Origin of the sequence: Alteromonas naphthalenivorans (assembly GCF_000213655.1) — a bacterium.
In the GTDB taxonomy this organism is placed as follows: Bacteria; Pseudomonadota; Gammaproteobacteria; order Enterobacterales; family Alteromonadaceae; genus Alteromonas; species Alteromonas naphthalenivorans.
This window is the reverse complement of the sequence record NC_015554.1, coordinates 4,844,409-4,959,751: the sequence shown is the minus strand read 5'-3', so window position 1 is coordinate 4,959,751 and position 115,343 is coordinate 4,844,409. Positions and strand designations below refer to the sequence as shown.

Genomic DNA, 115,343 nt, shown 5'->3' with positions numbered 1-115,343 from the left:
GTATTCATCCTAATTCTTTTCTATTCAATTAAAATGAAGGGTATCAGCGGTTTTGCAAAAGAACTTACTATGCAACCATTCGGTCACCCTGTATTCATCCCAGTAAACTTTATTCTGGAATCAGTTACCTTACTTGCACGCCCGCTTTCATTAGCACTGCGTTTATTCGGTAACTTATACGCCAGTGAGCTAATCTTTATCTTGATAGCCACCATTGGTTACTTCCAGTTACCTTTACATTTTATGTGGGCTGTATTCCATATTTTGGTTCTCCCTCTACAAGCGTTTATTTTCATGATGCTAACCATCGTGTATTTAAGCTTGGCGTGTGAAGACCACTAGTAAGCATTGATCCGCGCTGGTAATACCTGGATTGACCGGCGCGGTTAATAACCGAGTTCTACTTTTAACATTAACTTTAAATTTAACTTAAATCGGAGACGTACATGTTATACATCGCAGTTGCACTACTGATCGGTCTTGGTGCCCTTGGTACCGCTATTGGTTTCGGTCTGCTGGGTGGTAAATTCCTAGAATCTGCTGCTCGCCAACCTGAACTAGCACCTCAACTTCAAGTTAAGATGTTCATCGTAGCAGGTCTTATTGACGCTATCGCGATGATCGGTGTTGGTATCGCTCTATACCTATTGTTCGCTGTTGGTGCCTAATTTTACTACACACTTTTTTAGCGAACTTTTAGAGGAGGGGCGATTGTGAATTTTAACGCCACTTTTATTGGTCAATTAATCGCCTTCGCTGTGTTCGTGGTGTTCTGCATGAAATATGTGTGGCCACCGCTGATGGCAGCGATTGAAGAACGTCAGAAGAAAATAGCCGATGGGCTTGAAGCTTCTGAACGGGCAGAGAAAGACTTAGAACTTGCTCAAGCGAAAGCCACTGAGCAAATGAAAGATGCGAAAGCGCAAGCAGCCGAAATTATCGAGCAAGCCAAAAAGCGCGCCAACCAATTGGTTGACGAAGAAACGCAGAAGGGCCATGCAGAACGCGAGAAGATTATTGCTTCTGGCTACACCGAAATTGAAGCTGAACGCAATCGTGCCAAAGAAGATTTGCGCAAGCAAGTGTCTGCATTAGCAGTAGCTGGCGCACAGCAAATCTTACAACGTGAAATTGATGCTAACGCACAAAACGACATTGTTGAAAAACTTGTCGCTGAGCTTTAAGAGGGAGATGAGCCATGTCTGAATTGACAACCGTTGCTCGTCCTTACGCTAAAGCAGCTTTCGATTTCGCCGTCGAGAAGAATGCCATTGCGAAGTGGCAAGAAATGCTGACCTTTGCAGGTGCAGTAGCACAAAACGATGATATACATCAGTTGTTATCTGGAGCAGTAGCTGCAGATACGCTAGCTGACGTTTTCATCAATGTTTGTGGTGAGCAACTCGATGATCATGGCCAGAACCTTGTAAAGGTACTGGCTGAAAATAAACGTTTAGCCGCGTTGCCTGAAATTTCAAATGTGTTTGATGCCTTTAAAGCAGATTACGACAAAGAAATTGAAGTAGACGTAACTTCAGCCTCTGCGCTGAACGATGCACAGAAAACCGATTTGGTTGCATCGTTGGAAAAACGTTTGGCACGTAAAGTGAAGCTTAATTGTAACGTGAATCCTGACCTGATCGCTGGAATGGTTATTAAAGCCGGCGATACAGTAATAGATGGTTCCGTAAAATCGAAATTGAACCGTCTAGCAGACGCGTTGCAAGCATAACGGGGATAAGAGCATGCAACTTAATTCCACTGAAATTGCTGAACTGATCAAGAAAAGAATTGAACAGTTCAATGTAAGCAGTGAAGCACGCAATGAAGGTACTATCGTCGCAGTAACTGACGGTATTATCCGCATTCATGGCCTTGCCGATGTAATGCAAGGTGAAATGATTGAGCTTCCTGGAAGCCGCTACGCTATTGCACTAAACCTTGAGCGAGACTCTGTAGGTGCGGTTGTAATGGGTCCATATGCGGACTTACAGGAAGGCGTAAAAGTACAATCTACAGGCCGTATTCTTGAAGTACCTGTTGGTAATGCCCTACTAGGTCGTGTTGTAAACACACTTGGTGAGCCTATCGACGGTAAAGGCGCCATTGATGCAGCTGGCTTTGAGCCAGTAGAAAAGATTGCACCTGGTGTAATCGAGCGTCAATCAGTAGATCAGCCAATCCAAACTGGTTATAAGTCAGTTGATGCCATGATCCCAGTGGGTCGTGGTCAGCGTGAACTTATCATCGGCGACCGTCAGTGTGGTAAAACCGCAATGGCAATCGACGCTATCATCAACCAAAAAGGTACAGGCATTAAGTGTGTGTACGTAGCGGTTGGTCAGAAAGCTTCTACTATCGCTAACGTGGTACGTAAGCTTGAAGAGCACGACGCATTGGGTCACACCATTATCGTTGCTGCTTCTGCGTCTGAGTCTGCTGCATTGCAATACCTTGCACCATACTCTGGTTGTACTATGGGTGAATACTTCCGTGACCGCGGTGAAGATGCGCTAATCGTATATGATGATTTGTCTAAGCAAGCTGTTGCTTACCGTCAAATTTCATTGCTACTTAAGCGTCCTCCTGGTCGTGAAGCATACCCTGGTGACGTTTTCTATCTTCACTCTCGTTTGCTAGAACGTGCTGCTCGTGTAAACGAACAATACGTTGAGCGTTATACAAACGGTGAAGTGAAAGGCAAAACCGGTTCATTAACTGCGCTTCCAATTATCGAAACGCAAGCTGGTGACGTATCTGCTTTCGTACCTACCAACGTAATCTCGATTACAGATGGTCAGATCTTCCTAGAAACTGACTTGTTTAACGCAGGTATCCGTCCAGCGGTTAACGCTGGTGTATCGGTATCTCGTGTTGGTGGTGCTGCGCAAACTAAAATTATCAAGAAGTTGGGCGGTGGTATTCGTCTTGCACTTGCTCAGTATCGTGAATTGGCGGCATTCTCGCAGTTCGCATCTGACCTTGATGATGCAACCCGTGAGCAACTTGAGCACGGTGAGCGCGTAACAGAGCTAATGAAACAGAAACAATATGCACCACTATCTATCGCAGATATGGGCGTATCATTGTTCGCGGTTGAAAAAGGTTTCCTTAAGGACGTTGAGCTTAACAAAATCCTAGATTTTGAAGCTGCTCTTCATTCTTACATGAACAGCGAAAACGCTGACCTTATGAAGACTATCAACGAAACTGGTAACTTCAACGACGAAATCGCCGCTAAGTTAGCTGACGCTTTAACACAATTTAAAGCGACACAAACTTGGTAATCAATGCAGCCGATGATGTGTAAACACCATCGGCTTCACGTTGAGTAATCGGAGAAATAGTCATGGCCAGCGGTAAAGAAATAAAAGGTAAGATTGGGAGTATCAAAAATACTCAAAAGATTACCAGTGCAATGGAAATGGTTGCTGCGTCCAAAATGAAACGGGCGCAAGAACGTATGGCCTCTGGCCGTCCATATGCGCAAAACATGCTAAAAGTGATTGGTCACATTGCTAACGGTAACCTTGAGTTCCGCCATCCTTATTTGGAAGAGCGTGAAGTTAAGCGCGTCGGCTACATTGTGATTTCCACTGACCGAGGCTTGTGTGGTGGCTTAAACAGTAATGAATTTAAGCTTGTCACTCAGGACGTCAAAAAATGGCGTGACCAAGGTGTAGAAGTGGACTTCGCTGCATTAGGTTCAAAAGCGTGCTCTTTCTTCAACCGTTTTGGTGGCACTTTGCTTGCCGCTGAATCTGGATTGGGTGATAAGCCGTCTGCGAGCGATGTAGTAGGTGTTGTACGTGTAATGCTTAAAGCTTACGACGAAGGCAAATTAGACCGAGTTTTCTTGGTATTTAATGACTTCGTAAACACCATGACACAGAGCCCTGTGATCAATCAGTTATTGCCTTTGCCAAAGTCTGAAGACGAAGAATATAAGCATCGTTGGGACTACATTTACGAACCAGATCCAAAAGAAATTTTGGAAGCATTGATGGTACGTTACATTGAGTCTCAGGTGTATCAGGGTGTTGTAGAAAACGCGGCGTCAGAACAAGCTGCGCGAATGGTTGCCATGAAGGCAGCAACCGACAACGCTGGCGACTTAATTGATGAGTTGCAACTGATATATAACAAAGCGCGTCAAGCTGCAATCACACAAGAAATTAGTGAGATTGTGAGCGGTGCCGCAGCGGTGTAGGCAAAGGTTTCTAAAAGATAACGAGGACAAATTATGAGTCAAGGTAAGGTCGTCCAAATCATTGGCGCCGTTGTGGACATTGAGTTTCCACAAACTGCGGTACCAAGAGTTTATGACGCACTACGAGTTACCGAAGGTGGCTTGTCTGGGTTAACCCTAGAAGTGCAACAACAATTAGGTGGCGGTGTAGTTCGCTCTATCGCCCTAGGTTCTACTGATGGCTTACAGCGCGGTTTGGCTGTAGAGAACACTGAAAACCCTATTATGGTTCCAGTGGGTACAGCTACTCTTGGCCGTATCATGGACGTATTGGGTAACCCAATCGACGAAGCAGGCCCAATTGGCGAAGAAGACCGTATGTCTATTCACCGTGCAGCGCCTAGCTACGAAGATCAGTCTAGCTCAGTAGAATTACTAGAAACTGGTATCAAAGTAATCGACTTGGTTTGCCCATTCGCTAAGGGTGGTAAAGTTGGTCTATTCGGTGGTGCTGGTGTAGGTAAAACAGTAAACATGATGGAGCTTATCCGTAACATCGCAATCGAACACAGTGGTTTCTCTGTATTCGCCGGTGTTGGTGAGCGTACTCGTGAAGGTAACGATTTCTATCATGAAATGAACGACTCTAACGTACTTGATAAAGTATCGTTGGTTTACGGCCAAATGAATGAGCCTCCTGGTAACCGTTTACGTGTTGCTTTGACAGGTCTTACTATGGCTGAGAAGTTCCGTGACGAAGGTCGTGACGTACTATTCTTCGTAGATAACATCTATCGTTATACCCTAGCAGGTACTGAAGTATCAGCACTTCTAGGTCGTATGCCGTCTGCAGTAGGTTATCAGCCTACGCTTGCAGAAGAGATGGGTGTACTTCAAGAACGTATTACGTCAACGAAGACAGGTTCAATCACTTCAATCCAAGCGGTATACGTACCTGCGGATGACTTGACGGATCCATCTCCGGCAACAACCTTTGCTCACTTAGACGCAACAGTTGTACTTTCTCGTGATATCGCGTCTCTTGGTATCTACCCTGCGGTAGACCCACTAGATTCAACTTCACGTCAGCTTGACCCATTAGTTATTGGTCAAGAGCACTATGACGTAGCACGTGGCGTACAAACTGTACTTCAGCGTTATAAAGAGTTGAAAGACATCATTGCCATCCTAGGTATGGACGAGTTGTCTGAAGAAGACAAGCAAGTGGTATCACGTGCTCGTAAAATTCAGCGCTTCCTTTCTCAGCCTTTCTTCGTAGCAGAAGTATTCACTGGCTCTCCAGGTAAATATGTATCGCTTAAAGACACTATCAGTGGCTTTAAAGGTATCCTGGAAGGTGAGTATGACTCTCTACCAGAACAAGCCTTCTACATGGTTGGTTCTATCGAAGAAGCGCAAGAGAAAGCCAATAAAGCATAATTATGTGGCTGACCCTGTCAGCCTATTAATGTGCTAACGTACCTAATCAGGAGGTTCTATGGCAGCAATGACAGTACATTTGGACGTAGTAAGCGCAGAAAAAGAAATTTTTTCTGGTCTTGTTGAAACGATTCAAGTGACAGGTAGCGAAGGTGAACTAGGTATACACCCAGGTCACGCGCCACTTATCTCTGCTATTAAACCTGGTATGGTGCGTTTGGTTAAGCAGTTCGGTGAAGAAGAAGTTATTTACGTTGCAGGTGGTGTACTAGAAGTACAGCCTGGTAACGTCACCGTACTGGCTGATACTGCGGTTCGTGTAGAAGATCTAGATGAGCAAGCAGCAGAAGAAGCCAAACGACGTGCACAAGAGCACATCGCCAACCCAGGCGCAGACTTTGATTACGCAGAAGCAGCTCAAGAGTTGTCTGAAGCTATCGCACAACTTCGCCTTATTCAGAAGTTACGCAAGTAATCTAATAGCTGTTTATAAAAACCCGCCTTTTGGCGGGTTTTTTTATTTGAATAGATAGATAAACAGTGTAAATAAATACGTCAATCGATTAACATAAGGATTGCTGAATATAATGATTGTCTACGCAGATTGTGGCTAATTCGTAGTATTACAATAGCAGTCTGTCTGTATTCTCTCGTTAGTAGATACGATGGTTTTATGAAGATAGCTCCTCCAACCAATAAACCACAACAGTTTATTGGCTTATTTCCTCTCTTAATTTTATTAGCGATACCGCTATTGAATATGTATTCGGGCGCTTTTTACTGGCCGAATTCTGGCGATATTTCTGCTCAGCGCAGTTTTAATTCTGCAGTAAGTATTTCATTATTTATTGGATATTTCTGGTTTGGATTTCGTTATATTCACCAAAACGTAGCAAGCAGTTTAATTTCGTTGTTGGTTAAAAAAAATCAGTTAGGTCAGTTTTCAGTACATAGACAAAGGCTAACCAAGGTCTTTCATCATCAAGTTGTAAACTCAGTAATAATTTCATGTATGTTTATGGTTGTACTAGCATTTTTAGGGGATATTAGTGACGAAGGCTATAATATTAAAAGCATTTCATACATCGCATCATTCGTTACTTTTAGCCTTCTTACTTCCTTATTTCTATTTCAAGTCAGATCCAATGTGACCTACCTGCTAAAGGAGGTGCTTCCAGGAACCAATAAACCTTCAGACTACTGGGCGTCTTTTAGTGTAATAACCAAGCTTTCTCTGACCAATGCCACTATTGCCTTAGGCCTATTAACCGTTCTGCCTATATTTTGGTTCAATGTAGTCGTATCATCTTTAGAGGTGGTAGCGGTGGTGAGTCTGTCACTGCTAATAGTGGCATATACGTTTACGCCCTTGTTAAAATTCAAAGCTATCTTAAAACAGCAGAAGACTCGAGCCTTAAACGAAGGCCACAGTGAACAGAGCAATCATATTGATAAAAATAGGCCGTCAAGAATGGCCCGAGCCCCAAGTGAAGCTTTTAAAAATAGTGATAAACTAAAAACTATAGTGGCAGTTGTTTTGATTCCTGTTTCGTGGGGTTTAGTTTCAATGGTCGAAACGCTAATTTAAATTTTCAGATTTACGCCTAAAATTAAAAGGCGATATTTAAGTACTTTTTAAATTTGGTTTGTACTTCTGATATCCGTATAATTCCTAGTTCGGCGTTTAGTAAACGCGTATGTGTCACTTTCCTATTATTATAACTAGCGATTAAAAAATACGATGAAGTTCAGTGCTTACGAGAGTAACCGCAATGTAGTAAGTGTATGGGCGTACCCACTCTTTTTAGTTTTGATCCTCCTACTTATACATAATTGGACTGGGTCATTAACGTGGCCTGTTCTAGACGCAAATCATCAGCGAGATTTTAATACTGCGCTAGGCACCACGCTGCTTTCTGGGTTTTTTTGGCTTACGATAAGAAATGTTCATAAGAATGCGGCAAGTACATTAATTGCAGCATTAGTAAGCTTAGAAAAACTTAGTCAGTTTAATCATCATCGCAGTCTGTTAGGAAGGCAGTTCGCTAGACATTTAATGTGGTCAACCTCTATTGGGGTGATCATGCCTATTGCGTATTTATTATCCGAAGGCTTAGTGACACGAATAGATGAGCCAGAAGTGCTTGTTATTGCACTCACATCAATCCCTTTTTGGTTATTGTTAACGCTCTTTATTTTACAAGTCTTCAGTAACACTCATTATTTACAGAAGCTCGCATCAACGGAACATTCTGACGCTGTAAAAGAACTGTACTTGCTGCGAGAGATTTTTAATATGGCGCTGTCGAATACCTTAATAGCGGTCTCAGGGTTTGCGCTAACGCCGATTTTTTGGATCAACAAGCCAGTTCCATTCTTCGATATTGTTGTTCTTACTGTCTATGCCATTTTTATTTCAGCGTATTTGTTTCTACCCATGATTATAGTGGCGAAACGAATGCGCACAGTGGCAAATATAGTGATGAAAGATTATGAAAGCGAAATTACACAGTTAATTCGTCAGCAAGCAAATAGCGCCGTAAAGTCATCGCTCAGCAAAGAAATAGAGTCGATAGAAACCAATAAAGAAACCTTACGTAGAGTTTTAAGCAAACCCCAAAAGCTTAGATTACTTATGTGCATGATGCCTTTACCCGCCTCTTGGCTTGCCTTTCTATTTGTAGAATCCTTCTACTAAGGGTAGCTTATAGAATAAGCAAATTTCATTAGGAGAGTGACATGCTGATTTACGGCGATAAACGCTCAGGTAATTGCTATAAATTACAGCTTTTACTGGCATTACTTGGGAAGGCATGTGAGTGGATTGATGTCGATATTCTTAAAGGAGAGTGTCGAACAGATACGTTTCTAGCAAAGTCCCCTAACGGTAAAATTCCTATTCTAGAGCTGGATGATGGACGTGTGTTGTCTGAGTCCAATGCCATCATGCATTATTTAGCTTCGGGCTCTGCGTTTATTCCCACCTCTCCTTTTACTTTTGCCACTTTATTACAATGGCAATTTTTCGAGCAATACAGTCACGAACCCTATATTGCGGTTGCGCGCTATATCAATCTTTATCTTGGCTTACCTGAGGACAGAAAAGCAGAATATGAGGCGAAGCAAGCTGGAGGCTACAGAGCGCTTGAAGTGATGGATAAACAACTTAGTCAAACCCCATTTTTGCTAGGTAACCAAATTTCGCTGGCAGACATCTCATTATTTGCTTATACCCATGTTGCACACGAGGGAGGCTTCGATCTAGCGGCTTACCCCGCGATAAGAAATTGGATAACACTAATTAAAGATCAAAAAGGGTTTATTCCAATGGAGGCCTAGTGATTAGGTCTCTCGCTGGTGGGCTTTGGGCCCTCCCCAATTCTCTTGCATAGCCTCTTGTAACTTAATGAAAGGCTGAGTATCAATATTATATAGTGTGTTTAAGGTATAGGCCGTTGCTTCAAGGGTTGATAACCCTGCACGAATTCGAGTATGCCGTATTCTATATTGTGTAGAGGGGGCGTGCTCGAAATGGAAGCTCGGTATAGACGACAACCAAGGGAATTGTTGCAATACAGCGTAAGCTTGCTTCCAGCTACCATCTATCACCAATAGTGTTTGTAGTGATGAAGCAATGTGTTCCCGCTGTGACTCAAGGGCGATACTGTTATCACTAGGGTATAAAAGTGCTGTTGATTGGACGTTACATCGTGAAGCTAATGTAGCCATTTCGCTAATACTATCAGTGGGAATTATCTCTACATCGTTAGCGCAAAGCTTAATTAATCTTGCTGTATTCTTAGCATTGGCAGATTCCTTAACGTGTTGAATTATAATAACCTTAATTGGTACTATAACCGATGAAATTGCTTCACAAATACAGGTGCTTGTAGGGTAATTGCACTTTTCACATTTAGATCTCATAGTCGTGTTTTGTATAAACCCCAGTCCTTAAACAGTTAAAAATAGTTAGAATGGATAATATACGTTATGGTTGATGTAGCGATACAATCCAAAATACTAAAAACGCTTTCAATTGTACCAAGTGGTTACGTAATCAGCTATGGGCAGTTAGCAGACCTTGCAGGTTTGCCGGGTAAAGCTAGACTTGTAGGAAAGTGCTTAAAAGGCTCTGATGTTACTACTCGATGGCATCGAGTTATAAGAGCTGATGGAAAAATAGCATTTCCGGCAGGATCTGAGCTAGCAGAAGAGCAGCGTTCTTTGCTGGTATCAGAAGGGGTCGTAGTTAGAAACCATAGAGTGAATATGAAAATTTATGGTTGGAAACCTAGTTTGTATACTTTATTGGCCGAACTAGACCAGTAGGAATATGTACTCGTGTTTGGCATAATTTATCACCAGTTGGTGTGGCGTTTTTAAAGTGGTATCTCACTCATAATGCTTAAGAAAATTACAATAAAAGACTTGAAACCAGGCATGTTTGTTCATCAAATCCTGGAGCAGAAAGGTCAACTTTCAGTTAAAAGCCAAGGACGAGTTACCTCGCAGGCGATTGCTGATGCCCTTAAAAAAAAGGGCGTGTTAACCCTTGTTGTTGATACTGATAAAGCGTTTAGCGTATCTTCAGGTGAACCTGAACCTAACAAGGAAGCGCCGGTAAGCAAAAAGGTTGCAGAGAAAGCACCTAAGGCAAGCCTTGAAAGCGAATTGACCCGCGCAACCAAGTTGCACGTTCAAGGCAAGCGAATTCAAAAGCAGTTACTTAGCAGTGTTAAAAAAGCACAGCCTTTTGATAGCAGTATTCCTAAAGAATTTTCAGCGAAGTTGGTGTCTTCAGTAGACCGTAACCCCGATGCATTATTGTGTCTGACGAAAATTCGTGAAAAAGATGACTACCTCTTAGAACATTCTTTAAATGTTGCCATATTACTGGCTAACTTTGGTCGTCATTTAGGAATGTCTGAAAGCGAAGTTCAAGATCTCTCATATTCAGGTTTTCTACATGACTTGGGTAAAATTCAAATACCGGATGAAATTCTGCATAAGCCTGACCGTTTAACTGACGATGAAATGGACATCATGAAAGGGCATGTTAAACACGGGATAGATTATTTAAATGAAACCGACTTAGACAAAACCTTAATTAGAACTATCAGTGAGCATCACGAGCGCTTAGATGGTTTAGGGTACCCTATGGGCACTAAAGGTGAAAACATCAGCCGTGAAGGCCGCATGTTAGCTATTGCGGATATGTACGATGCCTTAACTGCAGATAGAGTGTATAAATCTGGTATGTCGAGCCAAAAAGCGTTTTCTATATTGCTAAGCGATGCGCCGTCACGATTAGATTTACCATTGGTACAACAATTTATAAAATGTATGGGTATCTATCCGGTAGGAAGCCTAGTCCTATTGTCGAATGAACGACTTGCCATGGTTATTGAACAAACTGACTCGCCATTAGCGCCTAAAGTTAAGGTATTTTATTCTGTTCGAAATGCACACTTTCTTGAGCCAAAAGATATCGATTTAGCATCAGAAAAAAACGTTAAGGTGTCAAAAGCGGCTATTGCTTCTGATTATAAAATTGACGTGAACGCCTTTTTCGAACGCTTGGTCTCTATCGGGTAAGCACTAAAACATATTCCAATGGATATGTTCTGTACGAGTTGAGCAGAACGCTAAACACACACTGTCGTAAAAACGCGACTAAGTAAGAACGTTGCGTTTGTCTGTACCCTTTACAAACACCTTCACATTATACATCCCAACATTATTCAAACGCGGCGTGCGTAATAAGGTTGTTATCACCCGCCTATCGTAATATTACGTATCGTAGGAAGGCACCTCAAGGCTTGCACTATAAGCTGCCATTTAGCTTACGTTCAGTTAACTTCCTCTATAATGCCCTTAACGATTTTCGTTTATTGGTTACACTCATGCCAGTTAATGAATGTGGAATGCATATTGCTGTACTACTTAATAGTTAGTTAATAATTAGTGCTCGACAAATTTCGTTCAAGACGTATTGGACAATAGATTGAGACGATAAATTAGTAACAGTAAAGATAGCATTGACGCGAGCATGTAACTGTAAAGTTTAAAAGTAGGCGTAAGCTCGCCATCACTTAAAAAGTTGATAACGACGTACCGAGGATGTTATGAAAAAGAAAATAGGAATTACTTTAATGGCGGCATCTTTAGCCGTTGCTGGCTGTGCTAACGATCCATCGAACTCGCAGAAAGGTGCAGCTATTGGTGCTGTCATGGGCGCGTTGATAGGTAAGGCGACGGGAGATAATGACAAAAGTCGCTACGCGTGGGGTGCGGCAGTTGGTGCCATTGCGGGTGGCGCGATTGGTGGATACATGGACAAGCAAGAAGAAGCGCTTCGAAGTGAATTATCTGATACCGGCGTTCAAGTAGTTCGAGAAGGCGACAATTTACGTTTGATCATGCCTGGCGATATAACATTTGCTACCGATAGTTCTTCTATCAGCCCTAACTTTAACCCAGTACTTCAAGATGTTGCCAAAGTAGTGAATAACTATGAAAAGACAGTACTGATGATAAAAGGTCATACTGATGACACAGGGTCAGAGCAATATAACCAAGGTTTATCTGAGCGCCGTGCGGGTGCGGTTAGAAATGTATTATTGAATTACAGCGTTAATTCTACTCGCATTACCACAGTAGGTATGGGTGAATATCAGCCTAAAGTGCCAAATGACACTGCGGCAAATAGATCGATGAACCGTCGTGTGGAGTTAGAGATTCAGCCGCTAACTCAGTCATAACGTTCGCTGCTAACTAATAAGAAAGGGCCTTTATTGGCCCTTTTTTCTATGCGATTTAATTTGCTCTGCAACGCTATCGGCAAGCGCATTTGGAACGGGAATGGTTAAGTGATATTGGCTTACTTTCCACTTATGGTTCTCTAATATCAATACACCGGTTCCACGTGTCACTCCTAAGCTATCGTTATCTAGAAGTTCATCGAACCACGCCACATCGCGGTTATTTGAAAAATATATATGTCTTGAATGGGGGGTATATGTCCATCCACGTCCTTTCGAAAAGTGAGGTTGTGCATAAGCTTTAAAGGCACTCATTGTCCATACCTCGCTAGCATCTGTACCAATGAAAATAGCATTGTCGCTATACAGTGAAAAGTAGCTGTCGAAGTTTGCATCGGAGGCAAATTGGTGTAGTGAATCGAGCACCTTGTTTACTTTTATCTCGTCTTCTAGCAATGGCTGAACTTTGGTATCACTATGCGGCTGTGTTGTTGAGGTCAACACCTCAGCAGCAACAGTATTCACGCAACTGAGTAATAAGATGGCGGTAATAGTTAAACGCATATATGTGTCGCTCCGAAGGACGAAAAGGTTTCACATGAAACAGTACAAATCAGTTTATCTTAAATTGAAACTGCGCCATAGAGCTGTTTACGCATTGCTTAAGTGTACTTATGCGCCCTTTAAAGGGAGTACTTATAAGGAGTTATAGCAATAACTTAGGCCTCATACGCCATAGTCGATTCTCGTATTATCAATGAAGGTTGAAACAAGGTTTGCACTTCATCTTTGTAGCCATAAACTACATTTAAAATATGACGTGCTGACATAGCAGCCATGTCTGAGATAGGGTTGCTAACCGTGGTTAGGCGTGGGAATACATGGTGCGCAAAAACGGCATCATCAAAACCCACGATAGACAAATCTTGTGGCAGGTTCATTCCTAAATCTCTGGCACAGCTCATCGCCCCTGAGGCCATCCAATCATTAGCACATACCAGTGCTGAAAAAGGCGAGTCGCCTGAAAGTAACTCTAACAAACCTGCTTTACCGTCTTCTTCGGTGTAGCTTCCTTCAAAGACTAAATTCGGTGTAAAGGCTATCCCTGCTTCTTTAAGTGCGCGCTTATGACCTGCCAGTCGTTGATTTGCATCGCATTTATCAGAAGGCCCTGATATATAGCCAATATTTTTATGGCCTAGGCTAATAAGGTGCTGCGTGGCTAAATAGCCGCCTTTTTCATTGTCTAACACAATACATCCCTCTCCTACACCATCAACTTGGCGGTTTACCAAAGAAATTGGGAGGCGAGATGAATTCAGCGTTTTTAAATACTCATCACTCATGGCTTCAGCATGCATGATAATAGCATCGCAATTACGACCAATTAGAAATTCGACGGCGTCTTGTTCGGTTTCTAAGTTATTGTGCCCTACTGTAATAATGACGTGCTTGTCAGCGGCTCTCAGCGTCAACTCTACTGCTTGCATCAAGTCACCAAAAAATGGTGAGTTTAACTCTGAAACGAGAATACCTACACTATCTGAGCGGCTGGTGGCCAGTGAACGAGCAATGGAGTTGGGGCGATAGTTTAGCGCTAACATGGCTTCTTCTACCTTGGCTTTTAAGGCGGGATTTACAGTAGTTTTACCGTTCAATACCCGAGATACCGTCGACAACGAGACCCCTGCCTTATCAGCTACTTCATAGATTGTTGCCACGTATTACTTCCCCCAACTTAGTTTTCCAATGCCCATCAATACGGTGTTCGCATTATATACTGCGCATTATGCCGTTATTCAGGCAGTTGCGCTACGTCGCTTAAGTAAAGTCTCTGTTACTTCTTGTTGGCGCGCATCGGTAAGCGGATAAAGCATAATTAGGAGTGCGCCTGCTATACCAAAGCAGGCAGGTATCCAGCTCATCAATGCCTGCATGCCCGGTAAGGTTTGCGAAATGGAATCGACTTGCATGCCGTCATAACCATAACTTCCTAGTACCAACAGAACGAGAGCACCTGCAAAGCCTCCACCGGTTTTCTGTACAAAAGAGCCTGCTGAATAAACTAAGCCTGTCGCTCTTCGGCCTGTACGCCATTCGTTATAATCTGCAGAGTCGCCAAGCATGGAAAAGAATAAGGTTGGCATGATCGCAGCGAAAAACTCCGCACTACATCCCAATACAAATATGCCCGTAACAGAACCTAGTGGCACAAAGTAAATTGCACATGTAAGTGCGCTGCTAGCCAATAACGAGAGAATAAATAGATTTTTCCTGCCCATAAAACGCGATAATGCTGACGTGGCCAATGCGCCTAATATCGATACCACCAATAAGGCAATAAAATAATATCCGGTGAGCAATTCATCACCAATGTAGTACTTAAAGTAATAGGCAATGACACCGTACTTTATGCCGTTAAACATCATAGTAAGGAAGCCCATGCCTAGCAAAATGACCCAGGGTTTATTGGTAAGTAAATCAATGATGTCTTGTTGTGAACGACTATTGCTCGCTTCAGGTCGATTTACAAGGCGCTTAATAAAGATGGATGTTATCGATATGACTACAACGAAAGCGATGCCACTTGGCCAATTTCTATAATAGAAAAAGGCAGTAATGGCCGACAGCGGGAACAGAATTAACGGTAGCTGACGAGACAAGTCTTTTAGTTCTTGAAGTAAGCTTGCTCCGTCGTTTTGCACTACTGGAACCCTCTCCTTGGTGGTGGCCACAGTCGTGAACATCAATGCGACTAAGAGAGTAGCAAAAAGGTACATGGCATATTGATAACCCTTTGCAGTATTACCTTCACCGAAGAACGCAACTAGCATAGGTAAGCACCCCATGACGAGCAGTCCTCCCATAAAAGCTCCAGCAAATCGAAAGCCGGATAAACTGGTTCGCTCTCGGTCGTCGCTTGTCATCACGCCCATTAGCGCTGAATAGGGTACGTTATTAACCGTGTAAGCTAAGGTTAGCCCTATGTAGGTTAGGTAGGCATAGATGAGCTTATTCGTATAAGAAAAATCAGGTGTGGTGAAACACAGCACCATGAATAAGCCTAAAAAAGGGGTAGAGCCTAATATCCAGGGTCGAAATTTACCGAGTTTAGTTTGCGTTCTATCGGCAATCATTCCCATGATGATGTCAGTAACGCCATCCGTAAGACGTACCACCAAAAAAAGCATGGCAGCGGCCGCAGCAGTTAACCCAAAGGTATCTGTGTAAAACACCGCCAAGTATGCAAGGGCGCCTCGCCAGACTAGATTAGCCGCTGCATCGCCCAACCCATAACCAATCTTTTCCCGCACACTCAACGAATGATTCACAGCGTATTCCTTTTATATTTGTTATTTACGACTAGCTAATAAACGTTGGTAAGCCTTCGCACTATTTTTAAAAGTACGTTCTTGGGTTTCGAAATCGACATAGACAAGACCGAACCGCTTTTCATAGCCCTCGGCCCATTCAAAGTTATCCATGAGGCTCCACGCGAAGTAACCACCCACTTTCACGCCTGATTCCATCGCTTCATTAACCGCGTTTAGGTGGCCAGTGTAATAGTCTATTCTATCTTCGTCGTCTACCATACCATCTTGGACTACATCTGCCATGGCAGCCCCGTTCTCGGTAATGTATACAGGTGGAAGTTTATAACGCTCATCCAAAGAAACGAGCAGTTCACGTAAAGCTTCAGGGTAAATTTCCCAACCAATATCCGTCATGGGGGCTTGGTGGGCGTGCTCGTGAAAGAGATCTTCTGCTTTATGTGGAGCAGAGTAATGAAGACGGGTATAGAAGTTAATGCCAAGAAAATCTAAAGGCTGACAAATAATTTCCATGTCACCTGATTCGATGGGAGGCTTGTCACTATCTGCTAATGCCTCGATAACATAGGGATAACTCCCTTCCATCACAGGTTGCATATACCATTGATTTATATATTGATCTGCCATTTCTGTGGCGAGCTTATCGGCTTCAGAATCTGATGCGCTATAGCACGGGGTAAAATTCAACACGATACCGTTCAAAGCATGAGGCGCATTTTTTCTTAGTACCTGCATACCTAGTCCGTGGGCAAGTAAAATGTGATGGGCGGCAGCTCGACCGAACTTTCTTCCTTTTCGGCCAGGCGCATGAACACCAATTTCATAGCCTAAATATGCAGAACAAAAGGGTTCGTTGAAAGTGGCATAAGAATAAACTCGATCGCCAAGGGCTGTGGTAATTTTATCAGCATAGTTTGCGAAATCGTAAGCGGTTTGACGATACAGCCATCCGCCTTTTGTCTCTAAATACTGTGGTAAATCCCAATGGTAAAGGGTGACGAACGGTTTTATATTCGCTTCAATTAGCACATCAAGTAATTGAATATAAAAAGAAACGCCTTTTTCATTTAATTCGCCATCCTGAGTCATCACTCGAGGCCAAGATATAGAAAAACGATACGCATCTACGCCAAGTTGTTTGAGCATTTCAACATCATCGCGCCACCTAAGAATATGTTCACAAGCTACCACGCCATCAGAATTATCAGCTACTGCCCCAGGCGTGCGACAAAAAACATCCCAAATACTTTCCATTCGATTTTCAGCATCTCCCTCTATTTGAAAAGAAGAAGTCGCTGTTCCAAAGGTAAATTCTTTATCTAACATGGGGCTTGTTTTGGGTAGCTCGATGTCTTTCATCATTTCTTAGGGTCCTATTACAATTCTCGGTAATGTAGCGAGGTGAAAGTTTGAATGCGTGAAAAATAAACGCTACGGATGACTTCACCTATTTTGTTTATAGCATGAACACAACATTTTGAGAAAGCGCTTTCTTTGTAAAGTTGTTATGTTTTATCTTTACGTTACAGATTCCCTGTTTACATTTGGCTGGTTGATGTTCACAGATTTCACTTGAGGGTATAATTCAAGTTTTTGATTTATAATAATAAATATAAATAAGAACAGTTATCTAATATTAAGCTTATTTTTCGTTGTGAAGTTTGTGTGAAAAAAATGTTGATCTTTAGTCTAGGATGACTTAGTTTTGAGAAAGCGCTTTCTCTTGCGGGTGTTTCGTTGGTAAACCTGAGAAAGCCCTTTCTTGGGAAGCGCTCATTACTCAGCACAACATAAGAGAGAAAGACAGTGACACATAACAAGCTATACAAATCTAAAATCGCTACTAGTCTGTCTTTAATATTGGGAACAGGCCTGATGTTCCCAGTACAAGCACAGGAAGCTAGCGAAAATGACAATATAGAAGTCATTCAAGTATCTGGGATTCGAAGCAGTGTTCAAGAATCGATGGGCATTAAGCGCGATTCAGCGGGTGTTGTTGATGCTATTTCCGCTGAAGACATTGGTAAGTTTCCTGATACAAACTTAGCAGAATCCCTTCAACGTATTACCGGTATATCGATAAGCCGAAATAACGGTGAAGGTAGCCAAATTACGGCGCGTGGTTTCGGCCCCGATTTCAACATGGTGACGTTAAATGGCAGAACGATGCCAGGCGCTGCGTTACCTAATGGCGGTAGTGTTGGTAATTCTCGTGCATTTAACTTTTCTGATTTAGCATCTGAAAGTGTCCGTGCTGTAGAGGTTTATAAAACCGGTCGCGCAAGTATAGCTACTGGTGGTATTGGTGCCTCAGTTAATATTCGTACTGCAAGACCATTCGATGCGTCTGAAACTGGCATCATGGCGAGTGTCGGTGCGAAAGCACTGCATGACACGACAAATCGCGTGGGTGACGATGTCACAGCCAGAGCTGTCTGGGTTTATTAACTACTTAAACGACGACAGAGTATTTGGGGTGACCTTTACTGGGTCCTACCAGCAACGTGATAGTGCCGCACAAGGCGCATTCGTTAATGAATGGCGAGTAAATCCGTTTAATGGCACGGTACCACAATCTCCAGATCCGGCTAATCCAGATAGTGGTGATCCTATCGTTCTAAATAATGCACCAGCAATGGGGCAATTATTTGGTATCCCTTCAGATTTACGTTACTACATGGCGGACAGAGAGCGTGAGCGTACCAACGCCCAGCTTACTTTTCAGTATGCGCCAAGTGATGATCTCGTGGCTACCCTAGACTACACGTATTCAAAACAAGACTTATACGAAGCTCGTGCAGAGCAGTCGATTTGGATGGACGACCGTTACTTTACCAACCTAACCTTCGATGACAATACGGTTAAAACTCCCGTGCTGATTACGCAAGAGCGTAGAGATTTATTGCCTCGTGACTTGGGCTTAGCGATACAAGAGCTTAATCAGGTTAACGAAAATAAATCAGTAGGTTTTAACGTTAAATACTTTGCTACCGATGATTTAACGCTGCATTTCGACTTGCATAATTCTACTGCAGAAGGTCGACCAGATTCACCTTACGGTACATGGACAAACCTTGGACTTGGTGCGAACGTTGCTCGCGGTCAAGGTGTCGATTTCTCCGGCGACTTCCCTATCATGATGCTAGATTTCGACGATGTTTCTCGTACGAATCTAAATGGAAACGGCGTACTTGACCAAGACGATGTGGGTACATCAATTCTTGATATGAACTTTGCTTCACAAGAAACAGAAATTACCCAAGCTCGTATTGACGGTAGCTATGCTATGGATACCGGAAGTATTAACTTCGGTATTGAATCTCGTGCTATGGAAAGTACGTCGCTACAATCACTTACTCGTCATACCATGGGTAACTGGGGTATTGAAAATCCAGGTGAATTGCCAGCAGGTTCATTAACCCCTCTCGATTTAGCCAGTGAATTCAGCGACTTCAATACCACAGGTATGTTTTCACAAGGTTTCACCGGAAGCGTGGCTGAAATTGGTGCTTTCGCCGCTGACGAGTATGGTTTCGATTTACTTGCCAATAACCCATTTGCAACTAACCGTACCATTGAAGAAGATATTACGTCGGTTTATTTCGAGCTCGATTTATCCGGTGAGCTCAATGGTATGGAATACAACCTATTGACCGGTATTCGTTACGAAAATACAGATGTTACTTCTATTGCGAATATCAGTTTGCCTAGCGGGATTGCATGGGAAGGTAACAACGACTTTAACGTTCGTTTCGGTAGCGACATGGAAGATGTGGAAGTTGATTCAAGTTATGATCACTTCCTTCCTGCGTTAGATTTCGATATTGAAGTAATGGAAAATGTGATTGCACGTTTCTCATATAGCAAAACCATCGCCAGACCGACTTATAACAACTTAAGTGCAGCTTCTACCGTTGGTACGCCAAGTAGCCCCACCCTTCTTAGCGATGGCCCAACGGCAACGGCAAGTTCTGGTAACCCGGCCCTTATACCTCTTGAATCTGACAACGTAGATTTATCGCTAGAATACTACTTTGATGAAACCAGTTACGTATCGGTAGGTTTTTACGATAAACGCGTTAAAATCTTTATTGGTAACGAGCAGGTTGAAGAGAATATTTTTGGCCTAACTGATGCTACCGCAGGCCCTCGTGCACAAGCTGCTATGGACGAGCTTGAAGCGCGCGGTATTCCTATCAGCGATACCTCGTTATTTAACATGGTTGCTGCAATGGAAAATGGCGTCGATTACGACTCTATGACCGATGAACAGTTCGAAGCAGAATACGACATTATTCCAAATGGTGACGATCCATTGATGACTTTCATCAATTCGAAGCCTGTGAATAACAAAAATGCCAATATTTACGGATTTGAGCTGGCTGCACAACACTTCTTCGGCGATACCGGTTTTGGTATTCAAGCGAACTATACAACGGTTACCGGTGACATCGGGTTTGATAATAATGCAAACCCAAGTATTACCCAGTTTGCGTTAGTCGGCTTGAGTGATACCGCCAACTTGATATTCATGTATGAAATGGATGCACTTCAAGCACGTATTGCCTATAACTGGCGTGATAAGTTCTTAGATACCACGTCTCAATATGTGAATGAGCCAGGCTATACAGAAGCATACTCGCAAATTGATTTTAGTATGTCGTATGAAGTGTCTGAAGCATTGACGGTATCGTTTGAAGGAATAAACATTACCGATGAAAATATTCGTCGACACGGAAGAACCAGCGCTATGCTGTGGCAACTAGATGAATTAGGAGCGCGTTATGCATTGGGTGCGCGTTACACCTTTTAAATAAAGCGTACGCTTAGATGATATATGGCCTATTGGGGTGGAATGCGTTGCACCTCAATGGGCTTTTTTGTCATAGTGGAGACTGAATAAAACAGTAAAGTAAACACAACGCTTAGCAATAAAGAAACAAGCCCTCTACACTTAATGAAAAAGGGATAAACAGTGTCGAACCAACCTATTAAGCATGTAGTCATTGTGGGCGGTGGAACCGCTGGTTGGCTGTGCGCTGGAGTATTAGCCGCTAGGCTGGGTAATCGCATCGGCAACAGTGACGAAAGCGCAATTAATATAACGCTGGTGGAGTCGCCTAATGTGCCAAGTATTGGCGTGGGGGAAGGTTCTTGGCCTTCATTACGCGATACACTTCAAGAAATAGGTATCAAGGAAGCAGAATTTCTTACTTGCTGTAATGCATCCTTCAAACAAGGTTCTACCTTTGCTAGCTGGCGAAACGGTCAACAAAATGATAATTATCAACACCCTTTCACTACACCCACAGGCTATACTGAACTTGATATTCACCGTTGCTGGCAACAGTTTTTCAGTAACGAATCGTTTGAGCAAAGCTTTTGCTTACAACCCGATATTTGTCATGCTGGACTAGCACCAAAGCAAAACTCCACGCCTGAATATGCTTACGTACTGAATTACGGCTATCATTTTGACGCCTCCGCATTAGCGACCCTGCTTACAAACCATTGTAAAACCAGCTTAGGTGTAAAGCACACGCAAGCGCATATTGCGAACGTGGTTACACAAGATAATGGCGATATCGAGTCGCTGGTGACTGAAAACGGCGATACGATAAAAGGTGACTTGTTTATTGATTGTAGCGGTCAACAAGGGCTATTAATCGACAAACATTACCATGTGCCATGGCATTCAGTGTCGTCGGTGCTGCTAAATAACCGCGCCGTGGCCGTACAGGTGCCTTATGGCAGCATCGACTTGTCGGCATCTGCCGATACCATTGCTTCAACGACAATCGCCACAGCCCAAACCTGCGGTTGGACGTGGGATATTGGCTTGCAACACCGTCGTGGTGTGGGGCTAGTGTATGCCAGTGACTATGCAAGCGAGGAAAATGCAGAATCTATACTGCGCGAGCACTTAGCAAAGCGGTTACCCCAAAGTGAGTTAGAAAACCTCACATATAGACATTTACAGTTTGACCCAGGCTATCGAAAGCAGTTTTGGGTAAATAATTGTATTGGTATGGGGATGTCAGCAGGCTTTATCGAGCCGTTAGAGGCCTCGGCAATTGCGATGGTTGAGCTAGGTATTCGCATGCTGTGCGACCAATTTCCGCAGAACCGACAACACATGAGTCACGTGGCCTCGCGTTACAATCAGCGTTTTACCTATCGCTGGGAAAGAGTTATCGACTTTCTAAAATTACACTATGTGTTAAGCGAAAGAGAAGAGCCCTACTGGTTAGCACAGCGAAGTGAATCCAGTATTCCAGACTCGCTAAACGCCTTACTCGATTTATGGCAGTACCAAGCCCCCTCTCGTTACGACCTTATTGAAAATGAGGAAATCTTTCCTTCGGCAAGCTATCAATACATTTTGTACGGTATGGGGTTTCACACCACCGGCAGACAGCTTGATAAAAACAGCAACATGGTTAAAAAAGCCTTCGCGTTAAAACAAAGCCTACAAAAAGGCAAACGCCAATTGCTTGCTGGGTTGCCAACCAACCGCGATTTACTCACCGCCATTTCTCATTGTGTAGAGAAAGAAACCACAACAAATGATAACGACAAGAAAGAAGGACCTCGCCATGATGTCATCGGATTCCGATAATTCAAACACTTCGGGAGCGAAAACTAGCCCAGTAAAGCGTGTCGTGATTGCAGGTGGTGGCACCGCTGGCTGGATGGCGGCGACAGCGCTTTCAAAATTACTCGGCAAATCCCTTTCCATTACGCTGGTAGAATCAAAAGATATCGGCATTGTTGGTGTTGGCGAGGCGACCATCCCCCCTATTCGTACGTTCCACAAGCTCCTCGGTATAGACGAAAAAGCCTTCATGCGTGCCACCAATGCCACCTTCAAATTGGGCATAGAATTCGAAAACTGGCGAGAGCAAAATCACAGTTACATCCATTCATTTGGGGTAACAGGTCGAGAGTGCTGGGCAGGCGAATTTCATCACTTTTGGTTACGAGCAAAAGACCTGGGTTTTGGTGGTGACTTCGGTGATTACTGCACCGAATTAAAAGCCGCGAAAGAAGGTAAGTTTGCCTATGGCGAACGCATGCCAATGAACTTTGCCTATCACTTTGATGCCGTGGCTTACGGACGCTTTTTAAAAGAGCTAGCGGTAGAAGCGGGAGTGACGCATATTGAAGGTGATATTCAGCATGTAAGTAAATGCTCACATACCGGTTGTATATCTAGTATAAAGCTTTCGGATGGTCAGGAAATAGCGGGTGATTTATTTATCGACTGCACTGGGTTCAAAGGGCTGTTGATAGAAAAAACACTTCATACCGGGTATGAAAACTGGAGCCATTGGCTTCCCTGCGACAGTGCTTTGGCAGTACAAACCGCGTCGACGGGCGCGCCCATTCCTTATACAAAAAGTGTGGCACATACTGCGGGCTGGCGCTGGAAAATTCCGCTTCAAAATCGAGTGGGTAATGGTTTAGTTTACTGCAGCAATTATATGAGCGACGACGAAGCTAAAGACACCTTATTAAGTGCCATAGAAGGCGAGACGTTAAATGAACCAAGAATTATAAGATTTACACCAGGTAAACGTCGGTTAGGGTGGAATAAAAACTGTGTTGCATTAGGGTTAGCCAGCGGTTTTATCGAACCTTTGGAGTCTACTAGTATTCACCTGATCATGACCGGTATTGTACGCTTAATGCGCTTGTTTCCATTTGATGGAATAACCCAATCGACCGTAGATGAATACAATAATAAGTACAACAGTGAAATGGCAGCCATTCTCGATTTTATTGTGATGCACTATAAAGTGACCAACCGAAAAGACAGCCCATTCTGGGAACATTGCAATAGCATGGATATTCCCCCTTCCCTCACTCACAAAATAAACCTATTTAAACAAACTGGAAGAGTGTTTTTAGATGATGGGGATATCTTCCGCGTCGATTCGTGGACACAAGTTATGATGGGGCAAGGCGTGGTGCCAGAGCAATATCATCGGGTAGCCGATGAAATGTCTGAAACCGAACTTGAGCGGTTTCTAGCCGGCTTAAAACAACAGGTAGATAAACAGGTATCGGCGTTACCGTATCATCAAGACTTCCTTAAGAAATACCTGTAATTAATAGAGCGAAGTTGATTATCCTGTTTCACCATAAACTCATTCAATGATTAGGCTAATTATCAATTTATGGTGAACTGCTATGCTTTAGCCAACATTAAGCACTAGCGCCTAAATGAGTAGAAGATACTGCTAATCATTTTTTTACCAGTAGCCTTTACTAACAGCGCATGCACAGTTCGCCCCTTAGCGTGGTGCACAAATATTTCTTAAATAGGAAAATAGCCAGATGAAAGCTTACTCAGTATTGGATGTAATCGTTAAAGATGAGAGTTGGGTTCCAGCGTATATGGAAAGCGTGGGCGACATAGTGTCGAAACACGGTGGAGTATATTTAGCTAATAGCACTAACTACGAATTTGTAGAAGGTAGCGGTAATAAAGAAGCGGCGCGGGTTATTATCGAATGGCCATCTGTAGATGCTGGTAAAGCGTTTATGTCAGACCCAGCTTATCTTCCCCATTTAAAGGCACGTCAAGCTGGCACCATCAGTAATCACTTTTTGATTGAAGGCAAAGCCTGATATTGCGTTAGCGCAGTGTCCGCCGCATTAGTGTCGCGTTGGCTCTTCAACAATACGCCATAAGCACTATGCCGGAAGTGGGGAGATGAATTATCTATCCAAGCTCGGTCTAGTGCGAATGGAAGTGTTATCAATTAGCGTGGCATATTCCCAATCTGCTTAAGAATACTGCCGAAGGCTTTGCCGCCATTTTTTTGAATTTGCTTATCGAAATATAAACTACCTAAAACAAAAACGGTGATATGACCTACCGAGCGCCATGTCGCATGGGTTTTGCCGTCGATTTTCTTCAACGTAATTTCACCTAATTGGTGATCATAAGGAAGCGGTTTTGACTTCACCACTTTATAGCCTAATTTATAGGGAGGATCGTAAGCGACTATTTCTTCATGCAAGTTGGCCCCACCCGCAATAATCTCTCGCACAGCACCAAGACCATTTTGTTCCAACTTACCTTCAACAATAAGGTTGGATGCTTCCACGCCTTTAAATTGTGCATAGTTTGCATGGTCACTTAACGTGGCAAAAACAAAGTCTATTGGCTGGTCGATAATCCGCTCTACATGAATTGAAAACATCCACTGCCCCTGATGCATTTATTGTTATTGAGTACGACTGATTTATTCACTGCTTACTCAAATATAAAGCAACAGATATATAGCTCAAATAACCACTTTTGATTTGTAACTAGAGGTTGAGGGAGGGCGCTGATAAGCACTTATGGTAAAAGCTTAAAAAAACCTCGCGATATCGCGAGGTTTCTAAGTTTATTGTTCGATTTACTAAGGGTTACTGAGCTTTATTCAATATTCTGGATCTGCTCATTGAGTAGCGGCCTAGACCCTAACAAACTCAATGAGTTATCGAAAAGAAACCGTTCAAAAATGCCTGTTTGCCCACCAAACTGCCCACCACTTGCCTATGGCTTTTACTAAATCTTAGTGGTTAGCAATGGAAAAACAGTGTCGTTTTTATGCTGCTGTTAGAGCAAAACATAGCAGTTTTGAAGGGCTTTATCGAGTAATTTTTTCAACACTTTATTTAATAATGGATACAATAATATCCACTTTATGTTTTATTTCGATATAATGGATATGACTGTATCCATTTGGCCTTTGCGGATGAAATTTACCTTACTTGATGATACCGATGTAAGCCACGCCTATGCGGCTTATTTACGTGAGTTACGAAAGCAGGCAAAGCTGTCACGAGCGGCGCTTGCTGAGCGAAGCTGCGTACCTGCGGCCACCATTAAGAAATTTGAGCTGACCGGGCAAATTTCATTTCGCCAATTGCTGTTGCTATGGCAGACCCTTGATTCGCTAGAGAGGCTCTATCAACTCACACAACCTAGCAAAGAACGGGTCACTATGCCCTCTAGTATTGATGAGGTGCTAAAAGATGAGTTTTAAACCCATTCAAAAACTCGCCGTGACTCGCACCTTAAGTTCAGGTGAGCAGGTTGCAGTAGGGGTCTTGGCGCAGAATCGGCAAGGCGTTTTTTTCCAGTATGCAGACAGCTACTTGCAGCAGTTTGGCAACTTATCACCTTTTACCTTGCATGCGAACGCGCAAGTTCAAGTCGCTCCTAAAGCGCCGCACCAAGGTGTACATGGCGTATTTGGAGATTGTTTACCCGATGGCTGGGGCATGCTGTTACAAGATCGTATTTTCCGGCAAAAGGGCATCCTACCTAATCAATTAACGGCGATGGATAGACTGGCCTTTGTCGGTGATAAAGGCATGGGAGCATTGTCTTTTTCTCCGGTGTCTGAGTTTTCAGCCACCACGCACGCGGATATTGATTTAGCGACGTTAGGCTTAGAAGCACAAACGCTGTTCGATTCTTCGATGTCAGATTATATGGATGATAATCACGATGAGTTAGATGGGCATACTCAACAGGTGTTGGCCGCATTAGTCGCCGGAGGTAGTTCGGGTGGGGCAAGGCCTAAGGCACAAATTTATATGCCTGCTGGGGAAACTCAGTATTGTCGAACCTTCGCTCAGCTTGGAGATGAGGCTTGGCTGATTAAATTTACTTCTAAAAATCTCGCGCTCGGGCATGAAGAAGGTTTGTGCGAGGCAGTTTATTTACAAATGGCAGAACTTGCTAAGTGTCAACCGCCGCAATGGCAACTCATTGAAGCACCACCTACCAGCGGTGCGCCTGCCTGGTTAGCGCTTAAGCGTTTTGATTATGTCACTGAACAGGCCGATTTAGGCAGTAATCGCAGTTCAGGTCGCCTGCATATGCACAGCGCTTGCGGGCTAATGGATGCAGACTTTCGAACGCCAAGTTTAGATTACATTGATTTAATTAAAGCCAGCCGTCAGTTGTGTAAATCGCCAGCGGCTGGACAACTGCAATTTCGCCGCGCCATTTTTAATCTGCTGTCGTCTAATCAAGACGACCACAGTAAAAACTGGGCGTTTTTGCAAGCGGATGACGGTCAATGGGATCCTGCCCCTTTTTACGATGTGACTTACAGCCCACATCCATTCAACGAACACGCCACTGTGTTCGGAGGTTATGGTAAAGCGCCACCGCTTAAGGTGATGCAAAAACTAGCGACCAGTGCGGGCTATGGGAGTTGGCATGATGCAAGGCAAGTCATTGAAGAAGTTGCAGAAGCCATCAGCCAATTTGCTTATCTTGCGACGCAGCTAGAGATCAGTAAAACAACAGTGTCTGCGATTGCTAAGACATTGGAGCAGCGCAAACAAGAAAATGCAGCGCTTTTTCAATGAAAGTAAAACAAACTTTTCAATTCACAATAAATAGATAGCAAGGTCATCGTGAGCGAATATCAATACTATAAATTTGAGCGTCTGGATGGGTATTTAGATGCTAAAGCACGTCAAGCACTCAGGGCCATTTCAAGCCGTGCCGAGATCAGCGCTACGTCCTTTCAGGTGTATTACACCTACAGTGATCTAAAGGCCGAGCCTTTTGAGCTGATGTTAAAATACTTTGATATCGGTTTTTACTATGCCGATTGGGGCTCAATCGATGTATACATCAAGCTACCAGCAGGAACGCTTCCAGATGCGTTACTTGGCTTTTCAAGTGATGGACTTCATATTCACGAAAACGATGAGTGGCAGTTGCTGATTTTTTCCCTTGAGGAGTATGATGAGTATTTTGACGATGAGCATGCTGACGACTTTTTCCAGCATTTAGCTGGGTTACGCAGCGGGTTAATGCAAGGGGATTGGCGCCTTGTGTACTTTATGTGGCTCAAAATGTTTGATTTTAATGATGACGTTGAGCGAGTGCCGTTAATTCAATTCGATTTTGAGCACTTCAGTGAAGAGGAGCAGGCGTTTGCAGCGCTGTATGATATTCCCTTAGCATTAGTTAAGGCTCTGGCCATGGTGCTGAAGGAGCAACCCAGTCACCTAGCCAAACAAACCCAATTTCAGTTTGATTCGTGGCTCCATAATCTCTCGCAAGCAGAGAAAGACACGCTTTTACGCACGCTGTTTGAGCAAGGCCAGCTAACCCGACACCAAGCCTTAGCGCTGACGCGAAAAGAACCTGTCAACACAGACGAGATCTATCAATACTGGTTAACCTCCGCCGTCATTTCTCCTTTCATTGAGCAAGCGCAAAGTCAATTACAGCAAGAGCAAGCCGCAGCACTCGCAAAAAAATTAGCTATCGAAAAAGCGGAAAAAGAAAAAGCGTTGACGGATATCTACAATCAACATGAGCACTACTGGCAGCAAGCACAAGAGCAAGCGGATCGCACTTGCGCCAGTGGTTACGATGCGGCATCAAGCTATCTGCATCAGCTGTTTGAGGCCTATCAGTTCAAAGCGGATGAAGCGGCGTTTGAACAACGTTTTAAGCGCTTTGTTGTGGCGAATAATAGCCGTAAAGCACTGTTAAATCGCTTGAGTGATTTGCTTTAAACGATGAGGCGATAGGCTGGCCAAATGACGTTAGCAAAAAACCGATTGAGGGTTGGTTGAAAGGTTGTAAGCCCACCAAAGGTCTACAAATTGTTACCTATGAAGTCACTTTGTGTAGACCTCGGGGTCTAAGCAACGCGCTTTTACCATCTCTGTGGTAAATACTGCGTGAAATACAAAGGCATCACGATATTGGTTTGCTCTAATGCGGATGAGCCTTGTGTACCCGTTAACTTAAAGGTTTTACTTGGAGTACATTTTTCAACGTAGGATGCCAACGATTTTGCTCTTGTACGTTTACCACTTTTGACCTCCACAGGGACGATATCGCCTTCATCGGTCGCCAAAATAAATTCGATTTCGGCGCGGGCGTCATTCCATGAATAGCTTGGGTCAACGCCAATGGCAGTGAGCTCTTGTTGCACAAAGTTTTCAGCCACATAGCCTCTGTAGTTATAAACAGAGAGATCATAGTTTTGTTGCTTAATTTCTTTATAACTGCTGCCGAGCATATGATTAAGCAGGCCCACATCAAACAGAAACAGTTTCACCATATTTTCTTTTTTATAGGCCGCTAACGGAGATTTCGGCAATCCTTCAATAGGGTAGTTTGGCAAAGCTAAGCGGCAGCAGTTAAGCCAATGGATCGCGGTTTCAAAATCGCTATAACGAGATTTACGTTCATGCACATGCTTAAATTTAAAGCGTTTAACCGACTCATCGCTGACAAGTGATAGCTGGGCTGGAATGCTATTAAATACCGATTCAATCAGTGTGGCGTCGACCTTGCCCGCGTACTTACCAAAATCGCGGCGATAACCTTCCACTAAATAGGCATGAATTTTTGTGACTTTTTCAACACGCTCTAGAATGCTTGAATCCTTATACTGATACCAAGCAGAAACGGCTTCCGGCATACCACCAGTAAAAAAGTAGTCAGTGAGTTTGTCCATCAATTTGGTGTGTACTGCCGGTGTGCTTGCTTGACTATCAAACGCTTTGATCAGCGCTTGCTCGTTGGATGCGTAAATAAATTCTTGGAAGGTCAGTGGTCGTAAATTGTATTGTTCTACCTTGCCCACAGGGAAGGTGTTGAGCAAACCAATATTCGAGCCGCTGGCAGCGACAAAATAGGACGGTGCTTTTTCAGCAAAGTACTTTAGTGAGGTAACGGCACGTTCACATTCGCCAATTTCATCTAATATCAGCAGATCGGTTTCTGGGTTGAACGCTTGGTTGGTTAACAACTCAATGTTCATTACTAGCTCGTCAGGTGACAGAGAGCCATCGAACGCTTCTTTGTAAGCAGGGTTTTCAAGGAAGTCGATACGAAGGATGTTGGCAAAGGTGTTCCCAAATATCTCTTGTAGCAGATAGGTTTTACCTGTTTGTCTTGCACCATCGATCAATAATGGCTTGCGCACCGGTTGATTTTTCCATGCTATTAGGGCGTTGAGTAAGTTGCGCTGCATTGTCATTTCCCGCCAATTAAGACTGTTAACTGCCTGTAGTATAACTCAGTCTACACTTTAACGCGCAGAAAAGTGTGGAATTATACATTTTTATGCGCATAAAAGTGTAATCCGCAACCTTTGGCATTCAGGGATCCATTTCATCGCCTTGACCAACGCGCAAGCTAAACCTAAAGGTGGGATATAAATCCAATTATATTGAGTAAAGTAGGAATATAGTCCTACATATAAATTGTTGGAGTTGCTTGGGATTCAAAGTTGGACTATATTCCCATTAACGGTTAAATAGTGGGAATATAGTCCCTTTGGTTGGTGATATGGCTAAGCGTGACTTACACAATGTACTGTTTCCAAAGCAGCGCAAAATCCTGAGGCATTTTGGTGAAGACTTGCTGTTGGCGATGAAACGACGTGGTTTTACAAAAAAGCTACTGTGTGAACGTACTGGTTTTGATCATAAAACCGTGAATAAAGTCTTCGCCGGTGATCCGGGCGTTGCCATAGGCACTTACTTAAAAGTGATGGCTGTTCTTGGCATGGAAAGCAACTTTGCAGAAATGGCCGCTCATGATGAAGTGGGTATCAAGCTGCAAAACATAAAATTGCTGGAAGGTTCAAAATGAGCCGTGAAATCGTCGAAGTCTATGCCGACTGGCAGCCAATTGAAGCGCCTTTGCTAATTGGGCTGCTTGCTCACAGTGATTCAAGCCGAGGTGGCGTATTTAGTTTTGCCTACGATAAAGCATTTTTAACCTCAGCCTATCGCTTGCAAATTGATCCAATCCTAACGCTTCACTCCGGTGAACTCTATAACGATGAAGCCGATAAAAACTTTCGCGCATTTCTTGATTCATCGCCTGATAGATGGGGGCGTATTTTAATGCAGCGGCGTGCGGCGATTGAGGCGCGCAAAGGCATTCGAGCAACAAGTCGATTAAACGAATTGGATTACCTGCTGGGCGTACATGACTCTTATCGGATGGGGGGGATTCGATTTAAGCGAGTAGGCTCGGATGCTTTTTTGGACGGCAACTCTGAGTTTGCTGCGCCACCAATGGCTTCTTTGCGAGAGCTAGAGCACGCAGCAATGCAGATTGAAAAAGACGATAACATCGACAGTGACGAGTATTACCGCTGGTTGAAAATGCTGATTTCTCCAGGCTCATCATTAGGTGGTGCAAGGCCCAAGGCTTGTGTCACAGATGAACAAGGCCACTTGTGGATTGCCAAGTTTCCCAATCTAAATGATACCCATGACGTGGGCGCATGGGAGATGGTCTGTTATGAATTGGCTCTTGCGGCAGGTGTTCACATGTTTCCAAGTGAGATCAAGCAATTTTCGTCACAGCACCATACCTTTTTAACCAAACGGTTTGACCGCGACGGTGAAAAGCGGCTGCATTTTTCATCGGCCATGACACAGCTTCAATACTATGATGGTGAACAATCTCAAGGTGCTAGCTACTTAGAGATTGCTGAATTTATTTCCAATTCTGGTGCACAAACCGCAGCCGATTTAGCTCAGTTATGGCGTCGAATCGTGTTTAATATTGCGGTGTCCAACACGGATTATCACCTGCGTAACCATGGGTTTTTATTAACAAAGAATGGCTGGAAGTTATCACCCGCTTATGATTTAAACCCGATAGTGGGTAAGCATGGCCTGCATCTGAATATTACCGATGCAGACAACGCTTTAGACTACCAGCTAGCCTTTGATGTGAAAGACTTCTTCAGACTTTCGCAAACCCAAGCCACGCAAATTTACGATGAAGTATTAATGGCGGTTAAGCAATGGCAAACCGTTGCTAAGCGGCTAGGGATCAGCCGAGCGGAGCAAGCCATGAAACAATCAGCGTTTAACGTTTAATGAGTCAGTGAAACTATATTTTCATTTTTCAGCAGATAAAGAAGTTTTAGTTTCACTTTATGCTTTGCCTCATACTCCATGTGTTTTAACACTTCGCTCATCCCTTGGGCTTTTGGGGCAGTTTGGGCAAAGCCTTAGTTCACGCCACTTAGCCACGCACCAACCCTGCCCACAGAACAATTATTATTTGGGGCACTATCTACAAACTGGGGCAAGTAGCTACTTGTACCCTCAGAAAGCTGCACGATCTGAGTACTTATCTGCCTACTGCGTCCGTTTAACTCTTTAATAATAGCGGGGCAAACTCCTAACTGAACTTAACAGATCAGTGAGGAAGCAAACGATGAACCCAACTACACAATCATCCACCACATCAACACACCCAGCGCGTCAGCAACGGATTTTGCGCTTGCCCGAGGTAAAGGCCAAAACGGGCTTTGGCCGCAGCACCATTTATGCCTTGATGGCCAATGGTGAATTTCCCCGATCCATTCGCATTGGTGCGCGTGCCGTGGGCTGGTTAGAAAGCGATATCGACCAGTGGATTGAAACCCGCCGTATCGGTGCTGCTTATGGCCGTGGATAAACCATCAGCATCAAACCCGTTACCTGCCAATGAGGTGAATAACAACATGCCAACATTACCGGCTGGTTTTGCCTATAACGCGCAAAACTGGCTGGTGATGCAACCGGCAGGGCAAGATAGCCCAGTCAAAATCTGCTCTTGGCTGCAAGTTGCTGCTCGCACCCGCGATCCGCAAGGGGACAACTACGGCTATTTATTGCACTGGTTAGACGATGACAATCGGCATCGCTACTGGGCTATGCCCGCTGAACTATTGGCCGGAGACGGCAGCGAGTACCGCCGAATCCTACTCAGCCGAGGCATGCGGCTAAGCAACAGTGTCAAAGCGCGGCAGTTGCTCTCGCTGTTTATTCAACAAATGGGCGAACTGGCCACGCAAAAGGCCATTAGCGTGAACTGCATTGGCTGGCATCACCACGCTTATGTGCATCCGCGCCTCACCTTTTACCCAAGCGAACACAGCAACAACCCGCGCATGGTGCTGCAAACCATGCACCCGATAGAAGGCTTTATTCAACAAGGCAGTAGCGACAGTTGGCGGCAGCACGTTGGCCGTTATTGTCTGGATAACCCGCTATTAATTGTTGGCGTTTGTGCTGCACTGGCCGCGCCTTTGTTGCATATGTGTGGGGTGGATGGTTTTGGTTTACACCTCTACGGTGCCAGTAGTACCGGTAAAACTGCAGCGCTGTATCCGGCGTTATCGGTGTGGGGCGAGCCTAATCAGCTGCGCCACAGTTGGCGTGCCACGGCCAACGGTTTAGAAGGCACTGCGTTAGCCCATAACGATGCCTTACTGGCGCTCGATGAAATGGGCGAAGTTGACCCCAAGGAGGCGGGCGATGTCGCTTATATGCTTGCCAATGGCCAAGGTAAAACCCGTGCAGGCAAATACGGTGAAATGCGCTTACCCGCCCGTTGGCGTTTGGTGTTTTTATCCACTGGCGAAGTGACGCTTGAAAGCCACCTTGCCAGTATTGGTAAGCGAGTAAAAGCGGGGCAGCAAGTGCGCGTGATTGATCTCAGTGCCGATGCTGGAGCGCAAATAGGCGTGTTTAACCAGAGTCATGGTATGAACGCCGCCGATTTAGCCGATCACCTAAAACAGCAAAGCCGCCAACATTACGGCAGTTTGGCCTTGGACTGGTTACGGTATTTAACGCAGCACAGCGCGCAGGTGCGACCCGTTTTCCAAAACGTACGCCAACGTTTTTTAGCCAGCTTACCATCCGAGGCTGACGGCCAAGTGCGTCGAGTAGCCGAAAAATTTGCCTTACTGGCCAGCGCAGGCCTGTTAGCCATTCAAGCCGAAGTACTCGATTGGCCAACCCAAAGTGTCGAAGCCGCCTGTTTAAGCCAGCTTAACCAATGGATACTTGCTCGCGGTGGTGTAGCCGCCAATGAAGATCAACAAGCCATTCGCCAAGTGCGCAGTTTTATTGAGCAACATGGCGAAAGCCGCTTTACGCCCAAACAAACCGGTTACAGCAGCCAAGTACGCCAACGCGCGGGCTGGCTTGATACTACTGGCCCACAAACCCTTTACCTGTTTTACCCAACTGGCTGGCGTGAAGCCACCGAAGGCCTAAGCCCAGATCGCGCTGCCAAAGCACTGATGGCGGCAGGCTACCTAGTCCCCGATGGTAATCGGCCACAGCGCAAAGTCAGCCTGCCCGACAACACCCGCCCACGCATGTACTGCGTGAAAGGCAGTATTTTGGATGACTAAAAAGGCGATGAATCTTGTGTGGGCTTGTCGCCTTGCAGTGTACCGCCAGTCAACCTAAGGGCTGGGCGAGGATTAAAGGCTAAGGCAGACAATACCGCTAGCGCACTGGTTGTGCACCGACAAGGTAAAAGTGGATTTCTTTTTAATCCTTTTAAATCCTCTCTATTCGGCTCAAATCAAGTTTACTTTGCTGAGCGAATATGTGACTATTTTACAAAAGCCTCAAGCTCATAACGTTAGGTACCTTTTGTGAATTCAGACCGCTGGTTATCTGTTGAAGAAATAGCCGAATATCTTGGCGTAAGCAAAGATACTGTGTACTCATGGATCAGTAAAAAGAGTATGCCAGCTCATAGAATTGGTCGGCCTTGGAAGTTTAAAGCAGATGAGGTGGATCAGTGGGTTAGATCTGGTGGCGCATCAGATGACAGCAAGGAAGAAAAATAGTATGGCCTTAAACGAAGCAGATACTTGCCGGGTCTATGTGACGCCAAAGCTTAAAGAGTCTGGTTGGGAAAACAATCCTAGCGCAATAACTGAACAGTACACATTTACCGATGGCCGCGTTCAGTTTAAGGGCAGCAAAGTTCAACGTGGGGAGCAAAAGCGAGCGGATTATTTACTTAAGTACACTCGCGACTTTCCTATTGCTGTTGTTGAGGCTAAACCTGAAAACAGCCCTGTCGGCCAAGGGATGCAACAGGCAAAAGATTACGCAGAAATCTTAGGGCTAAAGTTTGCTTACTCAACCAATGGTCATGAGATCTTAGAATTTGACTACACCACTGGTGAAGAGCAATTGTTGTCGCGCTTTCCCACCCCTGATGAGTTATTCAAGCGGCTTTGTGGCGATGAAGGTTTAAAGGATGAAGATCTTGATACCTTGCTGTCCCCTTACCACCATGTTTCGGGATATTCCCCGCGCTACTATCAACAAATAGCCATAAACCGCGCAGTACAGTCGGTTCTTCAAGGTAAGAAGCGCTCATTAATTACGATGGCAACGGGTACGGGTAAGACTGTCGTCGCTTTTCAAATTAGTTGGAAGCTGTGGAGTGCTCGCTGGAATCGTACGGGAGACTACAGAAAGCCTCGCATTCTATTTTTGGCAGATAGAAATGTGTTGGTAGATGACCCAAAGGATAAAACATTTACCCCGTTTGGTGATGCCAGGCACAAAATTGAAGGCGGCAAAGTTGTTAAAAGTCGTGAAATTTATTTTGCCATTTATCAGTCCATTGCCAGTGATGAGCGTCGTCCTGGCTTGTATAAAGAATTTCCGCAAGACTTCTTTGATCTAATTATCATTGATGAATGTCACCGAGGCAGTGCCCGCGACAACAGCAACTGGCGTGAAATTCTGGAGTATTTTGAGCCAGCCTTTCAAATCGGTATGACGGCGACGCCGCTTCGTGAAGATAACCGCGATACTTATCGTTACTTTGGCAACCCAATATACACCTACAGTTTGCGCCAAGGTATTGATGACGGATTTCTTGCGCCATACCGCGTACACCGAGTTATTTCGGAAGTCGATGCGGCAGGTTGGCGACCCAGCAAAGGCGATGTAGACCGCTTTGGACGAGAAATCCCAGATGGTGAATACCAAACCAAGGACTTTGAACGGGTTATTGCGTTAAAGGCTCGAACAGATGCGTTTGCTAAGCATCTCACCGACTTTATGAAGCGAACCGATCGTTTTGCAAAAACGATCGTGTTTTGTGTCGACCAAGAACACGCCGATGAAATGCGTCGGGCGCTTAATAACTTGAATTCTGACCTTTCACGCAAGCATCCAGATTACGTTGCACGCGTGACATCAGAAGAAGGGAAAATTGGCAAAGGGCACCTCAGTCGTTTTCAAGAGTTGGAAACCAGTACCCCAGTGATACTGACCACATCACAATTATTAACAACAGGGGTCGATGCGCCAACTTGTAAAAATGTTGTGCTTGCGCGTGTTGTGAACTCAATGAGTGAGTTCAAGCAAATTGTTGGCCGCGGTACTCGCCTGCGCGAAGATTACGGCAAGCTGTGGTTCAACATCATTGATTATACCGGCTCCGCCACACAAAATTTTGCTGATCCTGACTTTGACGGTTACCCAGAAATTGAAGATGAAGTGGTGATTGATCAAGACGGTGAAGAAGTGGTTGATGACTCTTTAACACCAGAGATTGAAGAGTTAGAGGTTGCTGAAGAGACGAGTGAATACGAAGTGAATACTGAAGGTGAAGGCGCTGATGATGAAGAGGAGCACGAACCGAGAAAGTACTACGTAGACGGTGGCAGCGTTAAAATTACGTCTCATTTGGTCTATGAGCTAGACGAAGAAGGTAAACAGCTTCGCGTCATCCAATATACCGACTACACCGCAGAAAAGGTAAAGACTCTCTTTTCCTCACTGGATGAACTAAAAGATAGCTGGGCTAATCCGTTAAAGAGAGAAGAAATCATTCTCGAATTACAAGAACGGGGGATCCAGTTTGATGATTTGGTCGCAGAGTCGGGTAAAACAGATGCAGATCCATTGGATTTACTTTGTCACATAGCATTTAACGTACCGCTGCGAACCAGAAAAGAGCGCGCTGACTATTTGAAGAAAAACAAACCGGACTTTTTTGATCAGTACGGCCCAGAGGCACGCGCGATCTTAACGTCTTTACTGGACAAATATACCGACCACGGCCCTAAGCAATTTAGTATTCCGGATTCGCTACAGGTACCGCCCATTTCTGAATATGGCAATGTGATGGAAATAGCCAATCTCTTTGGCGGCGCATTGCAAATGAAAACCGCCGTGGACCAATTACAAACGCTGCTCTATAGCCAGCAATAACAGAAGTGACGACACGATTTATGGCACGAACAAAGAAAGCAGATCAGCCGATGACCACCGCCCAGCAATTAGGTGCGATTGTTAAATCGTCTCGGCAAATCATGCGTAAAGACAAAGGCTTAAATGGCGACCTCGATCGCCTGCCAATGCTCACTTGGATCATGTTTTTGAAGTTTCTCGACGACTTAGAACAAATGCGAGAAACCGAAGCCGTGCTAGAAGGAAAAAGCTTTCAGCCAGCCATCGAAGCGCCATACCGCTGGCGAGATTGGGCAGCAATTGAAGGTGGTATCACCGGCGACGAGTTAATTGCCTTTATTAACAACGACGAAGCAATGCGACCTGATGGTACCCGTGGCATAGGTTTGTTTGCCTACTTGCGTAGCCTGCAAGGTGACAACGGTGGTGATCGCCGAGATGTGATTGCGACCGTGTTTAAAGGTATGCAAAACCGCATGATCAACGGGTATTTGTTACGTGATGTTGTCGACAAAATAAACGGCATTCATTTCAACTCATCTGAAGAGATGCACACTTTAAGCCGCTTATACGAAACCATGCTGCGTGAAATGCGTGATGCCGCTGGTGACTCCGGCGAGTTTTATACTCCGCGTCCAGTGGTTCGCTTTATGGTTGAGGTGATGGACCCGCAGTTGGGTGAGTCCGTATTGGACCCAGCCTGCGGCACGGGTGGTTTTTTGGTTGAAGCGTTCGAACACCTAGAGCGCCAGTGTAAAACAGTCGAAGACCGCGAAGTATTGCAAGAAAGCAGTATCTTTGGCGGTGAAGCCAAATCGTTGCCTTACCTGTTGGTACAAATGAACCTGTTACTGCATGGTTTGGAGTACCCAAGAATTGACCCTGAAAATAGCCTGCGCTTTCCACTACGAGAGATGGGGGACAAAGATCGTGTAGATGTGATCTTAACCAACCCACCGTTTGGTGGTGAGGAAGAAAAAGGCATTCTTGGTAACTTCCCGGAAGATATGCAAACCGCCGAAACCGCAATGCTGTTCCTTCAATTGATCATGCGTAAACTCAAACGCCCTGGTCATGGTTCAGACAATGGTGGCCGCGCCGCGGTTGTAGTCCCAAATGGTACGCTTTTCAGTGATGGTATCAGCGCACGCATTAAAGAAGAGCTGTTAAAGAACTTTAATCTGCATACTATTGTTCGTTTGCCGGAAGGGGTATTCGCGCCTTATACCGATATTCCAGCAAACGTTCTTTTCTTTGATCGTTCTGCCCCAACAGAAGATATTTGGTTCTATCAAATAGAGACACCGGAAGGCCGAAAAAAATACACCAAGACTAAACCGATGGAGTATGGTGAGTTTAGTGACTGCCTAGCATGGTGGGGTAATCGCAAAGTTACAAATCAAGCTTGGACTATAAAGGCCAACGATGTTCTCAAGTACCATGACGATGGCAAACTTCTCGACGTTAATCTAGATCGTAAAAATCCATATAGTTTAGAGGCGCTTGAACATTTACCGCCAATTCAATTAATTGAAAAAATACAAGGAAAAGAACTAGAAATATTGGATTTGCTGAAAGAAATGAAAGCGCATTTACAGGCGGAAATCTAATATGATCGGTGATTTTGCGCTACCAATCCGTAGATATGAGCCAGTTGAGTCAGGTCAGGTTTATAGAATGCTTGGCATGCGCTCTAAAATTGGCGGTCCATTTATTAGAGAAACCAAGTCAGGTTCAGAAATATCAGCCGCAAAGCTAAATAAAGTTAAAGCTGGTGATTTTATTTACAGCCGACTGTTTGCTTGGCAAGGGTCGTTTGGACTTGTACCTGAGGTGATGGATGGTTGTTATGTGTCTAATGAATTTCCTTTGTATGAATTAGATACATCAAAAGTAATACCTGAATATTTGGTTTATTGGTTTGGTCTTCCTCATGTCCAAAAAATGGTTGAAGCTGATTGCTCTGGTTCCACGCCTGGAACACGAAACAGATTCAAAGAAATATTTTTTGAAAGATTAGATATTGAGCTTCCTTCGATAGAACAACAAAAGAGCATTGTAAAAAGCATCCAGCTATTGGAGCAAAAAAGAAGCGCTTTTATTGATTTGAGATCTACAGTGTTGGCTGATGCGCAAGCAATGCTGAGTAGTGCCTTCCATAAAATTATTGAAGGCGCAGTTTATAAGCCGATATCGGAAGTGGCTCCGATTGTTAGAAGACAAATTGAAATTACAGTTGATGGTGAGTATCCAGAACTGGGTGCTCGGTCTTTTGGCAAAGGTATTTTCCATAAGCCGACATTAATTGGTGCGGAACTTGATTGGCAAAAGCTGTATACCGTCCATTCTGGTGATCTGGTTTTAAGTAATATTAAGGCTTGGGAAGGCGCTATTGCTGCTGCTGGAGACAATGATCACGGTCGAGTGGGATCGCACAGGTATATCACATGTGTACCTGCTGAAGGGGTAACAACTGCAAACTTTCTGGCGTTTTATCTTCTGACTCAAGAGGGTATTGAGCAAGTACAGGCAGCTTCGCCTGGTAGTGCAGACCGAAACCGAACCTTGGCGATGAAAAGATTAGAGAAAATTAAGGTACCTGTACCAGATTACGATAAACAGCTTTGGTTTAATCAATTACAAAACTATGTTGAAAAAATTAAACAAGCTCAATCAGAAAATGCAACTGAGCTAGAGGCCCTGATGCCTTCAATTTTAGATAAAGCCTTTAAGGGAGAATTGGTTTAATGTCTATGCCTGCACCGACGCTTGCTTATGATGCTGGCACCCAGCCTGTTATTGCTCATGGCTTGTCTTATCAGGACGAGCAAGTGAGCGAGATTTTAGCTGGCCCCGTAAAGCATATTTTGCAAGATACCGCAGGCAATGATGAGCTCCAGGAGTTACTTGGCAGTGTCGTGAGCACGGAGTTTGAGCAAGAGGGTTTACGCCAAGCGCTGATCGATGAAACCGTGCCTGATAATTGGCGAGTGGGCGAAGCGATTGCCGAAGCCTTTGTGGCAGATAAAGGCAATTGCGTGTTTCCGTGGCCCACAGGGCGTGATCTTAAAAACCCGAACGATAGCCCAGCAGGGTGCGATTTGACTGGATTTCAACCTGTAAACGATGCTGAGCTTCCCTACCGTTTTGCGTTTGGTGAAGTAAAAACGTCTGAAGAGAATAAAGCGCCGCCAAGCGTGATGACCAGCTTGGGTACCCAATTGTTTGGGCTACGAGATAATCGCCAAGTAAAAGATGCTCTCTTACGTTATTTAGGGCTCCATGCGGTGCGAGCACCATGGGAACCGATGTTTAAAAGCGCTGCCAAACGCTATTTGAGCTCGAACACAACGGACGTTGCTGTTTATGGTGTTTTGGTGCGCGATATTGCCCCAAGCGCTTCTGATATTGCTGGCCGAGCAAAAGCACTGGCGGCCGATTGTCCAGTGCAAACTGATATTGAAATGTACGCTTTATACCTTCCCCTAAACATGATTGGTACGCTGTCTGCTCGTGCTCAAGCGGCTATGCAGGAGGCGTCATGACGCTTTCACAAGAGCACTTACTACAGGTAGATCAGCATTGGGCTGTTCAGTCCATTAGCGCTGAGCGGCGTGATACAGCTATGCAAATGGCGGAACGGCGCTTGGTTGATGTGGCGCTGGGTAATCTACTCGAACATGCGGCAACGGAGTTTGACAGCGACTTGTTAGAGCAAGTAGCAACAGCGTATGAGTTGGCCGCGATCGAAGGCATTGGCGCTTTGTTGCACCCTGTAGCCAATCAGGACAATAAAAATATTCGTGAGCTTGCACAAGCTGGCGCGTTTCGAGCGTTCGGGCTTTATCGTGTATTACCCGTACCGAGTGACAATGAGGCGCGCTTGTTTCATGTTTTGCATGTATCGGGTTTGGCCTACTGCGCTGATCGCTGGACCGATTTACGTCGATGGTTTGAAGAGCAGAACAGTACATTAGCAGTACCCAGTGTGGCAGGTGTTACTTGGGATAAGCGTCTGCTTTACCGAATTTTTGATTGTTGGTTACGACTACTACGTAAAAACCGCTGGGATGACTTAGATCAGATTTCAGAGATTGTGCTTGGTTTACGAAACGATCAAGCAAACTACGAAAAAGCGTTACTAGAACAAACCCAAGGTGCAGAGGCGCAAAGCATCGCCATGCGTTTAGTGGCGCTTTATCACTGGGCCAAAGCAACAGAGCGTTTGGCTGTGTACATGCTGCAAGGCGAACCGGTAGCGATCGATGCACAATTAGATCAGCATTTTGAAGCGGCGCAAAAAGCGGCACAAGCCTCTAAAGACCCGCAGCTCGAAATGATTTTACGCTGGTTACATGTCGCAAGCCGAAAAATGGTCGCTGGCTCTTTATGGTGGGTGGCGCATACGGTTAACTCCCGTGTGACACGCTTTGTTTCCCATGTGACTAAGCACAAGAGCTTATTTGAACTGTTACCGCCGCAACGCGCTGCACTGCAAGAGCAAGGTTTACTCGACCAAGCCAGTAGAGCGGTAATTGTTGATTTGCCTACATCCGGCGGTAAAACCGCGCTGGCACAGTTCCGCATGTTGCAAGCGCTGAATCAGTTTGATCAGGATGATGGTTGGGTGGCCTATGTTGCGCCAACTCGCGCTTTGGTTTCGCAAATTACCCGACGATTACGTGAAGATTTTGGCCCATTAGGTATTCAAGTTGAGCCGTTAACTGGCGCGATTGAAGTCGATGCTTTTGAAGAAGCGCTTTTGGGTGAAGCACGTGCTTTTCAGGTTTTGGTTGCAACACCTGAGAAACTTCAATTGGTGATGAGAAACAAAAAAGTCGCGCGCCCATTGGCTCTGGTTGTAATGGATGAAGCTCATAATATTGAAGATGAGTCTCGTGGCTTGCGCATTGAACTTCTGCTTGCAACGATTAAGCAAGAATCACCTCGGGCAAACTTCTTACTATTGATGCCATTTGTGCCGAATGCTAACGATTTAGCTCAATGGCTAGCCGCTGATCGTGGCCGAAGCATCAGCTTGGGCACCTCTGCTTGGCAACCGAATGAGAGAATTGTTGGCTTATTTGATATTCATAAAGGTGAAAAACGTGGTGATTGGAATTTAAGTTTTGAAACGTTGACGACTACTCAACGGACGATTCACCTTAAAGGAATCCACAATGTAGATGGTAACCGCCCTCTGCAAAAACTGACGTACTCTAGCGCTAAAGGGCTCGCAACACAGGCTGTTGCTATGGCTAAGGTTTTCTCTAAGCGTGGTACCAGTATTGCTGTAGCGCAGACGATTCCAGATGCTTGGAGTATTGCTCGTAAAGTTGCCGCAGAGCTTGAACCTTTAGTTTCGGTGCATGAAGACATTAAACTGGTTCAGCGTTTTCTAGCGGCTGAGATTAGTGAGGACTTTGAGCTAATTGATATGCTGTCAAAAGGTGTTGTTGTGCATCATGCAGGCTTACCCGCTGAGGCGCTTTCATTAATTGAGTGGCTTACAGAAGCTGGCCATATTCGAGTGATGTGCGCAACGACAACCATAGCACAAGGGCTTAACTTCCCTGTTTCATCTGTTTTTCTTGCGACGAGAAAATTGCCTTACGGCAATGAAATGTCGCATCGGGCATTTTGGAACCTAGCGGGTCGGGCTGGGCGTATCGGCCATGATAGCGTCGGCGTTATCGGTATTGCAGCAGGTGCACAGCCGAATGAGATCCGGAAATATGTTAGTGATGCAACTGCATCGTTAGTTTCCCGCCTGGAAGGAATGCTGGATGATCTTCAAGCCGCGGGGGAATTAGCAAACTTATCTTGGGTTATGCAGCAAGAACAATGGGCAGACTTCAGAAGCTATATCGCTCATTTATGGAATGAAAAACGTAACTTGGACGCTGTAATTGGTGAAGCTGAACAATTACTGCGAAATACCTACGGGTTTGGTTCTCTTCGCGCTAAAGCTGATAAAGCCTCGCAAGAGAAAGCTGATGCGCTTCTTGAGGCTACCAAAGGGTATGTTAGAAAGTTAGCTGAGCATCCAGAAAATGCTTCTCTTGCTGATGTTACAGGCTTCTCTCCAGAGGGCGTTCGTTCAACTTTATTGGATTTGAATAACCTTGAAAACAAGTTAACGCTTGCAGATTGGGAGCCTTCGAGTCTATTTGGCGATAAATCGAAGTCTGTGCTGCCAAGCTTGATGGGGATTATGCTGCGGGTTCCGCAGTTACAAGAAAGTTTACGAGAGATCAGTAAAGGACAGGGGAATAGTCATCGTAAACTTGCTGATATTACCCAGGCTTGGGTAACAGGTAGCTCCATTGAATCTATAGCGAAGACTTACTTTGAAGGTGATAGCCTTACAGATCAAATATCTAAAGCTTGCAGAGCGGTTTATAGAGATTTGGCCAATAATGGCGCTTGGGGGTTGTCGGCATTAAGCAAAATGCCAACTTCAGGGCTTGATTTTGAAGCCATGACAGACGAAGAAAAGCGCAGATTAAATAACCTCCCAGCGATGCTTTACCATGGTGTGAAAACCGAAGAAGGCGTGTTGATGCGGATGAACAGCGTTCCGCGTAGTATTGCTGAACGTGCCGGTGAAGACTTTAAGGCTCGAACTGAAGTCGGTGCAGAAAATACTCTGTCACCTCGAAAAGCCAGCGAATATCTGAAGTCTTTGAAACCGGATGATTGGGCGCGTTTGAAACCTGATAATTCCTCGCTGTCCGGCGAAGACTATTTGAAAGTATGGAAACGGCTTTCAGGTGAAGCTTAAAAAGTCGTTCTTATTATAGAGGATGGTACCGACATTTATGTCGGTACCAGGTAATTTCAGGAAAAAATAGTTAATTACTAATGGCCATATAATCAAGCAGCTAAAGATTACTAACCATTTCGTGGATCATCACGAGATGGTACGAATGGATGGCCATTTTGCATTGTTAATATTAAAATCGCACCAACAATACCCCTCCCGCTACCCGTTAGATCAGCGCCCTGTGAGGGGTTACTCGTTTCTGGGGTTAAGAGATAAGCCCCAGTCTTAACGGCGACTGAGGCGCAGCCACGAGCCAAAACACTAGGTAAAGGCTCAACCAGCTTTAAAGTGCTTGTGTCAAATTGTGGTTTTCTTCATAACAAATATCAAGTTATTTAGCCTTGTTGTTGAGTTTCGTTCTCGTTACCAAAGCATTTGCTCGTAATCCACACATCATTCTCCGGCCCACAAAGGTGGTGCAGCAGTGCTAGGTTTATCTGATGGCTGATCACGTTGCTGTTTCGTTTTTGGCTTTCTTTTCTCAAACCTCTCAGTAATAACCCCGTGCATGATTTGCCCATTTGCTCCGGCGAACTGGGCAGGCAAAAGGCGCAGTTTTGCTGTTTGGGGTGTAAGGTAGCGCGCTTTCCTGTTTTAGATAAAGGCGTAATGCACCAAAAGATACGGGCGTTGGCGGGAGTATTAAGTTGTAATGTGTTGGATGTCGGTAACAAATGCGCTGGTAACACAACTAACCCGCCTTGCGCGTGGCCATCAACCTCAGGTAAAGGTAGCCAATACAGGTTTGGCCATTGCTCGGGGCTCTGCCATTTTTCTACGATCACTTGTGCGCCAATGCTATTTAGCCATTGGTGAATGGGGCAGCCTGGGGTCACTTGTTTAACGCGTGGTAACTGATAGGTCAGCCAGCGGGTTAAGCGTTCGGCTGCATTCTCGCACTGGCTTAGTGCCGGGTAGAGAGTAAACGCGCCATGCCCAACCAGTAAAGCGACCACCCGCTGTATCCATTCTCTATCCCAATCGTTACCACTTGCCCATAACACGTCACTTTTCACCTTGTTGGTTCGTCATGCCGTCTATTTTCAGTGGTCGGGTGCAGACGCGTTGGTGAATTAGATGAAAGAAATAGCCATCAAACTAACCAGTCAAATCGGCTTTTTATGATGACCTGTGCGCGGCTAACTGTTTGATATACATAGTCCAATACGGTGCTGTTTGGCTGTGTTCGCCAAGTGCAAAAAAATCGAGACGCCAAACGATCGTTTGCATTCTGGGTTTAAAAAATCAAACGGTTTGTACTTTGATGCCGAGGTTGGTTTAGGGTACAAAAAGTACCAAACCTTGCTTTGATCCAGTAATGGCAAGGCCTACCAGCGTTGGATTTCAATCGAGAAGCCAAACAGTAAATGGGCTAATTTCCCTGTTTGGCGTTTCGATCCAAAAGCCAAACGGATAGTGGTTTTGGCGTATGGGGGGAAAGGCATGGGGAAGTGTTGAACGAAGAGCGGCTTGCTAATTTAACTTGGGATTTGATGGAGAGGTGTCTTCCAACTTGAGTGAAGGTTGCTTGTCACTGTTACCCTCAAAGTACTCGAGGGCGTACCCCATAGCCTTGTAACTTTTCTCGCGTTTTTTAAACATGCGTTGCAGCATAGGGAGAGCGAAGTCCACATAGTCGTGAATGGTGACTTGTGTTTTGCCTTCCGATTCACGATGAATACGACCGGCATATTGAGCCAATGTACCTTTCCATGCGATTGGCATAGCCAAAAACAACGTATCCAGTCTTGGTAGGTCAAATCCTTCGCCTACATATTTTCCTGTTGCGACGACGACTTGAGCCGATTGCAGATGATTGACAGCATTCTTGCGTTCGGCAGCTTTCATGGCGCCTTTGAGTACGACAGTGCTTATACCCATCTCGGTAAGTCGTGAGTGTATGTACTCTGCGCTCTGTAAGGACTAACGGGTGAACGCTCGTTTTGAGCGCTACGCAAAGCCTCTCTTAATGCGAGAAGCTGCTGCTTTTCGTTTTCAAGCTCAGCTAGCCTGTTATCAATAGCAGAAATGTTTGGGTAGCGAGCGTCATTCATAACAAACTAATTTTGATTCGCAGCGCTATGAAGCGCGAACTTGCGGTGGCTTGATCAGTGACTCTGCTGGAATACCTAACCCTTCATGAAGTTTCCAAATCATTTTTAGCGTGAGTGATCGCTTATGGTTTAGGATTTCATAAACACGATTGCTTTTACCTATCATGGGTTCAAGATCTTTAACCGTTAAGCCTTTGCGCTCCATCTCAAACTTTATTGCCTCAACAGGGTCTGGCAAATCCATTGGAAAATGCTTTGCTTCGTAGGCCTCGACTAACGTAACCAAAATGTCCAGCTTTTCGCCTTCAATGGTATCTGGCTCCGCCATCATTAGGTTTTCGATGTCGTTTAATGCCGCGCGGTAGTCGGCATCTGTTTTAATAGGTCTAATGTCCATTATATTTACCTCTTGTTACTACCTCTTGGCTTTAAATCGTTTGCACATCAATTTTATCGTATTGTGCATGACTGCCGATAAACCGTATGTAAACCACCTTGTAGGCATAATTGATCCAAACGACTAATCGGTATTTATTACCGGCAATGTTAAACACGACACGCCCATCTTTGAGGATGCTGGCATTTCTAAAGTCCTGTTTCACATCCGACGGTGATCCCCAATCAGCGTTTAATGCATGCCTATACCACGCTAACGTTGGCTCTTTCGCGTCAATGTATTCTGGGCTGTCTTCCCAAAATGTTTTTAAGGTTGATAGTGCGATAATTCTCATAAATAGATGTTAGTCCCATATTGGGACTTTTGCAAGTTTGGTATTCTTGATGCGGTTAGGAGTTGTTACCGCATCCCCGATTGCCCCATTCCTTGGGGCGGTTCAAATCCCTCTTATTCACCTTCTAAAGCTTGCGGTATCAAGTGTTGCCCCACTGTCCCAAATGCCCACAGTAAGTAAGCAAATTAGGGCTTGTTAGTTTCGCCTGATGGGCCTTTTCGGCATGCGGCTGCGTTTGCCATCGAAGAAGGCCAATACTCTGAACCAATAGAGTGATTCTTCATAACCCAAGCTGTACGTTGGGCGTGCAGGCGGGATGAGTCCTAGTTTACGTCCTAGGCTGACAATCACGTAGAACGTGAGTTTTAACGTCAGCCAAGGAGCGAGTACCACGAATACCATCAGGCAATGCCGGGTAAGTGCGTAGCCTACGCCATGAGATTGTTCGAGTAAGGCAATGCCAATACACCAACCAAGGCCTGCCAGCATGGCTATTGGAAAGGTAATGGGGGCGAGTCGCATCATAAATTGCATGTTAACGCCCTCCTATTTTGTGTTGTGAAGCGGGCTCAAAGTTCACCAGTGGTTCGATCACATCAGCCACGGTTTGATGGGCAATACGGCGCTCTTCAAAGTAATCGTGGCGGTCGTAGATACCCTCAACGCCTTTTAGCTTATGGTTAAGACAGCGTTCGGCCACATTGCCTGCAATGCCCAAAGAGGCGGCAAGGCTGCGAAAGGTGCGGCGCAGATCGTGTACGGTGAAGTGTTCAAGCTTGCCCGTTTTATTCGGTGGCTGTTTTTTGCGCCCAGGCTCGCGACCAAAGAGTTTAGAAATGGCGCGGTTTAGCGTATCTGGCCCCATATGTGGACGATGGCTTGCTCGTCTGGCTGGGAAAACATAAGGTGAGCCACAAGCGCGGATTTGCAACTCGTTAAACCAGGCAATGGCTTGGCGTGGTAAGGGAATGCTGATTGGCACGCCAGTTTTACTTCGTTCCTTGGGTAGGTCCCATACGCCCGTGGTTAAATCCATTTCACGCCACATGGCTTCGCACAGTTCGCTTTTGCGCACGCCCAATACCAAAAACAGGCAGCAAGCGAGGTAGTTGTCGCGGCCAAAGCTATTGATATGGGTATGAAACACGCTAAAGGCGTAGTGAATTTCCTCTTTGCTGAGCATCCTGTCTTTACTGGACTCCACACCACCGGCATCGTCCACGGTAAATGCTGCGGCGGGGTTGTTCAGCGTTAAGTCGAGCTTTATCGCATGTCGAAACAGCTGCTTCATGTACATCAAGGTATCGTTGGCGATGGTAGGGCGGTTACTTTCTCGAATGCGCTCTAATACTTCGCGCACATGTGTTGGCCGCACTGCTTGGATAGGGAGTTGACCAATCACGGGTGCAATTTCTTTGGTAAAAACACGTTTGGGTATATTCGGGTGCTTTAATCGGCGACTTAAGTCTTTGGCATACCAGTCTTGAAACAGCTGGCTGATATTTTGGATCTCTGGGATGGTTTCAATAGCGCGAATTGCTAATGGATCTTCACCTTGCTGAAGTTGTAGCTGCATTTTAGACGATTCAAGTCGAGCCTCTGCTAAGGTCATGCTTGGATATTGACCGAGCGTGGCTTCTCGTCGTCCGTTTAGGCTGGTATACCTTAGCATCCAATACGGCATGCCAGATTTTCTTACGCAAAAATATAGGCCATTACCATCACTGTATTTTTTGTTTGCTGCTGCGGTGCGAGCATAAGATTGCACCTGAGTTGCGGTTAGTTTTGCCATCGTTTGTTACTCTATATTCCTAAGAAATCGTTAAAATTTGCTCACCATTGCCCACCACTGTTTGTTTATCGATTGGTTCGATAGTTGAGTGATTGAACAATCTGCAAGCAGCACGATAAGTGGGGATGGCATAAGGCGGTGGTGAGATAGATGTAAAAATCTGCTCACCAGATACCTTGACTTTTTGCTTATTGAGTCAAAAAAACAGGTCTTGCCCACCATTTTGCCCACCACTTAAACAGCAGCTGGTAACGGACATCTGCAAACCGATTTGGACGGGGAAAATAAAAAAGCCCTGTATTTACAAGCAAATAACAGGGCTTCTAAGACATTCTTGGACGGGTAAAAAAACTATTCGATGTTTTGAATCTGCTCACGCATCTGCTCAATCAGCACCTTAAGTTCAACCGCCGATTGGGTGATATCAGTATTAATTGATTTTGAACCAAGCGTGTTCGACTCGCGGTTAAATTCCTGCATCATAAAATCTAAACGGCGGCCAACTGCCCCGCCCTTTTTAAGAATGTTGCGGGTTTCTATTACATGAGCGTTTAATCGGTCTAACTCTTCGGCAACATCCACTTTTTGCGCAAGCATAATCATTTCTTGTTCGAAGCGGCCTGCGTCTAGCTCAATTTTTGCTTCTTCGAAGCGAGCTTGTACTTTTTCGCGCTGCCACACCATAATTTCAGGCATACGGGCGGTGACTTTCTCGGCTTCTATTTCAATGGCGTCTAAGCGCTGAGTAATCATGCCTTTCAACGCTTCGCCTTCGGTGGCACGTGCGCTTATAAAATCGTTAAGTGCTTGGTCGAACGCAGCCATAACATCGCCATGAATGGTATCCATGTCGGCTTCTTCGGCAGCAATCACACCAGGCCAGCGCAATACGTCTAGCGGGTTTACACCGGTAGATTGTCCATGAGCTTGTACCCAGTCGGCGGCTTGAAGTACTTGTTTAGCCAACGCTTCGTTAAGGCTAAGTGTGGTTACAGCAGCATCGTTGGCGGTGAAACGTAACGCGCACTCTACTTTCCCGCGGGCCAGTTTTTTTCTAAAACGTTCGCGAAGTACTGGCTCTAAAGAGCGGAATTGCTCGGGTAAGCGGAAATAAGTTTCTAGAAAACGCTGGTTAACAGAACGTATTTCCCATACGGCGGAGCCCCACTCTTTTTTCGTTTCAACCCGCGCGAATGCGGTCATGCTGTAAATCATAAATAGTCCTTTTATTGCACTTTTTGCAAATGAAAGCCTGCAAAAACAACCCGCTGTCGCGCATTGTGTCATCATTATCATCAGGCAGGTTTTCTTGTATTCACTATAGTAGCCTACATTGATAAGAGTTCGATATGCTAAAAGGGCGAAAGTTCGTTTTTAACAGCTGCTATTAGTGCGTTATACTTACGCCCCAAACTTAGGCTTGTCTGAACACTTACCCATTATTAAGTGCGTTACTTGCCAGAATTATTTCTTTTATAAGCATTCATCTCGTGGAGAACTCTATGCGTCCAAGCGGCAGAACCGCCAATCAAATTCGTCCAGTTACTATTACTCGTCAGTACACATGTCACGCTGAAGGCTCAGTGCTGGTGGAGTTCGGCAACACTAAAGTGTTGTGTAACGCCACGGTTGAAGAAGGCGTGCCTCGTTTCATGAAAGGCCAGGGCAAAGGTTGGATCACGGCGGAATACAGCATGCTTCCTCGTGCTACTCATACTCGTAGTGGTCGTGAAGCTGCTCGTGGTAAACAAGGTGGCCGTACGCTAGAAATTCAACGCCTTATCGCGCGCTCGCTTCGCGCTGCAGTAGATTTGAAACTACTAGGCGAAAACACGATCACGCTTGATTGTGATGTTATTCAAGCTGACGGCGGTACACGTACTGCGTCTATCACGGGTGCCTGTGTGGCTTTAGTTGATGCGTTAACATATATGCGTAGCAAAGGCATTTTGAAAGCCAACCCTCTTAAGCACATGATTGCGGCGTTGTCGGTAGGTATTTATAAAGGTACGCCTATTGCTGACCTTGAGTACACCGAAGATTCAGTAGCCGAAACAGACATGAATATCGTCATGACAGAAACCGGTAAGCTTATTGAAGTACAAGGTACCGCAGAAGGCGAACCGTTTGCGTTTGAAGAGCTTGATGAAATGCTAACTATTGCTAAGCATGGTTTGCGTGAATTGTTCGATATTCAAAAAGCAGCACTGGCGTAAGGAGTTACCATGAAAGCGTTTCAGCGCAGTTTTATTGAATTTGCCATTGAACGTGGTGTACTTAAATTTGGTGAGTTTACCTTAAAGTCTGGCCGTGTAAGCCCGTACTTTTTTAACGCAGGGTTATTTAACTCTGGCGGTGACTTAGCCAAGTTGGGGCGCTTTTATGCCGATGCACTTGTAGATGCTGGAGTGGAATTCGACGTATTGTTCGGCCCTGCCTATAAAGGTATTCCTATTGCCACAACGACAGCGGTAGCCTTAGCCGATAGTCATCATCGTGATGTACCTTATTGCTTTAATCGCAAAGAGGCGAAAACTCACGGTGAAGGGGGCAACTTAGTAGGTAGCCCGCTGGAAGGTCGCATCATGTTAGTGGATGATGTAATTACCGCAGGTACGGCTATTCGTGAGTCTATGTCCTTGATAGAGCAGCACAACGCGAGTTTATCCGGTGTGCTTATTGCGCTAGACAGGCAAGAACGCGGTAAGGGTAAATTATCTGCTATTCAAGAAGTCGAGCGCGATTTTGGTACTACAGTAATTGCTATTGTCACGTTAGCTGATGTGGTGACTTACTTAACTGAGCAAGACAACATGACTAATGAAATCAACGCGATAAATACATACCGTGAAACCTATGGTATTTAAGTATGGCGACTGAATTTCAACAAGCCTTTGATGAAGCCACAACGCATTTAGATGCGTTGGGGCTTCGTTGCCCTGAGCCGGTGATGATGGTGCGTTTGCAAATACGTAAGCTGGAAGACGGTCAGACTTTGTCGATAACGGCAGACGATCCTTCAACGGCACGAGATGTGCCTAGCTTTTGTCGATTTATGGAGCATACCCTAGTGGCATCACAAACCGATGTAATGCCGTATCAGTATGTGATCAAAAAAGGGGTGTAGGGCGCTCTTAGCGCTGTTAGTCAACTCAGGTTCGTCGATATCTGGCTTCAAAGCCGCAATAAACACCAAACATGATAAACCCGACTCCCATGGCAGCTAACATGTAGAGCCCGAACGCTTGCTGGGTAAGGGTTTGTAGTGCTTGTTGCAGCCCTCCCGCCTCAGAAGGGTCGTTTTTTACCGCAGATATAACAAAGAAACTGCCCACCAGCAAATACACCACACCTCGGGCGAAATAGCCTAGTCTGCCAACCACTTTGGTCGTTTTCTGTTTATGACCTGTTAGCTTTGCTTGTTCAAACTTTTTGAGGAAATCTGCTTTGTAAGCATGTTTAAACTGCATAAAAGCAAATATAAGCACTCCTGCACCAATAGCAGCAACTAAATAGGTTCCCCATTGATACTGTAAAAGTTGATGGCTTACCTGTTCCCCTTTGGAACCACCGCCACTATTTGAACTACTGCCAGAGTTGCTATCAATTAGCACTTTTGCGCCTAAAAACGCAGCGCCGAAATAGAATATTCCTGATACAAACAAAAACACGCGCATAATAATGTCTTTGGCTTTTGTCATATCTAGCGATTCGGTGTTTAAAATACTTTGAAGCCATCGCCACAGGGCATAGCTAACTAATCCCGCTATTAAAATAGCTAGTAGCACTTGGCCAAATGGCTGTGATTTGAGGGTGGAAAACACGTTTTCTTGTGTCGCTTTTTCACGGTCTGCGGCAGTAATTACCGAGGAAAGAATAAAGACACCAAGCATGGAGTACATGATGGTTTTTGCGCTGTAACCTGCGCTGGCAATGGCTGAAAGCCAGTTTGATGTATCGCGCACGGTGCGCTCCTCGTTCGTATAATTGAATTTCGTCTATTACGATTATCAAGAATCGAACCACTAATAATAAAGGCGTAAATAATAAACCTGCGCAGCGTTTTGGCGCGTCTTACTTGCTATTACCTCTATATGTATCTACCGGATTACCTACTCGTTGTCACCACTGACGGCTTGCAACAGAAGTTGCTGCAATTGTTGTTTACTACGAGAGCAGTTGCAATGAATGTCTGACACATGCAAGTTTTGCCCACTCAACATTTTTTGAAGCACCGATGCTTTTACGTTTAACGATATGAAATCGTTGTTATCCTGAAATGATTCTACAGTCATGCTGATGTCCCTCGCCTTCATGGGGTATGTTTTACGGTTGTTAGGTTGTATCACTAGTGCAACGTTAGCGCCTGCTGATGTTCCGCAGTCATCGCACCACCGCCCTTTTCAAGCGCTACCTGTATAGCGCAAATAAGCTTACACACCGAGGGCTTACTGGCATGTAGAGGCAGTATGGCGATAAGTTGCTGGTGGCACTCTTGCAGAATGTGGTGAGCTTCGTGTTTTTTATTTTCTTTGTGCAGTAACGAGGATAAATACATGGCCATTGTGCCAAAGGCCAATATATCTTCGTGAATAGATTTATCCACCGTATCGTTAACCGGCTGTAAGGCGGTAAGAACAACTTTAGCGGCTTCGAAGGTTTGATAGCCAAGGCGCCTCGCCTCGTTATATTTGCCCGCTTGGTGAGCTTGCTGCGTTTGTACCTGCATCGCGATTCTGTGCTCGCGGGCGTGTGAAGGGTTTAGCTGCAACCACTTTCTGTAGACTGGGCATAACCGTTGTAAATTCATAATTTGCACCTCCTAAAAACTACATTAGTGCAAATGAGAATTATTATCAAATGTAAAATTGAAAAATTTTATCGAAGTAATTTACAAAGCAGATTAGCGCGTTAAGTACACATTTAATAGTGCTGGAAAAACCACTAACCTTTCAACATATTAACCGTAAACCATACGCCTATAACTAACGCAGTGAGCACGGCAATGGCGGCAATTTTATATTTCTTAATAAGCTGCTCGGCCTTGTTCCCCGCGAAATACACTACGGCGGCTAAGCCAAAATAGCGGATGGCCCGCGCGATCACCGTGGCTAACAGAAAAAGGCCGAGAGAGAATTTGGTGGCACCTGCTGCTAACATGGCCACTTGAAAGGGGATGGGGGCAATACCCAATGTCATCACAAACCAAAACCCTTGGTTTTGCATTTGTTGTTTAACACTGTCGAATTGTTGTTGGCTGAAAAACGTATCAATTACCCACTGGCCGAGTAGGTCGAATAAATAATACCCTAGCGCGTAGCCAAATATCGCACCCACTACACAACCTAAGGTTGCCATTAGCGCTATCAGCCAAAGCTTATCACGGCGGGCTTGCATCAAGGGCACCATAATCGCTTCAAGAGGCACCGGCACAATGGTCGACTCTAAAAAAGACGCAAACGTGATGCCGGTAAGCATGTGTTTGGAGTCTACGAGTTGCTTCGTCTTTTTCTTTACCTTTTTACCCAGTGCCATCTTTTATTTTTACTGCCTTGAAGTTAATGCGGCCCTGATACCCAAAGCCTTTCCATTATTGTTTGTAAATTTTGCCGTCTTTCATCACAAAATACACACTTTCTAATAGCGTTATATCTTCTAGCGGATTACCAACTACGGCTACTAAGTCGGCGAATTTTCCAGCCTCTAATGTACCTAAGGTATCACTAACACCCAGCAATGCTGCGCTATTAACGGTAGCGCTTAAAATCGCGTCTGCTTCAGACATACCCGCTTCTACCATTAAAGAGAATTCTTGAGCATTGTCGCCATGTGCAGAAACTCCGCTGTCAGTTCCAAAAGCAATTTTTACGCCAGCTTTATGCGCCTTTTCAAAGGTATTTTGAATAAGCGGGCCAATCGCCGCGGCTTTTGGGCGCACTAGTTCAGGAAAATAACCGTCAATCTTTGCTTTGTCGGCAACAAATTTACCTGCCAAAATCGTTGGCACATAGTAAGTCCCTTTTTGTTTCATTAGGTCGCGCACTTCGTCGTCCATGTAGGTGCCGTGCTCAATGGAGTCAACGCCAGCGACAATAGCGCGTTTCATGCCTTCTTTACCGTGAGCGTGAACCGCTACCGTCATGCCGTAATCTTTTGCGGTCTGTACAATAGCTTCTAGTTCATCGGTCATAAATTGTGGGTTTTGACCGCTTTTCGCTACGCTCAATACGCCGCCAGTGGCAGTGATTTTAATTAAATCTGCACCGTCTTGATAACGTGAACGAACGGCTTCACGGGCTTCTACTTCGCCGTTAACCACGCCTTGTTTAGGGCCAACGTCGGGGCGCAGTAAGTGAGATAATCCGTTGCTTGGGTCGGCATGTCCGCCTGTGGTGGCTATTGATTTTCCTACCGTGAATATACGCGGGCCTGTGGCATAACCTTTACTGATCGCATTTCTAAGAGAGACAGTTTCATGATAGCCGTCACCTAAATTACGTACTGTGGTAAACCCCGCATCTAGCGTAATTTCAGCATAGTTAGCGGCCTTAAGTGCATAGTCGGCTTCATTTAATGAAAAGCGCTCTAAATAGGTTTGAGGGCCTCCATGCTGTGAAGACAAATGAACATGCATATCCATCAAGCCAGGCATGACAGTGGCATCTTTTAAATCGATAACCGTGTCTGATTTTGAGGGTGTTTTATAACCAGACTCTACCGACGCAATTTTGTTGCCCTCGATAACAATGGTTACTTCGCTTTTAAGCTTGTCCGACGTGCCGGTGAAGGCTTTACCTGCATGCACAAGGGTGGCGGAAACGGCAGGCGCTGAAAGGGCAATTGTGCCCAACGTTGCCAGTCCTAAGGAAATAGCTAATGAAGTCAGTGTCTTTTTCATGATGGTTCTTCTTATGATGTGTGAATAGACGAAGAACCAATGTAGAACACCAGCAAAGCTAACGCAAAACTTTGCGCTACGTTATCGGTGTTATTTTACTTGCTGTGCTATTTAAAACTGCTTGCCATCGCCAGCATAAGCTTCTGCCCGGGCTTTTAACTCGTGACTTTTAATCAAAGGCTTACATCGAAGCTTAATGTTAACGCTTGTCACTACTATTTCGTGGGCACGGCGCCAATAATGAAGGGGATAGAATTCGAGGTAACCACAAATTGCGTTTCATCACCTTCTTGCTGCTCGCTAGCCTGCTCAAGCAGTTGGTAATAAACGTTTTGATGCAAACGCGCCCACAAATTGCGTCTAACTAAAACATAGGGGATGGGCGTTGCGTCAGTATCTTGTAAGTCGACGGGGGGCTTGCGTAAGCTGAGTTGTTCTGCCGCGCTCAGTGTAACGATATCGCCAGTTTGTGTGGTGAGCTCTAAGCAATCGTTATCAAAACGCCACTCGGTAACCAAAAAAGGCACGTCTTCTACGGTAATCCCCACCTTCTCAACTGGGGTAACCAAAAAGTAACTGTCTTCTTCTTTTTTAAGCACAGAGGCAAATAGCTTCACTAAGCTTGCTCGACCTATGGGGCTACCTTCGTAAAACCAACGGCCATCTAGCGCGATGGTTAAATTGATATCACCGCAAAAAGGCGGGTTCCACTTTTCCACCGGCGGAAGGGGGCGCGCCTTGTCAGACGTGCCCTTTAATTGCTGTTGAAATCTAGTTAGATCCATTTTCTTCAAGCAACACTTTAATTTCACGCAGCTTCGCTTTAATACGGCGCATATTGTCTGGGCCTGTACGAAGCAACTGCTTCTGCGGTTCGTTTAGATTCTCTAAACGAGGATCGGTGTACTTATAGGTAACTGAATCGGTATACACTTCAACAGGTACCGGCACTTCAGGTGTATCGAGCAACTGATCGATAGCATCTAATACCACTTCGTTGAAGTTTTTATTCGAATCGCCAATTTCTGCGTATTTGTCTTGAATGTCGCCTTTATAAATATCGTACATGCCCAACAAGGCTTCACTTTCAAACGACTCAAGCATGTTTACATAAGGTGTATAGCGCTTATAGCTTGCGGCATCAATCCATTGCTTACCAGCCTGAGAATAAACACGGAATGTTTGTTCAGGAGGCGTAAGCAACTGGTGATTAGGCGCCATTTCATCATTCGCTAAGTTGGTAACAGAGACCACAAATCGTTGTAATAAACCTTCATTCACAATCATGCGGTTTACGCTGTCGTCAGTGGCGGTAGAAATATCCAGCAGTGATGATTTTATGGCTGGGTCGCTCACATCTAACGGCTCAGGATCTGGCTCTACAGGTTCCGGCATTGGAGGGACTTCGTCTGGCTCTTCAAGCTCTAAAGGTGGCGGAGCAGGCTTAGTTTCAAAAACGTCGGGCACTTCTTCAACAGGCGCTTCCGCATCTGGCTGAATAACTTCAGGCTCGGGGGCGACGGGCTCTTCTTCTTTCGAAGGCCAAAACACGAGAGCCAAGATGACTACAATTATTACCCCGATAATAAGAAAATGGGGACCTAACGTACGCTTTTCTGACGATTCGCTCATAATATCTCCGCTGCAATAACTGATCTAATATTAATACTATCAGAGATAACACCCAATATTTGGATATCACGCAAGAGAATTGTTCTCTGATGAAGGTAATTTCCTTATTTAGAACACTTTTTAACGTAATTGGTTCGCAATTCGATCGCAATTTGTAGCAATTTCTTAGCGATAGCAGCAAGTACTAAGAAGTTCTAGAAAGGGGAACTTTGGTGTCATCATTCAATAAATCCCTTAATTTTGCCGTGAAATGTAAAATAACTTGATTATTTGATACATATTATTAACAATTCAGGTGGGTTTAAAATTCGTAGATATTATGACTGTCATTCTTTTTGCTATTCCTTTATTTGTTCTTCTTATCGCCATTGAAATATTTGTCGATAAGCGGAAAAAAACAGGTCACTATCGTGCAAACGATGCGATTACCAGTATAAGCATGGGCGTGTTATCGAGAATCATGGCCCTTGGGCATCAACTTATACCGCTCACTTTCTATGTATTGGTGTTTAATACTTTTGCGTTTATCGAACTGAGTTATTCACCTTGGGTATGGATAGCTGCATTCATATTGTACGACTTCTTTTATTATTGGAATCACCGTATGGGCCATGAAATGAGTATTTTATGGGCTGCCCATGTGGTGCATCATTCCAGTGAAGACTACAACCTAACTACCGCACTTAGACAAACAAGTGGTGCTATTTTCAGCTGGGTTTTCTACCTACCTTTAGCGCTAATAGGTTTTCCTCCAGAAATGATAATTACCGTTGGCGCACTTAACTTGATATATCAATTCTGGGTTCATACTCAGCATATTGATAAACTAGGCTGGATGGAGAAATGGTTTGTTACCCCCTCGAACCATCGTGTACATCACGCCCAAAACCGAGTTTATATCGATAAGAATTATGGTGGTGTGTTCATCATATGGGATCGTTTATTCAATACCTTTATTCCAGAATTAGAAAGCGACAAACCAATATTCGGTATTCGTGGTGCATTGAAAAGTTTTAATCCTTTGTGGGCGAATGCACAGCTTTATAGTCAATTAGTCAAAGACAGTTTTTATACCTCACGTTGGCAAGATAAACTGCGTGTGTGGTTTGGTCGCACGGGGTGGCGCCCCGATGATGTGGCCGAACGCTTTCCCCATGAAAAAGCGCCGCTGTCCTCGTTCAAAAAATTTAACCCTGCATTGGCTGCCCCTGTTACTTATTACAGTGTTGTGCAGCACGTTATCGTGTTGTCTATCACCGTATACTTATTGCTTTTTATTGAAGCCTTAAGTGGTGCTCACCAATTAATATTGGTGGTGACAATAGTGGCGATGAGTATCCAAAATGGGTTTGTTTTGGCCGGTTCAAAACTGGCATTGGCGCTAGAAGGGCCTCGATTACTGATATTTCCACTGATGTGGTTAGGAAGTGGGATTGTTTTTCCTGCAGCCATATTTAGTGGCGCGTGTTTGATCAGTATGATCATGCTCGTTAGAGCGGTGCGCTCTAGCGTAACACTCAGTAATATGTCTAATAGCGTGTCTTCAGAGGATACCGATACCCCAGTATCAATATCATCGTAATGAACCTGTTTGTCACCAGCAACGTAAAAATCAGCGTAAAAATTATCAAAAAAGTCATCGGTTGATTTACGTGCGCTGAGGGGCGGTTATGCACAAGTTTCTATTTACCCAAATTGAAGGTAAGTCTTTAAGCATCGATTATCTTGAAGTTCAGTCGTATGAGATGAACGTTTATTTGGTGTACCTCACCGTGGGGAACAAAAGTGGCATGGTGTACGATAAGCAAGACCGACCCATGCGTTTTTTCAGTACAGGCCAAATACGAGAAGTATTTTCTCACTGCACCGTACAGCAGGCCGTTATGAAATACGACTCCCCTTATGACGAAATGATTGGTAACCCGCCCAAAAGTGCACAACAAATGGCATTGCCATTTAGCATGCAGTTGCCTTATTAGTCATTGACGGTACTAACGTAATATCAGGGCTCGCAATATCAGAGCTCGCAATATCAGGGCTTTAACCAAGGCTCTGCTGCGGCGCGCATATTAACTTGTGTGTCTAGCCGCTTAGCCAGCATGTACAGCCCTCCTAACTTGCGATGAATAAACAGGGCATCAACTGGCGGTGTATGCCAGAAATCATGCTGCATGGTTAACGCCACGCCTTTGTCGTGCAGTCTTGGCAACAGGTCGCTATTGCCGAAATCGTAGGGGCCGTCTTCTCTAATTGCTTCACACGCTTCCATGCCCAATGCCACTACAAGTTCTTGCTGTGCATCACTGTGTTCTTGGTTTATTAAACCAATCTGCAGGGCTGCGTGTTGCATGTCTTGTTTATTACCGCTGGCAGCACTTTGAAGCAGAGCTTGGTAGCCCAATGCAATATCATCTGGGACTTCTCGCGTAGCCCCGAAGTCTAGTAATACCCATTGCTGAGTATCTTCTTTGTATCGATAGTTGGCTAAGTTCGGGTCGCTTTGAAGTAGCTTAAAGCCAAATATCTCGTTAAAAAATAATTGGAATAGTGACGTCATTAACGTGTTGCGAGTTTCTTGGGGAGCGTTCATTGCAGCATCAAGGGGGCTAGCTTCAATAAAGTCCATTGTCAGCACAGAGTCTGTTGTTAATTGTGGATGAACACTGGGTATTACAAATTGGGAAGCGAATTCAGCATCGTTATGCTGCGTAACTGCGTCTTTATAGCGCGATAGCATGCTGGCTTCGCGGTGATAGTCGGCTTCTTGATGAAGTTGAATTTTTGCTTCTTCTAACAGCGGGCCAATATCTAACGAACTCGGCACCAAACCTGTGAGTTTAATTAGTGTTGCGACGTTATCAACATCGCTACTGATACTTTTACGTACACCAGGATACTGTACCTTTGCGGCCAGCATTTTCCCGTCCATAGTAATCACTTTGTGTACCTGACCGATGGAAGCGGCGGCAACGGGCGCATAGGAAAAATACAGCAAGTCATCATGCCAACTTTCTCCCCATTGAGCCTTTAGCGTGGTATCTAATTGGGCTTTTGGCATAGGGTCGGCATCTTCCCTTAGCCTAGCTAATATAGTAGCGAGTTCTGGCGGTAAAAAGTCGCCCGTATCCATAGAAATAAGCTGACCTAGCTTCATGGCGGCACCACGCATGGTGGCGAGCTGATCGGCAATGTTGGTAATATTTTTTGGTGTCAGTAACAATGCGCTAAGTGCAGGGCGTTCGCCCTTAATCCATTGGCTGGCACCATTAGTAACAACATTACCCGCAATTTTGCCTGCCAAAGCACCTAAGCGCCCTACTCTCCCAATTCGAGAAGAAGGTACTGCTCGCGCTTTTCGTTCATCGGTATTTTTTGCCATGAAGTAACCTTGGAAGCCTTTAATCTTTTATGAAACGCGTGCAGCCCCATTTAATGAAGATCACCCTGTGAGGCTCAATCTGTGAGGTCCAACCTACGGCACTCAGCCTACGAGTACCAAATTATCTTAGTACTTATACGCTAAAGTGTCGTTGGTCGATTACTTCTTAATTTTTTGTATATTGCTTAGTTAAATAGTGCTGCAATAAGGTTTTACGAAACTCTAGCTACGCTAATGGGGATAAAACTACAGATGATCACACAATCAGCTCTCAAATTCCCGGTGCTCAATATGGGCGTTTAGACTATCTGAGCTACCATTTGTAGTATAAGGCCAACTACGCTGCCTATTGCGAACCCTACCCAACCATTCCTTGTCATATAGCGAAATAATGCCGCGCCAAATATGCCACACCATAGCATGGCTGAATATACCGCTATCATGCCCTCACCAGTACCACTGTTAGGTAAAAACATCATCACAATGAAGGTAAGTGCCATGGCGCCGCTAAGTAGCACCCACATAATATTCTTGTTATTGGAAAACGCATTGGTGGTTGTATTATCGCTCATGGAAAGTCCCCATGGTGTGAGTTAAAAGCATGCCCTTACTTGTCCCTTTTTTATAAAAATCGACATTCATTTATTAATATAAACCGATTGTTCTAAAAACTGGGTATTAGGTTAACTTAGGCGAGATTAACGCAAATGGGAATAAGACTTCAGGGGGATATAAAAAAGCACTGCGAAGTGGCAGTGCTTTAAATCAGTAATAGGAAGTTGAATAAAGATTAAGTAACACGTACATAATGCACTTAGTGCATTAATGATGGTCGCTAGCAAATTCCACTTCAAGCAAGGTGACGTTGTCGGTGAAGGTCAGGGTTTTTAAAGGCCCATTCCCTTCTACATTTAACGTATTCACTTGCGTTGGCCACAAGTCACGTAAGGCATCGTGACGAATCATCAAACCATCTAACTCTGGCGGTTGAGCGGTTTCTTGGTACACCCAAAAGTGATTACCATCCAACTCAAAACCGACCAAACCTAAGTCTAATGACTTTTCCTCACCGTTTAACAACGCAAAATGGTTGCTCACGTAATCAGCGAAGGCTTGTTGGGTTTTCTCTTCTTCCATAATATCGGCGTGCTTATCGAACAGCACTTTTACAGCATGCTCGGCATCGTGCAGGTTAAAGCGGTGCATGACTTCAATGTTTTGCGTTCTAGGGTTGAACAACACTGTTGTGATAGCGGCTTTAACTTGGTGCGCGTTAGCCCAAGTACTGAATAAACCGGTACATAAAAAAACAGCCACAAGCAGCGCCGTTAGGCTCTGCTTGTGGTTTTTAGCAGATAACTTAAAAGGCATAACCTTAGTTGTCATCTTCGTCTTCGTCTTCGTCATCGTCGGTCTTTAGCTCGGTTTTTACATCGTTCATTAGATCGCGATACTCGTAAGTGTTACGAGGCTTAGACTTGTACGCTTCAATACGTGAAGGAATAATTTGACGCGGATAGTGGTTGTTTTCAACATCTACGTCAGCCGTTTCCCAATGTGGGTCAACCGTTACGCTTACTAGCTCTTTGCCCTTTTCAGTGACAATAAGCTTGCTTACCGCTTTCGGTGTACGGCGCCAAATTTCAGCAGGAATACGCATTTCTTCAGTTGTGCCGTCTTCAAATGCTAGCTCAAGAATAATCGGCATAACTAAGCCGCCCTTGTTGCTAAAGTCGAGTACATAGTAGTTTTTGTCTTCACGAACTGCACGTTCAAACGCTTTACGTTCCCAAGGCTCAAGTTTCTTCAAGAAACTACGGTACTTGTTGCGCTCTTTGTTAGTTACCGTGTAACGGTCGTTTTCGTCATAGAAATCTTTGATATCTTCGAAACGGTCTACCCAAAGTTCTTTCCCTTCTTCTTTGTTGCGAATATCGGTAAGTGATTTAGGTTTATCAAGTTCGGCTTCACGCTCACGGGCGAAATCAATATCAGGATCTTCAGTGTTCAAACGAAGCTTGTAAACGCTATCTAGGCTGATATCAACGTGATCGGTAGTGTAAAACCAACCGCGCCAGAACCAATCTAAATCAACACCAGAAGCTTCTTCCATAGTACGGAAAAAATCAGAAGGTGTAGGGCGCTTGAACATCCAACGTTGTGCATACTCTTTAAAGGCGAAATCGAACAAATCACGGCCAAGAATAGTTTCACGTAATATGTTTAGAGCAACGGCTGGCTTGGTGTAAGCGTTGGGGCCTAACCTAAGTACTGAATCAGACTGGGTCATAATTGGCACTTGGGTTTCAGACTTCATGTAGCTAACAATATCACGCGGCTCAACGCCCCACGGAATAGTTGGATCCCATTCGCGTCCTGCAACACCGTCTAGAAAACTGTTTAAGCCTTCATCCATCCATGTCCACTGGCGCTCATCAGAGTTAACCGTCATTGGGAAGTAGATGTGACCCACTTCATGAATAACTACGCCAATCAAAAAGCGTTTTTCAGCCAAAGAATAAGTACGAGAGCCATCGTCGCGAAGCTCGGTACGTGGACCGTTGAAGGTAATCATTGGGTATTCCATGCCGCCAACAGGTCCATTTACTGACTGGGCAACAGGGTACGGATAATCAAAGCTAAAGCGGCTATAAACATCCATAGTATGGATGATAGATTCAGTAGAGTACTTTTCCCAAAGCTCGCCACCTTCTTTCGGGTAGAAAGACATCGCCATGACTAATGGCTGAGTGTCGCCACCTTGGTGGTAGCCACGCGCATCCCACATAAATTTACGTGACGAAGCCCATGCGAAATCACGCACGTTGTCGGCTTTAAAACGCCATGTTTTTTGTTTGTTGGTGCCAGCTTTTTCGTTCTCTAGCGCTTCTTCAGCAGTAACCACGAATACAATACGGTCAGCATCTTCCGCTTCTTTCAAACGTTTACGCTGCGTGCTAGTTAGCACGTCGTCTGCGTTTTGCAATTCACCGGTAGAAGAAACGATATGATCGGCTGGAACCGTAATATCAACTTCGTAGTTACCGAATTCTAACGTGAACTCACCACGGCCAATAAACTCTTTGTTTGTCCATGCTTCGTAATCGGTATAAGCCGCTAGACGAGGGAACCATTGGGCGAGTAAGAAAATATCGTTACCGCCTTCACGTTCGTCATCTGGGAAGTGTTCGTAACCCGCACGAGCAGAAACGGCATCTTCTTCAACAATATTGAACGCAAAATCGATATCGAAAGTAACGTTGTTTTTAGGTTGAAGAGGTTGCGCTAAATCTACACGCATTAGCGTACCAACAATAACGTGGTGTAAATCGTTACCTGCGCTGTCTTGCACCCGTGAAATGGTGTAACCCAATTCGTTATCGTCAACAAACTGTTGGCGGCGAAGTGCGGCCATGCTCAGTTGTGCAGGTTTACTGCCACTGGCTGTTTTTGTAGCAGGTCCACGATTGCCAATGCCACCAAAAGTGGTGGTAAGGGCAGACATAGAATCGTCGCGGAATTTATTCTGATCCAATTGGATCCATAAATACTTCAACGTATCTGGTGCATTGTTGTGATAGGTAATGGTTTCACTGGCTTCAATACGGCGCGTATCTTCAATCAGCTTAACGTCAATTTTGTAGTCTACTTGTTGTTGCCAGTATTGATGACCTGGCTCACCCGCTGCATTTCGATATACATTGGGGGTAGGAAGAGATTCGTCTAGCTGACGGAACTTATCTTCAAAATCGCCTATAGTTTGATTTATTGCTGCGTTGGCGAATGGAAGGTAAATCAGCATAGACAGCACTGGCGCAAGCCAGAAAAGATGTCGTTGGTGCTTATTCATGGAGTTTCCCAGTTATTTTTATAATAAAATAAGCGAACTAGTATATAAGCCCTTTTGCTTTTATCCCAGTTTTTGGGCGTAAACTCACCCTATTTTAACGCAAAAAACTGTAACATAACGTTTGTTTAAAAAGCGAAGTGTCGTATTCTTAACCCCCTGTTTTCTTGCATCATCTTCTTATGAACCGTCTCAATTGGCAGCGTGCCGTAATTAAAGTAGGTAGCGCCCTTATTGCGCCAAATGGCGATGAGTGTAGCGCCCGATTTTTGTTAGCACTGGCGCGCTTTATCACGATAAGCCGTGAATCTGGCAAAGAAATTATTTTGGTTTCCTCGGGCAGCGTGGCAGCAGGGCGAAGCAAAGTGAAGATTCGTCACAATGCGTCTATTGCTGAAAAGCAAGCCATGGCTGCCATTGGTCAAACCCAAATGATGGCAAATTGGCAACGCTTTTTCGATTTTCCTTGTGCGCAGGTTTTACTTACTGCCGACGATCTTCGCGACCGCACTCGCTATGTAAATATCAAAAACACCCTTAGAGAGCTGCTAAACCATAATGCGCTTCCCATTGTTAATGAGAACGATACCGTCGCTGTAAACGAGCTGAAAGTAGGTGATAACGATAACCTTGGTGCATATACCGCGCTAGTCGCTCAAGCCGATACGCTGATTATTTGCTCAGATATTGACGGCTTGTACACGGCCGACCCTCGTAAAGATCCAGACGCCACGTTAATCAGTGAAGTACACAATATTGACGAGTCGATTTATAAGTTGGCGGGCGGTGCTGGCACCTCAGTAGGTACTGGCGGTATGCGAACGAAAATTGAAGCGGCTGATAAGTGCACCAGTAGCGGTATTCAAACCATTATTGTGAACGGTAGAAAAGGGGCGTCTTTCGATGCCATGCTAAACGGCTCTATTCCTGGTACCTTATTTCACGCCAGTAATTCCCCTAAAAAAGCACGACGTCTGTGGTTAACGCATACGCTTAAAACGTGTGGCCGTATTCATGTCGATGAAGGTGCGAAAGCTGCTTTGGTTGACCGCGGGGCGTCACTGTTACCTTCAGGGATAACGAGCATAGAAGGTAATTTTAACCAAGGGGAAGCGGTAGAGATTTGCTTTGAAAAACAAGTTATTGCAAAGGGCTTAGCCCTTTATAACGCCCGAGACTTAATGCTTATAAAAGGGAAAAATTCGCAGCATATTGCGGATGTGTTAGGTTATGAAACGACCGACGTAGTTGTACATCGCGACGACTTGGTATTGCTTTAGTTTCCACATTTTTAACTTTTGGGATAACGCCACGCATGACAGACATTACACCATCGCTCAACGATTACCCTTATCACCTTGAAATTGCCACTCGCTGGCAAGACAACGACGTTTATGGCCACATTAACAATGTGATGTATTACAGCTTTTTTGATACCGCCGTAAATCGCTTTTTAATTGACGAGGGCGGCCTTAATATTCAAGAAAGCAGCGCGGTGGCTTATGTAGTCAGTAGCCAGTGCCAATATATTACGCCAGCCGCTTATCCAGAAACGATTTATGTTGGGTTAAGGGTGATAAAGTTAGGTAGAAGTTCAGTGACATACGGTTTGTCGGTTTATGCTGGTGAGGCTAAACGCCGCGTGGCGCACGGTCAGTTTGTACATGTATTTGTTGATAGACTGTCTGACAAAGCGGTGCCTATACCTGTTAATATAAAAACTGCCCTTGAGTCTATTTGCGAGTCTATCGGCGAGGCAGACAATCAAGGAAATGCCGGTGACCAATAGTCAAGCGGCCCAAGCAGGCACTAAAAGCACGAAAAACCTTACTCAGAACAAGCTAACAGGGGTTTTTCTCGATGCTGAAACGTTTAGTGCAGATTTACTGAACTCTGACTCAATAGATACGTCATTGCTTAATAACGTAAATGTTGAGCTAACTTGCTATGACAACACCCTTCCAGAAGAGGTCGTTGCCAGAATAGCGAAAGCCGATATCGTACTTACCAACAAGGTAGTATTAGATAGCGAGGCGCTACAACACGCCAAGTCGCTAAAGTATGTGGGTGTAATGGCCACAGGTACTAACAATGTAGATACTAATTACTGCCAAACGCACAATATTACCGTGCAAAATGTGGAAGGTTATGGCACCGACAGTGTGGCCCAGCATACTTTAATGTTGCTGCTTAATTTGGCCACAGCGTTTCCTCAGTACCATAACGATGTAAACCAAGGTAAATGGGCAACATCGCCGCACTTTTGCTTAACCGAGCACCCCATTGTGGAGCTTGCTGGAAAGCATGCGGTCATAGTAGGTCATGGAGAGTTGGGAAAGCGAGTTGAAGCGCTATTTATCGCAATGGGTATGAAGGTGAGTATTGCAGCGCGGCCAGGGGGGCTTTCTACAGAAGAGCTTTATGATAATAAACAAGACACTCGACCTTCATTAGAATCATTATTACCTAGCGCCGATGTGGTTAGCCTGCATTGCCCACTAACAGACGATAATTATCACCTTTTTAACGAAACCCGGTTGTCGTTGATGCAACCTACCAGTTTTCTTATTAATACCGCCAGAGGTGGGCTAATTGATGAAGACGCACTGGTGTCTGCGCTACAATGCGGGAAAATAGGCGGCGCGGCGGTTGATGTTATATCCCAAGAGCCTCCCCCAGCCGATCATCCATTGCTAACCGGTACTATCCCCAATCTTATTGTTACCCCCCATACGGCGTGGATGGCGAATGAGTCTCGTCAGCGGCTGTTTAACATGGCTATAAACCATCTAATTCAGTTTATAGATGCTCACCCATGAGCAATGGCGTGCTGTTTGCCATTTGTACACTCATTTGGGGTTCAACCTGGATAGCCATTACGTATCAGATAGGGCATACCGCTGAAACCCTGGCCGTAGCATGGCGCTATACGTTAGCTGCACTGTGTTTAGGGCTATTTTGTATGGTGCGCGGCTTGCCGTTTAAGTTACCGCTACACATTCACATTAAAATGGCCGGAGTAGGCTTCTTCCTATATTGCCTCAACTATACCCTGCTATATATGGCGCAGGCGCATATTATCAGCGCGTTACTCGCCCTTATGAGTTCCAGCATTATTTACTTTAATGTGGTTCTTCGACGATGGTGGTTAAAGCAGCCTATTAGATTGGAAGTGGTGGTGGGCGCTACGTTTGGGCTTGCGGGTATTATTTGCTTGTTTGTGCCCGAGTTTTCAAAAGTATCGATGGACGCTGCGTTAGCGGCGGGCCTTTCTATTGCATTTGTTTCTTTTTTTAGTGCATCAATTGGTAACGTGATATCAGAGCGGATCCTCACCTCGGGCACACCGGTTATTCAAATGAATTTTTACGCCATGAGCTATGCCATGGTGATGCTCTATGTTACCGCGTGGTTCACAAACGACACCTTGGTCATTCCTACTGCCCCTGAGTTCTATATTTCGTTGCTTTATTTGGCTATTTTCGGTTCGGTGCTGGCGTTTGGCTCTTACATGAAGCTACTAAAGCAAATAGGCGCAGACAAAGCCGCTTATGTGGTACTGGTTTACCCCATTGTGGCGCTTGTTATCTCCACTTTTTTTGAAGGTTATACGTGGAGCTGGCTGTCTGTACTTGGCGTAGTAGTGGTGCTGGTGGGCAACGCCATAGCTATGGGTAAAGTGCCCATTTTTATGCGTCGACCACCCCTAAGTAGCTAAGTATGAAGTAGCTAGCGTTTACTTTAGCGCATTAATTTTTTGATTAAGCTCGTATGCGGGCTCGGTCACTATAGCTTCAAGTGTTTCTACCCGTTCAATCAAGGCCTCAATTTGCTTATCTTTTTTTGCAATAAGCTGTTGTTGCTGTGTCGCTTTGCTAGCAATGAAAGGATTGCTACAGGTGCCGTTCATCCAGTCGTTGAGGCGCCATTGAAACTTGGCATCTAAGTAACTTGCGGCAAGGGCAATAGTGGCAATAAAACCAATAAGTAAAAAAATGCTTAGCGTAGACATAGTGTGCTCCGAGGTAAAGGTGTCGTAACCGATGAAGGTGTTTTCATCACCCTCTTCACCATTACTAGTCTTTGGCTTTCGAAAAAAATTACAGATAGATGTAATTTTTTTCGAAAGCCAAAGACTACACAAAATAAGCACGAATGATTTCTATCATCACATGCATGTAAGAAAAGTAAATGAGTGGCTTTTACCGTCATAGTTGGCAATGCAGCGCAGTTAATAATAAGAAATACTGAGGACGAGAGATTGGGGCAAGGATTTGAAGATGTGTTTGCGCAGTACGGCAGTCTATTAAGCCGTGTCGCAAACAGTTACGAGGCTAACCATGCGCTACAGCAAGAGTTGCTACAAGAAATAGCCATAGCTGTGTGGCAGGGGCTTACTCGTTTCAAAGGCGATAGCAGTGTAAAAACTTATATTTTAAAAATAGCCCATAACCGCGCCGTTACTCACGTGGCCAATCAGGTGAAGCGCATCGATACCGATGAATACAATGATGACGTTGTTGTTGAGCAATCGTCGCAAATTTCCCCTGAAACGGCCACCAGCCAGCAACAATCGCTATCGCGATTACTCGTTAAAGTACGCGCTCTCGCGGTACAGCCACGCCAAGTACTTACCCTTTCTTTAGAAGGCTTATCTTACGATGAGATTGCGGATATTTGCGGCCTCACTAAATCTCATGTAGGGGTTATTTTAAAGCGTGCTAAAGCAAGTGTATTGGAAGGAAACTCTGATGAATGATAATAACAAAAGCACTGATAATAGCCGTGACAACGACCTCAGCGCGCTATGGCAAGCCCAACCCGTCTCGAATGTAGATGTGGATGAGGTAAAAAAAACCTTTAAAAGCCAAACAAGAAAGCAGCGTCTTTACATAATGGTAGATTGTCTCTCACTTATCCCGATGGCATGGATGTTTATAGATTACTGGAATGAATTTCCTCCATTGGTTCGCATACTCAATATTGGCCTCATTGTTTTCATTTTACCATTGCTAGGCTATCAGCTTTGGCTTAGAAGAGTAGCTGCGTTTGGCAGTAATGCGCAAACTAGCAATCATGTACAACAATTGAAAAAGCAGTTTAAAAACAATGCGCGTATTGCTTTTATCAACAAACACTCTGCATGGTTAGCCGTACTTATTGTTATTGCGTTTAATACCATCTTCACCTTGGCTAAGGCGGCTGAAGAAAGGGAGTATGGGGTAGTGCTATTGGTAACGGCAGTCACCGCCGGCATAATGGCGGTGTGGTATGTTTGGGCCCATCGTAGACAAAAGCAATTTGAAAAAAAATTAACGGCATTAAATGATATGAGTGATGGTGACTAGCCTTTCGTGAAAGCTTATTGAATGGATGCCAACCAACAAAGTCCATTAATAACGATAGCCATTTTCTTATTCAGTTAAGGCGTGGCGCACGCTATTGATGAGTAATACTGGGCTGAGCCTGCCGCCCTCGTCAATATTAGTTACCTAATGTATCGCTATTCGCGGCTTTTGGGGTGGCAGCTTCGCCGTTAATGGCATCGCTGCTTGCATCGTTTGCATTGTTTGCGTTCCCGTCCCCTTCACCTTCATCATCATCTTTTTCTTCACCTAAGAAGAATTCATAGTATAAATCTAAGGCGAATTCAGACTGATCTTCAATGGTGGTTTGTACTGCTTCTAAAAATAAACGAGGTAATAAGCGGTATCGCAAGGCTAAATCGGGTGGGTCTTGCCTACGACGCAATGTGCTGCTGGAATCATTATTACTCAATCCCACATCCACATTATATTCAGCCGTTAATCTGTCATTAATCTGGCCGGTTACCGACAGTTTGTTCTCGTTAGTACTTAAGCTGAAATCATCAATACCCAAGGCATTGCCTACTTGACCGGTTAGGGTTTTAGTATTTGAAAGCCCAAAACCTACCAGTAATGCAGCGTAGTTAGGATCTTCGCTTTCAGCGTCAGGCCCCGATCCTGTAAGTAGGTACGAAAGTACGTTTTGCTGATCCATGGCGGGTTCAGAGAATAAATTAATGCTGGGAGAATCGGCTGCCCCGTCTATCCTAATACCGGCAATTACATCATCGTCAGTTTTATCTGGGTCGCGAATGGCTTCAATCAGCAGCATAGGTTGATCGATAGGACCATTAAACTGCACTTCACCCGTTTGAATAACAAGCTGCTGCCCATAGGCGCTATAACGGCCGTTAAGTATTTGCAAATCACCAAAGCCCACCAAGGCGGGTTGGTTATTCACTTTTACACCACCGTGTAAGCTCGCGGTTAAACCAAATGCTTCAAGCTTAACCTCACCGGTTTTAGCCTTGTCGATATTGACCATCACAGACGCATGTACAATATCAAGGGGCTCTTCTTTTGGGGGTTCGCCGCGAAGGTGAACATCTTTAGACGGTGACACCGCGCTTTCAGGTAATGATTCAACTTCAATACGCGCCCACGGTATATTTACACTGCCTGTTACATCAACCTTGTCGGCAGTTGCCGCTACTTTCAAATCTGGCGATATCCGTAAACGCATGTTTGGTTGGCGCACCTCAAATTTGTCACCTTTCAAATTAATGTTCGCGCTTGGTACATCAGACCAATCTAGATCGCCGTTTAGCGCCCCTTTACCACCGCCCAGCAAAAATGTGCCGTCGAAGTTGGCTTGTTGGCCGTTTAACGTAATTGATTGGCTCCAGTTTTCTAATGATACCGGTGTGTCCTGAATATCAATGGCGCCGTTTTCTATTTGTAGTTTTCCGGATAGTTCGGGCGAATCTACAAACCCCGCCAAGGTGATATTTCCATTCATAACACCCGTAAGTGTACGAATGGCAGGAGACAGTGGTTTAAGCGGTGCTACGTCTATATTAACAACCTCAAGATTACCGCTTATAGGTTTGCGGGTTTCAAAGGGAGACGTATTTACATTTAGGGTCGCATTGCCTAAGTCTTCACTGGCAATAAGCGACTGAGACTTAAGTTCTCCTTGCTTAAAAGTACCGGTTGTTTCCACAGAATTAATCGTTATTGCTAGTGGTCGCTCTTTTCCTAACTGCCACGTGGCAGGCGATAAAGAGGCCGTAAAAGTGGCATCGATAGGGTCGGCTTGAGAATATTGCCCTTGGCTTTTCACCGACAAGGTTGCCGGTGCGGCTGCCGCAACCATATCCGGCGCAAGTTCGTGGGCCCATAACCCTACAGGTAATGCTTTGGCCCATACATTCCATTTCGCTTTATTCTCTTGGTAGTTCAAGCTGGTGATGCAAAGCTCACCTTCTTCTCTTGAATGCCAGCAGTGTTCGCCCACGCTTGCGCTAAAGGGGGCGGTGCCAAGATTTAGAGTAAAAGGAGAAGAAAGCGCCCATTGCATGTTTGCCAGCTTCAGTTTGCTTTGCTCTACCTGGCCTGACCAAGTGTTGTCTTGCCATTTTCCCGCAACGCTTAGGGCAACACTATGCTCCGGTAAGGTTACATCTAGGTCGGCCTTATGGTTTGTGTATGAGCCGTCAATGACAAGCTTGCCGTTGAATTCGCCTTGTTGAGCTGCCGCATTTGAAAGTGAAGGCGACACCGCAAGATTTGAAAAATTAATTGCGCCTTTGGCAACGGGGTTAATCCACGGGCCTGTAGCTTTTATATTGCCAGATATCGCCCCAGCTACTTCAGGGTAAAGGTCGGCAATGGCAGCTACATCAAGGCCGATATCAGCATTAACGTAACGTTTATTAAGTAGTTGCCCTACCACATTAATTTTATTTTCGGCTTGTTCAACGGCCAAAGAGGCAACCAATAAATCGCTTGGACCTGAGTACACAAAAGATCCTGCCACCGAGAAGGGTTTGTTTTGTAAGATGCCTTTAAGATCTAATTCCCGAATACTGACTTGGGGGCCTTTTTCTGTGTACTGCATCACACTGGTAAAACCGCCCTCTAATTGCTCTGGCGCGTACTTGGAAAACTGAACCCCTGAGACATTGGTAAAGGTGGTGTTTCCTTCCCAAGAAATAGCCTCATCTAAATACAAGGTGCCGGTATTACTAATACTGCCTTCCAATGCTTCAATTTTGGCTTCGTTCACGTAGATATTGTGTTCTTTTAGCACCACATTTAGCGCCACAGGCACCTTGCCGATATCAGGTATGGTAGCTGCTGCGCTGCCATCTAATAGGTAGTCGCCCATGGTGCCATTAAGGGTTAGCGCGCCATCGTGCAAGGTGCCGGATTCCATAGTGGGTAGGGGTTGTTCTTTCCATGTTGCGCTAAATGAAATGGGCAGGTTGTCGCTAAGTACATCGGCTGACAAATTCACTTTTGCATTCATCGCCCCTTCAGTTTTAAGGTCAGCTTCAAGCGCTGCTAATGACCCTGATGCTTGAAAGTCTACTTGCTGCTGGTTGTCGCTTATCATACCGCTACCGTTCAGTGAAACAGACAACGGATAGGCACCATCTAGGGTGATGGCAATGTCGCCATTGAGTGTTCCTTGAGGGTGTTCCACATTCAAATTGGCCAAGGACACACTGGCATTCGCAAATTCAAAATCCTCAAAGGCAAATACCGATAAGGTTTGGGCTGAATCGCCTTGATTTAATGTGCCATTGGTCAATGAAAACTCATCAATACTTATTGGAATAGGCGATGAGATCGTCGGCAGTTCTGGGGCGGTGTACGATAGCGAATAGGACTTTGGCAGTGATTTGTTCGTGGCACTATTGTCAGTGTTACTTTCAGAAGCAGCATCATCCTTGTTCGCGTTAGTCGAAGAGGCTGTAGCTTGAGTGGACGCTTCTGTTTGGTGGAGTGTTACGGCCAAATCTTCAAGTGATAACGACGATATCGCCAGCGTCTCGTTACCTAAGAAATCATCTAAGTTTAACTTCCCTAGTTCAACCGTCTGCGCCAGCATTTTTAGTGTAAAGCGCTCAACCTTGGCTTGGTTGACCTCTACAGGTAAAGGCAGCGTAAAACTTCCCGTTTCTTCGGTTGATTCAGTTTCAGGCGCAGCGCTTAACTGCTCAACAACAATATCGTTGGCGTTAACTTCATTTACGCAGACTCTAGGTTCAAAAATACAGCGCCACGTGACATCAAGGTACGCATAATCTGTGTTTACCCGCCACTGCGCATTTTCCCACTCAACGTTTGTAATAGTTAGGTTGTCAGCTAGGCCGCCCTCAATGCTTTCAATACTTAGCCCACTCACTAGGTTATTGGCAACAAGGCGAATGGTTGGCCCACCTAATGGGCTAATTAATAAACCGTAAACAAACACCACGATAAGCACAGGTGTTAGTAAAATAGTTGAAATCGTGCGCTTTCTCATAGCTCAGGCCCCAGCAGAAGGTGCAGCTGCCATGTTTTTTCATCTGGTGCAAAGCCGCGAGCCACGTAAACGCGAACTGGGCCTATGGGAGACAGCCAGTGAAAACCGGATCCCACGCTGTAAGTTAATGTGGTATCTAAATCATTAGTTGCCGTACCCGCATCAGTAAAGGCCGCAATACGCCAATTTGGCACAATGCGATAGGCATATTCCACGCTAGCAGTGGCTAAGTATTTTCCACCAATAGCATCATTTACTGTTTCACCCGTTTCAGGGTCGATAACGTCTTCAGTGGGAGATATTTCTCGGTAGTCAAAGCCGCGAATGCTTTGGTCACCACCGGCATAAAACCGTAGTGATGTCGGAACTTGCGAAAAGTCATTGGTTTTAATTGCACCAAGTTCGCCGCGAATAGAAAACCGATGTACGTCGGAAAAGGTACGAATGACCATGCCTTCCATTACAGATTTTACGATATTGATGTCAGAGCCAAGATTATCTCGCCCTACTTGGGTCAAAAACTGAAAATAATTGCCGTTGTTAATATTAAGGTCGTTATCTTTGGTGATATAGGTAATAGAGTAGCCCGGCAGTATCAGTGAGGTTGTGGTGTCGTCAGTGTCACCTTGATCGTAGGTTTCTCGTAAATAGGTAATAGAGCCATCGTGTTGCCAAGGCGAATGCTCTTCTTGAAAATATCGGTGAGCCGCAAGTGATAAAGTTTCACTTTCAATCGAGGTATTGCTGTATTCAATAAATTGATAGCCGGCTTCAAAGCTAACGTAATCTTTAGTGATGTTCTGCATCGGAATGCGATAGTCTGCCGTAACCGATTGCTCAGGTTGAGAGATAAAAATATCGGAGGAAATCGAATGACCGCGATCATTTACCCATGGGCGCTCCCAGCCTAAAGTGACTCTAGGGCCGGTATCGGTAGCAGCACCAATAGAGACATCAAACGCATCTCGGGGGCGATGTGATAGCGAAACTTCAATAGGGACATTTAGTCCCTCAGCGTCACTTACTACAGGCCGTGCAATAACACGGTTGAAATACCCTGATTGATTTAACGAACGGTTGAAGTCAGACAATTTTGCTGAAGAATAAGGCTCACCTTCTTCAAACGGAGTTAGTCGTTTAATAATCGCTTTTGCTTTGTCTTCCCCAATAAATTTCAATTTACCAAAGTTATAACGAGAGCCACTTTGGGCTATGAGCAGAATATTAGCTTCTTTTTCTTCTCTAACTAAATCTAACCGCGTGGCCTGCCAATAGAAATCAAAGTAACCATGAGATAGGGCATAATTGAACATCGATGACTTAAACGACTCGTAAACGGGCTGATCAAGTACATCTCCTTCTTTAAGTGAAAACGCATTAAAACGGCTTCTAAAGTCGCTATCTTCTCGGCCTACACCAATAATTTCTCGAGTGACCTTTGATACAAGAAGAGGGTCGCTAAGTGAAACGGTTACAACGACCTCATCGTCCTTAGTGACTTCTACCGTTGCATTGCTATTGTAATAGCCAAAGGGCTGCACAGCGGTGGCTACTGTAGCGATAACTTCATCTTGCCAGAATGGGTCATTCAATAGCTCAGTTTCTACATCTAAATTGTTCAAGTGCAGGCGAATATTATCTTTAAGCTTGTCTTGCTTTACCCCATTGATTTTATAGGTAACTGCATGAGCAGAGGCGATAAAAATTACCAATAGGCACAGCGATAAAAATCGAAGAGCGTACCCTTGGTTGCGCCGGGCTTTAATACCCGTTAGCAGCGTTTTTAAAGAAGATATAAAGCACAGTGGCATTGAAAAATGCGATTCCTTGTAGCAAAAAAAAGAGACGGCGCGGTTTCAGCCTTTACGAAAAAGGGGGCGCTAATATGATACGAGATAAGCAACACAGCATCGACAATGCCGATAATACCATACCCCTTTGTATACTGTGTATTGAGTAAAAAAGCACAACTAAAGTACAGGTTAATGTTAAGCACTTTTTAGTGTAGTGTTTTGTCTGAATGTAACCAATTATTACAATTGAACTTTCTTTTTAAATTATAAAATGTTGTATAGTGGTCTTCGAGCTAATCACAGGATGAATAGTTCGATAAGGGTTTATTAATAAGCAAAGGAAAATATATGCGCTGTCGTTTGTTCTCGTGTATTCACTCAGTTACCTCTTTAGTGGTTCTATTTTTATTCAGCTTAGTCAGCGCTTGTGCACTAAGTGACGAAAATACCGCCGAGCCAGCAGAAACTGTTTCACCGCCTCTTCCTTACACCGTATTTAGTGCCCTACCCGCTTACCGAACTCCTGCGCTGTCGCCCAAAGGCGATAAAATTGCGTTTGTGAAAAACGTTAATGAACCTGACGAACTATCGGTGTTAGCAACCTTTGACCTTACTACAGGTAAAATTCACTATCTTCTTCATTCCGATAATGAAAAAGTTAAGATTAATTGGTACCGGTGGGTTAACGATGAGCGAATAGTTGTTAGTGCTCGTTATGAAAGTCGTCGCGGTAACACACGGGTTTATGATACTCGTCTACTCGCTATGAACTTCGATGCGCAAGGCGAAAAACCTAAACACCTTTTAGATTGGCGAAGACTGAAACGAAGAGCGGCAGACCCTAATCGTGTCCCCCAATTTCAAGACAATGTGATTGATTGGCTACCTGATGACCCTGAACACATCTTAATGGCCATCGATGTAGAAGTTTTCGCCCTTCCCTCTGTATTTAAAGTGAATGTCTATACTGGCAGCACTACAAGATTGGAGCGTGGGAAGCGCAGTATCAGAGACTGGGTAGTTGATCGACAGCATAATGTTCGCGTTGGCATCACGCTAGATTATGACAGCGGTGAGCGCCACGTATTACTTAAAGAAGATGATAGTTGGCGTACCCTGTTTAGTTACAATGCCATGAGTGAAAAAGGTGAAATGCCTCTCGGGTTTGGTCTTGATCCCAACATTCTTTATTATCGCGGTTACAAGGGAGACTACAAAGCCTTGTTTACGCTTAACCTTGAGACCAATGAGCATACAGAAATTTTCTCAGATGAAGGTTATGACGTAGATGGTAGTCTAATCTACTCTCCTGTTACCAACGATGCTATTGGTATTCGTCACCTTGGAAGACATTACTGGGATGAGCGCTACGTGGCGCTTCAGAATGGGCTAGATCAGGCGTTAGCCGACTACAGCAATACGTTAGTTAGTTTCAGTCGTGATGAAAACAACTATATTGTTTACTCCGAGTCAGACACTATGCCAGGTGCTTACTTTATTGGTAACCGCGAGAAAGGTTCTCTGGACTATTTGTTTCAGCAATACCCTAAAATTGAAGAGGGCATGTTAACCGAGCATAACCTCATAACTTACACTGCTCGTGATGATATGGAAATTGAAGCCTACTTAACCTTACCTAAAGGTGATGGGCCGTTTCCCACGATTATTCATCCACACGGTGGGCCAGGTGCGCGAGATTTTAGTGGTTTCGATTACTGGACATCGTACTTTACCAATAAGGGCTACGCGGTACTTCGCCCTAACTTTAGAGGTTCTCAGGGTTACGGCTTCGACTTTGCGCAAAGCCAGATGAAAAGCTGGGGATTGTCGATGCAAGATGACATTACCGATGCAGCAAACTGGATGGTTGAGCAAGGCTATGCCACTAAAGACAATATGTGTATTGTTGGCGCGAGCTATGGTGGCTATGCTGCGTTAATGGCAGCGGTGAAAACCCCTGAATTGTTTCAATGTGCAGTCAGCTTTGCCGGTGTGAGTTCGTTAAAGCATATCGTTATACACGCCAGACGGTTTGTAAATTCAGACTTGGTGAAAGACCAAATTGGTGATGACTTTGACGACTTGGAATCGCGGTCTCCTTATTACAATGCAGAAGGGATAAAAACGCCTATTTTATTGGTTCATGGCGAAGAAGATCGCATCGTTAGACCACTGCAAAGCCGTTACATGGCTGACGAACTAGAAGATTTAGATAAAACATTTAAATATGTCGAACTAGAATCGGGCGACCATTACTTGTCTATACAGGGTAATCGTCATCGCTTCTTTGCTGAAATGGATGCATTCTTAGATAAGTATTTGAAAAAAGAATAAACCTTTTTTCACACTGTACGCTTAAAAAAGCCAGAGCCGCCAAGTTCCACGACCAAATAGCGTGAAACTGGCGGCTTTTTGTTCATCTTTACGTTACACTTCTGCCCATTCAGCGTGCAATTATGATGCACTAACGTGGCAATCATCACCCTGAGCAACACAACTTATACCCCCTTCTTCGTTAAATAGAGAAATTATGTCCCATTCAAGCGAGACCGCGCCTAATGCTGGCCAGCCTCAAGGAAAGCCCCCTTTAGGGTTAATTGAATTTGTAGCACTGATGGCTACCATGACATCGCTGGTGGCGTTAAGCATTGACGCTATGCTGCCTGCACTACTGCAAATAGGTGAGACGCTAAACGTAGACGAGCCGCACCATACCCATCTTATTGTGACTGTTTTCTTTATGGGAATGGCCTTTGGGCAGATGTTCTTCGGTCCATTTGCAGATAGTCGTGGTAGAAGGCTTACCATTTTGATCGGGCTGTTTATTTTTGCGATTGGCACTTTTGTGTGTATGTCGGCCACTAATTTAGAGACCATGCTGGTGGGTCGTGTGATACAAGCCTTTGGTGTCTCAGGACCGCGTATTGCCGCTATGGCGATTATTCGCGATTTGTACGTGGGTGATGCAATGGCACGGGTGATGTCATTTATTATGATGGTGTTCATCCTTGTGCCTATGATAGCGCCTATGGTGGGCCAAGCAGTAATGGCTTTTTTTGGGTGGTTTCATATATTCACCCTATTTTTGATAGTGGCAACCTTAGCGGGTACATGGTTTTTCAGTCGTCAAGGCGAGACTTTGCCGCGGCATAAACGCAGGCCGTTTTCGTTTAAGCAGTTTTACTTGTCATCAAAATTTATCCTTACTCATGCAACGGTAATGGGTTACACCTTCGCAATGGCGGGTATTTTTGGTTCGTTTCTGGCGTATTTGAGTGCCTCACAAACCATTTTTCAGGTGTATTACGGTGTGGGCGATATGTTTCCTTATATATTCGCAGTGCTGGCATTTTCGATTGGTTTAGCATCTTATTTCAACGGCACCATGGTAATGAAATTCGGCATGCGACGCTTGTGTCGCTTTGCCCTTAAAGGGGTTAACGGGTTTGCTGTTGTCTATCTTGGGTTATTACTCGCTTATGACGGGTTACCGCCACTTGTGCTTACCGTTGTTACCATGTTCGTTGGTTTCTTTTTTGTGGGTATTTTATTCGGTAACTTAAACGCACTTGCTATGCAGCCATTAGGGGATATGGCAGGGCTTGGTGCTGCTATAATCGGTTCTCTCTCAAGCCTGTTTTCTGTGCCCATTGCGCTGTTCGTAGATAGCTTTTTAGACGGTAATCTATACCCCATAGGCATTGGCTTTTTTGTCTTCTTCGTATTGGCTTATTTTGCGGTGAGATATGCAGAGCGGGTTCACGAATGCGGGGAATAGGTAAAAACAAGCAGGCATAAAAAAGCCCGACCAAATTGGTCGGGCAAGTGGGCTTATATAAAGCACCTAACGACAGAAACTGTCCTAACCGATGATGGCTTTCATGTCAGTCATGTAGCCACGCAGGGTCTTACCTACTTGCTCAACACCGTGAGTGCGAATAGCTTCGTTAATATCAACAAGGCGCTTGTTTTCAACCTGATTAGAGGTTTCTGACAATCCCTTACCAATAACTGAAGTATCGATAGTAGGCATAAATTTCTCACGCAAAATTGGAATTGCTGCATTCGCAAACAAGTAGTTTCCATATTCTGCTGTGTCTGAAATTACCACGTTCATTTCATACAAACGCTTACGCGCGATGGTATTAGAGATAAGTGGTGTTTCATGCAGTGATTCGTAGTACGCAGACTCAGGTAAGATACCCGCTTCAACCATTACGTCGAAGGCTACTTCTACACCGCACTTGATCATGGCAACTAAAAGGATGCCGTGGTCAAAGAATTCTTGCTCGCTGATTTCACCTTCGTAGACAGGTGCGTTTTCAAAACCAGTTTCACCGGTTTCTTCGCGCCATCTAAGTAGGTTAGCATCGCCGTTTGCCCAATCTTCCATCATAGTGCGAGAGAACTCACCGCTAATGATGTCGTCTTGATGCTTTTCAAATAGTGGGCGAAGCAAGTCAGTAAGTTGCTCTGACAAATCGTACGCTTTCACTTTTGCTGGGTTTGATAGGCGGTCCATCATGTTGGTTACGCCACCAATTTTAAGTGCTTCAGTGACAGCTTCTAGGCCGAACTGAATAAGTGCACCAGCATACGCTGCGTCAATACCGTCAGCGGTCATTTTCTCAAAGGCAAGTACCGCAGCAACTTGTTGCATACCACATAGAATGGTTTGCTCACCCATAAGGTCAGATTTAACTTCAGCTACGAACGAAGACTCAAGTACACCTGCACGATCGCCACCTGTTGCACTTGCTAATGCTTTAGCAGTATCCCAACCCTTGTTTTCAGGGTCGTTCTCAGGGTGAACGGCAATCAGAGTTGGTACACCGAAACCGCGCTTATATTCTTCACGTACTTCTGTACCTGGGCACTTAGGTGCACACATAACCACCGTAATATCGCTACGGATTTGTTGGCCTTCTTCAACAATGTTGAAGCCGTGTGAGTATCCAAGTGTTGCGCCTTTTTGCATTAACGGCATTACCGCTTCTACAACGCTTGCATGCTGCTTATCAGGCGTTAGGTTGTACACCAAGTCAGCACTAGGAATTAGTTCCTGATAAGTGCCAACAGTGAAACCATTGCTAGTAGCACGTTTGTAAGAGTCACGCTGCTCTTCAATGGCTGCTTGACGCAGCGCATAAGAAACATCTAACCCAGAGTCACGCATGTTCAAGCCTTGGTTAAGACCTTGAGCACCGCAGCCTACAATGACAATCTTCTTGCCTTTTAAGAACTGACAACCGTCAGCGAATTCTTCGCGTGCCATGAAGCGGCAGCGGCCAAGCTGATCTAGCTGCTGGCGTAGCGATAGGGTATTGAAATAATTAGCCATAAAAATTCCGAACAACATTCATTTTCGTCATTATCAACAACCAACCGTGGCGTTGACGACCTCGTCTATGACGAATTGCTACGCAGATTAAGGGATTTCTTTTGTTTTGGAAAATGATATATTTGCAAGATAATATTGCAATAAGTGAAACACTATGGATTTTCGTAGCCTTCAATTGTTTACGCATCTTGCCACCAGCCTACATTTTGGCGATACCGCGCAAGCCATGTATGTGTCGCCTTCTACGCTAAGCCGCGTTATACAAAGGCTAGAGGATGAATTGGGTTGTACCTTGTTTAAACGCGACAACCGTAAAGTGGCGCTTACTCATAGTGGTCATAAACTGCTTTCATTCTCTACCCAGTCTTTAAAAGACTGGCAACAATTGAAGGTAGACTTGCGAGAAGACAGTAATTCGTTGCAAGGTGAGATAAGTTTGTTTTGTTCTGTAACGGCCAGTCAAAGTCATTTGCCTGCTATATTGCGTCAGTTTAGGGCACAGCATCCTGGTGTGGATATTCGCTTAATTACCGGCGACCCTGCACTAGCGATAGATAAGGTAAAGCAGAAAGAATGTGACTTATCGATAGCTATTTATACGCCTGACTTGCCTACAGACTTACATTTTTCCCCTTTAGACAACGTGCCTTTGGTGCTGATTGCGCCGCGAGACTGGCGGTTAACCCAGTTGACTCAGGTAGATTGGACTAAACATCAGGTGATCATGCCAGAGCATGGGCCTACCAGGCGCATTGCTTACCACTGGTTTGCAGAGCATGGTATTAGGCCAAATGTGTATGCTTCGGTAGGGGGTAATGAAGCCATTGTCAGCATGGTGGCGTTAGAATGCGGTGTGGGTTTTGTACCTAAAGTGGTGCTTGATCATTCAAGTATGGCAAGCTTGGTAACCCAAATTCCAGTAGATGATATCGAGCCCTATGGACTAGGGCTATGTTGCTTGCAAGATAAGCAAAACGAACCACTTATCAACGCGTTTTTACAATTGGAAATGGCTCCCTGATCTAATTAATCATGAGTTGTTTAGACATTTAAGCTGAATTAAAAGCATTAAGCTTTCATGCTACTTGCTGTTAAGTATCACCTAATGGACTACTGACTACTGAGCTGCTTAATTAAGGTATCCAATGCGCGATAACCTAGCGCTTCGGCTAAATGGGCGCGGGTAACCGTAGGCTGTTCTGACAAATCTGCCAGTGTCCTCGCTACCTTAAGGGTGCGGTGGAATACCCGCATCGACAAATTTAATTGCTTAGCGGCTGCTTGTAAAAAGCGTAAGTCGCTATCGGTTAGCTGACATAAATCAGCAAGCTCCCCGGCGGCAAGCTGTGCATTGGGCTTTCCTTGGCGAAGAAGTTGCACTTCTCTTGCACGTAATACCCTGTCTTTGGCATCTAACATGGAGTCAGACTCAGAATTTACCGGTGGCGATAAATCGTAACTGGCAAGCCTGGGTACCTCTACTTGTATGTCTATTCTGTCTAATAAGGGGCCAGACAGCCTATTTAAATAACTTAATTGCTGTTGTGGTGTTAAGCGGTTGTCGTCAATATCGCCAGTAGGGCTAGGGTTCATGGCTGCTATTAATTGAAAATTGGCGGGATAGGTGGCGCTCGCCATCGCACGGGATATATGCACATCACCGGTTTCCAATGGCTCTCTTAGTACATCTAATGCGCGGCGGCCAAATTCCGGTAATTCATCTAAAAATAATACCCCATTATGGGCTAAGGATATTTCGCCAGGTACAGGCTGTGACCCGCCGCCAGTAAGCGCTACAGCAGAGCTTGTATGGTGTGGGCTGCGCATGTGGCGCTTTAAAAAACGCTCTACATTTAAATTTTCCCCTTTTACCGAATGAATGGAGGCTACTTCTAAGGCTTCTTGCTCGGTCATGGGGGGTAATAGGGCAAGTAACCTACTGGCTAGCAAACTTTTTCCCGTGCCTTGTGGGCCTACCATAAGAAGATTATGGCTGCCTGCTGCGGCTATAGTTAGCGCTCGTTTCGCTTGAGTTTGGCCAATAATATCATCCCAACCCATACTACTAGTAGAGGAAGAACACGAGCTAAAGGGCTGACCTTTATTGAGTTTTTTATTATTCGCTAGGTGTTCGTAAACCGATAAAAGATCAAACGCTGGGTAACGAGTGGCGTAGGATACTAACGAGGCTTCTACATCGTTAACCCCCGGAAAAACAAGGGGGGTGTCATCGTCGGCTGCTGCAATTAAAACAGGAACTAGGCCACTTACTGGCTTAATTTCACCGTTTAACCCGAGTTCGCCCACAAAGGCGATGTTGAGTACGCTAGTGTCAGGGAGATACCCTGATGCCACCAAAATACCTACTGCAATGGGTAAGTCGAAACGCCCACCATACTTAGGAATATCAGCGGGGGCTAAATTTACGGTTATACGTTTAGCGGGAAAATCGAAACCGCTGTTTATGAGCGCACTGCGCACCCGCTCTCGGGCTTCTTTTACACTGGTTTCTGCCATACCTACCAACTGGAACGCTGGTAAACCATTGGCCAAGTGAATTTCTACTGATACCTCGGGGGCTGCCACGCCCTGCCCCGCAAAGGTTTTAACTACTGCCATGCTCATACTTTGTCGCTCTTGAAGGAAGTCCCCTAAGAGGCGTACTTTAAGTGAGCATGATAAAAGCTGAAACTGTACTTAGGGCAAGAAGAAGGACTAATTTTCGTTATAGAAGACCGGCATTTCCCAGTGCCAGCGCAAAGCGCCTAGCCGCATTAATACTGTGGTTGCAAGGGCAACTGCACCGCACCACTGGGCCTCAAAGCCCAGATACATGGCGAGACCGTAGGCCATTCCCCCCACAATACAGGTCGTTGCGTAGAGTTCCCCGCCTAAGACTAATGGTACTTCTCGACATATAACATCACGTAACAAACCACCAAATACCCCAGTAATGGTGCCCATGGCAATCGCCACTGCAATGCCAGTATCGTTAGCTAATGCTTTTTCTATGCCTACCACGTTAAATAACGCTAACCCAAACGCATCAGCAATAAGCAAATAATGATAAGGAAAGCGTGGGCTTAATCGTAACCAAATAATAGGGATGAAGGCAGCAATCAGTGTGGTGTACAGGTAATCGTTATCGGCAATCCAAAATACGGGAACGTCCAGCATCATGTCGCGCAGTGTTCCACCTCCTATAGCAGTGGCACTTGCCAATACAATAACGCCAAACCCGTCCATCCTTTTTTGGTACGCCATCAGGGTGCCAGAAATAGCACACACCGCTACCCCTGCTAAATTTAACCAGTGAAACCAGTCTACCATTGTATTGCGATACCCTTTTTTATCTGACGAAAACAGCGTTTGAACCGCAAAATACTTGATTTCGGCAACGGTTTCATGCTATTTCTTTGCGCATATTAATCGTGTAACGGCCAATTCACGTTTAATTGGGGTGAAAAGCCATAGCCCTATCGTACAACCATTCATTTTAGCATTCATCCAAGGAACTGGGTGTTGCTCGTCAATTAAATCTTAAAATTCAATGGCATAAGCTCATTGTATTTATTAGATGTCCTTTGTTTTCACGACAAACGACAGTGTTTCAATGTCAGTGATAAAGCACAGATGCGTAAATTTATGTGTCCGCGCGTCGCGTATTGCATCCAGCGTATTGGGCGCTCGCGCACTGTCATGTATCATTCGTCTCGGTATTAATATTTCCGCAAAACGCGGTTCGGGCTTTACGCTCAATTTTTGAAGGATTACTCATGGCTAAGCAACCTGCCGAACATATTTGGTTTAATGGCGAATTGAAACATTGGAAAGACGCTACTGTTCACGTAATGACGCATGCTATTCATTATGGTTCGTCTGTATTTGAAGGTGTGCGCGCATATAACACGCCGGATCAAGGCACTTGTGTTTTTCGTTTAAACGATCACAACCGTCGCTTGTTCGATTCAGCGAAAATCTATCGTATGACCATTCCATACACGCTAGATCAAATTAACCAAGCTACCCTTGATATCATTCGTGAGAACAAATTGAAATCAGCGTACATTCGCCCAATCGCGTTCTACGGTGATATTGGTATGGGACTTCAAGTGCCGTTTGGTACAGAAGCTGAAGTTGCCATTGCTGCATTTGAGTGGGGCGCTTACTTAGGTGAAGAAGCCCTTAAAAATGGTGTAGATGCGGGGATTTCTTCTTGGAACCGCTTAGCAGCTAATACCATGCCGACTGGTGCAAAAGCCGGTGGTAACTACTTATCTTCACAGCTGATTTCGATGGAAGCCCGTCGTCATGGCTACGGAGAAGGTATTGCCCTTGATACAAACGGCTTCATCAGTGAAGGTGCGGGCGAAAATATTTTCGTTATTCGCGACGGCATTGTGGTTACCACACCAAAAACTGCCGCTATTCTTCCAGGCATTACTCGTGATACGTGTATCACGCTACTTAAAGACAAAGGCTACGAAGTTCGCGAAGAAAACATTCCTCGTGAAGCTATGTATCTAGCTGATGAAGTCTTCATGTGTGGTACAGCGGCAGAAGTAACGCCTGTACGCAGTGTAGATGGAATTGAAGTAGGTGCGGGCGGCCGTGGCCCAATCACCAAAGAAGTACAAGATATGTTCTTCGGTCTTTTCAACGGTACTACTGAAGACAAATGGAACTGGTTAACACCGGTTTACAAGTAATTAATTTAGCTATTTATTAAACGGGAAGGATTTTATGCCCAAGTTACGATCTGCAACGACTACGCAAGGTAGAAATATGGCCGGCTCACGCGCTCTTTGGCGTGCAACGGGAATGAAGGATTCTGATTTCGGTAAACCTATTATTGCTATTGCTAACTCTTTCACGCAGTTTGTGCCGGGGCATGTGCATCTAAAAGACATGGGTCAATTAGTGGCACGAAGCGTTGAAGCCGCCGGTGGTGTAGCAAAAGAATTTAATACTATCGCGGTAGATGATGGTATTGCTATGGGCCACAGTGGCATGCTTTACAGCTTACCTTCCCGTGAAATTATTGCTGATGCAGTAGAATACATGGTGAACGCGCACTGCGCCGACGCCATTGTATGTATTTCAAACTGCGACAAAATTACGCCAGGAATGTTAATGGCGTCATTGCGCTTAAACGTACCTGTTGTGTTTGTATCAGGCGGTCCGATGGAAGCGGGTAAAACTAAGCTTTCTGATCAAATCATCAAACTCGACTTAGTGGATGCCATGGTAGCCGCTGCCGACGATAAAGTGAGTGACTCTGATACCGACGAAATCGAACGTTCTGCGTGTCCTACCTGTGGCTCATGCTCAGGTATGTTTACTGCAAACTCAATGAACTGCTTAACGGAAGCACTCGGTTTATCGCTTCCGGGTAACGGTTCAATGCTAGCCACCCACGCTGACCGTGAAGGTTTGTTTAAAAAAGCAGGTTCGCAAATCGTAGAGCTGTGTAAACGTTACTATGGCGACGATGACGAAAGCGTCTTGCCACGTAATATTGCTAACTTCAATGCCTTTGAGAACGCCATGAGCTTAGACATTGCCATGGGTGGTTCAACTAACACCATTTTGCATTTGTTAGCAGCAGCAATGGAAGGTGAAATACCTTTCACTATGAACGACATCGATAGACTGTCACGTAAGGTTCCCCACCTTTGTAAAGTGGCACCGTCTACCCCGAAATACCATATGGAAGACGTACACCGTGCAGGTGGCGTATTAGGTATTTTAAATGAATTAAACAAAGGTGGCTTACTGCATGGTGATGCAAACCATGTATTAGGTAAGTCACTTACAGAAGTCATTGCAGACTGGGATATCACCAACCCAGACAATACCGACGCGATTAAATTTTTCCGTGCAGGCCCTGCCGGCATTCGTACTACCCAAGCATTCAGCCAAAGCTGTCGTTGGGATGAAGCAGATAGCGACCGTGAAAACGGTTGTATTCGCTCAGTTGAAAATGCCTTTAGCCAAGAAGGTGGCCTAGCCGTGTTATACGGTAATGTGGCAGAAGATGGCTGTATTGTTAAAACCGCTGGTGTTGACGACTCGATTTTGAAGTTCACCGGTACTGCACGTATTTACGAAAGCCAAGATGATGCCGTAGCCGGTATTTTGGCTGACGATGTTAAAGCAGGCGATGTGGTATTTATTCGTTACGAAGGCCCACGCGGCGGACCGGGTATGCAAGAAATGCTTTACCCCACTTCATACTTGAAGTCGAAAGGCTTAGGTAAATCTTGTGCTCTCGTTACTGATGGCCGTTTCTCTGGTGGTACTAGTGGCCTGTCGATTGGTCACTGCTCGCCAGAAGCTGCCAGTGGCGGTGGTATTGGTTTAGTTGAGCACGGCGATAAGATTGAAATTGATATTCCAAATCGTAGCATCAACATCGCTATTAGCGATGAAGAGCTAGCAGAGCGCCGCGCGAAAATGGAAGCCAGCGAAAAGCCTTGGCGCCCGAAAGATCGCGTTCGTGAAGTATCAACATCATTGAAAACCTTTGCTGCATTGGCCACCAGTGCGGATAAAGGCGCAGTACGTGATGTATCGAAACTGGAAAATCTATGACCGTTAGCGATCACGACTATTTAAAGAAAATTCTATTAGCCCCTGTTTACGACGTAGCCGTAAGCAGTGAGCTTTCTTACATGTCGTTGTTGTCTGCCGAATTAGGCAATGAAATATTCTTAAAGCGTGAAGACCAGCAACCCGTTAAGTCATTTAAGTTACGCGGCGCTTACAACCGTATAAGTTCGTTAAGCGAAGCACAGCTTAAAGCAGGCGTTATCGGTGCTTCAGCGGGTAATCACGCACAAGGTTTAGCGTACAGTGCTAGGCGCAAGGGCATTCAGGCAACTATTGTGATGCCTGAAACTACCCCTGACATCAAAGTGGATGCAGTACGCCGTTTTGGCGGCGACCATGTAAACGTTGTCCTGCATGGCACTAGCTTTGACCAAGCCAGTGGTCACGCTAAAGCGCTTTGTGCAGAACATGGTTACACCTTTGTACCGCCTTTCGATGACCCTGATGTTATTGCGGGTCAAGGAACCGTTGCACGGGAATTGCTAGAACAAAACCCTAACTTGGATATTTTATTTGTTGCGGTAGGCGGTGGCGGTTTAGCGGCTGGTATTGCGGTTTACTTAAAGCAATTAAAGCCTGAGATTAAAATTGTTGCCGTTGAATCAGAAGAGTCTGCCTGTTTTGCCTTGGCGCAAAAAGAAGGTGCACCTGCTGCACTTGATAACGTAGGCATTTTTGCCGATGGCGTTGCCGTTAAGGTCATGGGGCAAGAAACCTTTAGGCTGTGTAATCGCCTAGTTGATGAAACCATGACGGTAACCAACGATGAAATATGCGGTGCCATTAAAGATATTTTTGATGACACTCGTGTTATTGCTGAGCCTGCAGGAGCCTTGTCTGTGGCGGCCATTCGAAAGTATGCCAAGCAGCACGACCTTACCGGCAAGAAGCTAGGCGGCATTTTATGCGGCGCGAATATTAACTTTCATACTTTGCGTTATGTGTCTGAACGCTGTGAACTGGGCGAGCAAAAAGAAGCCGTATTCGCAGTGAAAATTCCTGAGCGCAAAGGGGCATTTAAGCAGTTCTGTGAATGTGTTGGCGCAAAGGCGATTACTGAATTTAACTATCGTTATGCTAATGACGACGAAGCCCATATTTTTGTAGGGGTTAAATTAAAAGGCGGCCAGCAAGAATTCTTAAGCCTGCAAAGCGACTTAGAAGATAAAGGCTATCAGTGCTTTAATTTAACCAATAACGAATTAGCCAAACTGCACGTTCGTCACATGGTAGGGGGAAGACCACCGGCCATTCTAAACGAGCAAGTATTCAGTTTTGAATTCCCAGAGCGCCCTGGCGCATTGCTAACCTTCTTAAATACCTTGGGTGAATCTTGGAACATTACCTTGTTTCATTACCGCAACCACGGTGCGGCAGAAGGTTTAGTGTTGGTTGGGTTTGATATTGCCCCTGAAAGCCGAGAGGCTTTCAATGAGCATGTTATTGAACTTGGCTACAAAGTAGATGAAGTCACAGAAGATCCTGCCTATAAGTTCTTCTTGTCACAACCATCTAAGTAAAGAGCAAACCGTTTTCGCTTTACCTCGCTTCAAGTTAAGCATGGCTTACCTTGGGGCGAGGTAAAGCGTATTCCAAATCAATAAAAAAGCCGAAACGATGTAACGTTTCGGCTTTTTTGTGTCATCGATAGCAGTCTCTTCACTGAGCAGCCGATTATCGAGTAGCTAGCTGCATTCCAATCGACGAAGTAAACTAGTTATGCAAGACCACATTCTCAAGATGCTGGGTCATTTCAGGCCATACTAGTGCCATCACGTCTTCGCGAAGCGCTTCACACTCTTCAGAGTATTTCAGGCTTCCATTTTCAGTAGAATCTAACCAATGGTTATCTTTTAACGCACTAATAAAGCTAGACAGTACGTTCTTATCGTAAAACTCTGGGGAGCTTAACCCATAAAGGGTAGATAAACGTTCTGCCACTTGGCGACTAGTGCGTTCGAGTGCCCCGCGACTAATCACTTTTTCTTTATCCAAAATAGTCAGTACTACCGCGTAACGCTGCAAGGTTTCTTGCATGCAGCGGCTCAATAGCCAGGCTGAATGAAATTGCTTTTGCTGAGCATCAGGTGGAAGTAAATCACCTTCTTTGACTCGCAGAAGACCTTGGTCGACTAATGCATCAATAAGCGCATCGGTATGAGTAAGGGCTTCGTCTTGAGACAAGTGTAAAAATAACTCGCGTTGAAGTAGTGGGTATAACGCAGCAATTAACTGAAATACTGTCGCTTTACTTGTGCCTTTATGAGCAAATACACAGGCCATAATTAAGCCCGGCAATGCAAATAAGTGCAAAATATTGTTGCGATAGTAGGTGAGATAAACCGCTGACTTAGGTTTGGGGCTAATTAACCGACCATAGTCGTCTTCTTCAACCTCAAACTTGCCAAGCTTCAAGGTATCGTCAAACAATTCCTTCGCACTAGCATCAGGTATGGTGGCATCGGCACTGAAAGGCACATTCTTGAACAAACTAATAAAGTCGCCCATCGCTTGTTTAAGCTCAGACTCACTCATGGTTTGTGTTTTCGATGACAGTAAACACAGTGACGTTAGCGCCATACCATTAACCGCTGCTGCGCGATTAATTCTGGTCATCACATTGTTAGCCAGCTCGTTTACCGCTGGCGTTAACCATGCCGGCTTTTTCTCTGGCTCAGCATCACGGCAGTCACGCCAATTTGGCACATGGGTTTCCAAAAATTGATTCAGCTGAATAGGCTCACCAAAGTTTACATAACCATGACCGTAGTTTCTAAGCTTGCGAATAGCCGAGAACACTTGCCAGTTCGATTCTTTTTGCTTCTTAGTACCCTTAAGCTCATTCAGATAGCTTTTCACTTCCATCACGTTTTCGTAGCCAATATAGACAGGTACCAAGCTAACAGGCCTATTCACACCCTTCAACATGGCCTGAATGGTCATGGCTAGCATGCCTGTTTTGGGCGGAATAAGACGACCAGTGCGGCTGCGGCCACCTTCAGGGTAATACTTAACTGAATAGCCTTTATTGAAAAGTAACTCTAAATATTCGCGGAACACGGCGGTATATAGCTTATTACCAGCAAAGCTTCGGCGTAAGAAAAAGGCACCACCACGGCGGAAAATCTTACCCACCGGCCAGAAGTTTAGGTTAATACCGGCGGCAATGTGAGGGGTTACCATACCTTCATGATAAATCACGTAGGTCAGCAAAAGGTAATCCATATGGCTGCGGTGACAAGGCACGTAAACAATCTCATGGCCGTTTGCGGCAAGCTCTCGAATACGTTCGGAGTGGCCAACACTTATACCATTGTAAATTTTGTTCCAAATACGAGTAAGCAGTCGATCGCCAAAACGTATAAGTCCTTCGCGGTAATCTGCGGCTATTTCGGTAACGTATGATTGCGCTCTGTCTTTAGATGCGTCATGGGTAATTTTTTTACTGCGAGATTCTTCAGCCATAGCACGGCGCACGGCATCAGAACCTAGTACGCTGTTGTTCAGCTCTTGGCGCTCTAACAAGGTAGGGCCGGTCATACTTTGGCGTTTACGCTGAAAGTGAGTACTCGCTACACGCACTAACTTGTGTGCAATGCTTTTATCACTGCCATGTTGATTTGACATGGCGCGAGCCGATACCGCTTTTGAGTAATTAATAAAATTATCGCGGCCCAAGAACATCACGATAAAGAGTTTTCTTAGCCAACTTGGCGCTGCATTGTCGGCAATAAGATCGGCTAACCCTGGCGTTCCTCGGCCAGGCGCTCGGCCCCAGGTTACAAATACCGGAACCACTTGAAGATCTAATTGATGATGATCTCTGTGCAAATGAAACAAGTCAGTAAATACATCTTCAATACCCGTATCGTCTGCTTGTGAACGAAATATCGGCTGGGTTTTACGCAAAAACAATGTAGAAGGGTATTCTCTACCCGCCAACGTAAGCGTATCAGTCGGGCTCGGTAGGCCTAGTGCTTCTGTTGACATTCTAAGCGCTAATTGATCGGTTACCGAGTTTGCTGGAAGCAAGTAAACGATGGGCTTCGACTTATCAATGCCAAGCTCAGTTTCTACGTTTACGGGAATGCTGTGGGCTTTAACCAGCAACTTAACAGGATAATGAAATAGCGACAAAAGGGCTTTTCGCATCCACGACATGAATTCTGTAATCCTATGAAATTAAAACGGGAGAAGTGTACCACATCTCATGCAAAGTCTTGCAGAGGGCGTGGGGCTGTTTGAAAGCATCATTAGTATAAATCGTTGCCATAGCATATTGATTGAGCGTATTTTTACTCACCCATCAGTTGGTGACAGTACCTTTATAATGCATTGCCACGTCGCAGCGTTCATAAGCACAACCAAATTTTTGCATGATTTCTTCACAATGAACAAAGCCATTTTTCTCATAAAGATGAATGGCGGCTTCGCACTTCTTATTGGTTAAAAGAAATAGTGTATTAAAAGCAATGGCAGGGGCGTGATTCAACACATGCTGTAACAAGCCTTCCCCTACTTTTAATCCTCTGGCTTCACTGACCACTCCCATCTTAGTAAGTTCGAATACTCCTTCTCCTTTTTTCATTAATGCACATGTACCTACAATGCCAAAGTCGGGATGTTCAGCAAACCAAATGTATCCACCTTCATCGATAATGTTGCGCTGCGGGTAACCAATAACAGCCTCATCAATACTCTCTAAATGAAACATCTTGGTTATCCACTCTCTATTTATGCGGTCGAAATGGGGGGCCAACTCGGGGATATAGTCGAGGTAATGCAACATGATGGAATTCAATACTCTGATTAAGCATAGCTAGAAGAAGGTTTACTTTATGCCTTAATAGCAATCTTGTCACCTCGACCTAGATACCATTGAGGGTACTGAGCCGATTCGAAAGGTCGGTTTCAATAAACTGTCTCGTTAAGCTGACGGAGTCATTTATAACAAAAGTTTAATTTTTATTAATATACCTTTTAATTATTGATAAATCTGACTAGAATCCGCTCTAAATAAGAATATCTATCATTTTCAATACTGTTTGAATTATCACTCGAGGAGACTTGCTTGAAACTTGGTAAAGCAACTATTTCTACTGCTGTTCTATTAGCACTTTATGGCACATCTGTTTTGGCTCAAGAAAATATAACTGAGTCAGAAGAAAGCGTTGAGCGTATTACCGTACGCGGCGCATTCTTTGGTCAACAAGTCGCCACAGCGGTTAAAACCCCTACATTATTAGTTAACGTGCCGCAGTCAGTATCTGTTGTAAGCGCAGCACAAATTTCAGAACAAGCATTGTTTAGCATTGCTGATGTTATGCAATACACCCCAGGGGTGAGCATTGGATTGGGTGAAGATCATCGCGATCAAGTGACTATTCGTGGTCAGAACACGACTGCGGATTTCTTTGTTGACGGTCTTCGTGACGACGTTCAGTACTTTCGCCCGCTATATAACTTAGAGCGCGTTGAAATATTGCGTGGCGCGAACGCGCTTTTATTTGGCCGTGGAGGTGGCGGTGGCGTGGTTAACCGTGTGACTAAAGTGGCCAGTAGCGCTGAAGATTTCACTACGCTGTCAGCAGGTATTGATACCTTTGGTGCAGGTTCTATTAGTATAGATACCAATAAAGCCATAGATGCGAACAATGCTTTTCGTTTTAATGGTGTGTTTGACAGTATTGATAATCATCGTGATTTTAAAGATGGTGAACGTTACGCCATTAACCCCACCTATACATGGATGGCTAACGACGACACCACGGTGGTTGCATCTTACGAATACGTAAACGATGACCGTTTAGTCGATAGAGGTATACCTTCATTAGATGGTGCGCCGCTAGAAGGCTATGACGACACCTACTTTGGTGATCCAGATTTCAACAATACTACCCTTGAAGCACATATTGCCCGTGTTCGTGTTGATCATGCACTATCGCAGAGTTGGAACTTGAACGGTACCGTTCAGTTTGCTGACTATGACAAAGCTTATCAAAACTTGTACCCCGTTAATTTTGACGCTGATGCAGGTACGGTTACGTTAGACGGTTATCGCGATACCACTACTCGTGAGAATGCGTTGGTTCAATTGAACCTTATCGGGCAATTTGCGACAGGTGATATCAACCATACCTTACTAACAGGAATGGAGTACGGTAGCCAAGATACAGAAAATACTCGTCGTGATGCATTTTTTGCAGACAGCCAAGACGACCAAGTATCCTTTGTGTTTAGCGACCCATTGGTTATTCCTTCAATGACGCTGACGGACCCAGTAAGAGATCGTGCGTCAGACGTCACCTTTACCTCAGCGTTCGTGCAAGATGAAATTAAGCTTAACGAGAATTGGATTGTGGTTGCCGGTCTTCGCTACGATAATTTTGATATCGATGTGGTAGACAGTATTGAAGTAGCTAACGGTGCCGACGATGGTAACAGTGGTTTTCTTTCGAGCTCTGATTCACAAGTGTCTCCTCGTGCAGGCCTAATTTACAAGCCTGCAGAATCAGTTTCGATTTACGCCAGTTACAGCAAATCGTTTTTACCTCGTTCAGGTGATCAATTCCTTTCCCTGTCGCTTACAAGCCAAGCGCTGGAAGCTGAAGAATTTGAAAACAAAGAAATTGGCGTTAAATGGAATTTCTCTGACTCACTTAGCGTAACCGCGGCGGCATTTGAAGTTGAACGTGAAAACGGCACAGCGCAGGATCCTAACAACCCAGAAGCGTCTATTTTAACTGGCACCGAAACCAAAGGTTTTGAAGTGCAGGTGGTGGGCAAGCTTTCAGAGCGTTGGGTAATAAATGCTGGGTATAGCAACCTTGATGGCGAAGAAATGGGCCGCATTGTAGACGGCGCACTGGCAAATCGCGACTTAGCACAGCTACCAGAACACATGCTGACGTTATGGAACCAGTATGAAGTTAACGATAAGTGGCGTGTTGCATTAGGCGTGATTTATCAATCTGAGCAGTATGCCTCTTTAAATAATACCGTTGAACTACCTGACTTTGTTCGCGTAGACGCTGCAGTGTATTACGATTACAGCGAAGACGTTAAAATTCAGCTAAACGTGGAAAACGTATTCGATGAAGACTATTTCCCGTCAGCACACAACGACAACAATATTGCTACCGGCGAGCCGCTTAATGCGCGTGTGAGTTTGCAATATAAGTTTTAGTCACGCTGAATGGTAGTGATAAATAAAGCGGCTTTGATGGCCGCTTTTTCGTTGTGGTTAGGCCGATGAAAAAAAATTGCTTTGCAGAGCTTTGTGCTTGTCATTTCCTTTTAGGTGTATATACTTACAGGAACTGTATAGACAGACAGGTCTTTTATGCGCCCACTCACAGCAAGACAAACAGAAGTTCTCGAGCTTATAAAAACAACGATGCTCGAAACTGGCATGCCGCCTACCCGTGCAGAAATTGCCCGTCATTTAGGTTTTCGTTCTGCGAATGCCGCTGAAGAACATTTAAAAGCGTTGGCCCGTAAAGGCGTCATCGAAATACTTCCAGGCACTTCTCGTGGTATTAAGTTGAATATTCCTCTTGAAGATGAAACCCCTGAAGAAGAAGGTCTACCTCTTATTGGTCGCGTGGCTGCGGGCGAGCCGATTCTAGCGCAAGAGCATATAGAGTCTCATTATAAGGTCGACCCTGCCCTGTTTCAGCCTCACGCCGACTTCTTACTTCGTGTAAGCGGTATGAGTATGAAAGACATTGGTATACTGGATGGTGACTTGTTAGCCGTGCACCGCACGACGGACGTCCATAATGGGCAGGTGGTAGTAGCACGTGTCGATGAAGACGTTACTGTTAAACGCCTTGAAAAGCGTGGTCGCGAAGTATTACTTCACGCTGAAAATGATGAATTTTCACCGATTAAAGTCGACTTAGCGTCAGAGCCTTTTTCCATTGAAGGAATTGCCGTTGGTGTTATTCGAAATGCTGATTGGATGTAACCTTTTAGCTATTTAGTAAAGAAAGCGGCTTATAGGCCGCTTTTTTGTATGTTTACCATACCTTGCTTACACAATAATCGTAGTTAAGCCTAAGAAATTCCTCAAAAGCCACCAAATACCGCTCCCACATATTTTATCCTATTTATGTCACCTTTTTTAGTGCTAACTCGCGCTATTTTAGTTATCTGTTTTGTTTGAAAAGCAATCATAAGTGCGTAACTAGCTTTTGATAATAAGCAACTTATTGGCTGCTTCTATTTGCCCATCTCGTTCAAAATGAGCGTTTCAAACAGGCTCGCTAAATACCGGTGTAACGTCCATACGCTGTGACGTCATTCACTTCTCTGTCATACCACGTTGATTAAAAATTAAACGCTGCAATTGTTTTTTCTTAGAAAAGACTAGACTTGTGCGTTTTATTGAGCAATTCTTATACTGTTTTTAACAAAATAATAACAATAGCTGTAACTTTGTTTTACAACTAATGCTGGGCAGTTAAGTTAAGAGTTGGATTTCGGGTATCAGTTGCCAGAAGCGCAGCGCATCTATTGCGTTAATGCTTCTGTTATAACGGAGGTGTTGAGTGAAACGAGTAACGACACAAGCGGCGACACAAGCGACAAAGTGGCTTTACGGGCTTCCACTTTTGCTTACTTCGCCACTACTGTTTGCTGATGCAGCAACGGGCGAAGGCTCTTCCATTAATTTGCGGCGAGGCGCAACAGACATAAGTGGTCAAGTATACGACCTGCATATGTTGATGTTCTTTATCTGTATCGCAATCGCTGTTGCGGTTTTCGGGGTTATGTTTGCCTCAATGTACTTGCACCGTAAATCCAGAGGCGCTAAGCCCGCTCACTTCCATGAAAATGTAAAAGTGGAAATTGCATGGACAGTAGTGCCTTTCATCATTCTTATTCTTATGGCTATTCCTGCCGCTAAAACCCTTATAGCGATGGAAGATACCAGCGAACCCGATCTTACCGTTGTCGTTACTGGTTCCCAGTGGAAGTGGCATTACCGGTATATGGACAGAGACGTTGAGTTCTATTCGTTAATGGCGACGCAGCGAGAGCAAATTGAAAATAAATTCGAAAAAGGCGCGAACTATCTGTTGGAAGTCGACCGCCCGTTGGTAATCCCCACAGGGCAAAAAGTGCGCTTTCTTATTACCTCTGATGACGTTATTCACTCGTGGTGGGTACCGGACTTTGCAGTGAAAAAAGATGCTAATCCAGGGTTTATTAATGAGTCTTGGGCAAAGGTGAACGAGCCTGGTATTTATCGTGGACAGTGTGCCGAGCTTTGCGGAAAAGATCATGGCTTTATGCCGGTTGTGGTCATTGCTAAAGAGCCTGCCGAATTTGATGCTTGGATGAATGAACAAGAAGAAGCCGCTCGCCAAGCGAAAGAAGAAGAGCAGCGTTTACTGTCGATGAATATGTCGATGGATGAACTTATGGATGAAGGCAAGCGGGTTTACAACGCTACTTGTGCGGCTTGCCATATGCCTAACGGCGAGGGGCTACCCGGCGTTTTCCCTGCGCTTAAAGGCAGTGAGATGGTGCTTGAAGACCAAACTGCACATATCGATATTGTGTTAAACGGTAAAACCGGCACAGCCATGCAGGCGTTCGGAAAAATGCTAAGCCTGAAAGACATTGCGGCTGTGGTGACCTACGAACGAAATGCGTGGGGCAATAACACGGGTGATATGGTGCAGGCTAAAGATGTTAACGCCGTCGTTAATGGGAACTAGGAGTGCGTAATGAGTAAAGCAACTGATGTCATTGCGCCGGATACCTCGGCGCATCACGAAGATCATGACTATCATAGTCATATTCCAAAAGGAATAACCCGATGGCTGTTTACCACTAACCACAAAGATATAGGCACCTTGTATTTATGGTTCGCCTTTATCATGTTTTTGATTGGTGGTGCCATGGCCATGGTGATCCGTGCTGAGCTATTTCAGCCTGGATTACAAATTGTTGTGCCAAACTTCTTTAATCAAATGACGACTGTGCACGGCCTTATCATGGTATTTGGTGCGGTAATGCCAGCCTTTACGGGGCTTGCAAACTGGCTAATTCCTATGATGATAGGTGCACCAGACATGGCTCTGCCGCGAATGAATAACTGGAGCTTTTGGATATTACCTGGCGCCTTTCTTATTCTGCTTAGCTCGCTATTTTTAGAGGGCGGCGGTCCGGCATTTGGTTGGACCTTCTATGCCCCGCTTTCCACCACCTACAGTGGTGACTCAACCGCATTGTTTGTGTTCTCGGTACATATCATGGGTATCTCCTCCATTATGGGGGCTATTAACGTCATTGTGACCATATTCAACATGCGAGCTCCTGGCATGACGTGGATGAAAATGCCTTTATTCGTGTGGACTTGGCTTATCACTGCTTTCTTGCTTATTGCAGTAATGCCAGTGTTAGCCGGGGCGGTCACCATGGTGCTGACAGATAAGTTCTTTGGCACCAGCTTCTTTGATGCAGCAGGTGGTGGTGACCCCGTTATGTTCCAGCATATCTTTTGGTTCTTTGGGCACCCTGAGGTGTACATCATGATATTGCCGGCCTTTGGTATTATCTCTCAAATTGTCCCTACGTTTTCCCGTAAAAAACTGTTTGGCTACGCATCAATGGTGTACGCCACCGGCTCTATTGCGCTGTTGTCCTTTGTGGTATGGGCTCACCATATGTTTACCACCGGCATGCCGGTGTATATGGAAATGTTCTTCATGTTTGCCACTATGCTTATCTCGGTGCCTACAGGCGTGAAGGTCTTTAACTGGGTGGCGACTATGTGGCGGGGCTCTCTAACCTTTGAAATGCCCATGATGTTTGCCATTGCGTTTATCGTATTGTTTACCATTGGGGGCTTGTCAGGATTAATGCTGGCCATCGTGCCGGTGGACTTCCAATACCACGATACCTATTTCGTGGTCGCACATTTCCACTACGTACTGGTCACCGGCGCCATCTTCTCGATTATGGCTGCGGTATATTATTGGTTACCCAAGTGGACAGGGAAAATGTACGACACGGCGCTAGCAAAATGGCATTTCTGGTGCTCACTTGTGTCGGTAAATGTGTTGTTCTTCCCGATGCACTTTGTGGGGCTGGCTGGTATGCCACGTCGTATTCCTGACTACGCCTTACAGTTTGCCGACTTTAATAAGTGGATAAGCCTTGGCGGCTTTGCCTTTGGGCTGTCGCAGTTAATCTTCTTAGCACTGTTGATTAAAGCCTGTAAGAAGCAGGGTGAGCCAGTATCTGCCCAAGTGTGGGAAGGTGCTGAGGGACTAGAGTGGGAAATTCCCTCTCCTGCGCCCTATCACACCTTTGAAACGCCGCCGGTTGTTAAGTAGGAAATAAGACAAGCAGCACAGGTAATGAAAGCAAAGCAGGCATTGTAGTCGCTAAATTGTGGTGATGTATCAGCACAAAAAGTAGGCACGGGAGCTACCCATGACACAAGCAAATGCAAACAACAAAATGGTGATAAAACTCGTCGTTATTGTGTTTGGCATGTTTGGTTTTGGGTTCGCTCTAGTGCCACTTTACGACGTATTTTGCGATGTTACCGGTATTAACGGTAAAACCGAGAATACGGCTGCTGTATATGAGTCTATCGAAATAGATGAAAGCCGTGAGGTAACGGTGGAATTTATCACCCGAACTAATACCGGTATGCCGTGGGAATTTCGTGCGCAAACTAGTCGTATGAAAGTGCACCCTGGGGAGCTTAATACGGTGTCGTTTTACGTAAGAAATCCTGCATCTAACAATATGATGGCCCAAGCCATACCGTCGGTGTCGCCGGGTATGGCAGCACTCTATCTGAATAAAACGGAATGCTTCTGTTTTAATCAACAGCCGCTGGCGGCCGGTGCCGAGGCTTACATGCCTATGCAGTTTTATGTCGACCCACAGCTTCCAGAAGATATTAGCTATTTTACTGTGCAATACACACTGTTTGATGTGACAGCGCGAGCTGAAAATATCAAAACAAAACCGAATCCCTACATGGTCCCTCAACCTGAAAGTGGTAAATAACACAGGTATTGGGATAAGGAGAGAGTAATGCAGCAAGAATATGAAAAGTACTATGTACCAGCACAAAGCCCGTGGCCTATTGTAGGCGCGGTGGCGCTATTTTTGATAGCGGTTGGCGCAGGTAATTTTGTTATTGAAGCCACGAGAGGTGAATCGGGTTACGGAGGTTATATCCTCCTCGCCGGGTTTGTGGTGTTAATGGTAATGCTCGTGGGTTGGTTCAAAAACCAAATTGATGAGTCTATGGCTGGGCTATATAGCGACCAATTAGGCCGTTCCTACCGTCAGGGCATGAGTTGGTTTATATTCTCTGAGGTGATGTTTTTTGCTGCCTTTTTTGGGGCACTCTATTACGCGCGTTTCATTTCAGTCCCTTGGTTGGGAGGAGCGTCGAATAACGCAATGACTAACGAAGTATTATGGCCGGCCTTTGAAGCTATGTGGCCTTTGCTATCTACCCCTGGGGGGATCTCTACTCAAGAAATGAGTGCTCTTGGTCTACCCACCATTAATACGATTATTCTACTTATTTCCTCGGTAACCTTGCACTTCGCCCATGTTGGCTTAGAGCAGAATAAGCGCAAGCAACTCACCGTTATGTTAGGCGTCACTATCTTGTTGGGAATTGGATTCTTATTCTTGCAGGTGGAAGAGTATGTGCACGCTTATCGTGATCTAGGCTTAACACTACAATCTGGTATCTATGGAAATACCTTTTTCATGCTGACGGGCTTTCACGGTATGCACGTCACACTAGGCACCATTATTCTAATCGTGATGTTCTTTAGAGTACTTAAAGGACACTTTACACCACATAATCATTTTGCGTTTCAAGCCGGCAGTTGGTACTGGCATTTCGTCGACGTAGTGTGGGTTATGCTCTACTTATTTGTTTATGTTTTATAGTAATTACTGTGACTATCGCCAAGCCCTAATAAGGTCGGGGGTTTGGCGTTATTAAACCAGTGCCAATAGCCACTAATATTAGCACTACGATAACAACAGAAGTGAGTACCCTGCGACCAATATATTTACTCATTGGACCGTCTTTTGGGTCGTTTTTCATCATCACTCTCATTGCCATAAATAGGTTAGCGATCATGAAAATTACCAAAGCAATCAAAATTATTTTTATCAACATATAAACCTCAATAGTAGTGCGCAGGTTGGCCAAATGAATCACGTTCGAGCATCTAGATTAATTGCGATCATTATTACCAGCTTATGCGTAGTAGCAATGTGTGGCTTGGGTTTTTGGCAACTGGATCGCATGGAGCAAAAGCAACAACGCATTGTTAGCATAACCGAAAAACAGGGGAAAGGAAGCTTGTCGCTGATAGACGCAGTTTCAACAACCGACCCTACAGATCGGGCGGTTACTTTCAAAGGTACGCCTGATGGCGACAAAGTATTGCTACTCGATAATCAAATACATGAGCAACGAGTTGGCTATGATGTGCTTGCGCCAGTGCAAACCAATGCGGGCTGGGTATTGGTCAACTATGGTTGGTTACCTGCTCCGGATTTTTCGCGTACGTTACCTTCGGTAAGTATTAGTCATGACGCGCAGCATTTTGAAGGAGTGGTGAGTCAGCCCAGTCATAACCCGTTAGTAAAAGAAACGCTTACATCAGCATCACGCTTTCCGGCACGTATTCAGCAAATTTCAATCAGTACCGCCAGTGAATTGCTATCACTTAACTTATTACCCTATGTAGTAGTACTTACCGCAAAGAATGACCTTTTTGTTAGGCGTTATAACAGTGTTGTTATGCCTCCTGAAAAGCACTTGGGTTATGCCATTCAATGGTTTGGTCTTGCTATCGCAGCCGCCTTGATTGGCGGTTTCGCAATTATGAAAAAAGGACGTCAATATGAGTAATCCGGCCTCGAAGAAAACCTTAATTATTATGGTCGCCGTGTTTGTGCTACCCGTGATTTTAGCTAAGCTTGCGTTAGAGAATGATTGGTTCAACCAAGGTGCTACCAATAAAGGTGCGTTGCTGCAACCTACCATTGATGTTTCATCGCTTTTAGACGGCACAGAGCCGAAATGGCGCTTGTTGTATGTCTTGCCCGAAAATTGTGATGCCATATGTGAAAATGCATTGTTTAGTATTAATCAAGTGTGGCTGGCGCTTGGAAAAGAATCTGATCGAGCCGAAGCCTTAGTTTTATTCACTGAACAAAGCGATGTAGCGGCCCTTGAACAGCTATCGGAATACGCCAACGTTCATACATTGAGTGTTAGTGCTGCACCTATAACAAACCTAGAGCAAAAGAGCGTTTATATTGTAGATACCTTAAATAACGCCATGCTGTATTACCAAATAGACGGCGATAGAAACAAAGCCTTAATGGAGAGTCGAAGCATGCTGGCAGACATTAAAAAACTTCTAAAACTGTCTCGTATTGGATAGGAGTTGCTATGAAAAAACTCGTGCTTTTTAGCCTTTTTCTTGCCGCAGTAGTCATCATTTTAGGGGCTTACACTCGCCTTACTGATGCTGGCCTTGGTTGCCCTGATTGGCCAGGTTGCTATGGCAATCTTACAGTGCCATCAGGAGATGAAAATGTAGAAGCGGCCAATACCGCTTATCCTGACCGGCCTGTTGAAGCACATAAAGCATGGAATGAAATGATTCACCGCTATTTTGCAGGTGCGCTAGGGCTTTGTATCCTTGCCATCGCTATTTTGGCAGTAAAACAGCGGCGCAAAGGCACACCTGTTAAGCTTCCTTTGCTGTTACTCGGCCTTGTCATTTTTCAAGCGGCGTTAGGTATGTGGACAGTTACTCTTAGCTTATTGCCGGTAGTAGTGATGGGGCATTTGTTAGGAGGCTTCACGGTTTTGGCGTGCTTATTTTTACTCTACCTTCGTCTAGGAAAGCATCATCTTTTTGGCATAAGTGAACTAGGCTCCAATCCTAGCGCTGAGCCTAGCTCGCACAAGAGCAACAAAATGGCCACGCTGGCATTTGTTGGTATTGCCATTTTAGTCGGTCAAATAGCCTTAGGAGGTTGGACTTCGGCGAACTACGCCGCACTCGCCTGTACCGATATGCCAATTTGCGAAGAGGGTTGGCAGCAAAGATTAGATTTTTCAGGTGCTTATAGTGTACCAGAGGCCGAAAATTATGAATTTGGAGCCCATGATTATGGTGAACGAGCCACCATGCATATAGTGCATCGGTTTGGTGCTCTTATTACCTTCGTCTATCTTACGGTGTTGGCATTTAGCTGGCTGCGAAGTAGTGCCTTATCATCTGCAGTGAAAAAGGGATGTGTACTAATGGTTGCAGTTTTGTGCGCGCAGGTGGCGCTAGGACTCAGTAATGTTTTATTTAGTTTACCCTTGTTTATAGCGGTGTCTCACAACGCAGTTGCCGCCATACTGTTACTCACAATGATTTGGCTGACATGGTCGGTCACTCACCCAACGTCTTCTCTCTCCTACTCACATGGAGCTCATCATGGCTAAATCTATCTCTTTAAATACCGCTGTCGCTGGTAAGCATTCATCCACAAATAAGCATGGAAGGGCTAGCTGGCGAGATTACTACGAAATGACCAAGCCTAACGTAGTGATGTTACTTTTACTCACGGCAGTAGTGGGAATGTGCTTAGCTTCACCTGGATGGGTAGACGCCACTGCTTTAATTTGCGGGTTACTGGGGATTGGTATGTTATCGGCATCAGCCGCGGTGATTAATCATGTGGTCGACCATAAAATTGACAGCCAAATGGCACGCACTTTCAATCGGCCTGTGGCTAAAGGGAAAGTGAGTATCGCCAAAGCATCCTGGTTTGCAGCAGGGCTTGGCGTAATGGGTTTTGTTGTATTGAGCTTATGGGTGAACATGCTTACCGCTTGGCTTACCCTTGCTAGCTTGGTGGGCTATGCCGTGGTGTATACCATGTTTTTAAAACGGGCTACGCCGCAAAATATTGTGATTGGTGGTATCGCAGGTGCTGCACCACCGCTTCTAGGCTGGACTGCTGTCACTGGAGAAATTCATGCTCATGCGTTGTTGTTAGTACTCATTGTATTTACGTGGACTCCCCCACATTTTTGGGCCTTGGCTATTCATCGCGAAAAAGATTATGCGAAAGCGAAAGTGCCCATGCTGCCGGTCACCCATGGCGTAGAATTCACCAAAACATCGGTGTTACTTTATACCGTGTTACTTAGCTTGGTTTGCCTATTGCCTTACTTGGTGGGCATGAGTGATTTGATTTATCTTGTTGGCTCGTCACTTCTCAACATCGGATTTATGTATTACGCGGTAAAACTGAAATTTGCGGCCACTAGCCAAACCGCGATGAAAACTTTTAAGTTCTCAATTGTCCATCTCATGGTATTGTTTGTAGTATTGTTGCTTGATCACTACGTACCACTGAGTTTATGAACCGACGGATTTTTGTAGGCGTTGTTGCATTATTAGCATTATTGACTGGGGTGTTTGGGGCAATTTATTTGTCGCCTACGGGTCAGTCTAATGGCAGTTCACCCGAGTATTTTCAGGCTTACCCTGAGCCTCGTGCTATTGCGCCTTTTTCGCTGACCGACAGCAAAGGTAATGAATTTAACCAAGCTTCGCTAGAAAATCAGTGGAGCTTGTTGTTTCTTGGTTATACGTTTTGCCCCGATATTTGCCCTACCACGATGGCCGAACTGAACAGCATTTACCCGCAAATGCAGGCCATTGAGTCTGAATTTCCTATAAAAGTGGTGTTTATTTCTATTGATCCTAATCGTGACTCAATAGATCGGCTCGACGAATACATTAGCTACTTTAACCCCAATTTTATTGCCGCGACCGGTGTGCATAAAGCCTTATTCCCCTTCGCTCGAAACTTGGGCATGATGTACGCAATTGCTGAAAGTACAGATAATCCTAATTATCTTGTCGATCATAGTGCGTCGGTAGTGCTTATTAATCCTAAAGCACAGGTGATAGGGCGTTTTAAGCCAAAACGTGAGCCTGGCAAGTTGTCGATTAGTGACGCACAGCAAATACTTAATGACATGCCAGTGATTACATCATCATTTAGTTCAAATTCGGCACTATAGGTGAGTATGGGAGGCATGGATATAAAAATCCGACAAGGTCTTGTGTCTGATGCTGGCCAAGCGGTTCCCTTATTATTAAGTGCCGCTGAAGATCTATTGGTTTCCGTTTTTGGCAATGGCGATACAAGCCATACTCTCGATTTTTTAACCCATGCATGGAAAGGTAAGTATGGGCAATATGGCTGCAATAATCACTGGGTTGCGGTAGTCGATGACGTTGTTGTAGGTGTCATTACGGCGTGGCATACCAAGTTGGGGCCCGTATTTGACCGTGCTTCGTTAGACAGCATTACCACCTTCTACAATCTCGATGATGCAATGGCAGTGCTAATGCGCAATCAAGCGGTTGCTGTAGGCTTAACGCCGCCAAGTGCAACAGAACTTATGCTAGGTCACGTGGCGGTAGATAGCATTGCTCGGCGCGGCGGAATCGGCAAGGCTATGATTGCCCACATGCGTGATTACGCCATAGAACTTAAAAAGCAGGCATTGGTACTAGACGTACAAATTAGTAATGTTGCTGCCATTCGGTTTTATCAAAACGTTAATTTTAAAGAGCAATCAGTGAACGGCACCTTCGTGCGTTTTGTTCATGCACTTTCAGCTTAACTAATCTGGATAATTTCCGTTTTTATCTGCCACAAAAAATGGCTGAGAATACCAATAATACCTTCCTGATTGAGAGTTGCTCGGAGCGGTACAATTTACTCGCGAACGGCCTACAGGAAGTGCTTGAGCAATACTGAAGGTAACCGCATTGCCTTCAACCCTCGTTTCAACTGGTGAGCCAGAAAAGAAGCAATTTACTTGGCGTAAACGTACATCATCGCCCTTAATCGTTAGCGTAATAGGGGGGAGTCTCGATTCGTCACTAGCGCCTTGCACCTCTGGGATATGCTCACCTTCAAAGCTGGTCGATAATACCGGCATAGCAATACTGTTTAATTTGGTTTTTAGTGTTTCTAAGTTGGCATAAGGGCCAGCTGCAGGGAAGCGAGGTAATGCTTGAAAATTACTGTGAGGGCCTATAGCGCCTGAGTGTTGTCCGAACGCAATGTAACCCTCTTGCGCCAGCTTATCTGCTAGCTTTTGGTTGAACTCACCAAAGGGGTAGGCCAAATATTTAAGTGATTCGCCAATTTTGCTATCAATAATAGCCTCGGCTTCAGCAACATTCTGCCATACCTTTTTAAGCCATGCTTCGTCATTAGTTCCGCTATCAGCGCCGTTAGAAGAAACTCTGCCATCCAGCATATGCGAGTGGTCAAGTGTATGGTTAGCGAAAGTAACGCCGTCGTTATGCATTGCCTCAACTTGTGCCCACGTGAGTTGGCTTCTATTGGTACCAATTTCCCCTGGGTTAATAAATATTGTGTATGGGAAGCCCATATCAACCATAATGGGGTGGGCATTTTTAAGGATGTTTTCGTACCCGTCGTCAAAGGTTATCACCACAGTGTTGGAAGGAAGAGGTGTTTTACTTTGGATAGCATCAACGACCTTTGCTAAAGGCAAAACTGTGTGATGTTGCTTTAAATACGCCATATGTTGTTTGAACACCTCAGGCGATATACTGGTGCTTTTCGGCGTGTTGTCAGACACATGATGGTAAAGCAAAATAACACCATTTTGAGTAAGAATTTCACGGGTAGGCTGCCTAGTGTTATCAGTAGCAGCCAGGCTATAGCCAGAAAAACAAACAAGAAAGAAAAGTGCTAACCAGTGTGGTCGGTTGCCTTTCATTTGCGCCAATATAGCGTCACATTTAATCCACGAAATGACATTGAAAGGCATGATAAACTTCATGTTTTCTCCGAGTTGAAATTGATTTAATAGCAGTGCTTTATACTGCGTGTCAGCGCGGCGTTCTACTAATGCAGAGACTATAATTAATGCAAAAGCGAGTGCAAGAAGATAAGCAATCTCTACGCCAATCTGAGACGTTTTGGCACGATCATACACGCTTACTCACATTAGCGCTGCCCATGATCCTGGCCAATATTACCACTCCTTTGCTAGGTTTGGTGGATACGGCTGTTTTAGGGCATATGTCGGCGCCCGCCATGTTAGCCGGTGCGGCAGTGGGGGCGCTTATACTTACCCAAATTTACTGGGTGTGTGGTTTTCTGCGCATGTCTTCAACAGGCTTAAGCGCACAGGCAAGAGGGCATAAAGATGCAACACTTTCCTCTGCCAAAGTGCTTTGGCAGACCCTTGCTGTCGCCTCCATCTTAGGGCTGGGTTTACTCATATTACAAGCGCCTATACTCACAGCAGGACTGGCATTGGCGAGCCCATCTGATGCAGTGGCGGTGCATTTGACGGAGTATTATCAGGTTAGAGTATGGGGCGCACCAGCGGCTATGCTTAATTTAGCGCTTATCGGTTATTTGGTGGGTCAGCAAAAAACGCGCACGGTGATGATTATCCAGATAATCGGCAACCTCGTGAATGCAGGATTAGATATTACCTTCGTTTATGGGCTGTCTATGTCAGTGGCTGGGGTTGCCTTAGCCAGTATTATTGCTGAATATTCCATGGCGTTTATGGCGATGTATGTTGCCCTAAAGCAAGTGAGGGGTGTTACTCCACAAGCAAGCTGGTTCAACCGTGCAGCGCGTAAGATACTGATGAAACTCAACACTGATATGCTATTGCGTAATTTAGCCTTGCAAGCCTGCTTAGCGTTTTTGACGATACAAGGCGTGCGGTTCGGAGAAATGCCGGCGGCAGTGAATGCTATTCTACTGCAGTTTTTCGTATTAATAGCGCTAGGATTAGATGGGGTCGCCTACGCAGTAGAAGCGCTGGTGGGTGAAGCCAAAGGCGCAAACAATGCGTCAGAAATAAAACGCAGAACATACCAAGGGTTATTCTGGTCATCGCTTTTTGCAATAGGTTACAGCGCTATCTTCTATTTTGGCGGTCACGGTATAATAAGCTTACTGACTGAACATCAAAATATTGTGAGCGCAGCATTAACCTACCTTCCGTTAATGGTTATTCTGCCACTGCTGGCGCATTGGTGCTTTTTGTACGACGGTGTATTTGTTGGCCTTACAAAGTCATCTTCTATGCGCGACACCATGATTATTAGCGCGCTTGCAGTATATTTCCCTGTATGGTTTTTTACTCAGTCTCTCGGCAATATCAGCTTGTGGTATGCATTGTTGGCGTTCTTACTTGCCCGTGGTATTACGCTTGGATGGAGCTTCGAACGGCTAAGTCAGCGCAATGCATTGTGCGACAGCTAGTTTAAACCAAATTAAGCCTAGCCAAAGGAAAAAGCCACATCACTTGGCAATCTCGATAGGCAGAAATATATCGGTAACGGCTTCATGTGCGGCTACGTCGGGGAAAAAGCGAATACGCTCTAAAAAAATAGGAAAGTCTCTTAGTTCAAATTGTGTATCAGGCAACCACTGGTGATATAAACCGTGCACCACCGCCCCTAGCGCTGCATCGGTGCCAATATGGCGGACTTTAGCGCAGTAACCTTCCGGTATGGTAGTAGTGATGACGTTAGCGTGATTGGTATCCGTAGACGGCTGCGTGGCGATAGGGTCGCTTGTTTTTGCGGGCTGGCTGCTAGGCGCAGTAATAGGTGCAGTAATAGGCCCAAAAATTTGGCACGCCACACCAAACCGGTAAGACTCATGTGGCGTGTTGTAAGGGTCATCATACAGTAAGTTGAAAGTGCGGCTGGTAGAAGGCGGTAGCTTGTTTTCTTTGCGCCACGTAATAAATTCACTTACCGTGCTCATAATGCGGCTAGGTGGGCCAACATGCATCATCATTGCAATGTCCAAGGCTGGAAATTGAATCACTGACACATCGAGTTGATGATTTTCAGAAGCGCTATTTACGTTATGTGAAGCGTTCATAAATACCGAAGTTCCTTTTTCGTTTGCGTTTAATCGCGAGGTGACGAGGGTGCCTTGATGTAGCGCTTCAACGTTAGGTGTTTTTCGAAAACTTGAAGGCGACAGGCGATAGTGTTTTTTAAAGGCTCTGGCATAGCCTTCATGGGAACTAAATCCCGCTTCTATCGCTATATCCAGTATGCGTTTGTGTGGCCGAAACGCTAATTTATACGCACTTTCGTGCAGCCGAAGCTGTCTAGCGTAGTCGCCAATGTTAATACCAAACTTTGCGTTAAATGCGCGGTGAAGATGGTACTCAGAGGTACACGCGAGCGAGGCAAGTTGGCTAAGATCACTGGCACGCTCGGGCGCTTTTGTAATGGCGTCGGCAACCTTATCGAGGCGAAGATATAAAGGGTTCATTCGTTACTAGCATTATTTAAGTTAAGCAAACAATACAAAGTTGAATAAAATAATACCCGACTATTTTTGCGGTATTGCTTTTTGCACCACAAAATAGGTATGAAACTCGGGCAGCTGCCCGTATTCAATATGCCGAATAAAGCAGTCGGCTTCGATAATATGGCGTACATAACCGTTGATACCTAGTGAAGCGTAATAAACTTCAGGCCCCATGATGGTGTTGGTATGTTCGCCGGGTTCATCCACACCGCCACAACTAAATATCAATACCCCACCTGGCCGTAATGCATTGCAAAGTTTGGTAATTAGTGCCGCTTGGCTGTGAAGTGGTACGTGCCACAGACAGTCCCAAGCGCTGATAAAGCGGTACTGATGGGGTAAGTCGAAGGTGCAAATATCACCAAAATAAAATGTGTTGTTAGGGTGCCTTTCTCTGGCTAACGCCAGCATCTCATTTGAGATATCAACGCCCTCTACAACAAACTCGTTGTCATGCAGTAAATCAATAAATCTACCCGTACATCCGCACCCTACATCAAGGGCTAAGGACGGTGGGTTTGACGTTGCTTGGGGGGAGTAATGTTCTGAGGTAAATACGTCAAGAAATGATAATGCGACCTTATGCTGAGCAATACCATTATTACGATTAAACTCTGGGCGAGTCCAGCGCTGGGTAATTTGATCGTAAGCAAGGCCGGTTTCTGCTGGTGTCATGGTCGCTTACCTATTTTGACTAATCGCTCGCCAGTGTAGCACTGGCGAGCTTATCGTAGATGTTTATGCGCTCAAGGCTGTTTATAAGCTCAAGGCTGTTTCCACGCTCAGGGCTGTTAATAAGCTCAAGGCTGTGTGCAAACTCTCGGCTATTTCTTAACGAAGTGAGTTGCGCATAGTTTGTTGCCAGAAGGGTCGCGTAAATACGCAAGGTACAACTGGCGTTCTTCTGTACCACGAATGCCGGGAGGATCTTCACAAGGAACACCGCCATTGGCTGCGCCCACTTTATGCCATTCATCAACAAGCCCAGGGTTTGCCGCAGCAAGACCAATCGTTGAACCATTCCCGTGGGTAGCGGCTTCGCCGTTAATTGGCTTGGTAAGGGCTAATACTCCTTTCGGAGTGAAGTAGAAAACACGCCCGTGTTCATCGTAAACACCTTCATCGTATCCAAATACAGCAAGAGAGGCATCGTAAAATTTCTTCGAGGCTTCAATGTCGTTCGCGCCAATCATTACATGACTAAACATAGCATTTCCTTTTTATCGGCAAAATATTGTTATCTGATTATTCTAGCGCCATTTTTACAGCCTCAGCAGCATGGAGCGCTGTGGTGTCGTAAAGAGGCATATCAGTGTCTGACTGCTTTACCAACAAGGCAATTTCGGTACAACCTAAAATAACGGCCTGTGCACCTTGCGCCTTTAATTTGTTGATAATATCAATATACGCGTCACGGGATTTTTCACAAATAACCCCTTTGCATAATTCCTCATAAATAATTTTATGTACGACTAGTCTGTCGTCACTATTTGGCACGACTACATCTAAATCAAACTGTTGCGCTAATCGTTCGCTGTAAAATGCCTGTTCCATGGTGAATTGGGTGCCTAGCAAGCCCACTTTTTTGACCGCGTTTTCACACAGGGCCACGCCGGTGGCATCGGCAATATGCAACAAAGGAATGGCTACTGCGCTTGCTACCTGTGCAGCGACCTTATGCATGGTGTTGGTACATATAAGGAGAAAGTCGGCGCCGGCATCTTCTAATGACTGTGCAGCGTGCTTCAACGCATCGGCGGCTTTATCCCACTCACCACTGCGCTGGAAAGCTTCTATCTCGGCAAAATCAACCGAGTAGAGGCATATTTTTGCACTGTGTAGTCCCCCAAGTTGGCTATTCACCAGCCGGTTGATTTCTTGATAGTAGCTAACCGTTGATTCCCAACTCATACCGCCAATAAGCCCAATGGTTTTCATCTAAGCCCCCTCTAATAAGCACGACAGAAAACGTAACAAAAACTGCCACAAACATGACGTTAAGAACAACCAATGTAAGGTTATAAATACTAGACTACGTGCAATCAGCGGCCCAGTACAAGGTCATTGAACGTGAGAATTAGCAAAAGTATGTAAGAAAACGTATGAATGAAAAGCGAGAGGAAATTGACTAATCGTCTTTAAAACTAGGGGGGATTTTCTTGTCTTTTAAAAAGGCGAAACGCTGCATGAAAATGCCTATATAGCCAGACATGGCAATGACAAAGCCTACCAGCAAGGTGGTAACAGAATAATAGTAAAGGAAGGTGCTTAAGTGGCTTAACGTGAAAAGCTGCACAACGCCAGCAACGAACAAGGCAAGGCCTAATTTAAATCGTCGCCAGCTTTTGTGCACATCAAACATAGTTGAGATACAACATCTTAGTAGTAAGAATGCTCACCGGCTTCATGTTCAGTAGCGTCACGAACACCGTTTAGTTCCCCAGCAAATTGCTCAAGCATTTGCTTTTCTATGCCGTCTTTCAACGTGACATCAACCATAGAACAGCCATTACAGCCGCCGCCGAATTGAAGAATAGCAAAGCCATCTTCGGTAAGTTCAGCCAACATGACTTGGCCGCCATGGCTAGCAAGTTGAGGGTTGATTTCAGCTTCAATCATGTACCTTATGCGTTCAGCCAAAGGCGCATCATCAGCGACTTTGCGTGCTTTAGCATTTGGCGCTTTAAGCGTAAGCTGAGATCCCATTTGATCGGTGACATAATCAATTTCTGCTTCATGTAAAAATGGAACACTTTCTTCATCTACCACTGCATTGAAGCCATTGAACTCTAAACGAGTATCAGTTTCTTCAACGGCATCTGGCGGACAATAGGACACGCCACACTCGGCGCTTGATGTGCCCGGATTTACGACGAATACACGAATATTTGTGCCAGTCTCTTGTTTATCCAACAGTTTTACGAAGTGAGCCTGGGCTTCTTCTGATATAGTAATCATCAGTAAGTCCTATTAATTTAAAATTTGGTTTATGATAACAAATTTACCTGACTAAAACAGTCAAGTATTGACTAGTTTCGATGTAACCGCATAACGACAAGACGGATATCACTATGCTCGCAACTTTGGTTCGCACCGCCTCAAACTCGAATTTTCAAAAATGGTTTGCGCCATTTATCGTGTTAACCGCCTTGTGCGTATGTGCTTCGGCAAATGCCAATATGGTGACTCTCGATAAGGGCGGTAAACCGGTTCAGGCCTATTTACCAACCGATGTGACATACAATCCAGATATTCCTACGCCAGAATCAGTACTGGGTGCGAACATTGGTCAGTGGCACGTGCGTCACGATCAACTAACCCACTACATGCGTGTACTCGCTGATCATTCCGACCGTATTTCATTAGAAGTCACCGGTAGAACCCATGAAAATCGTGAGCTATTGCTACTTACCATTACTGCACCGTCGAACCGCCCTAACATAGAAAGTATGCGTACCGCGCATATCGATGCCATGAATTCAGGCAATAAAGTAAAAGCGGGTGCGCCACTTATTTTCTATATGGGTTACAGCATTCACGGTAATGAGCCTTCAGGCTCCAATGCTGCATTAGCCCTAGCTTACTACTTAGCCGCTGGGCAAGGTACGCGAATCGATGCGTTACTGAACAACAATATTGTGCTGTTAGACCCATCTTTCAACCCCGATGGGTTATCTCGTTTCGCGCAATGGGCGAATATGCACAGAGGAAAGCAACTTGTTGCAGATAGTAATACCCGTGAACATGATGAAGGCTGGCCATCAGGGCGCACAAACCACTATTGGTTTGACTTAAATCGCGACTGGTTGTTGTTGGCTCACCCTGAGTCCCAAGCGCGTATAAAGCAATTTCACCGCTGGCGCCCGCATATTCTTACCGACTTTCATGAAATGGGCACCGATAGTACCTACTTTTTTCAGCCAGGTGTACGCTCGCGTAAAAACCCAATTACGCCGGATGAGAACGTAACCTTAACCGAAGCGCTGGCGGCTTATCACGCCAAAGCCTTTGATAAACAAGGGAAGCTGTATTTCTCGGAAGAGGCATTTGACGACTTTTACGCCGGTAAGGGCAGTACCTACCCTGATTTACATGGCAGCATAGGTATTTTGTTCGAACAAGCGAGCTCTCGCGGACATTTACAAGAATCTATCAATGGGCCATTGGCATTTTCTACCACCATCGCAAATCAAATTACAACGTCGTTAAGTACTTTTGAAGGCGCCCTTGCTAATAAACCGGCTATTTTAGATTATCAGTCTGCTTTTGTTAAAGACACGCAAGCACTAGCAAAAGACGGTGATATTAGCGGTTACATTGTGGGTGAATCGAATGATAGCGGCAGATTTAACGCCATGTTGTCGCTGCTTAAGCAGCACAACATTAAGTTCGAGGTGGTAAGCAAAGATTCTGAAATAGGCAAGCAAACCTTTCGCGCTAATCGTGCTATCTATATTCCTGCCGCGCAGGCCCAGTATCGACTCATCACGTCTATATTCTCAACCCAAACCTCGTTTGAAAATAACACCTTCTACGACGTGTCATCGTGGAACATGGCGATGGCGTTTAATCTACCGTTTGAGGTGGTTGAAAAACGGGATTTTCGCGACGTAAAAACGGCTGCCAATGCACAATTAGCAATGCCTGTACTTAGCGATTCGTTACCTGCCAATGCCTATGCATACGCCTTTTCATGGAACGATTACTACGCGCCAGCCTTGCTTCAATCGTTATTAGAAGCAGGGGTAAGTGTAAGAAGTAGCGAAAATGCATTTGAAGCTAAGCTGGTTAATAATCAGCGCCATACGTTTACCTCGGGAAGCATTATTATTCCTACGGGGTTAGCACAACCTGATAACTTACTTAACCTTCTGACAGAACAGGCTAGCGCATTAAAAATTCCGGTTTACGCACTGGCAAGTGGGTTAACGCCTACAGGCAGTGATATTGGAAGCCGCTCAATCCAGCCCATTTCAGCGCCTAAAGTATTGCTAGTGGGGGGTGAGGGCGTAAGTGAATATGAAGTGGGCGAAATGTGGCATTATTTCGATACCCGAGTGGGGTTGCCGGTTAGTATTGTGGAGCAACAAAAGCTAGGTAACGCACTACAGTCAGGCTATACCCATATTGTGTTTGCCAGTGGTCGCTATTCGCTGACGAATGATACGATAGACGCACTATCTACTTGGGTTAAAAATGGCGGTGTGTTGATTGGACAAAAATCAGCTCTTCGTTATTTTGCAGCCAATGAATGGTTAAACGCCGATATAGTAGATAGAGAAGAAATAGACAGTAAGTTTGATGAAGACAAACTAACGTTTGGCGATAAATCGGCGTTATACGCAAGAAAGTTGGTGGCTGGCGCGGTTTATGAAGCTGAAATAGATATCACCCATCCACTATTTTACGGTTATACCGACGCCACACTGCCTATGTTTAAAACCAGTAATATGGTGGTGAACAATTATTACACGCCATTCACTACGCCAGCGCGTTATACCTCAGCGCCATTGCTGGCAGGATTCAGTGATGAAAAGCTGGTGAAACTTATTGCCGAAACGCCTGCTGTGATAACCACAAAGCAAGGTAAAGGTGTAGTGATTGGGTTTACCGACAATACGCAATTCCGAGGCTATTGGTATGGCACGAACAAAATGCTAAGTAATGCTATTTATCAGTCAGGCTTTCTTAAGTAAGTCGCGAGTTGTTAGGTAGTAAGAATTGTAGCGGTAACGGTTTCGATTACCCTGCTGCCAGCAGTGAGCTTTTCGGGGGCGGTGTAAAGGTCATTGCCCACACTGAAATACTAAGTTGTGGGTAGCGCGCTCTCAATAAGCTTGCCAAGGCGTTTACCGTAACACCGGTAGTAATGACATCATCCACGATGGCAATGCGCTTAAGATCAGGGTTAGAAGCGACTAGTTTATCAATACATTGTGGCGTTAATGAAAACACCTGCTTAGCATGCTGAAGCCTTTGTGCTTTCCCTAGATGATGCTGAGCAGACATACCTTGTCGAATCGCCCAATTGGTGCAAATGGGTATATTCAGTGCACTACCAATGGATTTAGCGAGCACTGCAGCCTGATTATAATGCCGCGTTGCCAGCCGCCACGAGCTTAAAGGCACTGGTAAGAGAAGTTGCGCCGTGGTGTGTGGTAGAGGCGGTGTATGATGAGCTAAGTGTTGCTGTTTACCGACAAACCACTTGGCTAAAACCTTCCCTGAAGTGAGTGAATGTTGAAACTTAAAGCCATGAATTAAGGTGGTTATTGGGTAAGTATGTAAAGCCAGTACCGACAGTTGCTGATACGCACTATGCTTAACGTGCCGACCAACTGGCCCAAAAGACAGTAAATTATTACCGTGATCTTTGGCCGAGAAAAAAAATATATCATGTTCACACCAATGACATACTGGCGCAGGACTTGCCTGATAACATAGTAAGCATGAAAGATTCATAGTACGTGAATTTTTGAATTCCTATGTTAAGTCGCTTTTTCTCACACGTAGCGACAGTACGATGACGTGTCTTTAAGCATTTTTTGAGATAATGGGTAATCATGCATACATGGCAGCCTATTAGGTTTGCTTCTTCATGCAACAGCCAAAGGATGTATACAGTGAAAGATTTGCATACAAACACACCGCTTGTCACCCGAACTCAAGGTACAGGAAACGATCTGGTTTTCCTTCACGGTTGGGGTATGAATAGTGGCGCTTTTACCTCGTTTATCCCCTATTTAACGAATAGTTTTCGAGTCACCACTATCGATCTTCCCGGTTTCGGCGAAAACGCTCAGCACGTGCCTTCCCCTTATGACGCTGAGTCTTTAGCACAAATGATAGCGCCTTATATTCCACCAGAAAGTATAGTGGTAGGGTGGTCTTTAGGTGGTTTGGTGGCGCAAC

General features: G+C 44.9%; 105 protein-coding genes and 1 pseudogene (2 of these 106 cut by a window edge). 63 read left to right on the top strand and 43 right to left on the bottom strand.

Annotated elements, in window-relative coordinates; genetic code table 11:
• From atpB to AMBT_RS21660, 11 genes are all read left to right on the top strand, one after another.
• Nucleotides 1–342: the end of a F0F1 ATP synthase subunit A gene (gene atpB / locus AMBT_RS21710; RefSeq protein WP_013786815.1), read on the top strand. Its footprint begins 492 nt before the window's first position; only the last 342 of its 834 coding nucleotides appear in the window; its start codon lies off the left edge, out of view; its stop codon occupies nt 340–342.
• 104 nt (nt 343–446) lie between these two features.
• A complete protein-coding gene (gene atpE, locus AMBT_RS21705) occupies nt 447–668 on the top strand; it encodes a F0F1 ATP synthase subunit C (protein WP_012520222.1) in 222 nt (73 codons plus the stop codon).
• A 45-nt stretch (nt 669–713) separates the two neighbouring features.
• Nucleotides 714–1,184 carry a F0F1 ATP synthase subunit B gene (gene atpF, locus AMBT_RS21700; protein WP_013786814.1) on the top strand — a complete coding sequence of 157 codons (471 nt, stop codon included), beginning with the start codon at nt 714–716 and terminating at the stop codon, nt 1,182–1,184.
• A 14-nt stretch (nt 1,185–1,198) separates the two neighbouring features.
• The gene (atpH, locus tag AMBT_RS21695; protein ID WP_013786813.1) at nt 1,199–1,732 is read left to right on the top strand and encodes a F0F1 ATP synthase subunit delta; all 534 of its coding nucleotides are present in this window, start codon (nt 1,199–1,201) and stop codon (nt 1,730–1,732) included.
• A 13-nt stretch (nt 1,733–1,745) separates the two neighbouring features.
• Complete coding sequence (gene atpA / locus AMBT_RS21690) at nt 1,746–3,287, top strand: F0F1 ATP synthase subunit alpha (RefSeq protein WP_013786812.1); 1,542 nt, start codon at nt 1,746–1,748, stop codon at nt 3,285–3,287.
• 62 nt (nt 3,288–3,349) lie between these two features.
• Nucleotides 3,350–4,210: a F0F1 ATP synthase subunit gamma gene (gene atpG / locus AMBT_RS21685; protein ID WP_013786811.1), complete on the top strand. Its 861-nt coding sequence runs from the start codon at nt 3,350–3,352 to the stop codon at nt 4,208–4,210.
• 33 nt (nt 4,211–4,243) lie between these two features.
• Nucleotides 4,244–5,629, top strand: coding sequence for a F0F1 ATP synthase subunit beta (gene atpD / locus AMBT_RS21680; protein ID WP_013786810.1), 1,386 nt, complete (start codon nt 4,244–4,246; stop codon nt 5,627–5,629).
• Between the two features lie 58 nt (nt 5,630–5,687).
• Nucleotides 5,688–6,104, top strand: coding sequence for a F0F1 ATP synthase subunit epsilon (locus AMBT_RS21675; protein ID WP_013786809.1), 417 nt, complete (start codon nt 5,688–5,690; stop codon nt 6,102–6,104).
• A gap of 198 nt (nt 6,105–6,302) precedes the next feature.
• Complete coding sequence (locus AMBT_RS21670) at nt 6,303–7,217, top strand: hypothetical protein (RefSeq protein ID WP_013786808.1); 915 nt, start codon at nt 6,303–6,305, stop codon at nt 7,215–7,217.
• 153 nt (nt 7,218–7,370) lie between these two features.
• Nucleotides 7,371–8,327 (top strand): hypothetical protein, encoded by a 957-nt coding sequence (locus AMBT_RS21665; RefSeq protein ID WP_013786807.1) that lies wholly within the window; start codon nt 7,371–7,373, stop codon nt 8,325–8,327.
• 41 nt (nt 8,328–8,368) lie between these two features.
• Nucleotides 8,369–8,968: a glutathione S-transferase family protein gene (locus AMBT_RS21660; protein WP_013786806.1), complete on the top strand. Its 600-nt coding sequence runs from the start codon at nt 8,369–8,371 to the stop codon at nt 8,966–8,968.
• Between the two features lie 3 nt (nt 8,969–8,971).
• Here AMBT_RS21660 and AMBT_RS21655 read toward each other — a convergent pair whose 3' ends face one another.
• The gene (locus AMBT_RS21655) at nt 8,972–9,553 is read right to left on the bottom strand and encodes a DTW domain-containing protein (protein ID WP_013786805.1); all 582 of its coding nucleotides are present in this window, start codon (nt 9,551–9,553) and stop codon (nt 8,972–8,974) included.
• Between the two features lie 66 nt (nt 9,554–9,619).
• Between AMBT_RS21655 and AMBT_RS21650 the strand changes: the two genes are divergently transcribed.
• The 3 genes from AMBT_RS21650 (at nt 9,620) to AMBT_RS21640 (ending at nt 12,390) form a co-directional block, all read left to right on the top strand.
• The gene (locus AMBT_RS21650) at nt 9,620–9,958 is read left to right on the top strand and encodes an MGMT family protein (RefSeq protein ID WP_013786804.1); all 339 of its coding nucleotides are present in this window, start codon (nt 9,620–9,622) and stop codon (nt 9,956–9,958) included.
• A gap of 72 nt (nt 9,959–10,030) precedes the next feature.
• The gene (locus AMBT_RS21645; RefSeq protein ID WP_013786803.1) at nt 10,031–11,224 is read left to right on the top strand and encodes a cyclic di-GMP phosphodiesterase; all 1,194 of its coding nucleotides are present in this window, start codon (nt 10,031–10,033) and stop codon (nt 11,222–11,224) included.
• Nucleotides 11,225–11,754: 530 nt separating this feature from the next.
• Complete coding sequence (locus AMBT_RS21640) at nt 11,755–12,390, top strand: YiaD family glycine zipper/OmpA-like lipoprotein (RefSeq protein WP_041452649.1); 636 nt, start codon at nt 11,755–11,757, stop codon at nt 12,388–12,390.
• 30 nt (nt 12,391–12,420) lie between these two features.
• On the opposite strand, the gene AMBT_RS21635 is transcribed toward AMBT_RS21640, so the two are convergent.
• From AMBT_RS21635 to AMBT_RS21620, 4 genes are all read right to left on the bottom strand, one after another.
• Entirely contained in the window at nt 12,421–12,954 is a 534-nt protein-coding gene (locus AMBT_RS21635; protein ID WP_013786801.1) for a nuclear transport factor 2 family protein, read from the bottom strand.
• A 155-nt stretch (nt 12,955–13,109) separates the two neighbouring features.
• The gene (locus AMBT_RS21630; RefSeq protein WP_013786800.1) at nt 13,110–14,111 is read right to left on the bottom strand and encodes a LacI family DNA-binding transcriptional regulator; all 1,002 of its coding nucleotides are present in this window, start codon (nt 14,109–14,111) and stop codon (nt 13,110–13,112) included.
• 78 nt (nt 14,112–14,189) lie between these two features.
• Entirely contained in the window at nt 14,190–15,722 is a 1,533-nt protein-coding gene (locus AMBT_RS21625; protein WP_013786799.1) for an MFS transporter, read from the bottom strand.
• Nucleotides 15,723–15,743: 21 nt separating this feature from the next.
• Complete coding sequence (locus AMBT_RS21620; protein ID WP_041453223.1) at nt 15,744–17,081, bottom strand: GH1 family beta-glucosidase; 1,338 nt, start codon at nt 17,079–17,081, stop codon at nt 15,744–15,746.
• A 447-nt stretch (nt 17,082–17,528) separates the two neighbouring features.
• Here AMBT_RS21620 and AMBT_RS21615 point away from each other — a divergent pair.
• The 4 genes and pseudogenes from AMBT_RS21615 to AMBT_RS21600 all read left to right on the top strand — a co-directional run bounded on the left by AMBT_RS21615 (nt 17,529) and on the right by AMBT_RS21600 (nt 24,356).
• Nucleotides 17,529–20,535, top strand: a pseudogene (locus AMBT_RS21615) (TonB-dependent receptor).
• A gap of 162 nt (nt 20,536–20,697) precedes the next feature.
• The gene (locus tag AMBT_RS21610) at nt 20,698–22,341 is read left to right on the top strand and encodes a tryptophan halogenase family protein (protein ID WP_013786797.1); all 1,644 of its coding nucleotides are present in this window, start codon (nt 20,698–20,700) and stop codon (nt 22,339–22,341) included.
• Nucleotides 22,319–23,833: a tryptophan halogenase family protein gene (locus tag AMBT_RS21605; RefSeq protein ID WP_013786796.1), complete on the top strand. Its 1,515-nt coding sequence runs from the start codon at nt 22,319–22,321 to the stop codon at nt 23,831–23,833. The genes AMBT_RS21610 and AMBT_RS21605 overlap by 23 nt, the downstream gene beginning before the upstream one ends.
• A 229-nt stretch (nt 23,834–24,062) precedes the next feature.
• Nucleotides 24,063–24,356, top strand: coding sequence for a DUF1330 domain-containing protein (locus AMBT_RS21600; protein ID WP_013786795.1), 294 nt, complete (start codon nt 24,063–24,065; stop codon nt 24,354–24,356).
• Between the two features lie 134 nt (nt 24,357–24,490).
• Here the strand turns inward: AMBT_RS21600 and AMBT_RS21595 are convergent, their stop codons facing one another.
• Nucleotides 24,491–24,934 carry an SRPBCC family protein gene (locus AMBT_RS21595; RefSeq protein WP_013786794.1) on the bottom strand — a complete coding sequence of 148 codons (444 nt, stop codon included), beginning with the start codon at nt 24,932–24,934 and terminating at the stop codon, nt 24,491–24,493.
• 543 nt (nt 24,935–25,477) lie between these two features.
• Between AMBT_RS21595 and AMBT_RS21590 the strand changes: the two genes are divergently transcribed.
• From AMBT_RS21590 to AMBT_RS21580, 3 genes are read left to right on the top strand one after another with little or no spacing between them, the layout of a single operon-like run.
• Nucleotides 25,478–25,768 (top strand): helix-turn-helix domain-containing protein, encoded by a 291-nt coding sequence (locus AMBT_RS21590; RefSeq protein ID WP_000673265.1) that lies wholly within the window; start codon nt 25,478–25,480, stop codon nt 25,766–25,768.
• Nucleotides 25,758–27,107 carry a type II toxin-antitoxin system HipA family toxin gene (locus tag AMBT_RS21585; RefSeq protein ID WP_013786793.1) on the top strand — a complete coding sequence of 450 codons (1,350 nt, stop codon included), beginning with the start codon at nt 25,758–25,760 and terminating at the stop codon, nt 27,105–27,107. Before AMBT_RS21590 ends, AMBT_RS21585 begins: the two co-directional genes overlap by 11 nt.
• A 48-nt stretch (nt 27,108–27,155) precedes the next feature.
• A complete protein-coding gene (locus AMBT_RS21580) occupies nt 27,156–28,274 on the top strand; it encodes a hypothetical protein (protein ID WP_013786792.1) in 1,119 nt (372 codons plus the stop codon).
• 143 nt (nt 28,275–28,417) lie between these two features.
• Here the strand turns inward: AMBT_RS21580 and AMBT_RS21575 are convergent, their stop codons facing one another.
• Complete coding sequence (locus AMBT_RS21575) at nt 28,418–29,746, bottom strand: ATP-binding protein (protein ID WP_013786791.1); 1,329 nt, start codon at nt 29,744–29,746, stop codon at nt 28,418–28,420.
• Between the two features lie 317 nt (nt 29,747–30,063).
• Between AMBT_RS21575 and AMBT_RS21570 the strand changes: the two genes are divergently transcribed.
• The 10 genes from AMBT_RS21570 (at nt 30,064) to AMBT_RS21525 (ending at nt 43,533) form a co-directional block, all read left to right on the top strand.
• Nucleotides 30,064–30,369 carry a helix-turn-helix domain-containing protein gene (locus tag AMBT_RS21570; RefSeq protein ID WP_041453222.1) on the top strand — a complete coding sequence of 102 codons (306 nt, stop codon included), beginning with the start codon at nt 30,064–30,066 and terminating at the stop codon, nt 30,367–30,369.
• Nucleotides 30,366–31,616 (top strand): type II toxin-antitoxin system HipA family toxin, encoded by a 1,251-nt coding sequence (locus tag AMBT_RS21565; protein ID WP_013786789.1) that lies wholly within the window; start codon nt 30,366–30,368, stop codon nt 31,614–31,616. The genes AMBT_RS21570 and AMBT_RS21565 overlap by 4 nt, the downstream gene beginning before the upstream one ends.
• Before the next feature lie 343 nt (nt 31,617–31,959).
• Nucleotides 31,960–32,202 carry a helix-turn-helix transcriptional regulator gene (locus tag AMBT_RS21560; RefSeq protein ID WP_007146785.1) on the top strand — a complete coding sequence of 81 codons (243 nt, stop codon included), beginning with the start codon at nt 31,960–31,962 and terminating at the stop codon, nt 32,200–32,202.
• Nucleotides 32,189–33,931 (top strand): DUF927 domain-containing protein, encoded by a 1,743-nt coding sequence (locus AMBT_RS21555; protein WP_013786787.1) that lies wholly within the window; start codon nt 32,189–32,191, stop codon nt 33,929–33,931. The genes AMBT_RS21560 and AMBT_RS21555 overlap by 14 nt, the downstream gene beginning before the upstream one ends.
• Before the next feature lie 249 nt (nt 33,932–34,180).
• Nucleotides 34,181–34,378, top strand: coding sequence for a methylation-associated defense system helix-turn-helix domain-containing protein MAD1 (gene mads1 / locus AMBT_RS21550; RefSeq protein WP_013786786.1), 198 nt, complete (start codon nt 34,181–34,183; stop codon nt 34,376–34,378).
• Between the two features lies 1 nt (nt 34,379).
• Nucleotides 34,380–36,770 carry an EcoAI/FtnUII family type I restriction enzme subunit R gene (gene hsdR / locus AMBT_RS21545; protein ID WP_013786785.1) on the top strand — a complete coding sequence of 797 codons (2,391 nt, stop codon included), beginning with the start codon at nt 34,380–34,382 and terminating at the stop codon, nt 36,768–36,770.
• Between the two features lie 20 nt (nt 36,771–36,790).
• Nucleotides 36,791–38,359, top strand: a complete 1,569-nt coding sequence (locus AMBT_RS21540) for a class I SAM-dependent DNA methyltransferase (RefSeq protein ID WP_193352898.1) — start codon at nt 36,791–36,793, stop codon at nt 38,357–38,359.
• Between the two features lies 1 nt (nt 38,360).
• Nucleotides 38,361–39,497 carry a restriction endonuclease subunit S gene (locus AMBT_RS21535; RefSeq protein ID WP_013786783.1) on the top strand — a complete coding sequence of 379 codons (1,137 nt, stop codon included), beginning with the start codon at nt 38,361–38,363 and terminating at the stop codon, nt 39,495–39,497.
• On the top strand, nt 39,497–40,294 hold the full coding sequence (locus AMBT_RS21530) for a hypothetical protein (protein ID WP_013786782.1): 798 nt from the start codon (nt 39,497–39,499) through the stop codon (nt 40,292–40,294). Before AMBT_RS21535 ends, AMBT_RS21530 begins: the two co-directional genes overlap by 1 nt.
• Entirely contained in the window at nt 40,291–43,533 is a 3,243-nt protein-coding gene (locus tag AMBT_RS21525) for a DEAD/DEAH box helicase (RefSeq protein ID WP_013786781.1), read from the top strand. Before AMBT_RS21530 ends, AMBT_RS21525 begins: the two co-directional genes overlap by 4 nt.
• A gap of 377 nt (nt 43,534–43,910) precedes the next feature.
• On the opposite strand, the gene AMBT_RS21520 is transcribed toward AMBT_RS21525, so the two are convergent.
• The 8 genes from AMBT_RS21520 to AMBT_RS21485 form a co-directional block, all read right to left on the bottom strand.
• On the bottom strand, nt 43,911–44,579 hold the full coding sequence (locus AMBT_RS21520; protein WP_041452648.1) for a hypothetical protein: 669 nt from the start codon (nt 44,577–44,579) through the stop codon (nt 43,911–43,913).
• Nucleotides 44,580–45,048: 469 nt separating this feature from the next.
• Nucleotides 45,049–45,423: a DEAD/DEAH box helicase gene (locus AMBT_RS22300; protein WP_232363163.1), complete on the bottom strand. Its 375-nt coding sequence runs from the start codon at nt 45,421–45,423 to the stop codon at nt 45,049–45,051.
• 23 nt (nt 45,424–45,446) lie between these two features.
• Nucleotides 45,447–45,629, bottom strand: coding sequence for a hypothetical protein (locus AMBT_RS23025; RefSeq protein ID WP_041452646.1), 183 nt, complete (start codon nt 45,627–45,629; stop codon nt 45,447–45,449).
• A 25-nt stretch (nt 45,630–45,654) separates the two neighbouring features.
• On the bottom strand, nt 45,655–46,026 hold the full coding sequence (locus tag AMBT_RS22530) for a helix-turn-helix domain-containing protein (RefSeq protein WP_000354813.1): 372 nt from the start codon (nt 46,024–46,026) through the stop codon (nt 45,655–45,657).
• Between the two features lie 31 nt (nt 46,027–46,057).
• Nucleotides 46,058–46,360 (bottom strand): type II toxin-antitoxin system HigB family toxin, encoded by a 303-nt coding sequence (locus AMBT_RS21500; protein ID WP_001219935.1) that lies wholly within the window; start codon nt 46,358–46,360, stop codon nt 46,058–46,060.
• A 195-nt stretch (nt 46,361–46,555) separates the two neighbouring features.
• A complete protein-coding gene (locus tag AMBT_RS21495) occupies nt 46,556–46,894 on the bottom strand; it encodes a hypothetical protein (protein ID WP_013786779.1) in 339 nt (112 codons plus the stop codon).
• Nucleotide 46,895: 1 nt separating this feature from the next.
• Nucleotides 46,896–48,152 carry a tyrosine-type recombinase/integrase gene (locus tag AMBT_RS21490; protein WP_013786778.1) on the bottom strand — a complete coding sequence of 419 codons (1,257 nt, stop codon included), beginning with the start codon at nt 48,150–48,152 and terminating at the stop codon, nt 46,896–46,898.
• 351 nt (nt 48,153–48,503) lie between these two features.
• The gene (locus tag AMBT_RS21485) at nt 48,504–49,367 is read right to left on the bottom strand and encodes a YicC/YloC family endoribonuclease (RefSeq protein ID WP_013786777.1); all 864 of its coding nucleotides are present in this window, start codon (nt 49,365–49,367) and stop codon (nt 48,504–48,506) included.
• A gap of 287 nt (nt 49,368–49,654) precedes the next feature.
• Here AMBT_RS21485 and rph point away from each other — a divergent pair, with 287 nt between their 5' ends.
• Genes rph through tusA form a run of 3 tightly spaced genes read left to right on the top strand, consistent with a single transcriptional unit; the run spans nt 49,655 to nt 51,279 of the window.
• Nucleotides 49,655–50,368 (top strand): ribonuclease PH, encoded by a 714-nt coding sequence (rph, locus tag AMBT_RS21480; protein WP_013786776.1) that lies wholly within the window; start codon nt 49,655–49,657, stop codon nt 50,366–50,368.
• Nucleotides 50,369–50,377: 9 nt separating this feature from the next.
• On the top strand, nt 50,378–51,019 hold the full coding sequence (gene pyrE / locus AMBT_RS21475) for an orotate phosphoribosyltransferase (protein ID WP_013786775.1): 642 nt from the start codon (nt 50,378–50,380) through the stop codon (nt 51,017–51,019).
• A 2-nt stretch (nt 51,020–51,021) separates the two neighbouring features.
• Entirely contained in the window at nt 51,022–51,279 is a 258-nt protein-coding gene (tusA, locus tag AMBT_RS21470; RefSeq protein ID WP_013786774.1) for a sulfurtransferase TusA, read from the top strand.
• Nucleotides 51,280–51,304: 25 nt separating this feature from the next.
• On the opposite strand, the gene AMBT_RS21465 is transcribed toward tusA, so the two are convergent.
• From AMBT_RS21465 to AMBT_RS21435, 7 genes are all read right to left on the bottom strand, one after another.
• A complete protein-coding gene (locus tag AMBT_RS21465; protein ID WP_013786773.1) occupies nt 51,305–52,117 on the bottom strand; it encodes a DUF1206 domain-containing protein in 813 nt (270 codons plus the stop codon).
• Nucleotides 52,118–52,264: 147 nt separating this feature from the next.
• Complete coding sequence (locus AMBT_RS21460; RefSeq protein ID WP_013786772.1) at nt 52,265–52,447, bottom strand: hypothetical protein; 183 nt, start codon at nt 52,445–52,447, stop codon at nt 52,265–52,267.
• 53 nt (nt 52,448–52,500) lie between these two features.
• Nucleotides 52,501–52,962: a hypothetical protein gene (locus AMBT_RS21455; RefSeq protein WP_013786771.1), complete on the bottom strand. Its 462-nt coding sequence runs from the start codon at nt 52,960–52,962 to the stop codon at nt 52,501–52,503.
• Nucleotides 52,963–53,096: 134 nt separating this feature from the next.
• Nucleotides 53,097–53,687 carry a YqaA family protein gene (locus AMBT_RS21450; protein ID WP_013786770.1) on the bottom strand — a complete coding sequence of 197 codons (591 nt, stop codon included), beginning with the start codon at nt 53,685–53,687 and terminating at the stop codon, nt 53,097–53,099.
• A gap of 55 nt (nt 53,688–53,742) precedes the next feature.
• Nucleotides 53,743–55,050 carry a metal-dependent hydrolase family protein gene (locus tag AMBT_RS21445; RefSeq protein ID WP_013786769.1) on the bottom strand — a complete coding sequence of 436 codons (1,308 nt, stop codon included), beginning with the start codon at nt 55,048–55,050 and terminating at the stop codon, nt 53,743–53,745.
• 215 nt (nt 55,051–55,265) lie between these two features.
• On the bottom strand, nt 55,266–55,835 hold the full coding sequence (locus tag AMBT_RS21440; RefSeq protein WP_013786767.1) for a DUF1285 domain-containing protein: 570 nt from the start codon (nt 55,833–55,835) through the stop codon (nt 55,266–55,268).
• On the bottom strand, nt 55,822–56,682 hold the full coding sequence (locus AMBT_RS21435; protein WP_013786766.1) for a DUF3014 domain-containing protein: 861 nt from the start codon (nt 56,680–56,682) through the stop codon (nt 55,822–55,824). Before AMBT_RS21435 ends, AMBT_RS21440 begins: the two co-directional genes overlap by 14 nt.
• Nucleotides 56,683–57,001: 319 nt before the next feature.
• On the opposite strand from AMBT_RS21435, the gene AMBT_RS21430 reads away from it, so the two are divergent.
• Both AMBT_RS21430 and AMBT_RS21425 read left to right on the top strand, forming a co-directional pair.
• Complete coding sequence (locus tag AMBT_RS21430; RefSeq protein ID WP_013786765.1) at nt 57,002–58,264, top strand: sterol desaturase family protein; 1,263 nt, start codon at nt 57,002–57,004, stop codon at nt 58,262–58,264.
• A gap of 88 nt (nt 58,265–58,352) precedes the next feature.
• Nucleotides 58,353–58,661, top strand: a complete 309-nt coding sequence (locus AMBT_RS21425) for a DUF6482 family protein (RefSeq protein ID WP_013786764.1) — start codon at nt 58,353–58,355, stop codon at nt 58,659–58,661.
• Nucleotides 58,662–58,714: 53 nt separating this feature from the next.
• Here AMBT_RS21425 and AMBT_RS21420 read toward each other — a convergent pair whose 3' ends face one another.
• The 4 genes from AMBT_RS21420 to AMBT_RS21405 all read right to left on the bottom strand — a co-directional run bounded on the left by AMBT_RS21420 (nt 58,715) and on the right by AMBT_RS21405 (nt 63,863).
• Nucleotides 58,715–60,061, bottom strand: a complete 1,347-nt coding sequence (locus tag AMBT_RS21420; RefSeq protein ID WP_013786763.1) for an ABC1 kinase family protein — start codon at nt 60,059–60,061, stop codon at nt 58,715–58,717.
• A gap of 299 nt (nt 60,062–60,360) precedes the next feature.
• Nucleotides 60,361–60,633 (bottom strand): hypothetical protein, encoded by a 273-nt coding sequence (locus tag AMBT_RS21415; RefSeq protein WP_013786762.1) that lies wholly within the window; start codon nt 60,631–60,633, stop codon nt 60,361–60,363.
• A gap of 250 nt (nt 60,634–60,883) precedes the next feature.
• Entirely contained in the window at nt 60,884–61,432 is a 549-nt protein-coding gene (locus tag AMBT_RS21410; RefSeq protein ID WP_041453219.1) for a DUF6702 family protein, read from the bottom strand.
• A gap of 4 nt (nt 61,433–61,436) precedes the next feature.
• Complete coding sequence (locus tag AMBT_RS21405; RefSeq protein ID WP_041453218.1) at nt 61,437–63,863, bottom strand: M1 family metallopeptidase; 2,427 nt, start codon at nt 63,861–63,863, stop codon at nt 61,437–61,439.
• A 227-nt stretch (nt 63,864–64,090) separates the two neighbouring features.
• Here AMBT_RS21405 and proB point away from each other — a divergent pair, with 227 nt between their 5' ends.
• From proB to AMBT_RS21385, 4 genes are read left to right on the top strand one after another with little or no spacing between them, the layout of a single operon-like run.
• Complete coding sequence (proB, locus tag AMBT_RS21400) at nt 64,091–65,188, top strand: glutamate 5-kinase (protein WP_013786759.1); 1,098 nt, start codon at nt 64,091–64,093, stop codon at nt 65,186–65,188.
• A gap of 35 nt (nt 65,189–65,223) precedes the next feature.
• Nucleotides 65,224–65,697 carry an acyl-CoA thioesterase gene (locus AMBT_RS21395; RefSeq protein ID WP_013786758.1) on the top strand — a complete coding sequence of 158 codons (474 nt, stop codon included), beginning with the start codon at nt 65,224–65,226 and terminating at the stop codon, nt 65,695–65,697.
• Nucleotides 65,687–66,727, top strand: a complete 1,041-nt coding sequence (locus AMBT_RS21390; RefSeq protein WP_013786757.1) for a D-2-hydroxyacid dehydrogenase — start codon at nt 65,687–65,689, stop codon at nt 66,725–66,727. The genes AMBT_RS21395 and AMBT_RS21390 overlap by 11 nt, the downstream gene beginning before the upstream one ends.
• Entirely contained in the window at nt 66,724–67,626 is a 903-nt protein-coding gene (locus AMBT_RS21385; RefSeq protein WP_013786756.1) for a DMT family transporter, read from the top strand. Before AMBT_RS21390 ends, AMBT_RS21385 begins: the two co-directional genes overlap by 4 nt.
• A gap of 18 nt (nt 67,627–67,644) precedes the next feature.
• On the opposite strand, the gene AMBT_RS21380 is transcribed toward AMBT_RS21385, so the two are convergent.
• Nucleotides 67,645–67,920 (bottom strand): hypothetical protein, encoded by a 276-nt coding sequence (locus AMBT_RS21380; protein WP_041453216.1) that lies wholly within the window; start codon nt 67,918–67,920, stop codon nt 67,645–67,647.
• A gap of 249 nt (nt 67,921–68,169) precedes the next feature.
• Between AMBT_RS21380 and AMBT_RS21375 the strand changes: the two genes are divergently transcribed.
• A complete protein-coding gene (locus AMBT_RS21375) occupies nt 68,170–68,667 on the top strand; it encodes an RNA polymerase sigma factor (RefSeq protein WP_041453215.1) in 498 nt (165 codons plus the stop codon).
• Complete coding sequence (locus tag AMBT_RS21370) at nt 68,660–69,256, top strand: hypothetical protein (protein ID WP_013786753.1); 597 nt, start codon at nt 68,660–68,662, stop codon at nt 69,254–69,256. Before AMBT_RS21375 ends, AMBT_RS21370 begins: the two co-directional genes overlap by 8 nt.
• Before the next feature lie 136 nt (nt 69,257–69,392).
• On the opposite strand, the gene AMBT_RS21365 is transcribed toward AMBT_RS21370, so the two are convergent.
• Together AMBT_RS21365 and AMBT_RS21360 are read right to left on the bottom strand one after the other, a co-directional pair.
• On the bottom strand, nt 69,393–73,247 hold the full coding sequence (locus AMBT_RS21365; protein ID WP_013786752.1) for a translocation/assembly module TamB domain-containing protein: 3,855 nt from the start codon (nt 73,245–73,247) through the stop codon (nt 69,393–69,395).
• Entirely contained in the window at nt 73,244–75,058 is a 1,815-nt protein-coding gene (locus AMBT_RS21360) for an autotransporter assembly complex protein TamA (RefSeq protein ID WP_013786751.1), read from the bottom strand. The genes AMBT_RS21365 and AMBT_RS21360 overlap by 4 nt, the downstream gene beginning before the upstream one ends.
• Nucleotides 75,059–75,388: 330 nt before the next feature.
• Between AMBT_RS21360 and AMBT_RS21355 the strand changes: the two genes are divergently transcribed.
• Together AMBT_RS21355 and AMBT_RS21350 are read left to right on the top strand one after the other, a co-directional pair.
• A complete protein-coding gene (locus AMBT_RS21355) occupies nt 75,389–77,374 on the top strand; it encodes an alpha/beta hydrolase family protein (protein ID WP_013786750.1) in 1,986 nt (661 codons plus the stop codon).
• A gap of 196 nt (nt 77,375–77,570) precedes the next feature.
• Entirely contained in the window at nt 77,571–78,818 is a 1,248-nt protein-coding gene (locus tag AMBT_RS21350; protein ID WP_013786749.1) for a multidrug effflux MFS transporter, read from the top strand.
• Between the two features lie 84 nt (nt 78,819–78,902).
• Here AMBT_RS21350 and ilvC read toward each other — a convergent pair whose 3' ends face one another.
• The gene (gene ilvC / locus AMBT_RS21345; RefSeq protein WP_013786748.1) at nt 78,903–80,381 is read right to left on the bottom strand and encodes a ketol-acid reductoisomerase; all 1,479 of its coding nucleotides are present in this window, start codon (nt 80,379–80,381) and stop codon (nt 78,903–78,905) included.
• Nucleotides 80,382–80,535: 154 nt separating this feature from the next.
• Here ilvC and ilvY point away from each other — a divergent pair, with 154 nt between their 5' ends.
• The gene (gene ilvY, locus AMBT_RS21340) at nt 80,536–81,402 is read left to right on the top strand and encodes an HTH-type transcriptional activator IlvY (RefSeq protein ID WP_013786747.1); all 867 of its coding nucleotides are present in this window, start codon (nt 80,536–80,538) and stop codon (nt 81,400–81,402) included.
• A gap of 89 nt (nt 81,403–81,491) precedes the next feature.
• On the opposite strand, the gene AMBT_RS21335 is transcribed toward ilvY, so the two are convergent.
• Together AMBT_RS21335 and AMBT_RS21330 are read right to left on the bottom strand one after the other, a co-directional pair.
• Nucleotides 81,492–83,006, bottom strand: coding sequence for a YifB family Mg chelatase-like AAA ATPase (locus AMBT_RS21335; protein ID WP_013786746.1), 1,515 nt, complete (start codon nt 83,004–83,006; stop codon nt 81,492–81,494).
• A 90-nt stretch (nt 83,007–83,096) separates the two neighbouring features.
• The gene (locus AMBT_RS21330; protein WP_013786745.1) at nt 83,097–83,711 is read right to left on the bottom strand and encodes a trimeric intracellular cation channel family protein; all 615 of its coding nucleotides are present in this window, start codon (nt 83,709–83,711) and stop codon (nt 83,097–83,099) included.
• Nucleotides 83,712–84,157: 446 nt separating this feature from the next.
• Here AMBT_RS21330 and AMBT_RS21325 point away from each other — a divergent pair, with 446 nt between their 5' ends.
• The 3 genes from AMBT_RS21325 to ilvA are packed head-to-tail and all read left to right on the top strand — an operon-like array spanning nt 84,158 to nt 88,513.
• The gene (locus tag AMBT_RS21325; protein WP_013786744.1) at nt 84,158–85,090 is read left to right on the top strand and encodes a branched-chain amino acid transaminase; all 933 of its coding nucleotides are present in this window, start codon (nt 84,158–84,160) and stop codon (nt 85,088–85,090) included.
• Between the two features lie 34 nt (nt 85,091–85,124).
• Entirely contained in the window at nt 85,125–86,975 is a 1,851-nt protein-coding gene (gene ilvD / locus AMBT_RS21320) for a dihydroxy-acid dehydratase (RefSeq protein ID WP_013786743.1), read from the top strand.
• Nucleotides 86,972–88,513, top strand: a complete 1,542-nt coding sequence (gene ilvA / locus AMBT_RS21315; RefSeq protein ID WP_013786742.1) for a threonine ammonia-lyase, biosynthetic — start codon at nt 86,972–86,974, stop codon at nt 88,511–88,513. Before ilvD ends, ilvA begins: the two co-directional genes overlap by 4 nt.
• Before the next feature lie 193 nt (nt 88,514–88,706).
• On the opposite strand, the gene plsB is transcribed toward ilvA, so the two are convergent.
• Together plsB and AMBT_RS21305 are read right to left on the bottom strand one after the other, a co-directional pair.
• Nucleotides 88,707–91,154: a glycerol-3-phosphate 1-O-acyltransferase PlsB gene (gene plsB, locus AMBT_RS21310; RefSeq protein ID WP_013786741.1), complete on the bottom strand. Its 2,448-nt coding sequence runs from the start codon at nt 91,152–91,154 to the stop codon at nt 88,707–88,709.
• A 145-nt stretch (nt 91,155–91,299) separates the two neighbouring features.
• The gene (locus AMBT_RS21305; protein WP_041452645.1) at nt 91,300–91,782 is read right to left on the bottom strand and encodes a GNAT family N-acetyltransferase; all 483 of its coding nucleotides are present in this window, start codon (nt 91,780–91,782) and stop codon (nt 91,300–91,302) included.
• Nucleotides 91,783–92,064: 282 nt separating this feature from the next.
• Between AMBT_RS21305 and AMBT_RS21300 the strand changes: the two genes are divergently transcribed.
• The 6 genes from AMBT_RS21300 to AMBT_RS21275 all read left to right on the top strand — a co-directional run bounded on the left by AMBT_RS21300 (nt 92,065) and on the right by AMBT_RS21275 (nt 99,938).
• Nucleotides 92,065–94,179: a TonB-dependent receptor gene (locus tag AMBT_RS21300; protein WP_013786739.1), complete on the top strand. Its 2,115-nt coding sequence runs from the start codon at nt 92,065–92,067 to the stop codon at nt 94,177–94,179.
• Between the two features lie 156 nt (nt 94,180–94,335).
• On the top strand, nt 94,336–94,962 hold the full coding sequence (gene lexA / locus AMBT_RS21295) for a transcriptional repressor LexA (RefSeq protein WP_013786738.1): 627 nt from the start codon (nt 94,336–94,338) through the stop codon (nt 94,960–94,962).
• 583 nt (nt 94,963–95,545) lie between these two features.
• Entirely contained in the window at nt 95,546–96,721 is a 1,176-nt protein-coding gene (gene coxB, locus AMBT_RS21290) for a cytochrome c oxidase subunit II (protein ID WP_013786737.1), read from the top strand.
• A 9-nt stretch (nt 96,722–96,730) separates the two neighbouring features.
• Complete coding sequence (gene ctaD / locus AMBT_RS21285) at nt 96,731–98,344, top strand: cytochrome c oxidase subunit I (protein ID WP_013786736.1); 1,614 nt, start codon at nt 96,731–96,733, stop codon at nt 98,342–98,344.
• Between the two features lie 100 nt (nt 98,345–98,444).
• The gene (locus AMBT_RS21280) at nt 98,445–99,032 is read left to right on the top strand and encodes a cytochrome c oxidase assembly protein (protein ID WP_013786735.1); all 588 of its coding nucleotides are present in this window, start codon (nt 98,445–98,447) and stop codon (nt 99,030–99,032) included.
• 27 nt (nt 99,033–99,059) lie between these two features.
• Nucleotides 99,060–99,938 carry a cytochrome c oxidase subunit 3 gene (locus AMBT_RS21275; protein ID WP_013786734.1) on the top strand — a complete coding sequence of 293 codons (879 nt, stop codon included), beginning with the start codon at nt 99,060–99,062 and terminating at the stop codon, nt 99,936–99,938.
• A 25-nt stretch (nt 99,939–99,963) separates the two neighbouring features.
• Here AMBT_RS21275 and AMBT_RS21270 read toward each other — a convergent pair whose 3' ends face one another.
• The gene (locus AMBT_RS21270) at nt 99,964–100,173 is read right to left on the bottom strand and encodes a DUF2909 domain-containing protein (protein WP_013786733.1); all 210 of its coding nucleotides are present in this window, start codon (nt 100,171–100,173) and stop codon (nt 99,964–99,966) included.
• Between the two features lie 33 nt (nt 100,174–100,206).
• Between AMBT_RS21270 and AMBT_RS21265 the strand changes: the two genes are divergently transcribed.
• Genes AMBT_RS21265 through AMBT_RS21240 form a run of 6 tightly spaced genes read left to right on the top strand, consistent with a single transcriptional unit; the run spans nt 100,207 to nt 104,715 of the window.
• A complete protein-coding gene (locus AMBT_RS21265) occupies nt 100,207–100,914 on the top strand; it encodes an SURF1 family protein (RefSeq protein ID WP_013786732.1) in 708 nt (235 codons plus the stop codon).
• Nucleotides 100,907–101,452, top strand: coding sequence for a redox-active disulfide-containing membrane protein (locus AMBT_RS21260; protein ID WP_013786731.1), 546 nt, complete (start codon nt 100,907–100,909; stop codon nt 101,450–101,452). The genes AMBT_RS21265 and AMBT_RS21260 overlap by 8 nt, the downstream gene beginning before the upstream one ends.
• Nucleotides 101,453–101,460: 8 nt before the next feature.
• Nucleotides 101,461–102,513, top strand: coding sequence for a COX15/CtaA family protein (locus AMBT_RS21255; RefSeq protein ID WP_013786730.1), 1,053 nt, complete (start codon nt 101,461–101,463; stop codon nt 102,511–102,513).
• The gene (gene cyoE / locus AMBT_RS21250; RefSeq protein ID WP_013786729.1) at nt 102,506–103,441 is read left to right on the top strand and encodes a heme o synthase; all 936 of its coding nucleotides are present in this window, start codon (nt 102,506–102,508) and stop codon (nt 103,439–103,441) included. The genes AMBT_RS21255 and cyoE overlap by 8 nt, the downstream gene beginning before the upstream one ends.
• Nucleotides 103,438–104,106, top strand: coding sequence for an SCO family protein (locus AMBT_RS21245; protein WP_013786728.1), 669 nt, complete (start codon nt 103,438–103,440; stop codon nt 104,104–104,106). Before cyoE ends, AMBT_RS21245 begins: the two co-directional genes overlap by 4 nt.
• A gap of 15 nt (nt 104,107–104,121) precedes the next feature.
• Nucleotides 104,122–104,715, top strand: a complete 594-nt coding sequence (locus AMBT_RS21240) for a GNAT family N-acetyltransferase (protein ID WP_013786727.1) — start codon at nt 104,122–104,124, stop codon at nt 104,713–104,715.
• Here AMBT_RS21240 and AMBT_RS21235 read toward each other — a convergent pair whose 3' ends face one another.
• Nucleotides 104,716–105,912 carry a polysaccharide deacetylase family protein gene (locus AMBT_RS21235; RefSeq protein WP_148259140.1) on the bottom strand — a complete coding sequence of 399 codons (1,197 nt, stop codon included), beginning with the start codon at nt 105,910–105,912 and terminating at the stop codon, nt 104,716–104,718.
• A gap of 179 nt (nt 105,913–106,091) precedes the next feature.
• Between AMBT_RS21235 and AMBT_RS21230 the strand changes: the two genes are divergently transcribed.
• Nucleotides 106,092–107,360 carry an MATE family efflux transporter gene (locus AMBT_RS21230; protein WP_013786725.1) on the top strand — a complete coding sequence of 423 codons (1,269 nt, stop codon included), beginning with the start codon at nt 106,092–106,094 and terminating at the stop codon, nt 107,358–107,360.
• Between the two features lie 39 nt (nt 107,361–107,399).
• On the opposite strand, the gene AMBT_RS21225 is transcribed toward AMBT_RS21230, so the two are convergent.
• The 6 genes from AMBT_RS21225 to nfuA all read right to left on the bottom strand — a co-directional run bounded on the left by AMBT_RS21225 (nt 107,400) and on the right by nfuA (nt 111,389).
• The gene (locus AMBT_RS21225) at nt 107,400–108,392 is read right to left on the bottom strand and encodes an AraC family transcriptional regulator (protein WP_013786724.1); all 993 of its coding nucleotides are present in this window, start codon (nt 108,390–108,392) and stop codon (nt 107,400–107,402) included.
• A gap of 60 nt (nt 108,393–108,452) precedes the next feature.
• On the bottom strand, nt 108,453–109,106 hold the full coding sequence (locus AMBT_RS21220) for a class I SAM-dependent methyltransferase (RefSeq protein WP_013786723.1): 654 nt from the start codon (nt 109,104–109,106) through the stop codon (nt 108,453–108,455).
• Nucleotides 109,107–109,255: 149 nt separating this feature from the next.
• Complete coding sequence (locus AMBT_RS21215; protein ID WP_013786722.1) at nt 109,256–109,639, bottom strand: VOC family protein; 384 nt, start codon at nt 109,637–109,639, stop codon at nt 109,256–109,258.
• Nucleotides 109,640–109,676: 37 nt separating this feature from the next.
• The gene (locus tag AMBT_RS21210) at nt 109,677–110,369 is read right to left on the bottom strand and encodes an aspartate/glutamate racemase family protein (RefSeq protein WP_013786721.1); all 693 of its coding nucleotides are present in this window, start codon (nt 110,367–110,369) and stop codon (nt 109,677–109,679) included.
• Nucleotides 110,370–110,559: 190 nt separating this feature from the next.
• Complete coding sequence (locus AMBT_RS21205; RefSeq protein WP_013786720.1) at nt 110,560–110,793, bottom strand: hypothetical protein; 234 nt, start codon at nt 110,791–110,793, stop codon at nt 110,560–110,562.
• Between the two features lie 17 nt (nt 110,794–110,810).
• A complete protein-coding gene (gene nfuA, locus AMBT_RS21200) occupies nt 110,811–111,389 on the bottom strand; it encodes a Fe-S biogenesis protein NfuA (protein ID WP_013786719.1) in 579 nt (192 codons plus the stop codon).
• 113 nt (nt 111,390–111,502) lie between these two features.
• On the opposite strand from nfuA, the gene AMBT_RS21195 reads away from it, so the two are divergent.
• The gene (locus tag AMBT_RS21195; RefSeq protein WP_013786718.1) at nt 111,503–114,127 is read left to right on the top strand and encodes a M14 family zinc carboxypeptidase; all 2,625 of its coding nucleotides are present in this window, start codon (nt 111,503–111,505) and stop codon (nt 114,125–114,127) included.
• Between the two features lie 46 nt (nt 114,128–114,173).
• On the opposite strand, the gene AMBT_RS21190 is transcribed toward AMBT_RS21195, so the two are convergent.
• Nucleotides 114,174–114,893, bottom strand: a complete 720-nt coding sequence (locus AMBT_RS21190) for a ComF family protein (protein WP_013786717.1) — start codon at nt 114,891–114,893, stop codon at nt 114,174–114,176.
• A gap of 161 nt (nt 114,894–115,054) precedes the next feature.
• On the opposite strand from AMBT_RS21190, the gene bioH reads away from it, so the two are divergent.
• On the top strand, nt 115,055–115,343 hold the 5' portion of the coding sequence (gene bioH, locus AMBT_RS21185) for a pimeloyl-ACP methyl ester esterase BioH (RefSeq protein WP_013786716.1). 533 nt of this gene lie beyond the right edge of the window; only the first 289 of its 822 coding nucleotides appear in the window; its start codon is at nt 115,055–115,057; its stop codon lies beyond the right edge, outside the window.

Excerpts from the sequence above, each read along its gene's own strand:
- AMBT_RS21575 (WP_013786791.1), bottom strand. The coding sequence starts at position 29,746 with ATGCAGCGCAACTTACTCAACGCCCTAATAGCATGGAAAAATCAACCG.
- AMBT_RS21590 (WP_000673265.1), top strand. The coding sequence starts at position 25,478 with ATGAAATTTACCTTACTTGATGATACCGATGTAAGCCACGCCTATGCG.
- pyrE (WP_013786775.1), top strand. The coding sequence starts at position 50,378 with ATGAAAGCGTTTCAGCGCAGTTTTATTGAATTTGCCATTGAACGTGGT.
- AMBT_RS21555 (WP_013786787.1), top strand. The coding sequence starts at position 32,189 with ATGGCCGTGGATAAACCATCAGCATCAAACCCGTTACCTGCCAATGAG.
- AMBT_RS21600 (WP_013786795.1), top strand. The coding sequence starts at position 24,063 with ATGAAAGCTTACTCAGTATTGGATGTAATCGTTAAAGATGAGAGTTGG.
- AMBT_RS21395 (WP_013786758.1), top strand. The coding sequence starts at position 65,224 with ATGACAGACATTACACCATCGCTCAACGATTACCCTTATCACCTTGAA.
- AMBT_RS21645 (WP_013786803.1), top strand. The coding sequence starts at position 10,031 with ATGCTTAAGAAAATTACAATAAAAGACTTGAAACCAGGCATGTTTGTT.
- AMBT_RS22300 (WP_232363163.1), bottom strand. The coding sequence starts at position 45,423 with ATGAAAGCTGCCGAACGCAAGAATGCTGTCAATCATCTGCAATCGGCT.
- AMBT_RS21405 (WP_041453218.1), bottom strand. The coding sequence starts at position 63,863 with ATGCTGATTTACCTTCCATTCGCCAACGCAGCAATAAATCAAACTATA.
- AMBT_RS21595 (WP_013786794.1), bottom strand. The coding sequence starts at position 24,934 with ATGTTTTCAATTCATGTAGAGCGGATTATCGACCAGCCAATAGACTTT.
- AMBT_RS21665 (WP_013786807.1), top strand. The coding sequence starts at position 7,371 with ATGAAGTTCAGTGCTTACGAGAGTAACCGCAATGTAGTAAGTGTATGG.
- AMBT_RS21425 (WP_013786764.1), top strand. The coding sequence starts at position 58,353 with ATGCACAAGTTTCTATTTACCCAAATTGAAGGTAAGTCTTTAAGCATC.
- AMBT_RS21445 (WP_013786769.1), bottom strand. The coding sequence starts at position 55,050 with ATGAAAAAGACACTGACTTCATTAGCTATTTCCTTAGGACTGGCAACG.
- AMBT_RS21460 (WP_013786772.1), bottom strand. The coding sequence starts at position 52,447 with ATGACTGTAGAATCATTTCAGGATAACAACGATTTCATATCGTTAAAC.
- ctaD (WP_013786736.1), top strand. The coding sequence starts at position 96,731 with ATGAGTAAAGCAACTGATGTCATTGCGCCGGATACCTCGGCGCATCAC.
- AMBT_RS21360 (WP_013786751.1), bottom strand. The coding sequence starts at position 75,058 with ATGCCACTGTGCTTTATATCTTCTTTAAAAACGCTGCTAACGGGTATT.
- AMBT_RS21190 (WP_013786717.1), bottom strand. The coding sequence starts at position 114,893 with ATGAATCTTTCATGCTTACTATGTTATCAGGCAAGTCCTGCGCCAGTA.
- AMBT_RS21675 (WP_013786809.1), top strand. The coding sequence starts at position 5,688 with ATGGCAGCAATGACAGTACATTTGGACGTAGTAAGCGCAGAAAAAGAA.
- AMBT_RS21540 (WP_193352898.1), top strand. The coding sequence starts at position 36,791 with ATGGCACGAACAAAGAAAGCAGATCAGCCGATGACCACCGCCCAGCAA.
- AMBT_RS21265 (WP_013786732.1), top strand. The coding sequence starts at position 100,207 with ATGAATCACGTTCGAGCATCTAGATTAATTGCGATCATTATTACCAGC.
- AMBT_RS21350 (WP_013786749.1), top strand. The coding sequence starts at position 77,571 with ATGTCCCATTCAAGCGAGACCGCGCCTAATGCTGGCCAGCCTCAAGGA.
- AMBT_RS21370 (WP_013786753.1), top strand. The coding sequence starts at position 68,660 with ATGAATGATAATAACAAAAGCACTGATAATAGCCGTGACAACGACCTC.
- AMBT_RS21270 (WP_013786733.1), bottom strand. The coding sequence starts at position 100,173 with ATGTTGATAAAAATAATTTTGATTGCTTTGGTAATTTTCATGATCGCT.
- AMBT_RS21225 (WP_013786724.1), bottom strand. The coding sequence starts at position 108,392 with ATGAACCCTTTATATCTTCGCCTCGATAAGGTTGCCGACGCCATTACA.
- tusA (WP_013786774.1), top strand. The coding sequence starts at position 51,022 with ATGGCGACTGAATTTCAACAAGCCTTTGATGAAGCCACAACGCATTTA.
- AMBT_RS21260 (WP_013786731.1), top strand. The coding sequence starts at position 100,907 with ATGAGTAATCCGGCCTCGAAGAAAACCTTAATTATTATGGTCGCCGTG.
- AMBT_RS21415 (WP_013786762.1), bottom strand. The coding sequence starts at position 60,633 with ATGAGCGATAATACAACCACCAATGCGTTTTCCAATAACAAGAATATT.
- AMBT_RS21335 (WP_013786746.1), bottom strand. The coding sequence starts at position 83,006 with ATGAGCATGGCAGTAGTTAAAACCTTTGCGGGGCAGGGCGTGGCAGCC.
- AMBT_RS21420 (WP_013786763.1), bottom strand. The coding sequence starts at position 60,061 with ATGGCAAAAAATACCGATGAACGAAAAGCGCGAGCAGTACCTTCTTCT.
- AMBT_RS21565 (WP_013786789.1), top strand. The coding sequence starts at position 30,366 with ATGAGCCGTGAAATCGTCGAAGTCTATGCCGACTGGCAGCCAATTGAA.
- AMBT_RS21205 (WP_013786720.1), bottom strand. The coding sequence starts at position 110,793 with ATGTTTGATGTGCACAAAAGCTGGCGACGATTTAAATTAGGCCTTGCC.
- AMBT_RS21355 (WP_013786750.1), top strand. The coding sequence starts at position 75,389 with ATGCGCTGTCGTTTGTTCTCGTGTATTCACTCAGTTACCTCTTTAGTG.
- AMBT_RS21655 (WP_013786805.1), bottom strand. The coding sequence starts at position 9,553 with ATGAGATCTAAATGTGAAAAGTGCAATTACCCTACAAGCACCTGTATT.
- AMBT_RS21410 (WP_041453219.1), bottom strand. The coding sequence starts at position 61,432 with ATGCCTTTTAAGTTATCTGCTAAAAACCACAAGCAGAGCCTAACGGCG.
- AMBT_RS21525 (WP_013786781.1), top strand. The coding sequence starts at position 40,291 with ATGACGCTTTCACAAGAGCACTTACTACAGGTAGATCAGCATTGGGCT.
- AMBT_RS21570 (WP_041453222.1), top strand. The coding sequence starts at position 30,064 with ATGGCTAAGCGTGACTTACACAATGTACTGTTTCCAAAGCAGCGCAAA.
- hsdR (WP_013786785.1), top strand. The coding sequence starts at position 34,380 with ATGGCCTTAAACGAAGCAGATACTTGCCGGGTCTATGTGACGCCAAAG.
- lexA (WP_013786738.1), top strand. The coding sequence starts at position 94,336 with ATGCGCCCACTCACAGCAAGACAAACAGAAGTTCTCGAGCTTATAAAA.
- AMBT_RS21210 (WP_013786721.1), bottom strand. The coding sequence starts at position 110,369 with ATGAAAACCATTGGGCTTATTGGCGGTATGAGTTGGGAATCAACGGTT.
- atpE (WP_012520222.1), top strand. The coding sequence starts at position 447 with ATGTTATACATCGCAGTTGCACTACTGATCGGTCTTGGTGCCCTTGGT.
- nfuA (WP_013786719.1), bottom strand. The coding sequence starts at position 111,389 with ATGATTACTATATCAGAAGAAGCCCAGGCTCACTTCGTAAAACTGTTG.
- AMBT_RS21280 (WP_013786735.1), top strand. The coding sequence starts at position 98,445 with ATGACACAAGCAAATGCAAACAACAAAATGGTGATAAAACTCGTCGTT.
- AMBT_RS21255 (WP_013786730.1), top strand. The coding sequence starts at position 101,461 with ATGAAAAAACTCGTGCTTTTTAGCCTTTTTCTTGCCGCAGTAGTCATC.
- AMBT_RS21385 (WP_013786756.1), top strand. The coding sequence starts at position 66,724 with ATGAGCAATGGCGTGCTGTTTGCCATTTGTACACTCATTTGGGGTTCA.
- proB (WP_013786759.1), top strand. The coding sequence starts at position 64,091 with ATGAACCGTCTCAATTGGCAGCGTGCCGTAATTAAAGTAGGTAGCGCC.
- AMBT_RS21455 (WP_013786771.1), bottom strand. The coding sequence starts at position 52,962 with ATGAATTTACAACGGTTATGCCCAGTCTACAGAAAGTGGTTGCAGCTA.
- atpG (WP_013786811.1), top strand. The coding sequence starts at position 3,350 with ATGGCCAGCGGTAAAGAAATAAAAGGTAAGATTGGGAGTATCAAAAAT.
- AMBT_RS21670 (WP_013786808.1), top strand. The coding sequence starts at position 6,303 with ATGAAGATAGCTCCTCCAACCAATAAACCACAACAGTTTATTGGCTTA.
- AMBT_RS21275 (WP_013786734.1), top strand. The coding sequence starts at position 99,060 with ATGCAGCAAGAATATGAAAAGTACTATGTACCAGCACAAAGCCCGTGG.
- ilvY (WP_013786747.1), top strand. The coding sequence starts at position 80,536 with ATGGATTTTCGTAGCCTTCAATTGTTTACGCATCTTGCCACCAGCCTA.
- AMBT_RS21235 (WP_148259140.1), bottom strand. The coding sequence starts at position 105,912 with ATGAAGTTTATCATGCCTTTCAATGTCATTTCGTGGATTAAATGTGAC.
- AMBT_RS21430 (WP_013786765.1), top strand. The coding sequence starts at position 57,002 with ATGACTGTCATTCTTTTTGCTATTCCTTTATTTGTTCTTCTTATCGCC.
- AMBT_RS21365 (WP_013786752.1), bottom strand. The coding sequence starts at position 73,247 with ATGAGAAAGCGCACGATTTCAACTATTTTACTAACACCTGTGCTTATC.
- AMBT_RS22530 (WP_000354813.1), bottom strand. The coding sequence starts at position 46,026 with ATGGACATTAGACCTATTAAAACAGATGCCGACTACCGCGCGGCATTA.
- AMBT_RS21560 (WP_007146785.1), top strand. The coding sequence starts at position 31,960 with ATGAACCCAACTACACAATCATCCACCACATCAACACACCCAGCGCGT.
- AMBT_RS21440 (WP_013786767.1), bottom strand. The coding sequence starts at position 55,835 with ATGGATCTAACTAGATTTCAACAGCAATTAAAGGGCACGTCTGACAAG.
- rph (WP_013786776.1), top strand. The coding sequence starts at position 49,655 with ATGCGTCCAAGCGGCAGAACCGCCAATCAAATTCGTCCAGTTACTATT.
- plsB (WP_013786741.1), bottom strand. The coding sequence starts at position 91,154 with ATGTCGTGGATGCGAAAAGCCCTTTTGTCGCTATTTCATTATCCTGTT.
- AMBT_RS21450 (WP_013786770.1), bottom strand. The coding sequence starts at position 53,687 with ATGGCACTGGGTAAAAAGGTAAAGAAAAAGACGAAGCAACTCGTAGAC.
- AMBT_RS21635 (WP_013786801.1), bottom strand. The coding sequence starts at position 12,954 with ATGCGTTTAACTATTACCGCCATCTTATTACTCAGTTGCGTGAATACT.
- atpH (WP_013786813.1), top strand. The coding sequence starts at position 1,199 with ATGTCTGAATTGACAACCGTTGCTCGTCCTTACGCTAAAGCAGCTTTC.
- AMBT_RS21605 (WP_013786796.1), top strand. The coding sequence starts at position 22,319 with ATGATGTCATCGGATTCCGATAATTCAAACACTTCGGGAGCGAAAACT.
- AMBT_RS21435 (WP_013786766.1), bottom strand. The coding sequence starts at position 56,682 with ATGAGCGAATCGTCAGAAAAGCGTACGTTAGGTCCCCATTTTCTTATT.
- AMBT_RS21220 (WP_013786723.1), bottom strand. The coding sequence starts at position 109,106 with ATGACACCAGCAGAAACCGGCCTTGCTTACGATCAAATTACCCAGCGC.
- AMBT_RS21530 (WP_013786782.1), top strand. The coding sequence starts at position 39,497 with ATGTCTATGCCTGCACCGACGCTTGCTTATGATGCTGGCACCCAGCCT.
- AMBT_RS21195 (WP_013786718.1), top strand. The coding sequence starts at position 111,503 with ATGCTCGCAACTTTGGTTCGCACCGCCTCAAACTCGAATTTTCAAAAA.
- AMBT_RS21215 (WP_013786722.1), bottom strand. The coding sequence starts at position 109,639 with ATGTTTAGTCATGTAATGATTGGCGCGAACGACATTGAAGCCTCGAAG.
- AMBT_RS21330 (WP_013786745.1), bottom strand. The coding sequence starts at position 83,711 with ATGGTAGACTGGTTTCACTGGTTAAATTTAGCAGGGGTAGCGGTGTGT.
- AMBT_RS21325 (WP_013786744.1), top strand. The coding sequence starts at position 84,158 with ATGGCTAAGCAACCTGCCGAACATATTTGGTTTAATGGCGAATTGAAA.
- AMBT_RS21535 (WP_013786783.1), top strand. The coding sequence starts at position 38,361 with ATGATCGGTGATTTTGCGCTACCAATCCGTAGATATGAGCCAGTTGAG.
- cyoE (WP_013786729.1), top strand. The coding sequence starts at position 102,506 with ATGGCTAAATCTATCTCTTTAAATACCGCTGTCGCTGGTAAGCATTCA.
- AMBT_RS21495 (WP_013786779.1), bottom strand. The coding sequence starts at position 46,894 with ATGCAATTTATGATGCGACTCGCCCCCATTACCTTTCCAATAGCCATG.
- AMBT_RS21245 (WP_013786728.1), top strand. The coding sequence starts at position 103,438 with ATGAACCGACGGATTTTTGTAGGCGTTGTTGCATTATTAGCATTATTG.
- AMBT_RS21660 (WP_013786806.1), top strand. The coding sequence starts at position 8,369 with ATGCTGATTTACGGCGATAAACGCTCAGGTAATTGCTATAAATTACAG.
- AMBT_RS21650 (WP_013786804.1), top strand. The coding sequence starts at position 9,620 with ATGGTTGATGTAGCGATACAATCCAAAATACTAAAAACGCTTTCAATT.
- ilvA (WP_013786742.1), top strand. The coding sequence starts at position 86,972 with ATGACCGTTAGCGATCACGACTATTTAAAGAAAATTCTATTAGCCCCT.
- AMBT_RS21230 (WP_013786725.1), top strand. The coding sequence starts at position 106,092 with ATGATCCTGGCCAATATTACCACTCCTTTGCTAGGTTTGGTGGATACG.
- AMBT_RS21620 (WP_041453223.1), bottom strand. The coding sequence starts at position 17,081 with ATGAAAGACATCGAGCTACCCAAAACAAGCCCCATGTTAGATAAAGAA.
- AMBT_RS23025 (WP_041452646.1), bottom strand. The coding sequence starts at position 45,629 with ATGAATGACGCTCGCTACCCAAACATTTCTGCTATTGATAACAGGCTA.
- ilvD (WP_013786743.1), top strand. The coding sequence starts at position 85,125 with ATGCCCAAGTTACGATCTGCAACGACTACGCAAGGTAGAAATATGGCC.
- AMBT_RS21490 (WP_013786778.1), bottom strand. The coding sequence starts at position 48,152 with ATGGCAAAACTAACCGCAACTCAGGTGCAATCTTATGCTCGCACCGCA.
- AMBT_RS21640 (WP_041452649.1), top strand. The coding sequence starts at position 11,755 with ATGAAAAAGAAAATAGGAATTACTTTAATGGCGGCATCTTTAGCCGTT.
- AMBT_RS21500 (WP_001219935.1), bottom strand. The coding sequence starts at position 46,360 with ATGAGAATTATCGCACTATCAACCTTAAAAACATTTTGGGAAGACAGC.
- atpA (WP_013786812.1), top strand. The coding sequence starts at position 1,746 with ATGCAACTTAATTCCACTGAAATTGCTGAACTGATCAAGAAAAGAATT.
- atpD (WP_013786810.1), top strand. The coding sequence starts at position 4,244 with ATGAGTCAAGGTAAGGTCGTCCAAATCATTGGCGCCGTTGTGGACATT.
- AMBT_RS21485 (WP_013786777.1), bottom strand. The coding sequence starts at position 49,367 with ATGATTTACAGCATGACCGCATTCGCGCGGGTTGAAACGAAAAAAGAG.
- AMBT_RS21585 (WP_013786793.1), top strand. The coding sequence starts at position 25,758 with ATGAGTTTTAAACCCATTCAAAAACTCGCCGTGACTCGCACCTTAAGT.
- AMBT_RS21305 (WP_041452645.1), bottom strand. The coding sequence starts at position 91,782 with ATGTTGCATTACCTCGACTATATCCCCGAGTTGGCCCCCCATTTCGAC.
- ilvC (WP_013786748.1), bottom strand. The coding sequence starts at position 80,381 with ATGGCTAATTATTTCAATACCCTATCGCTACGCCAGCAGCTAGATCAG.
- AMBT_RS21380 (WP_041453216.1), bottom strand. The coding sequence starts at position 67,920 with ATGTCTACGCTAAGCATTTTTTTACTTATTGGTTTTATTGCCACTATT.
- AMBT_RS21240 (WP_013786727.1), top strand. The coding sequence starts at position 104,122 with ATGGATATAAAAATCCGACAAGGTCTTGTGTCTGATGCTGGCCAAGCG.